Origin of the sequence: Micromonospora sp. WMMD1120 (genome assembly GCF_029626235.1) — a bacterium.
GTDB lineage: Bacteria > Actinomycetota > Actinomycetes > Mycobacteriales > Micromonosporaceae > Micromonospora.
Map to the genome: position 1 here is coordinate 5,928,971 of NZ_JARUBO010000005.1, position 115,343 is coordinate 6,044,313.

Annotated in this window: 86 protein-coding genes and 1 pseudogene (2 of these 87 running past the window's edge); 34 read left to right on the forward strand and 53 right to left on the reverse strand. The window is 72.4% G+C overall.

Annotation, left to right across the window (positions count from 1 at the left end; all coding sequences use genetic code 11):
• Positions 1–791: the start of an adenylyl cyclase gene (locus tag O7634_RS27435; RefSeq protein ID WP_278153009.1), read on the reverse strand. Its footprint begins 1,084 nt before the window's first position; only the first 791 of its 1,875 coding nucleotides appear in the window; its start codon is at positions 789–791; its stop codon lies off the left edge, out of view.
• A gap of 600 nt (positions 792–1,391) precedes the next feature.
• Here O7634_RS27435 and O7634_RS27440 point away from each other — a divergent pair.
• Genes O7634_RS27440 through O7634_RS27455 form a run of 4 tightly spaced genes read left to right on the forward strand, consistent with a single transcriptional unit; the run spans position 1,392 to position 8,257 of the window.
• On the forward strand, positions 1,392–2,843 hold the full coding sequence (locus O7634_RS27440; RefSeq protein WP_278154099.1) for an APC family permease: 1,452 nt from the start codon (positions 1,392–1,394) through the stop codon (positions 2,841–2,843).
• A 53-nt stretch (positions 2,844–2,896) separates the two neighbouring features.
• Positions 2,897–3,940, forward strand: a complete 1,044-nt coding sequence (locus O7634_RS27445; protein WP_278153010.1) for a hypothetical protein — start codon at positions 2,897–2,899, stop codon at positions 3,938–3,940.
• A 59-nt stretch (positions 3,941–3,999) separates the two neighbouring features.
• Entirely contained in the window at positions 4,000–5,178 is a 1,179-nt protein-coding gene (locus O7634_RS27450; protein WP_278154100.1) for a histidine decarboxylase, read from the forward strand.
• Between the two features lie 37 nt (positions 5,179–5,215).
• Positions 5,216–8,257, forward strand: coding sequence for a BTAD domain-containing putative transcriptional regulator (locus O7634_RS27455; protein WP_278153011.1), 3,042 nt, complete (start codon positions 5,216–5,218; stop codon positions 8,255–8,257).
• Positions 8,258–8,262: 5 nt separating this feature from the next.
• Here O7634_RS27455 and O7634_RS27460 read toward each other — a convergent pair whose 3' ends face one another.
• The 7 genes from O7634_RS27460 to O7634_RS27490 form a co-directional block, all read right to left on the reverse strand.
• Complete coding sequence (locus O7634_RS27460; protein WP_278153012.1) at positions 8,263–8,817, reverse strand: dihydrofolate reductase family protein; 555 nt, start codon at positions 8,815–8,817, stop codon at positions 8,263–8,265.
• Between the two features lie 73 nt (positions 8,818–8,890).
• Entirely contained in the window at positions 8,891–9,454 is a 564-nt protein-coding gene (locus O7634_RS27465) for a hypothetical protein (protein WP_278153013.1), read from the reverse strand.
• Between the two features lie 16 nt (positions 9,455–9,470).
• Positions 9,471–11,309 (reverse strand): prolyl oligopeptidase family serine peptidase, encoded by a 1,839-nt coding sequence (locus tag O7634_RS27470; protein ID WP_278153014.1) that lies wholly within the window; start codon positions 11,307–11,309, stop codon positions 9,471–9,473.
• Positions 11,310–13,088: an N-acetylglutaminylglutamine amidotransferase gene (locus O7634_RS27475; RefSeq protein ID WP_278153015.1), complete on the reverse strand. Its 1,779-nt coding sequence runs from the start codon at positions 13,086–13,088 to the stop codon at positions 11,310–11,312. It abuts the gene before it with no gap.
• 1 nt (position 13,089) lies between these two features.
• A complete protein-coding gene (locus O7634_RS27480; RefSeq protein WP_278153016.1) occupies positions 13,090–15,744 on the reverse strand; it encodes a carboxylate--amine ligase/circularly permuted type 2 ATP-grasp protein in 2,655 nt (884 codons plus the stop codon).
• A gap of 225 nt (positions 15,745–15,969) precedes the next feature.
• Positions 15,970–17,310, reverse strand: a complete 1,341-nt coding sequence (locus O7634_RS27485; RefSeq protein ID WP_278153017.1) for a cellulase family glycosylhydrolase — start codon at positions 17,308–17,310, stop codon at positions 15,970–15,972.
• A 138-nt stretch (positions 17,311–17,448) separates the two neighbouring features.
• Positions 17,449–17,865, reverse strand: a complete 417-nt coding sequence (locus tag O7634_RS27490; protein WP_278153018.1) for a GNAT family N-acetyltransferase — start codon at positions 17,863–17,865, stop codon at positions 17,449–17,451.
• Positions 17,866–17,961: 96 nt separating this feature from the next.
• Here O7634_RS27490 and O7634_RS27495 point away from each other — a divergent pair, with 96 nt between their 5' ends.
• The 4 genes from O7634_RS27495 to O7634_RS27510 all read left to right on the forward strand — a co-directional run bounded on the left by O7634_RS27495 (position 17,962) and on the right by O7634_RS27510 (position 21,695).
• On the forward strand, positions 17,962–18,939 hold the full coding sequence (locus O7634_RS27495; RefSeq protein WP_278153019.1) for an aldo/keto reductase: 978 nt from the start codon (positions 17,962–17,964) through the stop codon (positions 18,937–18,939).
• 258 nt (positions 18,940–19,197) lie between these two features.
• Positions 19,198–20,121, forward strand: coding sequence for a sigma-70 family RNA polymerase sigma factor (locus O7634_RS27500; protein WP_278153020.1), 924 nt, complete (start codon positions 19,198–19,200; stop codon positions 20,119–20,121).
• Positions 20,122–20,235: 114 nt separating this feature from the next.
• A complete protein-coding gene (locus tag O7634_RS27505; protein ID WP_278153021.1) occupies positions 20,236–21,120 on the forward strand; it encodes an alpha/beta hydrolase in 885 nt (294 codons plus the stop codon).
• 113 nt (positions 21,121–21,233) lie between these two features.
• The gene (locus O7634_RS27510) at positions 21,234–21,695 is read left to right on the forward strand and encodes a DUF5709 domain-containing protein (RefSeq protein ID WP_278153022.1); all 462 of its coding nucleotides are present in this window, start codon (positions 21,234–21,236) and stop codon (positions 21,693–21,695) included.
• Between the two features lie 64 nt (positions 21,696–21,759).
• Here the strand turns inward: O7634_RS27510 and O7634_RS27515 are convergent, their stop codons facing one another.
• Positions 21,760–23,340 carry a DHA2 family efflux MFS transporter permease subunit gene (locus tag O7634_RS27515; protein WP_278153023.1) on the reverse strand — a complete coding sequence of 527 codons (1,581 nt, stop codon included), beginning with the start codon at positions 23,338–23,340 and terminating at the stop codon, positions 21,760–21,762.
• A gap of 270 nt (positions 23,341–23,610) precedes the next feature.
• Between O7634_RS27515 and O7634_RS27520 the strand changes: the two genes are divergently transcribed.
• From O7634_RS27520 to O7634_RS27535, 4 genes are all read left to right on the forward strand, one after another.
• Positions 23,611–25,035, forward strand: a complete 1,425-nt coding sequence (locus O7634_RS27520) for an aldehyde dehydrogenase family protein (protein WP_278153024.1) — start codon at positions 23,611–23,613, stop codon at positions 25,033–25,035.
• Positions 25,036–25,178: 143 nt separating this feature from the next.
• Positions 25,179–26,012 carry a helix-turn-helix transcriptional regulator gene (locus tag O7634_RS27525; protein ID WP_278153025.1) on the forward strand — a complete coding sequence of 278 codons (834 nt, stop codon included), beginning with the start codon at positions 25,179–25,181 and terminating at the stop codon, positions 26,010–26,012.
• A 242-nt stretch (positions 26,013–26,254) separates the two neighbouring features.
• Positions 26,255–28,513: an esterase-like activity of phytase family protein gene (locus tag O7634_RS27530; protein WP_278153026.1), complete on the forward strand. Its 2,259-nt coding sequence runs from the start codon at positions 26,255–26,257 to the stop codon at positions 28,511–28,513.
• A 153-nt stretch (positions 28,514–28,666) separates the two neighbouring features.
• Entirely contained in the window at positions 28,667–30,271 is a 1,605-nt protein-coding gene (locus O7634_RS27535; protein WP_278153027.1) for a ricin-type beta-trefoil lectin domain protein, read from the forward strand.
• Positions 30,272–30,322: 51 nt separating this feature from the next.
• On the opposite strand, the gene O7634_RS27540 is transcribed toward O7634_RS27535, so the two are convergent.
• On the reverse strand, positions 30,323–32,845 hold the full coding sequence (locus tag O7634_RS27540) for an ABC transporter permease (RefSeq protein WP_278153028.1): 2,523 nt from the start codon (positions 32,843–32,845) through the stop codon (positions 30,323–30,325).
• An 8-nt stretch (positions 32,846–32,853) separates the two neighbouring features.
• Positions 32,854–33,612 carry an ABC transporter ATP-binding protein gene (locus O7634_RS27545; RefSeq protein WP_278153029.1) on the reverse strand — a complete coding sequence of 253 codons (759 nt, stop codon included), beginning with the start codon at positions 33,610–33,612 and terminating at the stop codon, positions 32,854–32,856.
• Positions 33,613–33,756: 144 nt separating this feature from the next.
• Here O7634_RS27545 and O7634_RS27550 point away from each other — a divergent pair, with 144 nt between their 5' ends.
• The 3 genes from O7634_RS27550 (at position 33,757) to sthA (ending at position 37,115) form a co-directional block, all read left to right on the forward strand.
• Entirely contained in the window at positions 33,757–34,950 is a 1,194-nt protein-coding gene (locus tag O7634_RS27550; RefSeq protein ID WP_278153030.1) for a histidine kinase, read from the forward strand.
• Entirely contained in the window at positions 34,947–35,585 is a 639-nt protein-coding gene (locus tag O7634_RS27555) for a response regulator transcription factor (RefSeq protein ID WP_278153031.1), read from the forward strand. The genes O7634_RS27550 and O7634_RS27555 overlap by 4 nt, the downstream gene beginning before the upstream one ends.
• A 126-nt stretch (positions 35,586–35,711) precedes the next feature.
• Positions 35,712–37,115 carry a Si-specific NAD(P)(+) transhydrogenase gene (sthA, locus tag O7634_RS27560; RefSeq protein WP_278153032.1) on the forward strand — a complete coding sequence of 468 codons (1,404 nt, stop codon included), beginning with the start codon at positions 35,712–35,714 and terminating at the stop codon, positions 37,113–37,115.
• Positions 37,116–37,172: 57 nt separating this feature from the next.
• Here sthA and O7634_RS27565 read toward each other — a convergent pair whose 3' ends face one another.
• From O7634_RS27565 to O7634_RS27600, 8 genes are all read right to left on the reverse strand, one after another.
• Complete coding sequence (locus tag O7634_RS27565) at positions 37,173–38,477, reverse strand: endo-1,4-beta-xylanase (protein WP_278154101.1); 1,305 nt, start codon at positions 38,475–38,477, stop codon at positions 37,173–37,175.
• Positions 38,478–38,590: 113 nt separating this feature from the next.
• Positions 38,591–39,901 carry a PHB depolymerase family esterase gene (locus O7634_RS27570; protein WP_278153033.1) on the reverse strand — a complete coding sequence of 437 codons (1,311 nt, stop codon included), beginning with the start codon at positions 39,899–39,901 and terminating at the stop codon, positions 38,591–38,593.
• A 247-nt stretch (positions 39,902–40,148) separates the two neighbouring features.
• Positions 40,149–42,260 (reverse strand): alpha-glucuronidase, encoded by a 2,112-nt coding sequence (locus tag O7634_RS27575; protein ID WP_278153034.1) that lies wholly within the window; start codon positions 42,258–42,260, stop codon positions 40,149–40,151.
• Positions 42,257–43,024: a DUF624 domain-containing protein gene (locus O7634_RS27580; RefSeq protein WP_278153035.1), complete on the reverse strand. Its 768-nt coding sequence runs from the start codon at positions 43,022–43,024 to the stop codon at positions 42,257–42,259. Before O7634_RS27580 ends, O7634_RS27575 begins: the two co-directional genes overlap by 4 nt.
• Positions 43,025–44,662, reverse strand: coding sequence for an extracellular solute-binding protein (locus tag O7634_RS27585; RefSeq protein ID WP_278153036.1), 1,638 nt, complete (start codon positions 44,660–44,662; stop codon positions 43,025–43,027).
• A 54-nt stretch (positions 44,663–44,716) separates the two neighbouring features.
• Positions 44,717–45,628, reverse strand: coding sequence for a carbohydrate ABC transporter permease (locus tag O7634_RS27590; RefSeq protein ID WP_278153037.1), 912 nt, complete (start codon positions 45,626–45,628; stop codon positions 44,717–44,719).
• On the reverse strand, positions 45,625–46,611 hold the full coding sequence (locus O7634_RS27595) for an ABC transporter permease subunit (RefSeq protein ID WP_278153038.1): 987 nt from the start codon (positions 46,609–46,611) through the stop codon (positions 45,625–45,627). Before O7634_RS27595 ends, O7634_RS27590 begins: the two co-directional genes overlap by 4 nt.
• 10 nt (positions 46,612–46,621) lie before the next feature.
• Entirely contained in the window at positions 46,622–48,985 is a 2,364-nt protein-coding gene (locus O7634_RS27600) for a glycoside hydrolase family 3 N-terminal domain-containing protein (RefSeq protein WP_278153039.1), read from the reverse strand.
• Between the two features lie 246 nt (positions 48,986–49,231).
• Between O7634_RS27600 and O7634_RS27605 the strand changes: the two genes are divergently transcribed.
• Both O7634_RS27605 and O7634_RS27610 read left to right on the forward strand, forming a co-directional pair.
• Positions 49,232–50,284: a LacI family DNA-binding transcriptional regulator gene (locus tag O7634_RS27605; RefSeq protein WP_278153040.1), complete on the forward strand. Its 1,053-nt coding sequence runs from the start codon at positions 49,232–49,234 to the stop codon at positions 50,282–50,284.
• A 6-nt stretch (positions 50,285–50,290) separates the two neighbouring features.
• Complete coding sequence (locus O7634_RS27610) at positions 50,291–51,292, forward strand: acetylxylan esterase (RefSeq protein ID WP_278153041.1); 1,002 nt, start codon at positions 50,291–50,293, stop codon at positions 51,290–51,292.
• A gap of 39 nt (positions 51,293–51,331) precedes the next feature.
• On the opposite strand, the gene O7634_RS27615 is transcribed toward O7634_RS27610, so the two are convergent.
• Positions 51,332–54,979 (reverse strand): hypothetical protein, encoded by a 3,648-nt coding sequence (locus tag O7634_RS27615; RefSeq protein WP_278153042.1) that lies wholly within the window; start codon positions 54,977–54,979, stop codon positions 51,332–51,334.
• A 373-nt stretch (positions 54,980–55,352) separates the two neighbouring features.
• On the opposite strand from O7634_RS27615, the gene O7634_RS27620 reads away from it, so the two are divergent.
• The gene (locus tag O7634_RS27620) at positions 55,353–55,790 is read left to right on the forward strand and encodes a hypothetical protein (protein ID WP_278153043.1); all 438 of its coding nucleotides are present in this window, start codon (positions 55,353–55,355) and stop codon (positions 55,788–55,790) included.
• A 397-nt stretch (positions 55,791–56,187) separates the two neighbouring features.
• Here O7634_RS27620 and O7634_RS27625 read toward each other — a convergent pair whose 3' ends face one another.
• The 10 genes from O7634_RS27625 to O7634_RS27670 form a co-directional block, all read right to left on the reverse strand.
• On the reverse strand, positions 56,188–56,652 hold the full coding sequence (locus tag O7634_RS27625) for a MaoC family dehydratase (protein ID WP_278153044.1): 465 nt from the start codon (positions 56,650–56,652) through the stop codon (positions 56,188–56,190).
• Between the two features lie 17 nt (positions 56,653–56,669).
• Positions 56,670–57,818 (reverse strand): acyl-CoA dehydrogenase family protein, encoded by a 1,149-nt coding sequence (locus tag O7634_RS27630; RefSeq protein ID WP_278153045.1) that lies wholly within the window; start codon positions 57,816–57,818, stop codon positions 56,670–56,672.
• Between the two features lie 46 nt (positions 57,819–57,864).
• A complete protein-coding gene (locus O7634_RS27635; protein WP_278153046.1) occupies positions 57,865–60,675 on the reverse strand; it encodes a LuxR family transcriptional regulator in 2,811 nt (936 codons plus the stop codon).
• Positions 60,676–60,737: 62 nt separating this feature from the next.
• Entirely contained in the window at positions 60,738–61,391 is a 654-nt protein-coding gene (locus O7634_RS27640; RefSeq protein WP_278153047.1) for a TetR/AcrR family transcriptional regulator, read from the reverse strand.
• A gap of 267 nt (positions 61,392–61,658) precedes the next feature.
• Positions 61,659–62,945 carry an ABC transporter substrate-binding protein gene (locus tag O7634_RS27645; RefSeq protein ID WP_278153048.1) on the reverse strand — a complete coding sequence of 429 codons (1,287 nt, stop codon included), beginning with the start codon at positions 62,943–62,945 and terminating at the stop codon, positions 61,659–61,661.
• A gap of 84 nt (positions 62,946–63,029) precedes the next feature.
• Positions 63,030–64,130: a branched-chain amino acid ABC transporter permease gene (locus tag O7634_RS27650; RefSeq protein ID WP_278153049.1), complete on the reverse strand. Its 1,101-nt coding sequence runs from the start codon at positions 64,128–64,130 to the stop codon at positions 63,030–63,032.
• Positions 64,127–65,005: a branched-chain amino acid ABC transporter permease gene (locus tag O7634_RS27655; RefSeq protein WP_278153050.1), complete on the reverse strand. Its 879-nt coding sequence runs from the start codon at positions 65,003–65,005 to the stop codon at positions 64,127–64,129. The genes O7634_RS27650 and O7634_RS27655 overlap by 4 nt, the downstream gene beginning before the upstream one ends.
• Positions 65,006–65,036: 31 nt before the next feature.
• Positions 65,037–65,759, reverse strand: a complete 723-nt coding sequence (locus O7634_RS27660; RefSeq protein WP_278153051.1) for an ABC transporter ATP-binding protein — start codon at positions 65,757–65,759, stop codon at positions 65,037–65,039.
• On the reverse strand, positions 65,756–66,547 hold the full coding sequence (locus tag O7634_RS27665) for an ATP-binding cassette domain-containing protein (RefSeq protein ID WP_278153052.1): 792 nt from the start codon (positions 66,545–66,547) through the stop codon (positions 65,756–65,758). The genes O7634_RS27660 and O7634_RS27665 overlap by 4 nt, the downstream gene beginning before the upstream one ends.
• 135 nt (positions 66,548–66,682) lie before the next feature.
• Entirely contained in the window at positions 66,683–67,573 is an 891-nt protein-coding gene (locus tag O7634_RS27670; protein WP_278153053.1) for an alpha/beta hydrolase, read from the reverse strand.
• A 184-nt stretch (positions 67,574–67,757) separates the two neighbouring features.
• Here O7634_RS27670 and O7634_RS27675 point away from each other — a divergent pair, with 184 nt between their 5' ends.
• Positions 67,758–70,019: a catalase gene (locus O7634_RS27675; RefSeq protein ID WP_278153054.1), complete on the forward strand. Its 2,262-nt coding sequence runs from the start codon at positions 67,758–67,760 to the stop codon at positions 70,017–70,019.
• Positions 70,020–70,076: 57 nt separating this feature from the next.
• Here the strand turns inward: O7634_RS27675 and O7634_RS27680 are convergent, their stop codons facing one another.
• The gene (locus tag O7634_RS27680) at positions 70,077–70,439 is read right to left on the reverse strand and encodes a hypothetical protein (protein WP_278153055.1); all 363 of its coding nucleotides are present in this window, start codon (positions 70,437–70,439) and stop codon (positions 70,077–70,079) included.
• 183 nt (positions 70,440–70,622) lie between these two features.
• Here O7634_RS27680 and O7634_RS27685 point away from each other — a divergent pair, with 183 nt between their 5' ends.
• Genes O7634_RS27685 through O7634_RS27695 form a run of 3 tightly spaced genes read left to right on the forward strand, consistent with a single transcriptional unit; the run spans position 70,623 to position 73,923 of the window.
• A complete protein-coding gene (locus O7634_RS27685) occupies positions 70,623–71,765 on the forward strand; it encodes an acyltransferase (protein WP_278153056.1) in 1,143 nt (380 codons plus the stop codon).
• A complete protein-coding gene (alr, locus tag O7634_RS27690) occupies positions 71,762–72,904 on the forward strand; it encodes an alanine racemase (protein ID WP_278153057.1) in 1,143 nt (380 codons plus the stop codon). Before O7634_RS27685 ends, alr begins: the two co-directional genes overlap by 4 nt.
• Positions 72,901–73,923, forward strand: coding sequence for a D-alanine--D-alanine ligase family protein (locus tag O7634_RS27695; RefSeq protein ID WP_278153058.1), 1,023 nt, complete (start codon positions 72,901–72,903; stop codon positions 73,921–73,923). Before alr ends, O7634_RS27695 begins: the two co-directional genes overlap by 4 nt.
• 18 nt (positions 73,924–73,941) lie before the next feature.
• Here O7634_RS27695 and O7634_RS27700 read toward each other — a convergent pair whose 3' ends face one another.
• The 4 genes from O7634_RS27700 to O7634_RS27715 are packed head-to-tail and all read right to left on the reverse strand — an operon-like array spanning position 73,942 to position 77,591.
• Positions 73,942–74,451, reverse strand: coding sequence for a hypothetical protein (locus O7634_RS27700; protein ID WP_278153059.1), 510 nt, complete (start codon positions 74,449–74,451; stop codon positions 73,942–73,944).
• Entirely contained in the window at positions 74,448–75,905 is a 1,458-nt protein-coding gene (locus O7634_RS27705) for a HAMP domain-containing sensor histidine kinase (protein ID WP_278153060.1), read from the reverse strand. The genes O7634_RS27700 and O7634_RS27705 overlap by 4 nt, the downstream gene beginning before the upstream one ends.
• Positions 75,902–76,597, reverse strand: a complete 696-nt coding sequence (locus O7634_RS27710) for a response regulator transcription factor (RefSeq protein WP_278153061.1) — start codon at positions 76,595–76,597, stop codon at positions 75,902–75,904. Before O7634_RS27710 ends, O7634_RS27705 begins: the two co-directional genes overlap by 4 nt.
• A 28-nt stretch (positions 76,598–76,625) precedes the next feature.
• The gene (locus O7634_RS27715; protein WP_278153062.1) at positions 76,626–77,591 is read right to left on the reverse strand and encodes a phosphatase PAP2 family protein; all 966 of its coding nucleotides are present in this window, start codon (positions 77,589–77,591) and stop codon (positions 76,626–76,628) included.
• Positions 77,592–77,849: 258 nt separating this feature from the next.
• On the opposite strand from O7634_RS27715, the gene O7634_RS27720 reads away from it, so the two are divergent.
• Positions 77,850–78,353 (forward strand): winged helix-turn-helix domain-containing protein, encoded by a 504-nt coding sequence (locus tag O7634_RS27720; RefSeq protein WP_278153063.1) that lies wholly within the window; start codon positions 77,850–77,852, stop codon positions 78,351–78,353.
• A gap of 71 nt (positions 78,354–78,424) precedes the next feature.
• Here the strand turns inward: O7634_RS27720 and O7634_RS27725 are convergent, their stop codons facing one another.
• Positions 78,425–82,849, reverse strand: a complete 4,425-nt coding sequence (locus O7634_RS27725; RefSeq protein WP_278153064.1) for a S8 family serine peptidase — start codon at positions 82,847–82,849, stop codon at positions 78,425–78,427.
• 260 nt (positions 82,850–83,109) lie between these two features.
• On the opposite strand from O7634_RS27725, the gene O7634_RS27730 reads away from it, so the two are divergent.
• On the forward strand, positions 83,110–83,640 hold the full coding sequence (locus O7634_RS27730) for a winged helix-turn-helix domain-containing protein (protein ID WP_278153065.1): 531 nt from the start codon (positions 83,110–83,112) through the stop codon (positions 83,638–83,640).
• A gap of 29 nt (positions 83,641–83,669) precedes the next feature.
• On the opposite strand, the gene O7634_RS27735 is transcribed toward O7634_RS27730, so the two are convergent.
• The 10 genes and pseudogenes from O7634_RS27735 to map all read right to left on the reverse strand — a co-directional run bounded on the left by O7634_RS27735 (position 83,670) and on the right by map (position 96,326).
• Positions 83,670–84,854, reverse strand: a complete 1,185-nt coding sequence (locus O7634_RS27735; protein WP_278153066.1) for an OFA family MFS transporter — start codon at positions 84,852–84,854, stop codon at positions 83,670–83,672.
• Between the two features lie 122 nt (positions 84,855–84,976).
• On the reverse strand, positions 84,977–85,954 hold the full coding sequence (nrfD, locus tag O7634_RS27740; RefSeq protein WP_278153067.1) for an NrfD/PsrC family molybdoenzyme membrane anchor subunit: 978 nt from the start codon (positions 85,952–85,954) through the stop codon (positions 84,977–84,979).
• Positions 85,951–86,994, reverse strand: coding sequence for a 4Fe-4S dicluster domain-containing protein (locus tag O7634_RS27745; protein WP_278153068.1), 1,044 nt, complete (start codon positions 86,992–86,994; stop codon positions 85,951–85,953). Before O7634_RS27745 ends, nrfD begins: the two co-directional genes overlap by 4 nt.
• 3 nt (positions 86,995–86,997) lie before the next feature.
• On the reverse strand, positions 86,998–90,273 hold the full coding sequence (fdh, locus tag O7634_RS27750; RefSeq protein WP_278153069.1) for a formate dehydrogenase: 3,276 nt from the start codon (positions 90,271–90,273) through the stop codon (positions 86,998–87,000).
• A gap of 113 nt (positions 90,274–90,386) precedes the next feature.
• Entirely contained in the window at positions 90,387–91,172 is a 786-nt protein-coding gene (locus O7634_RS27755; RefSeq protein ID WP_278153070.1) for a PrsW family glutamic-type intramembrane protease, read from the reverse strand.
• Between the two features lie 200 nt (positions 91,173–91,372).
• Positions 91,373–91,792: an ASCH domain-containing protein gene (locus O7634_RS27760; protein WP_278153071.1), complete on the reverse strand. Its 420-nt coding sequence runs from the start codon at positions 91,790–91,792 to the stop codon at positions 91,373–91,375.
• 140 nt (positions 91,793–91,932) lie between these two features.
• Positions 91,933–92,742: an FkbM family methyltransferase gene (locus tag O7634_RS27765; protein WP_278153072.1), complete on the reverse strand. Its 810-nt coding sequence runs from the start codon at positions 92,740–92,742 to the stop codon at positions 91,933–91,935.
• Between the two features lie 32 nt (positions 92,743–92,774).
• Positions 92,775–94,433, reverse strand: a complete 1,659-nt coding sequence (locus tag O7634_RS27770; protein WP_278153073.1) for a sulfatase-like hydrolase/transferase — start codon at positions 94,431–94,433, stop codon at positions 92,775–92,777.
• 287 nt (positions 94,434–94,720) lie between these two features.
• Positions 94,721–95,395: pseudogene (locus tag O7634_RS27775) on the reverse strand (CDP-alcohol phosphatidyltransferase family protein); the annotation flags it as partial.
• Positions 95,396–95,552: 157 nt separating this feature from the next.
• Complete coding sequence (map, locus tag O7634_RS27780; protein ID WP_278153074.1) at positions 95,553–96,326, reverse strand: type I methionyl aminopeptidase; 774 nt, start codon at positions 96,324–96,326, stop codon at positions 95,553–95,555.
• Positions 96,327–96,388: 62 nt separating this feature from the next.
• Between map and O7634_RS27785 the strand changes: the two genes are divergently transcribed.
• Positions 96,389–96,691, forward strand: a complete 303-nt coding sequence (locus O7634_RS27785; protein ID WP_278153075.1) for a helix-turn-helix transcriptional regulator — start codon at positions 96,389–96,391, stop codon at positions 96,689–96,691.
• Positions 96,692–96,867: 176 nt separating this feature from the next.
• Here O7634_RS27785 and O7634_RS27790 read toward each other — a convergent pair whose 3' ends face one another.
• Positions 96,868–97,617 carry a glyoxalase gene (locus O7634_RS27790; protein ID WP_278153076.1) on the reverse strand — a complete coding sequence of 250 codons (750 nt, stop codon included), beginning with the start codon at positions 97,615–97,617 and terminating at the stop codon, positions 96,868–96,870.
• A gap of 159 nt (positions 97,618–97,776) precedes the next feature.
• Here O7634_RS27790 and O7634_RS27795 point away from each other — a divergent pair, with 159 nt between their 5' ends.
• The 5 genes from O7634_RS27795 to O7634_RS27815 all read left to right on the forward strand — a co-directional run bounded on the left by O7634_RS27795 (position 97,777) and on the right by O7634_RS27815 (position 101,761).
• On the forward strand, positions 97,777–98,703 hold the full coding sequence (locus O7634_RS27795) for a hypothetical protein (protein ID WP_278153077.1): 927 nt from the start codon (positions 97,777–97,779) through the stop codon (positions 98,701–98,703).
• Complete coding sequence (locus O7634_RS27800) at positions 98,700–99,143, forward strand: ABA4-like family protein (RefSeq protein ID WP_278153078.1); 444 nt, start codon at positions 98,700–98,702, stop codon at positions 99,141–99,143. The genes O7634_RS27795 and O7634_RS27800 overlap by 4 nt, the downstream gene beginning before the upstream one ends.
• A 4-nt stretch (positions 99,144–99,147) precedes the next feature.
• Positions 99,148–100,380: a histidine kinase gene (locus O7634_RS27805; protein WP_278153079.1), complete on the forward strand. Its 1,233-nt coding sequence runs from the start codon at positions 99,148–99,150 to the stop codon at positions 100,378–100,380.
• Complete coding sequence (locus O7634_RS27810; RefSeq protein WP_278153080.1) at positions 100,377–101,003, forward strand: response regulator transcription factor; 627 nt, start codon at positions 100,377–100,379, stop codon at positions 101,001–101,003. Before O7634_RS27805 ends, O7634_RS27810 begins: the two co-directional genes overlap by 4 nt.
• A gap of 77 nt (positions 101,004–101,080) precedes the next feature.
• A complete protein-coding gene (locus O7634_RS27815) occupies positions 101,081–101,761 on the forward strand; it encodes a GntR family transcriptional regulator (RefSeq protein ID WP_278153081.1) in 681 nt (226 codons plus the stop codon).
• Here the strand turns inward: O7634_RS27815 and O7634_RS27820 are convergent.
• From O7634_RS27820 to O7634_RS27830, 3 genes are all read right to left on the reverse strand, one after another.
• A complete protein-coding gene (locus O7634_RS27820; RefSeq protein ID WP_278153082.1) occupies positions 101,758–103,548 on the reverse strand; it encodes a gamma-glutamyltransferase family protein in 1,791 nt (596 codons plus the stop codon). The genes O7634_RS27815 and O7634_RS27820 overlap by 4 nt on opposite strands.
• Positions 103,549–103,663: 115 nt before the next feature.
• Complete coding sequence (locus O7634_RS27825) at positions 103,664–107,707, reverse strand: discoidin domain-containing protein (RefSeq protein ID WP_278153083.1); 4,044 nt, start codon at positions 107,705–107,707, stop codon at positions 103,664–103,666.
• A gap of 140 nt (positions 107,708–107,847) precedes the next feature.
• Entirely contained in the window at positions 107,848–109,782 is a 1,935-nt protein-coding gene (locus O7634_RS27830; RefSeq protein ID WP_278153084.1) for a Na+/H+ antiporter NhaA, read from the reverse strand.
• 156 nt (positions 109,783–109,938) lie between these two features.
• Between O7634_RS27830 and O7634_RS27835 the strand changes: the two genes are divergently transcribed.
• From O7634_RS27835 to O7634_RS27850, 4 genes are read left to right on the forward strand one after another with little or no spacing between them, the layout of a single operon-like run.
• Positions 109,939–110,340 carry a YbaB/EbfC family nucleoid-associated protein gene (locus tag O7634_RS27835; RefSeq protein ID WP_278153085.1) on the forward strand — a complete coding sequence of 134 codons (402 nt, stop codon included), beginning with the start codon at positions 109,939–109,941 and terminating at the stop codon, positions 110,338–110,340.
• Positions 110,327–110,647, forward strand: a complete 321-nt coding sequence (locus tag O7634_RS27840; protein WP_278153086.1) for a type VII secretion target — start codon at positions 110,327–110,329, stop codon at positions 110,645–110,647. The genes O7634_RS27835 and O7634_RS27840 overlap by 14 nt, the downstream gene beginning before the upstream one ends.
• A complete protein-coding gene (locus O7634_RS27845) occupies positions 110,644–111,804 on the forward strand; it encodes a WXG100 family type VII secretion target (protein ID WP_278153087.1) in 1,161 nt (386 codons plus the stop codon). The genes O7634_RS27840 and O7634_RS27845 overlap by 4 nt, the downstream gene beginning before the upstream one ends.
• A 4-nt stretch (positions 111,805–111,808) precedes the next feature.
• Positions 111,809–112,003, forward strand: a complete 195-nt coding sequence (locus O7634_RS27850; RefSeq protein WP_278153088.1) for a DUF4926 domain-containing protein — start codon at positions 111,809–111,811, stop codon at positions 112,001–112,003.
• An 89-nt stretch (positions 112,004–112,092) separates the two neighbouring features.
• On the opposite strand, the gene O7634_RS27855 is transcribed toward O7634_RS27850, so the two are convergent.
• The 3 genes in view from O7634_RS27855 to O7634_RS27865 are tightly spaced (at most 23 nt apart) and all read right to left on the reverse strand, a layout consistent with a single transcriptional unit that may run on beyond the window.
• Positions 112,093–112,782, reverse strand: coding sequence for a hypothetical protein (locus O7634_RS27855; protein ID WP_278153089.1), 690 nt, complete (start codon positions 112,780–112,782; stop codon positions 112,093–112,095).
• Between the two features lie 23 nt (positions 112,783–112,805).
• Positions 112,806–115,292, reverse strand: coding sequence for a hypothetical protein (locus tag O7634_RS27860; protein WP_278153090.1), 2,487 nt, complete (start codon positions 115,290–115,292; stop codon positions 112,806–112,808).
• Positions 115,289–115,343, reverse strand: partial view of a hypothetical protein gene (locus O7634_RS27865; protein WP_278153091.1) — the 3' portion only. 1,454 nt of this gene lie beyond the right edge of the window; only the last 55 of its 1,509 coding nucleotides appear in the window; its start codon lies off the right edge, out of view — the gene reads right to left on this strand; it ends in the stop codon at positions 115,289–115,291. The genes O7634_RS27860 and O7634_RS27865 overlap by 4 nt, the downstream gene beginning before the upstream one ends.

Consider the following 115,343-nt stretch of genomic DNA (forward strand, 5'->3'; position numbering starts at 1 on the left):
GTCTCCAGGGTGGTGTACGGCGGGTCCGGGAACGTGGCGTCGTCCGGTGCGCCCTCGACACCGGCGAAGACCTGGTTCCACACCGCGTTCGACCAGCCGGCGACCTCGCTGTTGCGGGTCAGCCACTGCTGCTGTGAGCCGTTGGTCGTGGCCGGCAGCCGCGAGTCGGCGATGAATCCGCCACTGGCGTACTGCGGGCCGGCGGTGCAGTAGTCCATCAGGGACAGCCCGCCACCGTCGATGTTGAGCCGACGCATCGACACCGCCTGGGACACCGCCCAGAAGTTCGCCGTCGACCGACAGCCGTCCTGACCGGTCGCGTTGACGGTCAGGGAGAGGTTGGACAGGGTGCGCCAGAAGTTGACCAGCGCGAGGCAGTTGCCGGTGCCGCCGTCGGCCAGGCAGCGGTTGTAGACCTCGAGTTTGCCGTTGACGGTGACGTCGGTGGGCGCGGCGCCGAGGCCGGAGACCTCGGTGTAGTAGCCGACCCGGGCCTGCAACGGCTGCTCGGCGGTGCCGTAGGCGCCCGGCCGGAACAGGTAGGCGTGCCGCTCGGCGCCCATCTCGTTGTCGACCTGCCGGGCGTGTGCCGCGTCGAGGGTCCGCTGGATCTCGTCGACCGGCATCGACGGGTCGAAGACCGTCACGTTCGGACCGAAGTCGGGCGTGCCGTGCGTCGGTCGGCCGGCGACGGCCGGCGCGCCGGACATCGTGACGGCGGTGGTCAGCGCCACCGCGAGCAGGAGGGTACGCGCGGATCTCCGGCGCGTACCCCGGGACGGGATTGTCATGTGGTTCGTCCTCTCCGCTGGCCGGACCGCAGTTCCGGAGCAGCTGGGGGCGGTGAGAGCGCTCTCTTTCCTCCGCGATCGGAACCGGTCCGGGAACGAGGAGGTTGATACGTTTCTACCCGTCGAATCGATCGCACGCCATGAGCGGCACGTTCGAATATCAACAGACCAGATACGCGGCACTACGGATAGCCGACGATAACGATCTCCAGTAATGTGTCCCCGGCACCCCCGGTGATCATTCAGTCACCCGCTTGACGCACGTTGTCTGCCCCTTCCGGAGGACCCCATCATGCTGAGCCTGACCGGCCCGGCCGCTTCGTCCGTCCACTCCAGATCAAAGATTTTGCGCACGTGGTGGAGAAGCGCCCGTTCTTGGGGATCATCGGGACCCACCGAACCGCTCGCCGGGCGCGAGACGTGGTCGGGGCACGCGATCCGCCGGGAGTGGCCACACGGACAGCGGGGATCGACGGCGTCGGCCCGGTGGCTGATCAATCCACAGGAGAGGGCCGGCGTGCGGCGTCCGGACCGGTCGGGACTCCGATCCGGTCCGTGGCCGATCGTCACGGCTCGTAGTGCGGGAGGCTCGCGGTGAGCATGCATGTGCAGGTGGCGCTGGCGCGGAAGACGCTCAGCGCGTGGGGTATGGGCGTCTTCGGCGCCGCGGCGTCGGCGCCCATGGTGGTGCTCGTCGGCGGCATCGTCGCCACCTACGCCAGCACCCAGGTGACCACCGTCCCGCTGGTGTTCCTGCTGGTGGGCAGCGTCGTCGCGCTGCTGCTGGTCGGCTACACGGCGATGTCGCGGCAGGTGCCGCACGCCGCCGCCTACTACGCCATCCTCACCCGGGGGTTGAGCCGGCGGTGGGGCGTGGCCGGTGGCGCGGTCGCCCTGGTCGCGTACAACGCCATCCAGATCAGCCTCTACGGGCTGCTCGGCGCCACCCTGGCCAGCCTCATCGGCGGAAGCTGGTGGGTCTGGGCCGGCGTCGGGCTGGTCCTGGTCGCCGTGCTGGGGGTACGCGCCGTCGCGCTCTCCACAGTGCTGCTGGCGGCCGTCCTGGCGGGCTCGCTGGTGATCATCGTGCTCTTCGTGGCGTCGGCGCTGGCCGATCCGGCCGGCGGCACGCTCTCCTGGCAGGGTTTCGCGGTCTCCGGGCTCGGCGTCAGCGGCATCGGTGGCGCCGTCGCGCTGTGCCTGGCCGCGCTGATGGGCGTGGACGCCCCCGCGAGCTTCGCCGAGGAGAGCCGGGACAACTCGGGTGTGACCCGGGCGGTCTTCGCCGGCGTGCTGTTCCTGACCGTCGTGTACGCCGGGACGGCGTGGGCGATGGGCGTCGCGGTCGGCACGGACCGGGTGGCGGCCGTCGCGGCCGACCCGGAGGGTGGCCTGCCGTTCTCGGTGCTGGAACGAGGGCTCGGCGGCTTCCTGACGCCGCTGGCGCAGATGATGCTGATCCTCGCCATCGTCACGTCCCTGCTGGCCTTCCACAACGTGGTGGCCCGTTACGTGTTCGCGATGGCCCGCGAGGGGGTGCTGCCGGCGGCCCTGGCCCGCTCGGGCAGCGGCACCCGGGTCAGCGCCCCGGTCGGCGGGTCGCTGCTCCAGACCGGGATCGCCGCGGTGGTGGTGGTCGTCTTCGCGGCGCTGCACGCCGATCCGGTGGCGACCCTGTTCACCTGGCTGTCCACGCTCGGCGCGCTCGGACTGCTCTGCCTGCTGCTGGCCGCCTCGGTCGCGGCGGTCGGCGCGCGCAACGGGGTGCTGTCCAGGGTCGGGGCCGGCACGTCCGTCATCGCGCCGCTGTGCGGCGTCGTCCTCGGCGCTGTCGTCCTCGGCGCGATGGTGGTCAACGTGGGGTCGCTGCTCGGCGCCGCCGAGGGGTCCTGGTCCCCCTTCCTGCTGCCCCTGATCATCGCGGGCGCCGCGCTCGGGGGAAGCCTCTGGGCGGGTGTGCTGCGGCGCTCCCGTCCGGACGTGTACCAGGGCATCAGCCAGGGCCGCCCAGACACCCACGCCGTGCCGGATGACGTCGGCGTCACCTTCTAGGACCGAGGTAGCCAATGACCTACCCGACGACACCACCCTCAGGGCGACACCACATGAACGTGGACGAGCGCGGCAGACCGACGGTCAACCAGCCGCCGGCCGAGTACGCCGGCGACGGCCCGACGGCGCGGCGCACCCCACCGGCGGGCAGCGCCGGGGGAAGCTGGACCGGGCAGCCCGGCTACGACCCCGATCCCCCGTTCGACGCGACCAGGCGCTGGGCCCGGCCGCCGGCCTACGAGCCGGAACCGCAGGCGGGCGCGCCACAGCGGTGGTCGCCGCCACCATCGCCGGAGCCGCCGCACCTCCCGCCGCCGATCGCCCCGCCGGCGCCGCCCGTGCCGAGCGAACCCGACGAGTACGGCCCGCAGGAACGCGTCTGGGTGGACCTGCGCCTGCAGGTGGCGTCCCGCCTGCGGGGCGTCAACGCCCGGCACTGCCACGAGGCCTTCGACCGTATCGGCAAGCGCAACGCTCTCGGCCCGCACGGGGTGGTGCTGTTCTACACCACCCCCGACCAGCACATGCCGCACGGATACCGGCTGTTGATCGCCACCCGGCTCTTTCTCGCCGGCCCGGAGTCCGACGACCTGCCCCGGGTGCTGCACGACCTGTCCCGCACGGCCGCCGGCAACGTCGCCCGGGCCACCGCCCAGGGCCGGCGGTGGGACCCGCGCGGTCCGGAGGGCTCGATGGTCAACGGCGGTGACCTGGACATGCCCCGCGACGCCTCCTATGTCGGCGTGGGCGTGACCACCCTGGACAGCGACGAGGGACCATGGCACACGGTGGCCAACTCGGTGCGGTCGCAACCGCTGAACACGCCGCGCCCCCGATCGGTCTTCGACCTGTCCGGGCAGGGACTGGCCTGGTTGATCGACGGCACCGCGCTGCGCATGGTGCGCGACCCGCACCGGCGCCTCGGCGACGACGGCATCACCAGCAACCGTCGCCTGGACGCCTCCCGCCGCTGGCCCTACGACCCGTACGCCGACCTCACCGAGCAGGGTGACCAGTGGCTGCGCGCCGCCTGGGCGCAGCTCAACGGGCTGCACCGGATCCTCACCGAGCACCTGGTCCCCGGACGGCCTGCGTGAGCGCACCGGAGCCGCCGGCCGAACTGGACGCCGCCGCCGTCGACCTGCGGTCCGACAGCATCAACGTGGCAGCGGTGGTCCGGGCGCTGCTCGACAACGCCGCCGACGGGCAGCGCACCGCCATCGGGTTTCCCGGGGCGGTGGACATGGACTACAGCGCGGTTCTGCCACTGTTCGGGCGGCTGTTCAACAACGTCGGCGACCCGCTGTCGGATCCGGGCGGCACCGCGCACACCAAGGTGCTGGAGCGCGCGGTGGTCGACTGGTGCGCGGACCTGCTCGCCCTGCCGGCCGACGACCGGTGGGGCTACGTCACCGCCGGGGGCACCGAGGGCAACCTCGCCGCGCTGCACGCCGCGCACCGCCGGCACCCGGACGCTGTCGTCTACTACTCCCGGGCGGCGCACTACTCGGTCGGAAAGATCCTCGACATCATCGGCGCCCCGGGTGAGCTGGTCGACGTCGACGAGGGTGGCGAGATGGACTACCGGCACCTCGCCACCCTCGTCGGGTGGCGCCGCCACCGCCCGGCGATCGTCGTGGCCACGGCCGGCACGACGATGACCGAGGCCGTCGACGACCCCGCCCGTGTGGACGCCGTGCTGCGGGAGGCCGGTGTGGACCGGCGGCACGTGCACGTCGACGCCGCCCTCGCCGGCATCCCGCTCGCCCTCGACGGTGTCCTGACCCTCGCGCCGGGCAGCGGCGTGGACAGCATCGCCGTGTCAGGTCACAAGTTCTTCGGCACCCCGATCCCGTGCGGTCTGGTGCTGATGCGCGACAGCATCCGCAGGCCGGGCCGGCACGTCGCCTACACCGCCACCCTCGACACCACGGTCAGCGGCTCCCGGTGCGGGCAGGCCGCCGCGCTGCTGTGGTGCGCCATCGCCGCGCACGGCCGGGACGGGCACCGGGCCCGCACCGCCCGTGCCCGGGACCTCGCCGCGTACGCCGTGGAGCAGCTCACCGCGATCGGTTGGCCCGCCTGGCGCCACCCGCACGCCTTCACCGTCGTGCTGGCCACCCCGCCGGCAGCGGTCACCGGCAAGTGGCTGTTGGCCACCGACGGTTCGTGGTCGCACACCATCTGCATGCCCGGCGTCACCCGGGGCCAGATCGACGCCCTCGTCGCCGACCTGCAGACCGCGAGCCGCGACGGCGTGCCGGTGCCGCAGCAACGGCGGTCGTCGCAGACCGCGGCCCCGCAGACCGTGGCCCCGCAGCCCGCCGGCGCCTAGCTCACGGTCGGCAGCGGGACGCCGCCGCGCGGCTAGGATGACCGCCGTGCAGTTCGGGGTGCTCGGGCCGCTCGCCGTGACCACCGACGCCGGCGAGCCGGTGGTGGTGCCCGGCGCCAAGGTCCGTGCGTTGCTCGCCGACCTGCTGGTCAACCGCAACCAGGTCGTCTCGGCGGACCGCCTGGTCGACGACCTGTGGGCAGACGATGCCCCCGCCAACCCGACCGGCGCCCTCCAGGTGCGCGTGTCGCAGCTGCGCAAGGCGCTCAACGACGCCGAGCCGGGCGCCCGCGAGCTGGTCGAGTCCCGCCCGCCCGGCTATCTGCTGCGGGTCGACGCGCTCGACGTGGTCCGGTTCGACGAGTTGGCCCGCAGCACCGACGTCGACCGGCTCACCGAGGCGCTGTCGCTGTGGCGCGGCGACGCGTACGCCGACGTCGCCGACGCGGAGTTCGTCCGGGCCGAGGTGGCCCGCCTGACCGAGCAGCGCCTCGTCGTGCAGGAACGGCTCGCCGCGGCCCGGCTGGCCCGGGGCGAGCACGACCTGGTCGTCGCCGACCTGGCCGAACTCGTCGCCCGGCATCCGCTCCGCGAGGGCCTGCGCGAGGTGCAGCTGCGCGCGCTGTACGCCGCCGGTCGCCAGTCCGAGGCGTTGGACAGCTACGCCGAGCTGCGTGAGCTTCTCGCCGAGGAGCTGGGCCTCGATCCCGGCCCGGAGCTGGTCGCCCTGCACCGCAGGATCCTCGAACAGGACGCCGGCCTGAGCCCGCCGCCGAAGGCCACGACCCTGCGCGACAACCTGCCGCCCCCACTCGACGAGCTGGTCGGACGGGCCGAGGCGCTGGCCGAGCTGCGGGCCCTGCCACCCCGGCAGCGGTTGGTCACGCTCGTCGGGCCGGGTGGTGTCGGCAAGACCCGCCTGGCCACCGAGACGGCCCGCGCGCAGAGCTTCCCCGACGGCGTCCACCTCGTCGAGCTGGCGCCGCTGCCGGCGGGCGACGCCCGCGTGGCCGAGCACGTGCTCGGCGCGCTCGGCGTGCACGAGGGCGGCGGTAGGGACCTGTCCCCCACCGACCGGGTGGTCGCGGCCCTGCGGCACCGGCACCTGCTGCTGGTGCTGGACAACTGCGAACACGTCGTCGAGCCGGTGGCCGCGCTCGTCGCCCGGCTGCTGCGCGACGCGCCCGACGTGCGCGTGCTGGCGACCAGCCGGGAACCGCTGGGGCTGACCGGGGAACTGCTCTGGGAGGTACCCCCGCTCTCCGTGCCGGACGACGCGGACCTGGACGCGGTCCGTCGCTCGGCGGCGGCGCGGTTGTTCGTCGCCCGCGCCGCCGCGCGGCAGCGCGGCTTCCGACTCGACGCGCGGACCGCGCCGGCGGTGGCCCAGCTCTGCCGCCGCCTCGACGGGCTTCCCCTGGCGTTGGAGCTGGCCGCCACCCGGGTCCGCGCGCTCGGTGTCCGCGGGGTGGTGGACCGCCTCGACGACCGGTTCCAGCTGCTCAGCACCGCGCAGCGGGACCTGCCGGCCCGGCAGCGGACGCTGACCGCGGTGATCGGCTGGAGCTGGGACCTGCTGGACGAGCCCGAGCGACAGGTGCTCGCCCGACTGGCGGTGTTCCCGGACGGCTGCGCCCCGGAGGCCGCCGAGGAGGTCTGCCGCACCGATCTGGACGTCCTCGCCCGGCTGGTGGACAGGTCGTTGGTGGTGCTCGACGACTCCGGCGCGGCCCCCCGCTACCGACTGCTCGAATCGGTGGCCGCGTTCTGCCTGGAGCGACTGCGCGACGCCGACGAGGTACGCGCCCGCCACGCCGCCCACTACACCCGGCTGGCCGAGACCGCCGACGCCGGGCTGCGCGGCGCCGACCAGCGGCGGTGGCTGGCCCGCCTGGACACCGAGACCGGCAATCTGCGGTCGGCGCTGGCGCACGGCGGCGGCCTGCGGCTGGCGGTCGCGTTGAGCTGGTACTGGTTCCTGCGCGGTCGGCTCACCGAGGCGCGACGCGCGTTGGCGGTGCCCGGCGCTCCGGAGCAGGAGGCCCGCGCCGCGGCCTGGCGGGTCGGCTTCGCCCTGGCACAGGGCGAGACGATCGCACCGGACGAGGTCCGCGCCGCGGTTGCCGCCACCCCGGACAGCCACGCCGCGTGGTTCGCCGCCAACGCGGTGATCGAGAACGGCGACCTGGCCCTGGCGGCGGAGCTGCTGCCCACCGCCACCACCGACCGGTGGACCGAGGCCGCGGTGCTCACCTCGCTGGCGCACATCGCACACGCCAACGGTGACCAGACCGCCCTGGAGCGCACCGCGACCCGTAGCGCCGCGCTCTTCGCCGATCTCGGCGACCGGTGGGGTCAACTCCGGGCAACCGAATGGGTGGCAGGGCTGGCCGACATGCGGGGCGAGCACGAGCGTGCCGTCGCGCTGCACCGGGAAGGGCTGCGCTGGGCCGAGGAGTTGGCGTTGTGGCCCCAGGTCTGCGCCGAGCTGTCCTGGCTGGCCTGGCTCGCCGTGCAGACCCGCGACTACGCCCAGGGTCGCGAACTCGCCGAACGCGCCTACGGCCTGGCGGTGGAGCAGGGTTCGCCCGGCGCGCTGATCTTCGCGGAGATGAGCCTCGGGCTGGCCGCCCGCCGCGACGGCAAGCTCGACCTGGCCGTCACCCACCTCACCCACCTCGCCGACCTGGGCCGAGGAGAAAGCAGACCCGCGCTCTACCTGCCGATGATCCTCGTGGAGCTGGGCTACGCCGTCGAGCTGGGCGGTGACCCGGACGCCGCACTGGCCCTGCACATCGAGGCGTTCGACACCGCCGAGGCGATCGCCACGACGCGCGACGCTGTCGGCCCCCTGGAGGGCATGGCGGCGGCGGTGCGCTCCCCCGAGGTCGCCGCCCGCCTCCTGGGCGCCGCGGCCGCCGCCCGGCTCGCCGCGCGGTCCCCCGCCGCCCCGGCCGAACGCGACGACATCGACCGGGTGACCGCACGACTGCGGGCCGAGCTCGGGCAGGAACGCCTCGACGCGCTGGTCGCCGAGGGCGCGACGCTGAGCCCGGGCGAGGCCCGGGCCCAGCTCTGACCGGCTCAGGCGACGGGCTTCGGCCGGTACGAGGCGACGATCACGCCGCTCTTGTGCACCCGGGTGTCGACCAGGTCGAACGCGGCCGTGAAGTCGGTCAGCGGCGCGGTCACGCTGGCGGCGCCCTCCAGGACGGGGTGGATCCAGAAGCGAACCTCGTCCACCAGTCCGGCCCGGATGAGCTGGGCGGTGACCGAGCCGAAGCCGTACTGGATGATGTTTTTGCCCTCCTGGGCCTTGAGCGCGGTGACCGCCTCGACCAGGTCGCCCTGGAGCACCTCGGTGTTCTTCCAGGTGGGGTTGGTCAGGGTGGTCGAGGCGACGTACTTCTTGACGTTGTTGAAGTAGGCCGCGCCGGTGTTGGGGTCGCTCTCGTCCTGCTGCGGCCAGGCGAGGGACATGCCGTCGTAGGTGGCCCGGCCCATCAGCATCGCGTCCGCCGCGTCGGTCTGCTCGCCGGCCAGGGCCATGGCCTCCGCGTCGAAGTACGGCGCCGTCCACATGGGGTTCTCGATGACGCCGTCGAGGGTGATGTAGGTCGAGTTGACGAGCTTGCGCATCGGAATCTCCTGGGTGTTTGTCCTGCTCTCCGTTGACACCCAGAACTCTGCCAACCCCCGCTTACGATTCGCTTCAGGTGCCCTTACCGGCGTCCTCGACCGCTTCCGACGGCTCGGTCATCGGGATCGGCAGCGCCTGCGCGGCGAGCGTGCCGCCGCCGGCGGAGTGGGCCGGCGCGGGGCGCTCGCCGACCCGGCTGTGCAGGCGTCCGCGCCCCGCCGGCCCGGCCCGCCGGGTCACCTCGACGGTCACCATCCGCACCGGCGGTCCGGGCTCGGTGAACCGGCCGACGCCCCAGCGCACCCAGAGCGGAATCCGGCCGGCGTCGGCCTCGGCGAGCAGCTTGCGCACCGTGCGCGCCCGGTCGGTGTGGTCCACCTCTACCACCACCGGCGGGCCGTCCGGCCGGGCGCACGCCACGTCGAGGACGGACTGCCGCTGCTCGAGTGGCGGTGGCAGCGGCAGCACGCTGGGCGCGCGCCGGTAGACCCGCCAGCCCCGCGCCTCGGCCCACCGCGCCACCGAGTCGATCACCAGTGCGGTGACCTGGTCGGTGTCCAGGTCGACGAAGGTCACCTCGGCCAGCCAGCGGCCCAGGTCGGCGGCCAACCGCTCACCGTCCGCCGTGACCTCCACCGGCGCAGGATACGCCTCAGACGACGGCGGTCGCGCTCCCGGTGAGGTGCCGGGTCAACCAGGCGGTGGTGGCCGTCCGCGCCGCCTCGACGTTGGCGCGCGCCAGGAAGTCGTGCCCCTCACCGGCGAGCACCAGGTGCCCGTGCGGGACGCCCCGCGCCGCCAACGCGGCGGCGACCTGGGCCGACTCGCCGGCCGGCACGTTCGTGTCGTTGGCGCCGTGGATCAGCAGCAGCGGCACGTCGAGCCGGTCGATGTGGGTCAGTGGCGACAGGTCGCGCAGCAGCTCGGCGTCGCGCACCGGGTCGCCGTACTTGCTGACCGCCGCGGCGGCGATCCACGGCTCGGTGCCGGCGAAGAAGGTGCGGAAGTCGGAGATGCCGCACTCGGCCACCCCGGCGGCGAACAGCCCGGGGAACCGGGCCAACACCGCGAGAACCAGGTATCCGCCGTAGGAACGGCCCAGACAGCCGAGCTGGCCGGGCCGGGCGACGCCGGTGTCGACGAGGAAGTCGGCGCAGGCCGCCACGTCGGCGATGGCCGCGTACCGGCCGGCGAGGTTGTCGGCGGTGACGAAGGAGCGACCGAATCCGGATGATCCCCGGACGTTGGGCGCGAAGACCGCGACGCCCTGCGCCACCAGCGCCTGGAACAGCGGTTGGTAACCCGGGCGCTCCTGCGCCTCCGGGCCGCCGTGCAGGCTGATCGCCGTCGGCCAGGGACCCCGACCCGCCGGCCGGTACAGCCACCCGGAGAGCGGCAGCCCGTCGCGGGCACGCAGATCGACGAGCTGTGGGGCGACGCCCCGGTCGGTCGTACCGGCAGCACTGGCGGGCGGGCGCAGCGGGCGCGGCGTCGGGGTCGACGGGTCGACCAGCCAGACCCGCCTGGGCCGCACCGGCCCCTGCGCGGTGAGGCAGAGCAGGCCGCCGTGGGCGGCGAAGACGACGTCGTCGAGCACCTCACCGGGGGCGGCGACCGCCCGCTGCACGCCGGCGGCGACGTCGAGCAGGCTCAGCTCGCCGCGCCCGCCGTAGGTGTTCCACAGCAACGCCGCCCGCCGCCGGTCGGCGGACGGGACGGCCTGCTCCAGCTCGGCGTCCGGTCGCGAGGCGAGCCGGGTCGGCGGCGCGTCCGGGCGGTTCGGGTCGACGAGGACCAGCGCGGCCAGCTCGCTGAACACGTCGGTGCGGGCCAGCACGCCGGTGCCGTCCGGGCCGAACCACCCCTGGTCGGTGGTGCCCTGCCCGGTGTCCGGGAGCAGTCGCCGCCGGTGCCCGCTGGCCACGTCGAGCAGTTCCAGCCAGCGGGCGTTGCGGGGGCCACGACGCAGCAGCGCGGTCCGGGCGTCCGGGGTGACGTCCAGCAGGGTGAGCAGGTCGCCCTCGGCGAGCACGCGGCGGTGCCCGGTGTCCGCGTCGACCAGGACCGCCGCACCCCGCTCGGCGCTCTCGGTGACCAGCATCGTCGCGCTCGCGGGCAGCCAACCGGCGAGCGTCGCGCTGCGCCGACCGAGCCCGGCCACCTGGCGGCGGCCGGTGCCGTCCGGACGCAGCACCCACAGCTCGGTCCGGGGCGCCCCGCCGGGGGCGACGACGCACCCCAACCACCGTCCGTCCGGGGACCAGCTCACCGCCAGCACCGGTTCGTCGCCGACGGGCAGCGCGACGGCCGCGCCGGTCGCGACGTCGGCGACCCAGACGCCCGGCGCGCCGGCCCGGTCGGAGATGAACGCCACCCGGTCGCCGTCCGGGGAGGGCGCTGGCGCGAAGTCTTGGACGACGGGCCGCGGTGGGCGCGATCCGGCCGTCCTGGTCCGGTGGGCGCGGGTGGGCACCCCGGTCTGCACGGTCATCTAGACCCCGATCCGCTGCAACCAGAGCTCCAGCAGCCCGAGCTGCCAGAGCGCGTTGGAACCCAGTGTGGTCCGCCGGGCGTTCGGCGCGTCCAGCAATTCCTCCAGGTAGTCCTTGCCGAACAGGCCCCGCTCGCGGGCCGGACGGGCGGTCAGCGCGTCCCGGACGTCGTCGAGCAGCGGGCCGGACAGGTGCCGGATGGCGGGCACCGGGAAATAGCCCTTCGGACGGTCGATCACCTCGTCCGGGACGATGCCCCGGCTGCCCGCCTTGAGCACGCCCTTGCCGCCCTGGGCCAGCTTGAGCGCGGGTGGGCAGGCGGCGGCCAGCTCGACGACCTCGTGGTCGAGGAACGGCACCCGGGCCTCCAGCCCCCAGGCCATCGTCATGTTGTCGACCCGCTTGACCGGGTCGTCGACGAGCATCACCAGGCTGTCCAGGCGCAGCGCCGCGTCCAGCGCGGTGTCCGCCCCGGGCGCGCCGAAGTGCGCGGCGACGAACTCCAGGCTGGCGTCGTGGTCGAGCATCCACTCCGGCGCCAGGTGTCCGGCGAGCGCGTCGTGGCGACGGTCGAAGAACACCCGGGCGTACGCCTCCAGGGCGTCCGGGCGGGCCACGTTGGCCAGCGGGGGGTACCAGTCGTAGCCGGCGAATATCTCGTCGGCGCCCTGGCCGGACTGCACCACGCTGATCCGCTGCGACACCTCCTCGGAGAGCAGGTGGAACGCGACGCAGTCGTGGCTGACCATCGGCTCGCTCATCGCCGCGATGGCCCGGTGGACAGCGGGGACGAACCGGTCCGCGCCGATGCGGATCTGCTGGTGGTCGGTGTCGAAGTGGCGGGCCACCAGGTCGGAGTAGTGGAACTCGTCGCCGCTCTCCCCCGCCGCCGCCTCGAACCCGATGCTGAAGGTCGCCAGCCCGGTCTGGCCCTGCTCGGCGAGCAGGGCGACGATCAGGCTGGAGTCCAGACCGCCGGAGAGCAGCACGCCCACCGGCACGTCGGCGACCATCCGGCGGCGTACGGCGGTCCGCAGCGCCGCCATGATCTCCTCCTGCCACTCGGCGGCGGACCTCGCCTCGGCGGCGTCCCGGGTGAACCGCGGCCGCCAGTACGTGGTGTCGGTGCTGCGGCCGTCCGCGGTGATCACCCGCACGGTGGCCGGCGGCAGCTTGCGGACCCCGGCGAGGATGGTCCGCGGCGGCGGCACCACCGAGTGAAAGCTCATGTAGTGGTGCAGCGCCACCGGGTCGAGGTCGGTGTTCACCTCGCCGGCGGCGAGCAGCGCCGGCAGGGTCGAGGCGAAGCGCACCCGGCCCGGCCGCTCGGCCAGGTAGAGCGGCTTGATGCCGAGCCGGTCGCGGGCCAGCACCAGAGTGTGTGTCGCCAGCTCCACCAGGGCGAACGCGAACATCCCGAAGAACCGCTCGACGCAGGCGGTCCCCCACCTGTGGTACGCCTTGAGGATCACCTCGGTGTCGGAGGTGGATCGGAAGGAGTAGCCGAGCCCGGTCAGCTCGTCGCGCAGCTCACGGTAGTTGTAGACGCACCCGTTGAAGACCAGGGCCAGACCCAGTTCGGTGTCGACCATCGGCTGGGCGCCGGAGTCGGACAGGTCGATGATGCGCAGCCTGCGGTGCGCCAGCGCCGCCGGCCCCTGCTGCCACCGACCCTCGCCGTCCGGGCCCCGCGCGGCCAGGACCGGCAGCATCCGCTCCACGGCGGCCAGGTCCGCCGGCATCCCGTCGAACCGGAACTCGCCTCCGAAACCGCACACGTCAGGAACCTCCCCCGAGTAGCCAGGTGTCCTTCGACCCGCCGCCCCGCGACGAGTTGACGATCATGCTGCCGGCCGGGGCCACCCGGGTCAGCGCCGCCGGGGCGACCTCGGCGGTGTCGCCGAGGAAGACGAAGGCGCGCAGGTCGACGTGGCGGGGGGCGAGGGCCGTGCCGTCGAAGACCGGATGGGTGGTGAGCGCGACCATCTCCTGCGCGATCCACCGGTGCGGGGCGGCCAGGATCTGCTCACGGACGGCGTCCAGCTCCTCCGCCTCGGCCCGGGGGCCGATCACCACCCGGTCGCCGCCGTACCCGTCGACCGGTTTCAGCACCAGCTCGTCCAGCCGCCCCAACACCTCGGCCCGCTGCTCGGGCAGCCCGCACAGGTACGTCGGCACGTCGCCCAGCAGCGGCTTCTCCCCCAGGTAGTACTCGATCAGCCGGGGCACGAACGCGTACAGCGCCTTGTCGTCGCCGACCCCGTTGCCCAGCGCGTTGGCGAGTGTCAGCCGCCCGGCGTGCACCGCCGCGAGCAGCGGCCAGCCCAGCGGCACCCCGTCCGCGCCCGGCGCGTGCAGCAGCGCGTCCTCGTCCATCCGCAGGTAGATCACGTCGATCTGGCTGCGCCGCCCCTCCCGGACCAGGTGGACGCGACCCTCCTCGACAAGCAGGTCGCCGCTCTCGGTCAGCGGCACACCCATCTCGTCGGCGAGCAGCCGGTGCTCGAACCAGGCGGGATCGCCGGGGCCGGCGCTGAGCACCACCACGGCGGGCTCCTCGACGGCGGCGGGCGCGGCGGCCAGCAACGCCCGGCGCAGCATCGCCGGTGTCTCCTCGGCGGGCAGCAGGTCCTGCGGCACCGGCAGCTCCGGCACCACCGCCTGGGTCAGCCGGCGGTTCTGCACCGCGTAGCCGATGCCGGACGGCACCCGCAGGTTGTCCTCCAACACGTACCAGGTGCCGTCCGGGTCCCGGACGAGGTCGGTGCCGGAGACCTGGGCCCGGGTGCCCCGCCGCCCCATCAGCGCCCCGGTCGGGCGCAGCCCGGGAGAGGACTCCACCACCCACGACGGCACCACGCCGTCGGCCACCACGGCCCGGTCGGCGTAGACGTCGCGCAGAAAGGCGTCGAGCGCGCGGGCACGTTGCACCAGACCGGCGCCCAGGTCCCGCCAGTCGGCGGCGGCCACCACCCGGGGCACCAGGTCGACCGGGAACAGCCGGGTGCTCGCCTCGCCGGCCACGCTGAACGTCACTCCCCGGGCGCGTTGCTCCTCGTCCCGGTCGTGCTCCCGTTGCCGGAGGGTGACCGCGCCGAGGTTCCGTAGCGCCGCGAGCATCGGGCCCACCGCCGGCTGCGGGCCGGCCGGTCCGAAGACCTCGTCGCCGGCGCTGGCGTACGTGGGCAGCGCGGGCGGCGGCGGCGCGCCGAGCAACGGCGCCGCCGCCCTGCCCCGGGTCTCGTCGAGCAGCAGGTCGACCACGTCGGCCAGTCGACCGCGCCGCTCGTACGCCCGCCGCTGCCGTGCCGCCGAGCTGCCGCGGTCCAGCGCGTACCGGGCCAACTCGCTGACCTGCTCCCAGTCGCCGGTCGCGGTGAGCTGCGGGCGCAGGTCGGTCACCAGGCGGCGGACCGCCTCGGCGGCCGGCACCGGTCGCGCCGACCGGGGCAGGTCGAGCAGGTCACCCTCCAGCCCCGAGCGGGCGGCCCGCCACACGGCGGCGCGCAGCACCGGTGGTCGTACCGCGGTCCGCTCCACCCCGGCGCGCAGGGCGGCGACCTCCCGCCGCACGAGCGCCCGGAACAGGCCGGTGAGCAGGACGACCGTCTCCACGTCCGGGTTGGCGTCGGTGATCCGCAGCTCCACGGTGGGCACGTGCGCGGACGGCCGGACGTCGAAATAGATCATCGCCGGATCGGTGATGGTGCCGGAGGAGATCAGCTCGGACACCAGCGCCTCGTGGTCCGCCGCGCTGGTCACCTCGCCCGGGTCACCCGCCGTGGGCCAGCGCTGCCAGACCAGCGACCGGACGCTCGCATAGCCGCTGTCCTGGCCCATCCAGTACGGCGAGCTGGTGGAGAGGGCGAGCAGCACCGGCAGCCACGGCTGGACCCGGCGGGTGACCGCCACCGCGAGATCCCGGTCGGCCACACCGACGTGCACCTGCGCGCCGCAGATCAGTTGCTCCCGGGCGAGGAGTTGATATTCGTCGACCATCCGCCGGTAGCGCGAGGTGGGGGTGACGCTCGGGTCGCCGTCGGCGCGCAGCGGCACCGTGCCGGCCCCCACGATGCCCAGGTCGATCCGGTCGGCGACCTGGACCGCCATCTGACGCAGCCCGGTCAGCTCGGCGCGGATCTCGTCCAGGGTGCGGCAGACGGCGGTGTTGGTCTCCACCACGCTGCGGTGCAACTCGGCGGTGAACGAGGCCGCCGGCAACCGGTCGAGCAGCTCCCCGGCGCGGGGCGCCAGCTCCCGGGTGTGCCTGTCGACGACGTGGAACTCCTCCTCCACGCCGATGGTGGCCAGATCCGCGGGGTCGTCGTCGAGTGCCACTGCCGCGCTGGTGCGGGGCGCGGGCGGTGTCCGACCGTTACCCGAGGGCCGCGGCGGCCCGTCGACGGTGGACGCGTTGGTGGTGTTGTCGGCCATCCTCACCCCAGTTCGCGTGTCGGTGGTGTCGGCTGTCCGACGAGCGTTCCCAGGTTTGGTACCGAGACTGTTTCCGCCGCGTTAAGGTGACGCGCCGTTCTGGCCGGGCTGCGGTCCGCAGCGGAGGGACGACGGCAGGAAGGGGCGGTGGACCGGTCAGCCAGTTGCCTGGCGCACCGGTCCGCCGCCCCTACGACCTGCCCGCTCCGCGCGGGATCGTCGAGGTCACCTCATGTTGGACACCACGAACGGCGCGTGTCCGTGCAGGTAGTTGGTCCACCCGCCGGTCACCGGCGCGCCGGGGCTGAGCAGGTTGGTGGTGTCGGTGCCGACGTCGAGCTTCCACGCCGTCCAGGAGATGCCGTTCGCCCTCATCCAGTCGATCCAGGACTGCGCCTCGGGCAGGCAGGCCCGGCCGTCGAGGCCGCCGTCGGCGTTGCTGGCGCCCCACTCGGTGACGAAGAGGGCCAGGCCCGCGCGGATCGCGGCGTCCCCCTTGGCGCGCAGCGCCGCGCCGTGCGTGCACGAGTAGAAGTGCAGTGTGTACATCAGGTTGGTGCCGCTGACCGGGCTGGCCGCCGCCACGTCCACGTCCTGTGACCAGGTCGGGGTGCCGAGCACCACGATGTTGTCCGGGTCGGCGGCGCGGATCGCGGAAACCACCGCCTGGTGGTACGGCTTGATCACGCTGGTCCAGCTGACCTGCAACGGCTCGTTGTACGGCTCCCAGATGACGTTGGGCAGGTGACCGTAGCGGCGGGCCAGGTCACCGAAGAACGCCACCGCCTGGGACTGGTTGTGCTGCGCCTCGTGGGCGTGCCAGTCGACGATCACGTAGACCCCCGCGGTGACCGCGTTGTTGATGATGGTCTCCACCTGCGTACGCGCCCTGTTCGGGTCGCTGAGGTAGGCGCCCGCCGGCTCCACGCCCATGGCCGCGCGGATCACCTGCAGGTTCCAGTTGTCGCGCATCCAGCGCAGCGCGGAGAGGTTCTCGGCGTACGGGGCGGTCTCCCAGTTCAGCCACATGCTGCTGATGCCGCGCAACTGCACCCGCGCACCGGTCTTGTCGCACATCGTCGTACCGCAGACCCGAAGCTGGCCGTGCCGCTCGACCGGCGTGCCGGTGGCCGGTGGTGGGGTGGTCGTCGGCGGCGGGGTGGTCGGTGGGGTGCCGCCGGCGCAGGAGGCGCCGTTGACAGTGCAGTTCAGTGGCGTGCCGGTGCCGTTGACGAGGAAGCCGAACGAGGTCGACGCCCCGGCGGCGAGGGTGCCGTTCCAGGACACGTTGGCGAACGTGTAGTGGCTGCCGGAGGCCGTCTGCTGGGCGTTCCACGACTGCGTGACGCTCGACGAGGACGGCAGGTCGAACTCGACGCGCCAGCCGGTGATCTGGGCCGAGGTGTTGTTGGTGACGGTGACCTGGCCCTGGTAGCCGTTGCCCCAGTTGTTCGTCACCGAGAACACGGCGGTCGCCGCGCTCGCCGGTGCGGCGGTGACCACTGCCACCCCGCCGGCGAGCAGGCCGGCGACGGCCAGCGTGGTGACAAGTCTCAGTGTGCGCATGCTGAACCCGCTTCGGATCGACGGTGGTGGTCTGCGGCGGGGCGGCGCCTTGGCGCACCATATCGATCAATGACGATGACGACAAGGCGGGGTGGCTGTTCGGCGGCCGGGCCGCGGCGCGCGCCCGCCGCAGCGGAGCTAGCCGCGCGCGGCGCCCAGCGGCTTGGTGCAGAGCACGTCCGGCTGGGGCAGGTAGCCCAGCGCCCGCCAGAACCCCAACGCCACCGTGTCCTGCGGCAGGACCAGCAGGTTGACCCGGGGGCAACCCAACGCGGTGAACCGCTTCTCCAGCTCGGTGACCAGCAGCGTGGCCAGGCCCCGCCTGCGGTACGTCGGGTCCACGGCCAGCCGCAGGATCATCCCGCGCCGGCCGTCGTAGGTGCCCAGCACGACTCCGGCGAGCACCTGGTCGACCTCGGCGACCAGGAACAGCTGCGGGTCCCGGGTCAGCTTGGCCGCCAACTCCGGGCGGGGCAGCACGTCACGACCCGTCGCGGTCCACAACCGCGCGACACCGTCGTAGTCCTGCCAGCCGAACTCGCGAATGTGCGCCATGCCGCCTCCCCGCCAGGTGCCGACGGTCGTCGCACCGCCGACCATGACGCTACGTGACCGCTGGCCGGGCCGGTGCTCCGGCGTAGCGTGGGGCGCATGCGAACCACCACGTTGGGCAGTGCAGGTCCGGAGGTCGGCGTCATCGGTCTCGGGTGCATGGGCATGAGCCACGGGTACGACACCAGCGGTCCCCGCGACGACGACACCTCGATCTCGGTCGTCCGACAGGCCCTCGACCTGGGCGCGACGCTGATCGACACGTCCGACGTGTACGGGCCGTACACCAACGAGGAGCTGGTCGGGCGGGCGTTGACCGGTGGGCACCGGGAGCGGGCCGTGCTCGCGACGAAGGTCGGGCTGGTGGCGACCTCCCGCACGGGCGGTCCCGGCAACTCGCCGACGACCGGCAACAACGGCCGCCCGGAGCACATCCGCGCGGCGATCGACGCGAGCCTGCGCCGGCTCGGCACCGACCACGTCGACCTCTACCAGCTGCACCGGGTCGACCCGGAGGTGCCCATCGAGGAGTCCTGGGGCGCGCTGGCGGAGGTGGTGGCCGCGGGCAAGGCGCGGCACATCGGGCTCTCCGAGGTGACGGTGGCCCAGATCGCGCGCGCCCAGGCGGTGCACCCGGTGGCGTCGGTGCAGTCCGAGCTGTCGCTGTGGACCCGCGACCCGCTGGCCGAGGTGCTGCCGTACTGCGCCGAGCAGGGCATCGCCTTCCTGCCGTTCTCCCCGCTCGGGCGCGGCTTCCTCGCCGGTCGTTTCGCCTCGTTCGACGACCTGCCCGCCGACGACTTCCGACGCGGCCTACCGCGCTTCCAACAGGACGCGCTGCGGGCCAACCTCGCCATCGTCGCGAGGGTGCGGGAAATCGCCGGCCGGGCCGGGGTGAGCCCCGCGCAGGTCGCGCTCGCCTGGGTGATCGCCCAGGGCGACCGGGTCATCCCGATCCCCGGCACGAAGACGCCGAAATACCTGGTGGACAACTGCGCCGCCGGCGATGTGCGGCTCAGCGCCGAGGACCTGACCGACCTGGACGCGCTGCCGGCGCCGCAGGGCGGCCGCTACTGAGCGCCAGCACGTAGCCGCCCCGCCCCCGGTCGCGGATGTCGGGGCACGCACCGCGGCCGGGGGGCGCTCGTCACCCCGCGTAAGGCATCCTAGGAACCTAGTGAACGACGCTGACGGCACTGCGGCCCCGCCGATCTCCTGACGCCTCTGACGATCGATCTCCTCACCCGCCGTAGGCTTGGCAGCGATGACGCCAGCAGCCACCGCGTCGAAATCGGTACCGGTGGGGACAGATCGGCACGTGCGGGAGGTCCACGCGTGACGCACGGTGACGCGGAACTGGTGGCGCTCGCCCAAGCGGGTGACCCGGCGGCGCTCGGCGCGCTGCTGAGCCGGCACGAAGCCGGGATGCGGGCCGTCGCGCTGAGCGTCCTCGGCTACGGCCCGGACGCCGAGGACGCCGTGCAGGACGCCGTGGTGGTGGCGGTGCGTCGCATCGGCGAGGTCCGCGACCCGGCGGCCGTCGGCCCGTGGCTGCGTACCGTCGTGCGCAACACCAGCAGGATGGCGCTACGCCGACCCCGGGCGGTCCCGGTCGCCGAGCCGGAGTGGTTCGCCCGCCCCGCCGACGACCCCACCCCGGAGGAGGCGCTGGACCGGACCGCGCTACGCGACTGGGTCTGGCACGCCCTCGGGCAACTGTCCGAGACCGACCGGCTCGTCACCATGCTCCGCCATTTCAGCGACGCGTCCTCGTACCACGAGATCGCGGCCCTGTGTGGCGTCCCGGTCGGCACCGTCCGCAGCCGCCTCAGCCACGCCCGTCGGGCTCTCGCCGACGGGCTGCGCGCGGCCACCAGCGCCGCGCACACCGACGTCGCCGCGTCGCGCGCGTCGCGGTGGCGGGAGGGCAGCGACGTGATCGCCGCCGCGATGCACGGCGACTTCGCCCGGGTAATCCGGGACAGGTGGTGGCCGGAGGCCGAGATGATCGTTCCGGGCGGCCGCCGGGGCGGCCGCGACCTGGCGATCGCCGGCATGGACTCCGACCTGGCCGCCGGGGTTCGTCAGCGGCTGCGCAACGTGGTGGCCAGCGGCGACGTGCTGATCTGGGAGACCGACCTGATCAGCCCGCCGGACGACCCGGAGCACTGCCCGCCCGCGGCGCTGTGGTTGCAGATCCTGCGCGAGGGCCGGGTGCGCCGGATGACGCTCTTCCACCCGGCGCCGGCGCTGGTCTAGAAAAAGATTCGCCCGGCGAGCGAACTTCTCCCCCGGCCCGCGCATCTGGTCCGCGTCAGGCACCAGTCGCCGTGTCGGCGGACGCCGCGCGGATCTCGGATCGGGAGAGCAACAATGAGTTCCACCAGCCACGACGTCAGCGCCCTCGCGCCGGGCGCGCACACCATCACCGTCGACGGCGTGTCGCAGGTCTACCACGTCGCCGGCACCGGCCCAGTCTGCGTGGCGCACTCCGGCGGGCCGGGCATCGAGTGGGCCTACCTGCGCGCGCCCCGCCTGGAGGAGCACTTCACGATGGTGTACCTGGAGCCGGTGGGCACGGGCGCCTCGGGGCGGCTCGACAATCCCACCGATTACCGTATGGACACGTATGTCCGGTTCCTCGACGCTGTCGTCGCGCACCTCGGCGAGCCCCATGTGTATCTCCTCGGGCACTCGTACGGCGGGTTCGTCGTCCAGCGGTACGCCCTCGACCACCCCGACCGGGTCGCCGGTCTCGCCCTGTACGACACCTCACCCGTCACCGGGGCCGAGTTCTGGGCCGAGGCGGTGGCCGGTGTCGCCGCGTACCCGCAGCGGCACCCGGACCGACCGGAGGCGGCGGCGATCCCGGCAGCCTTCGATCAGCTCCACGCGGCGACCGACGACGAGTCGTTGGGCGCCGCGCTGCGCGCCGTCCTGCCGGTGTACCTCGCGGACTTCTGGGGCCGACAGCACGAATTCGCCCCGCTCCAGGCCGGCGTCCGGATCTGGGCGACGCCGGCCACCGCCCAGGACCCGACCCCCTTCGACGTTCGGGACAGGCTCGGTGAGATCACCGCGCCCGCCGTGGTGATCGTCGGGGCGTACGACTTCATCTGCGGCCCGCGCTGGGCGGAGCAGTTGCACGCGGGGCTCACTGACTCGCGGCTGGTCGTGCTGGAGCGCAGCGGGCACTTCGCCCACATCGAGCAGCCGGCGGAGTTCACCGAGGCGGTCGTCGGGCTGCTCCGGCGCTGACCCTCGTCGCCCGGAAGGTCGGTCCGTCACAGCGGGCACACCCGGGTCCGCTGCCGCGTTGCACGGTCATAGGCTGGGGCACTTTGGTGCACCGTGACGAGGAGGAGACCGCCGTGAGCCAGACCGAGCGGATGGATTCCGTCGACGAATGGAACGTCGCCGAGGACGACGGCGTCCTGGACGCCTCGGACACGCTCGACGACGACCGGGTGGGTGACCCGCTCGACACCGGCATCGTCGCCGCAGACCACTGGACCGCCGCCAACCGGTTCGGCACCACGCCGGCCGAGGAGCGGGCCGGTGAGTCCCTGGAGCAGCACCTCGCGCAGGAGGTGCCGGATGTCGACCCGTACGCCGAGGCGGACGACGACGAGGACGAGCTGACCCGCCGGGGATACGAGGCGGAGGCCCGCGCCGGCCGTCTCGTGGAGTACGACGAGGGTGTCCGCGAGGACGACGAGGACGAGTCGGTGGCGTGGGACGCCGGGATCGACGCGGGTGCCGCGAGCGCGGAGGAGGCGGCGATCCACGTGGTGGAGGACCCGGACGGGCCGGGCGACGGCCCGCTGCGCTGACCCCGACCGTACCGCTGTCGGGCCCGGCGCCTCGTGCGGCGCCGGGCCCGCGACACCGGTCGTCTCAGTGCATGACGACAGGCGTCTTGACCTGCTCACCCTGCGGATCGTCGAGCCGTGCCGGCTGACGCCGACGCGGCAGCAGGGCGGCCGGGATGAACGTGAGCACGACCAGCGCGAACGCGACCCAGAACGTGTTCGCGAACGACGAGGCGGCGAAGTCGAGCCCGCGCTCGATGAGCGACGGGTCGACAGGCATCTGCTGGAGCAGCTCGGGCCGCTGCTGGGAGGCGATGGCCAGGCCGGCCTCGGTGACCGGCTTGCCGCTCTCGTCCACCAGGCCCGGGATCTGCCGGGAACCGTTCAGCTCGTTGGTGAGGATCACCGACATCACCGCGGCGCCGACCGACCCGCCGATCTGCTGGAGGATGTTGACCAGCGTCGAGCCCCGGGCCACCTCCTGCGCCTGCAACGTCCGCAGCGCCGACGTCATGATCGGCATCATGGTGCCGCCCATGCCGAGGCCCATCACGAACAGCGACGCGCCGAGCAGCCAGTACGAGGTCTGCGGGTCGACCTGGGTGAAGCTGAAGAACCCGACGACGATGAGCGCCAGCGCGAACGGGACGGTGCGCCCGATCGGCACCCGGTCGGCGAGCGTGCCGGCGATCGGCATGGTGATCATCGCGCCGAGGCCCTGCGGGGCCATCAGCAGACCGGCCGCCAGCGTCGACTCCCCGCGCACCTGCAGGAAGTAGCTCGGGAAGAGCAGGCCCGCGCCCATGAACGCGATGATGAACACGAACAGCGTCAACGAGGCGACGGTCAGGCTCCGGTTACGGAACAGCCGCAGGTCGAGCAGCGGGTGCCGGGGCTTGAACGAGTAGAGCACGAACGCCACGACCAGGGCGGCGCCGACGAGCATCGGGGCCCAGACCTCGGAGTCGGTGAAGGTGCCCGCCTCCGGCAGGGACGAGACGCCGTACAGGAAGAGCGCCAGACCCGGCGAGAGCATGAGCATGCCGACGAAGTCGAACGACTCGGACGGCTCGGGGGCGTCCTTCGGCAGCGCGACCTGCGCGTAGATCAGCGCGATCACACCGATCGGCAGGTTGATCAGGAAGATCCAGTGCCAGCTCGCGGTGTCGATCAGCCAGCCGCCGAGGATCGGGCCGCCGATCGGGCCGAGCAGCATCGGGATGCCGAGGACGGCCATCAGCCGGCCGATCCGGTGCGGGCCGGCCGCCCGGGTCATGATGGTCATGCCCAGCGGCATGAGCATGCCGCCGCCGAGCCCCTGCAGGACGCGGTAGCCGATCAGCTCGCCGATCGTGTCGGCCGTGGCGCAGAGCCCCGAGCCGATGGTGAACAGGGCCAGCGCCACCATGTAGAGCCGTTTGGTGCCGAACCGGTCGGCCGCCCACCCGCTGAGCGGGATCACCGTGGCGAGGGCGAGGGTGTAACCGGTCATGGTCCACGCGACCCGGGCGTAGGACGCGTCGAACTCGCTCTGGAATGTGGGCAGCGCCACGCTGACCACCGTCACGTCGAGGATCGACATGATCGCGCCAAGAACGACGACGCCCGCCACCTTGAGCACCGCGGCGTCGAGTTTGTCCGATGTCGCGACGGATTGCTGTGTCACTAACTCTCCTGAAGTCGATTGAGCCGGCCAAGGGTGCGGTGGCGGCGATGCCGTGCCTGCCTGGCGCGGGGCGCGCCGTGCCAGGACGACGACGCGCGCAGGAAGAGTATCGGGCGGGTGTGACGGTTCGCCGCCGGTTTACGTGTCGACGCGGCGTCGCAGCCGAACGGCCGTCCGATCGGGGCCGGACGGTCGGGCCCAGCCAGGGATCGCTGATCCCTGGACAGAGCGCGCCTGGTTGGGGTTCCGGGGCGGTGCGACGGTCGGTCCATGACACCTTTCACCCACACCGTCACCGGCCACTGGATCGGCGGCGAGACCGTCGCCGGCACGGCCGGCACCGTTCCCGTCGTGAACCCGGCGACCGGCGAGGTCGTCGCGGAGACTCCGGCCGGCACCGCCGCCGACGTCGACCGGGCCGTCGCCGCGGCCCGGGCGGCGTTCCCCGGCTGGGCGGCGACCACGCCGCAGCACCGCGCGGGCGTGCTGCGACGCCTCGGCGCCGGCCTCGCCGCCCGACAGGAGGAGATCGCCCAGGCGATCACCGCCGAGATGGGCTCGCCGATCGGCATGTCCCGCACCGCCCAGGTCGCCTTCCCGGCCGCCGTGGTCGAGTCCGTCGCCACCCTGGCCGACGACTTCGCCTGGACCGAGGAGGTGGGCAACTCGCTGATCGTCCGTGAGCCGATCGGCGTCGTCGGCGCGATCACCCCCTGGAACTTTCCGTTGCAGCAGATCGTCTCCAAGCTGGCGCCGGCGCTGCTCGCGGGCGACACGATGGTCTTCAAGCCCTCCGAGAACGCCCCGCTGACCGCGCGGATCCTCGCCGAGGTCGCCGCCGACGCGGGCGTGCCGGCGGGCGTGCTCAACGTGGTGTACGGCACCGGGGCGGTCGTCGGCGAGGCCATCTCCGCGCACCCGGACATCGACATGATCTCCTTCACCGGCTCCACCCGGGCCGGCCGGCGCATCGGCGCGGTGGCCGCGGAGACCGTCAAGCGGGTCGCGCTCGAACTGGGCGGCAAGGGCGCGACCATCATCCTGGACGACGCCGACCTGCCCGAGGCTGTCAACCGGTCACTGCTGATGGCGTTCAGCAACGGTGGCCAGGTGTGCGGCGCGTGGCCGCGGATGCTGGTGCCCGCCTCCCGCCAGGAGGAGGTCGTCGCACTCGCCGTCGAGGCGGCGAAGCAGTACACCGTCGGCGACCCGACCGACGTGGCCACCCGGATCGGCCCGATGGCGTCCGAGGCCCACCGGGAGAAGGTCGTCGGGTACATCCGGAGGGGCATCGCCGACGGCGCCCGGCTCGTGTTCGGCGGCCCGGACCGACCCGAGGGCCTGCCCACCGGGGCCTACGTCCAGCCGACGATCTTCGCCGACGTCGACCCGACCACGCCCATCGCCCAGGAGGAGATCTTCGGCCCGGTGCTGACGATCATCCCGTACGCCGACGAGGAGGAGGCCGTGGCGATCGCCAACGGCACCCCGTACGGCCTGACCAGCGGTGTCTTCGGCGAGCCGGAGCACGCTCTGGCCATCGCCCGGCGGTTGCGGGTGGGGCAGGTCGACGTGAACGCCGGCCACTGGAACCCAATGGCTCCCTTCGGCGGTTACAAGCAGTCCGGTAACGGTCGCGAGTTCGGCCGCTTCGGCCTGGAGGAGTTCCTGGAGACCAAGTCGATCCAGCGCTGAGGTTCGTCGCCCCGACGAGTCGACGGGACGAGGCGGGGTCGGCCCCGGTGGCGGGGGCGGGCGGGACCCGGAACAGGGTGGCCGGGTCCCACTGTTGCACTCCAGGTGCCGGCCACCGCCGGCGCCCACCGATCGGAGACACCGTGAACCGCGCACAGCTCGCCAGCTTCCTGCGTACGCGGCGGGAGGCGCTGCAACCCGAGGACGTGGGGCTGCCCCGGGGGCGGCGCCGACGCACCGGTGGGCTGCGGCGCGAGGAGGTGGCCACGTTGAGTGGTATGTCCACCGACTACTACAGCCGGCTGGAGCAGCAGCGCGGGCCGCGCCCGTCGGAGCAGATGCTCGCCGCGTTGGCCCGTGGCCTGCGGCTCTCGCTGGCCGAACGGGACCACCTGTTCCTGCTCGCCGGGCACGCCGCACCGCACCGCACCGTACGGGCCGACCACGTCAACCCGGGAATGATGCGCATCCTCGACCGGATGCACGACACGCCGGCCCAGGTGGTGAACCACCTCGGCGAGACCCTGGCGCAGACCGCGCCGGCCGTCGCCCTGCTGGGTGACGAGACCCGCTACACCGGGCTGGCGCGCAGCGCCCACCACCGCTGGTTCACCGACCCGTCGGTTCGGCGGCGGCACCCGGAGGAGGACCACCACACGCAGAGCCGCCTGCTCGTGGGGCACCTGCACGCGTCGTACACCCGCGACGGGCGCGGTTCGCGGGCCGCGACCCTCGTCGACGACCTGCTGGCCAGGAGCCCGGAGTTCGCCGAGCTGTGGCGCGGGCATCCGGTGCCGGCCGGCTACTGCCCGGCGAAACGCTTCCTCCATCCGGAGGTCGGGGCGTTGGAGTTGCACTGCCAGACGCTCGTCGACCCGGACCAGTCCCAGACGCTGCTGGTTTTCACCGCCGCTCCCGGCTCGCCGAGCGACGAGAAGCTGCGGTTGCTCTCCGTCATCGGCGGACAGCTCATCTGACCTCCCGAGCGGAGGGCGGCGGCCGGGACGAACCCGACCTGGTGGGCCTGGCGCTGCACGCGCCACGCGCCGTGGTGGACAAGGCGCTCAAGGGGGCCACCACGCACCGGTGACGCCGACGCCCGGACGGGATCGTGCACGGGGTGTTCAGGCGACGTTCCGGTGGGAGTTCCACTGTGGTGGGCGACGGGCGCTTGCATCGGCGCGGCGGTACCGACCGCCGACTCGAAGCTGGAGGCAATGTGCGTACGACTTCCACAGGAGCCCGCGCCGTCGCGGCGGCCGTGGTGGCGATCTCGCTGCTCGCGGCCGCGCCGGCACTCGGCGCGCCGGCACCGGAGAGCCCGCAACGACCAGGCCCCGGGGCGAGCTGCGCGCCGGACGCGGCGCTGCTCGGCTTCACCGACGCCCTCGACAAGACCAGCTTCCGGGGCCAGCCGGTCGCCGGACTCTCCGCGCTGGCCCCCACCCGGCCCGGACGCGCGCTCGCGCTGGTGGACAACATCGGCGCCACGCCCGCCCGGGTGTTCGGCCTGGGCCTGGAGAACGGCCGGCACGGGGTGCGGGCGGCGGTCCGCGACGTCACTGTCCTCACCCGTCCGGACGGCACGCCGTACACCGGGGTGGACTTCGACGGTGAGGGGCTGGTCGCGGAGCGCGGCGGGGCGACGATCCTGGCGAGCTCGGAGCGGGAGCCGTCGATCCGGCGGTTCCGGCTCTCCGACGGCCGGGAGGTCGCGTCGCTGCCGGTGCCGGAGCGGTTCCGGGTCACCCCGGCCGGCGGGGCCGCCGTCAACCAGACGTTCGAGGCGCTGGCCGGCACCCCGGACCACCGGACGCTCTACGCCGGGATGGAGGGCCCGCTCGCCGAGGACGGCCGCGACGCCGCCGGTCGCGGCCTCAACCGGATCATCCGGTACGACGGCCGCGAGGGCGGGGCGTACGCCCCCGGCGTCCAGTACGCCTACCGGACCGACAGCGAGCTGGGCCTGGTCGAGCTGATCGCGCTCGGTGGCGACCAGTTGCTCGCCGTGGAGCGCGGCTTCACCACCGGAGTGGGCAACACCGTCCGGGTCTACCGGGTGTCCGCCACCGGCGCGCCGGACGTCTCCGGCGTGCCGTCGCTGTCGACGGTGACCGACCCGCGCGCGTGGCTCGGCAAGGAGCTGCTCGTCGACCTGGTCACCTGCCCGCCGTCGGGCGCGACCACGAAGCAACCCCAGCCGAACCCGCTGCTGGACAACATCGAGGGCGCGGCGCTCGGCGGCACCCTGCCGGGCGGTCGTCGGGAGTTGTTCCTGGTCTCCGACGACAACGGCAGCGCCACCCAGACCACCAGGGTGTACGCGCTGTCGGTGCGGCTGCGACCGGAGGTGACGCTGCGGGAGCGGGCGCTGCTGTCGGCGACCGCGTACCAGCCGGGCCCGGTCTCCGGCACCCAGCTCGCCACCGCCCCGGTCAACGGGATCAGCGCGCCCTTCCCCGGGCAGCCCATCCCCGGGTTCTCCGCAGTGATCCCGGCCCGGCCGGGTGACCGCTCCGGCCGGCGGCTGCTCGCCATGCCGGACAACGGTTTCGGCGCGAAGACCAACTCCGCCGACTTCCTGCTGCGGGCGTACGAGATCGAGCCCGACTACCCCCGCCGTGGCGTGAACGTGCGCGGGCACATCAGCTTCCGCGACCCGGACCACCGGGTGCCGTTCCCGATCGTCAACGAGAACACCGCGGACCGCCTGCTCACCGGCGCGGACTTCGACATCGAGTCGCTGGCCCGCGGCGCGCGCGGCGACCTGTGGATCGGCGACGAGTTCGGCCCGTACCTGGTCCACGTGGACCGGACCGGGAAGGTGCTCCAGGCGCCGATCCCGCTGCCAGACGGGACGAAGTCCCCGCAGTCGCCGGACCTGGCTCCGGGCGAGACGCCGACGGTGCGCGCCAGCAACGGGTTCGAGGCGATGGCGGCCAGCGAGGACGGCTGGACGCTCTATCCGATCCTGGAGGGCGCCCGCGTCGACGACCCGGACCAGCGTCGCCGGGTGGTCTACGAGTTCGACGTGCGGCGCAACCGGTACACCGGTCGCACCTGGTCGTTCCGGGTGGACGACCCGTCCCTGCTGGTCGGCGACGCGGCGGTGCTCGACGGCCGGCGGCTGCTGCTGATCGAGCGGGACAACGGCATGGGTCCGCAGTCGCTGGTGAAGCGCCTGGTCGTGACCGACCTGGACGAGGTCGGCGCGGACGGCTACCTGAAGCGGCGGACCGCTGTCGACCTGATGCGCGTCGCCGACCCGACGGGCGTCTCCACCCCGGCCCGGCCGGGCGAGTACGGCGTCGGTCCGCTCTTCTCGTTCCCGTTGCAGTCGGTCGAGTCGGTGCTGCCGCTCGGCGGTGACCGGGTGCTCGTCGCCAACGACAACAACTTCCCGGGCAACGACGGGCGCATCCCGGGGCGCGCGGACGACACCGAGCTGATCGTGATCGGCGTACCCGGTCTGCGGTAGTCCCGCCGACCGACGGCCCTCGGCGCCCACCCGTGCCGGGGGCCGTCGCGTTGCGGGGGCCGATGTCCGGACACGTAGGACATTGATATCGATGGGCGTCGCTGTAATGATTAACAGACTTTACAGTTAACTCGTCCCCGGGAAGGACCAGAGATGACGCGACGACGGGCCGGAGCCCTCCCCCGCATCCGCTGGACCGCCGTGCTCGCGGCGGTCGTCCTCACCCTGCCGGCCGGGCTGGTGCTCGGCGCCCCGGCCGCGACGGCGGCCGCGACCGGCGCCATCACCGGGTACGGCGGCAAGTGCGTCGACGTGGCCGCCGCGAACCCGGCCAACGGCACAGCGGTGCAGCTCTTCACCTGCAACGGCTCCGCCGCGCAGCAGTGGACCGTGGCCGACGACGGCACCATCCGGGCGCTCGGCAAGTGCCTCGACATCGCCGCCGGCAGCACCGCCAACGGCGCCCGCGCCCAGATCTACGACTGCAACGGCACCGGGGCACAGCAGTGGTCGGCCGGTGCCGGGCAGCTGGTCAACCCGGTCTCCGGGAAGTGCCTCGACGCGACCGGCCCCAGCTCGGCCGACGGCACCCCGCTCCAGCTCTGGAGCTGCACCGGCGCCGCCAACCAGACCTGGACGCTGCCCACCGGCGGCGGCACCCCGCCACCGTCGTCGGGCGGCTTCACCCACCCTGGCGTGCTGGTCAGCCGGGGCCAGCTCGACTTCGTCAAGGGCCGGGTGCAGGCCGGCGCGCAGCCGTGGGCGGCGGCCCACAACCAGATGATGACCAGCCGGTACGCCTCCCTGTCGCGCACCCCGGCCCCCCGGTCGGTGGTGGAGTGCGGTTCCTACTCGAACCCCAACAACGGCTGCACCGACGAGCGTGAGGACGCCATCGCCGCGTACACCCACGCGCTCGCCTGGTATCTCACCGGGGACGCCCGGTACGCGCAGAAGTCGATCCAGATCATGGACGCCTGGTCGGCCACCATCACCGCGCACACCGGCAGCAACGCCCCGTTGCAGACCGGCTGGGCCGCCTCGGTCTGGCCCCGGGCCGCCGAGATCATCAAGTACACGTACGCGAGTTGGCCCAACGCCAACCGCTTCGCCACCATGCTGCGCAACGTCTACCTGCCGGTGGTGCGCAACGGCTCGAACAGCAACGGCAACGGGGAGCTGACCATGATGGAGGCCACCGTCGGCATCGCGGTGTTCCTGGAGGACCGGTCCGCCTACGACGCGGCGGTCACCCGCTTCCTCAACCGCGCCCGCGCGTTCGTCTACCTGCCCAGCGACGGCGCGCTGCCGTACACGGTGCCCGGCAGCGGCCTGGACACCAACGCGGAGATCATCGGCTACTGGCAGGGCCAGTCCACCTTCGTCGCCGGCCTCGCCCAGGAGACCTGCCGCGACTTCACGCACACCGGGTACGGCATCTCCGCCATCTCGCACGTCGCCGAGACCTCCCGCATCCAGGGACGTGACCTGTACCCGCAGGTCGGCGAGCGGCTGCGGCAGGCGCTCGGGTTCCACTCGCGCTACCAGCTCGGCGAGACGCCGCCCTCCTGGCTCTGCGGCGGCAGCCTCACCCGGGGCCTCGGCCCGATCACCGAGGTCGGCTTCAACGCGATGAGCACCCGGCTGGGCAACGTCATGACCAACACCCAGACCCTCACGCTGCAACAGCGTCCCGCCGGCACGAACAACCTCTTCGTCGCCTGGGAGACGCTGACCCACGCCAACAACCCCAACTGACCAGGCCGGGCGGGTCGACGCCGGGCGTTTGGCGTCGACCCGCCGAGCCGCTCAGCCGTCGGCCCCCAGCGCGGCCACCGGGCTGACCCGCGACGCGCGCCGCGCCGGCAGCACCCCGGCCAGCGCGGTCAGCGCCACGAGCGTCACGAAGAGCCCGGCCAGCGGCAGCGTCGGCGCGGTCAGCGGGGCCTCGATCCCGAGCGTCCGCACCGCCAACCAGGCGTACGGCACGCCGAGCAGCAGGCCGATGGTCGCGCCGATGACCCCGTACAGGCCGGACTCGACGGTCAGCATGGTCCGCAGGCCGGTCCGGGACAGCCCGATCGCCCGCAGCAGCCCGGACTCGCGGACCCGCTCCACGACCGAGAGCGCGGTCGTGGAGCCCACGCCGACGACAGCGATCAGCACGGTCAGGCCGACCAGGCCGACGGCTACCCAGACCAGGGTACGTACCAGCGACTCGCTGCGGTCCCGTTCGTCGGCGAGCACCGCGAGACCCACGCCCTCGCTGCCGGCGATCGCCTGGCGCAGCGCCCGCACACCGGCGGTCCGACCGTTCTCGCCGGCGCCGGCCGCGTCGGCCAACAGACCGGTGTACGCGGCTGGCACTCCGAGCCGGTCCAGGTCGGCCGGATCGGCGAGGATGCCCGCGTGCAGCGGACCACCACCGGGCAGGACCGCGGCGACCCGTACCTCCACCCGGCGCCCGTCGACGGCGAGCGCGACGCTGTCGCCGGCCCGCAGCCCGGCGTCCCAGGCGACCCACGCGCTGAGCACGATGCGGCCGGGACCCCGGTCGGTGAGCGTTCCCTGGGCCACGTCCAGGTCACCGGTGGTGGGTAGCGCCGCCAGGTCCAGGTCGTTGGTCGGGTAACCGGAATCCCCGTCGCCCAACTCCTCGGTGCCGCGCAGCAGCCGGACGCCGTCGACCCGCCGGTACGGCACCACCTGCGCCAGCGCGCCGTGCGCCGCCTCGACCCGGGACACGACATCCGCCGGAAGCGCCTCTCCGCTGCCGCTGGTGACCTCGAAGTCGGTCGGCGCCGAGAGCGCCATCTCGCGGTCGGTGAGGATCCGCAACGATGCCCCACCGATGACCACCCCGGTGATCAGGGTGACGCCCAGCGCGACCACCACCGAGACCGCCGCCGCCCGGCGCGGCGCGCCGCCGACGCCGCCGAGGGACATCCGCCCGATCGGCCCGAGTTGGCGCAGCGGCCAACCCACCACGGCCAGCACCGGTCGGACCAGCAGCGGCCCGAGGGTCACCAGCGCGAAGAACGCCAGGGCGCCGGACGCCACCAGCAGCAGCAGTGGCGCCATCGGATCGTAGTTCTCCTGCTCCGGCGTCGGCAGTTGGCTGATTGTCGCGACGGCGGCCAGCACCGCGCCGCCGGCGAGGAGCAACCCGCACACCAGGCGCGGCGTCCCGACGCCGCGCCGGCCGGCGGTGGTGCCCGCCGCGCGCAGCGCCTCCAGCGGGGAGACCCGGGCGGCCGAGAACGCGGGCGCCAGGACGGCCAGCGTGGTGAGCACGACGGCGCCGACCACCACCTGGACGGCCGCCGCCACCGGTAGGCCCGGTGACGACACCGCGTGGCCGGCGGCGCGCAGGACCGCCGGCAGCGCGTACCCGAGGGCGAGGGCGCCGGCCACCCCGACGACGCCGGAGACGAGCCCGGTCAGGGCCCCCTCGGCGGTCAACGCCCGGACCAGCGTGCCCCGACCCGCGCCGACGGCCCGCAGCAGCGCGAGTTGCCGCATCCGCTGGGCGAAGACGATCCGGAACGTCGAGGTGACCACCAGCGCCGCCGCCGCGACGGCGATGGCGACGAAGACGCCGACCAGGACGAACAGCCGGCTGACCTGGTCGGCGGCCGCTTCGGCCTCCGCCTGGCGCACCTCGGCGCCGGTGCGGATCGGTTGACCGGTGACCGCCGCGAGGAGCCGCTGACGGACCTCCCCGGTCGACGCGTCGGACGCCACGCGTACGTCGACGCGCTCCACAGTGGTCAGGCGCGCCCAGGTGGTCACCGCGGTGTCCGGGGCGTACGCGTCGGAGCCGGCGTCGGCGCCGCTTCCGACCATGCCGGTCACGGTGAGCCGCGCGGGCGCGGTGAGCTCACCGCCCGTGCCGCTGGTGGTGCTGCCGACGGCCAGCCCCAGCCGCTCGGCGGTACGCGGCGTGATCGCGATCTCGCCGGGGCGTTCGGGGTAGCGCCCCGCGGTGACCCGGACCGTGGCCAGCGGGCCGGCGCCCGGGTCGGATCGCAGGTTGAGGTAGCCCTCGCCGACGGACACCCCGGTCGCGACCCGGCCGACGACCTCGGCCACCCCGGGCACGGCGCGTACGCGCTGCCAGTCGGTGACCGTCGGTGGTGGGTGCTCGGTGTCGCCGAGCACCAGGTCGGTGGCGGCCGGGGTGCCGCTCAGGTTGTCCCGCACGGTCCGTTCGGTGATCTGCTGCACCAGCACGGTGCCGAACACCACGAAGGACGCGACGAGGATCGCCAGGCCGGTCAGGACCAACCGGCCGGGGCGCCGGGCGGCGGCGGCCGTCTGGGTACGCAGCACCGGCGCCCTCATCGACCGGCCGCCAGATCGCGCAGCGCGTCGGTGACCGACACCTGGTCCGGCTTGTCGATCTCGCCGGCGACCCGACCGTCGGCGAGCAGCACCACCCGGTCGGCGTACGCGGCGGCGACCGGGTCGTGGGTGACCATGACGACGGTCTGGCCGAGGTCGCGGACGGAGTCGCGCAGGATGGTGAGCACCTCCGCGCCGGAGCGGGAGTCGAGGTTGCCGGTCGGCTCGTCGGCGAAGACCACGGCGGGTCGCGCCACCAGGGCGCGGGCCAGCGCCACCCGCTGCTGCTGGCCGCCGGACAGCTCGCTGGGCCGGTGGGCGAGCCGGTCGCCGAGGCCCAGCACCCGCACCAGGTGCTCCAGCAGGTCCGGGTCGGGCTGCCGGCCGGCGAGGTCCAGCGGGAGGGTGATGTTCTGCGCGGCGGTGAGCTGTGGCAGCAGGTTGAAGGACTGGAACACGAACCCGATGCGCTCCCGGCGCAGCCGGGTCAGCGTCCGGTCCGACTGACCGGTCAGGTCGGTGCCGTCGAGCAGGACCCGGCCGGAGGTGGCGGTGTCGAGGCCGGCGAGGCAGTGCATGAGGGTCGACTTGCCGGACCCGGACGAGCCCATGATGGCGGTGAACGCGGCCCGGTCGAAGCCGACCGAGACCCGGTCCAGGGCACGGACGGCGGTGTCGCCGCTGCCGTACACCTTCGTCAGGTCGACGGCGGCGACGGCGGCGTGGCCGAGGTCCGGCGGGGCCTGGGTTGTCATTGTTCCTCCAGTGGCTGCGTGTGACGGTGGAAGCGTCGCCGCCGCCGGCGGGTGCGCACATCGGCCCGGGGCGGGGTAGCGCCGCCGCCGGGTCTGCCTTTCGGCCGATCTACGGTCCCGCCGCACTGGCTACGCTGGGTCATCATGAGCACGCCGGATCTTCGACGTTGGTGGGTGCGCCTGGCGCAGGCCGCCGGGCTGGTGGCCATCGGGCTGCTCGCCCTCTTCGACCTGCGGTTCAGTTCGCCGCAGAGCCCGGCCGCCCTCCTGCTTCTGGTGGTGCGGGTGGGGCTGGCGGCGGCGACGGTGCCGCTCTGGCTGCCGGCGCACCGGCTGGGCTCCCGACGGCTGCCGCTGGCCGCGCTGGCGCTCGCCGTCGCCTCACTGACCGTGACCACCGGGATCATGGTCCTCGCCAGCGGCGGCTACCTGCTCGGCGGCACCTGGGGGCTGGCCGAGTCGGCCGGGCTGATCGGGGTGGTGTTCGTGGTCACCCGCTGGGGCGCGGCGCGGCTCGTCCCGTGGGCGGCGGGCGCCGCCGGGCTCGCCGTCGCGGCGCTGCCGCTGCGCGCCGGCACCGAGAACCTGCTGGTGATCTTCGGTCTGCTCCAGGTGATCGGCGCGGCCGGCGCCGCCGGGGTGGGGCTCTACCTGCGGGTCATGGCCGCCGGGCGGGACCGGGCGATCGCCCTGGTCCGGGCCGAGCAGCGCGCCGAGTTCGCCCGTGACCTGCACGATTTCATCGCCCACCATGTCACCGGCATCGTGGTGCAGGCGCAGGGCGCGCGGTTCGTCGCCGAGCGGGACCCGCGCCGGGTGATCGTCGCCCTGGAGCAGATCGAGCGGGCCGGCGCGGAGACGATGGCCTCGATGCGGCGGATGGTCGGCGTCCTGCGCAACCCGGACGCGCCGCCGGACGCGCCGCTGGCTCCGCTGGCCGGGGTCACCGACCTGGAGCCGCTGGTGGCCGGATTCAACGGCGCGGCGAGCGTCCCGGTGCGGCTGCACCTCGACGGTGACCTGGACGGGCTGCCGGTGGAGGTGTCCACCTCCGCGTACCGGGTGGTGATGGAGGGGTTGACCAACACCCGTCAGCACGCGCCGGACGCCCGGTCGGTGCGGGTGGCGGTGCGTCGTACCCCGGACTGGTTGCTCGTCCGGGTGGCCGACGACGGCGCGTCGCCGCGCACCGCGCCGGCCCGGGGGCACGGCTTCGGCCTGATCGGCCTCAGCGAGCGGGTCCGCGCCCTCGGCGGCACGATCACCGCGGGTCCGGGCGTCACCGGTGGCTGGGTGCTCGACGTGGCGTTCCCGCTGCACCCGGCGGTGACCGCGTGATCCGGGTGTTGATCGCCGACGACCAGGCCATGGTCCGGACCGGCTTCGGCATGATCATCGGCGCCCAGCCGGACATGGTAGTGGTCGGCGAGGCCGCCGACGGGGTCCTCGCCGTCGAACTGGCCCGGCGACTGCGCCCGGACGTGGTGCTGCTGGACATCCGGATGCCCCGCCTCGACGGTCTCGAAGCCCTGCGGCTGCTCGCCGGCCCGGGCGTCGCCGACCCGGTCCGGGTGGTCGTGGTGACGACCTTCGACCTCGACGAGTACGTGCACACCGCGCTCGGCAACGGCGCGTGCGGCTTCCTGCTGAAGGACTCCGGGCCCGCGCTGCTGGTGGAGGCCGTCCGCGCGGCCGTGTCCGGCGACGCGTTGATCAGCCCCTCCATCACGGTACGACTGCTGGAGCACCTCAGCTCACCCGCCCCGGCCCTGGACCACTGTGGGTTGTCACCGCGGGAACTCGACGTCGTGAAGCTCGTCGCCCGGGGACTGACGAATGCCGAGATCGCCGGGCAGCTCTTCATCGCGGTCGGCACCGTCAAGACCCACCTGGCGAGCGTGCAGTCGAAGCTCGGGGCCCGCAACCGGGTCGAGATCGCCGCCTGGGCCTGGGCGCGCCGCCTCGTCGACTGACGGGACAACGACCGGGTGAGACGCCGCAGGAGGTCACTGTGAACGGAGGTAACCGCGTGATGACGGACGGGTAACGCCCACCGGCGGGGTCTGGCGCGCGCCACGACCTCTTGCGACGCTAACCGTGTGTATGACTACGACGTGGTGGTGCTGGGGTCCGGGCCGAGCGGCCAGAAGGCCGCGATCGCCGCCGCCAAGCTCGGCAGGCGGGTCGGCATCGTGGACCGCCGCGACATGATCGGTGGGGTGTGCATCAACACCGGCACCGTCCCCTCCAAGACGTTGCGCGAGGCCGTGCTCTACCTGACCGGCCTGAGCCAGCGGGACCTGTACGGCAGCAGCTACCGGGTCAAGGAGGACATCACCGTCAGCGACCTGGCCGCCCGGACCCAGCACGTCATCACCCGGCAGACCGACGTCATCCGCAACCAGCTCGCCCGCAACCGGGTCACGATGATCACCGGCACCGGCCGCTTCGCCGACGCGCACTCGATCTGGGTCGACGGCGGCGCCGGCCGCGAGTCGAAGGTGACCTTCGACAAGGCCATCATCGCCGCCGGCACCCGCCCGGCCCGCCCGGACAGCGTCGACTTCGACGACCGGACCATCGTGGACTCCGACGGCGTGATCAACCTGCAGGCCGTGCCGCGCAGCATGGTCGTGGTCGGGGCCGGTGTGATCGGCATGGAGTACGCGTCGATGTTCGCCGCGCTCGGCACCAAGGTGACGGTGGTGGAGCGCCGCGAACGGATGCTCGACTTCTGCGACGACGAGGTCGTCGAGTCGCTGAAATACCACCTGCGCGACCTGTCGGTGGCGTTCCGCTTCGGCGAGGAGGTCGCCGCGGTGGAGAAGCACCAGACGGCGGCGCTGTGCGTCCTCAAGAGCGGCAAGAAGATCGTCGCGGATACGGTGATGTACTCGGCCGGGCGGCAGGGCCAGACCGACGACCTGGCCCTGGAGGCGGCCGGGCTGGCGGCGGACCGGCGTGGCCGGATCGCCGTCGACGCCACCTACCGCACCCCGGTGGAGAACATCTACGCCGTCGGCGACGTGATCGGCTTTCCGGCGCTCGCGTCCACCTCGATGGAGCAGGGCCGGCTCGCCGCCCAACACGCCTGCGGCGAGCCGATCCGGGAGATGCACGACCTGCAACCGATCGGCATCTACACCATCCCGGAGATCAGCTTCGTCGGGCAGACCGAGGCGCAGCTCACCGAGTCCTCGACCCCGTTCGAGGTGGGCGTCGCCCGCTACCGGGAGCTGGCCCGCGGCCAGATCGTCGGCGACTCGTACGGCATGCTCAAGCTGCTCGTCTCCCCCGACGACGGTCGGCTGCTCGGGGTGCACGTGTTCGGCACCGCGGCCACCGAGATCGTCCACATCGGGCAGGCCGTGATCGGCTGCGGCGGCACCATCGACTACCTCATCGACGCGGTGTTCAACTACCCGACGCTGGCCGAGGCGTACAAGGTCGCCGCTCTGGACGCCTCCAACAAGATCCGCAACATCACCCGCATCGACGGTTGAGCGCACAAGAGGCTCGGCCGGCGCGGGAGAGGCTCCTCCGCGCCGGCCGAGCGTTGGTCAGCTCGCCGAACAGCTGGGGCTGAGGCTGCCGGCGGTGCCGTTGGCCTGGAAGCCGAACTCGGTGGACTGCCCGGCGGCCACCTGGCCGTTGTAGGCCACGTTCGTCCAGGTCGTCGCGCCGGAGCTACCGCTGCGGTTGGCACTCCAGGCGTTGGTCACCGTCGCGCCCGACGGGAGGGTGATCGCGACCCGCCAGCCGTTGAGAGCCGACGAGCCGGCGGTCACCCGCACGTTCGCCACGAAGCCACCGGTCCACTGGTTCACCGACACCGTCGCGGTGCAGCCACCCTGCGTCGGCGGATCGGTCGGCGGGTCCGTCGGCGGATCGGTCGGCGGGTCGGTGGGCGGGTCCGTCGGCGTGGTGCCGCTGTTCAACGCCGCGAGGACCGCGTCGTACGCCGGCTTCTTCTGGCCGCTGCCGTTGAACAGCAGCGGGGTCTGGTTGGACCGCCAGGAGTCGCTGTCCCGGATGCCCCACACCGTGATGCCGGTGCACCGGGCCACCGCCAGGCAGTCCTCCACGACACTGCGGTACGTGTTGGCCGGGGCGCCCTGGATGTCCAACTCGGTGATCTGCACGTCCACGCCGAGGGCCGCGAAGCTGGACAGCGTGGTGCGGTAGTTGCTGACGTACGGCGAGTCGTTGTTGAAGTGCGACTGGAAGCCCACGCAGTCGATCGGCACGCCCCGGGACTTGAAGTCCCGCACCATGTTGTACACCGCCTGCGTCTTGGCGTGCGTCCAGTTGTCGGTGTTGTAGTCGTTGTAGCACAGCTTGGCGTTCGGGTCCGCCGCGTCGGCCGCCCGGAACGCCGCCTCGATCCAGTCGTTGCCGGTGCGCTGGAGGTTCGAGTCCCGACGCGCTCCCGAACTGCCGTCGGCGAACGCCTCGTTCACCACGTCCCAGGCCACGACCTGACCCCGGAAGTGGGTGGCGACCTGCGTGACGTGGTTGAGCATCGCCGACCGCAGGGCGCTGCCGCTCATGCTCTCCATCCACCCCGGCTGCTGCGAGTGCCAGGCGAGGGTGTGGCCGCGCACGCTCATGCCCCGGCTGCGGGCGTGGCTGACGATCCGGTCCGCGTCGGTGTAGCTGAACCGACCCTGTTGTGGCTCGGTCGCGTTCATCTTCATCTCGTTCTCGGGCGTCACCGAGTTGAACTCACGGTTCAGGATCGTCGTGTACGCGGAGTCGTTCAGCTTGAACGCCGCCACCGCCGCGCCGAAGTACCGACCCTTCTCGGCGGCGGACGTGCCCAGCGTCGTTCCGGCGGCGGCCGGCGCCGTCATGAACAGCGCCATGCCGGCGGCGAGGGCGCCCACACCGGTCAGCGCGACGGCGGCTCTCGACGCCGCCTTCCATCTGGTTCTTCTCATCTCGGGCGACTCCTTCTGTGGTGGGGTGGAAGGGAAAATCAGGACACCGCACAGGCGGTGCCGTTGAGGGCGAACGACGACGGCTTGCCGGTGCCGCCCTCGTGCGTGGCCTGGAAGCCGATCTCGACGGCGGCGTTCGGGGCGATGGTGGCGTTGTAGGAGACGTTGCGGGCGGTCACCGCGCCGCTCGCCGGGGCGTACTGGGCGTTCCAGCCGCTGGTGATGCGCTGGCCGGTGGGCAGCGTGAAGGTCAGCTCCCATCCGCTCACGACGCTGGAGCCGGTGTTGGTGATCGCGACGCTCGCGGTGAGACCGGTGTTCCAGGCGTTGACCGTGTACGCGACACGGCAACCGCCACCGCTCGGCGGCGGGGTCGTCGGCGGTGGCGTCGTCGGTGGTGGGGTCGTCGGCGGCGGGGTGGTCGGCGGCGCGGCGCCGTCGAGGCCGAAGAACCGGATCACCTGGGCGGCGTCGACCGGGATGTTGTGCGTGACACCCTGCATGCTGATCGCCTCCACCGGCGCCAGCGGACCGTTGCCGCCGTAGCGGGTGCGGGTGTACCCGGACTGCGGGGTGTCGGTGTACGTCGGCGTCTGGCTCAGCCCGTGCACGTTGGTCCACTGCTTGACCTGCTCGCCGAAGTTCGGATAGCGCAGCGTGTCGTCGTTGGTTCCGTGCCAGACCTGCATCCGTGGCCGCTGCCCGGTGTACCCGGGGTACGCCTCCCGGACCAGGTCACCCCACTGCTGGGCGGTCCGGATGAGTTGCCCGTTCGCGCACTGGCTGTTCCACTCCGAGGTGCCGCCAGTGGCGAAGCAGGCGAACGGCACCCCGGCGAAGGAGGCGCCCGCCGCGAACACGTCCGGGTAGACGCCCAGCATGACGTTCGTCATCATCGCGCCGGACGAGGTGCCGGTGGCGAAGATCCGGGTCGGGTCGGCGGAGTAGCGCTGCTTCACGTGGTCGACCATCGACATCAGGCCGACCGGGTCGCTGCCGCCGCCCCGGCGCAGCGCCTGGGGTGAGTAGACGTCCCAGCACCTGCTGCTGCGGGTGGCCGACGGGTAGATCACGATGAACCCGTAGCGGTCCGCCAGCGACGCGTACTGCGTGCCGGAGTAGAACGCCGGGCCCGTTCCGGTGCAGTAGTGCATGGCCAGCAGGACCGCCGGACGGGCCGCCACCCGGTCCGGCACGTACAGGTGCATCTGGAGGTTGGTGGGGTTGCTGCCGAAGCTGGTCACCTGGGTGAGCGTCGCCGCCGACGCCGGCGTGGCGACTGTCAACGCCGCGGCGGCCACCGCCACCACTGCCATGAGGACGCCGAGCATCCGTGTCTTGAGTGTCATCGTCGCGATCCCTTGAGAAAGGCGCGTGGAAGGGACGTGAGTCGAGGAGTGCCCTTCGCCCGACCGGTGACCGCGGCTCGCGTGACCAGGTCAGCTTCAATCGAGCACGCTCGATTGTCAAGGATTCCGGAAACCTTTCGGCGTCACGGTCCCGGCGACGACCTGCGCGTCGGCGGCCGACGACGGCGGTCGCCGGCGGCGCCGGGCGGGGCCCGATTATCGGCGGGTTTTCCGGAACGCCGAGCCGTCAGTGGATCTCGCGCCCCCGCTTGTCCGGCACCCCGGACTTGCGGAAGAAGTACGTGTTGATCTGGTCGCGCCACTCGGTGGCGGAGCGCACCTGCTCGTCGAGGCGTTCGGCGACCCGCTCGTACACGCTCGGGTCGATCGTCCCGCGCAACGTCTGCCACCGCCGTCGCATCGCCGTCACCTCCTCGACACCGGCGAAGTGGGTGTCGTAGATGTGCTGGATGACCGTCGACCCACTGTGCAGCACATGCCCGTACGGCACGTGGTGGAAGAAGAGCAGCAGCTCGTCCGGGCAGCTCTCGGGGGACTCGTAAGTCGTCGCCCAGTGCGGCGGGTACTGCCCGGCGAAGCCGGTGCCGGTCGCCCGGCTGCGGTCCACGCCCACGCCGTCGCGGTCGGCGAAGTGGTAGGTGCCCCACCGGGTGTACTCGTACCCGTCCACCCCGGGCCCGTAGTGGTCACCGGGGTTGACCATGAAGCCGACGCCCAGCGGGGCGGTGTATCGCTCGTACGTGCGCCACGAGTCGTCCATGATCTCGTGCAGGACCCGCCGGACCAGTTCCGGATCGGCGGTCGCCGACGGCGGGAAGGTCAGTGTGATCCACTCGTCGAGGATCGCCGCCGGGTCCCGTCCGGGGTCCCAGGCCAGCCGGCCGAACGTGTACAGGTTGGCCTGCGCCAGCGGATGCCCGGTCCAGAAGGGATCGTCGCCGACGTTGGCGACCGCCACCAGCCCGCCGCCCACCGCCCCCGCGACCACGTCGGCTATCGTCCGCCCGTCCGGACCCCAGGGCGCGAAGCGCAGCACCTCGCTCCACCAGGGCCCGAGGTGGCAGACGTGCCGCTGTTGACCCGTGTACTCCTGGGTGACCTGCAACTCCACCGCCAGTCGGGTGGCCGGCATCGCGGCGAGCACCGGCGACACCGGCTCCCGGGTCTGGAAGTCCACCGGGCCGTGCTTCACCTGCACGATGACGTTCGTCCGGAAGCGCCCGTCGAGCGGCGCGAAGTGGTCGTACGCGGCGCGGGCCCGGTCCGTGGAGCGGTCCCGCCAGTCCTGGTGGTGGTTGTAGACGAACGCCCGCCAGTGCACCACTCCCCCGTACGGGGCGAGCGCCTCGGCGAGGAGGTTCGCACCGTCGGCGTGGTCCCGACCGTAGCTGAACGGGCCGGGTTGACCCTCCGAGTCGGCCTTCACCAGGTAGCCGCCGAAGTCCGGGATGCGCTCGTACACCCGGCGGGTGGTGACGGACCACCAGGTCCGCACCGCCGCGTCCAGCGGGTCGGCGGTCGGCAGGCCGCCCAGCACGATCGGCGCGGCGAAGCTGACCGACAGGTGCACCCGGATGCCGTACGGGCGCAGCACGTCGGCGATCTCGGCGACGTCCCCGAGCCGGTCGGTGAGCAGCCGCGCCTCGGTGTGGCCCACATTGACGTTGTTCACCGAGATCGCGTTGACGCCGCTGGCGGCCAGCAGCCTGCCGTACTCCCGCAACCGGGCCCGGTCGTCGCGCGGACGGCCCTCCCGCCACAAGATCGAGCCACCCGCGTACCCCCGTTCCACCTGGCCCATCACCGGGTGCACGGCGACGTTGTCCCAGTGGTTGAGCATCCGCCGACGCAGCGCCGGCCGGTGCCGCTCCGCCGGGCGGGCCGGATCGAAGGCCGCCGCGCAGAGCCGCACCACGTGGAAGAGCCCGTACAGCAGGCCGGCGGGCGCGTCGGCCAGCACCACGGTCACGTCGCCGTCGCGCGTCAGCAGGAACCCCTCGTCGCCGAGGGGCTCGCCGTCGCCCCCGTCGGCCAGCGCCGCCCGTACCGCCGCGCCGGGTAACTCGTCGGTCCCGCGCAGCGCGAACACCAGGTCGACGTCGACGTCCCAGGTCGGGGAGTGCCAGACCCGCCCGCCGTAGCGCGCGCAGGCCCGCGACACCTCGTCCAGCACCGTGTCGACGAGCAGTCCGTCGCCGTGGATGAGGACGCGGCGCGAGCCGAGCGCCCGGAACGCCTCCGGCGGCAACCAGGCCGGGTGTACGCGCACCTCGTCCGCCTCGATCGGTTCCTCGACGAAGAGCAGCCGATCCAACTCCATCGACTCCTCGGCGTTCATCGGGTGAACTCCTTCCGGATCAGGTGGATCATCGGGTCGCTGACGCGCAGGAGGGCCCAGACCGCGATCGAGGCGAACAGGGCCAGCACCGCCTCGGAGAAGACCGCGGTGATCCCGGCCGCCGCGGCCAGCAGCAGGACGTTGCCGACTGTCACCCCGGGGGTACGCGCGAGGAAGTGCACGGCCAGCCGGAGCACGTCGCGGGTGCGGAAGTCGAACAGCGAGGCGATCACCAGGGCGTTGGCCCCGCCGAGCGTCACCCCCACGGCGACCAGCACCAGCGGCGCCACCCACCAGCCGGCGAGGCCGATCGCGTCGCGGTGGGCCAGGTTGATGGCGAGCACCGTCAGCCACAGCAGCGTCGGCACCCAGACCCGCAGGACACCCCGCGCGTTCGCCCGGTAGCCGCGCCAGAAGCGGGCGGCGGGCCGCAGGTCGGTCAGGTCGGGGCGCTGGTGGCGCAGGGCGTACACGGCGGCGGAGAGCGCCGGCCCGACCGGCACCAGGAAGAGCGCGACCAGTGGCAGGTTGCTGGGGTCGCGGCCGAGCAGCAGCACCGGGAGCAGGGCGGGCACCGTGGTGAGCAGCAGCAACAGCTCGACCACGAGCAGGATGTGGACGCGGGCGGTGATCCGGGACAGCGGCCCGTCGCCGAACTGTCGCCAGGCCTGGGCGGCCCCGCTCATCCGCGCTCCCTCCGGTCCGTCCCGGTCCGGCAGGTCCGGTCGGGCGCGTACCAGCCGCCCGACCGGACCCCCGTCCACTCAGCCGTTCTTCTTCTGGAACCGCTCGTACGCCTTGTTGACCAGGTCGATGTACTGCTCGGAGTTCTTGGCCTTCAACTCCGAGACGTACGCGTCCCACTCGCTCAGCGGCCGTTGGCCGAGGGCGAACTTCAACGTGTTCTGGGTGACGAAGTCCTTCAGTGGAGTCTCCCAGAGCGACACCTGCTCGCGCTCCTCGTCGGTGAACGGGCGCGGCGGGGGGACCGCCCTCGGCGTGCGGGCGTCCATCACCTTCTGGAACTCGAGCTCCTCCGGCGAGAAGAACCCACGGACCAGGTCGGGCGTGCCGCCGTAGGCGAAGACGCCGTTGTGGAAGCCGAAGTCCTTCTGCAGGTGCTTGGGCGCCTTGGGGTTGAGGCCGAGGAAGTCGACGCCCGGGTTGAGCGTACGCTTGCCGGTGGCGTCCTTGGTGAAGGTGGTGCCCTCGACGCCCCAGCGGGCGAACTCCATACCGGCGTCCGAATACCAGAGCCAGTCGATGAACTGCATCATGGCGACGAAGTTCTTGCTCTCCCGGGCCTTCGAGGAGATCATGATGCCGTTCTCCAGCCGGGGGAACGGGTTGACCTCACCGGCCGGGCCGATCGGCAGCGGGATCTTGGCCATCTTCGCGTTCGGCAGGGTCTTCGCCAGGTCGGGACGGTGGTTGTTGACAAGGGTCTGCGCGTTGCCGGTGACCACGAAGGACTTGCCGTTGGCGAGCTTCTGGCGCGCCTGGTCGTCGGTCTGGGTGAAGCTCTCCGGGTCGAGCAGACCCTCGGAGACGAGCTTGTGCAGGTACGTGACCACCTGCTTGTACTGCTCGGACGCGCCGGTGTAGGTGAACTTCTTCGCCGCCGGGTCCCAGGTGGCGTGCTGGAAGTCCCAGCCCGCGTAGGTGCCGTGCGACGAGCCGAGGATGCCGAGCAGGGCGCCCGCCGGGTTGGGCTTGCTGAAGAGGTCCGAGTACGGGTAGACGTTCGGGTACTTCGCCTTCATCGCCTTGAGCACCGCGTACAGGTCGTCCCAGGTCTTCGGCGTGGCGAGGTTCAGCTCCTGCATGATGTCGGTGCGCACCAGCACCGTGTAGTCCTGGGTCGGCTTCTCGTGCAGACCGGGCAGCAGGTAGAACTTACCGTCGGCCTGCCGCAGGTTGTCGATCTCCGGCTGGAGGTTCCACTTGGTGATCTTTTCCTTCAGGTTGGGCATCAGGTCCAGGTAGTCGCTGACCGGGAGGATGGCCCCGGAGGACACGAACGCGTCCTCCTGCGGGTGGTACGTCTTCGGAATGATCAGCGGGGCGTCCCCCGCGCCGATCAGCAGGCTGCGCTTCTGCTCGTAGTCGCTCAGCGGCACCGCGACGGGCTCGATCTTCACGTTCGTCCGCTTGGTGAGTTCCGACCAGAACAGCCAGTCCTCCTTCAGCGGATAGAAGGTGTGGTTGTTGTACAGCGTGGAGAAGGAGAGCGGCTCGGTGGCCTTGAACTGGTCGCCGACGCCGTAGGTGGCCATCGCGCCGACCCGGTTCTCGGCGAGGTCGGTCGACTCGCCGGGATCGTCGGAACAGGCGGTGGTGAGGGTGAGCGCGAGCAGACCCGCGGTGGCTAACGCCACAGGGCGCCACGTCTTGTGGAGCATGGCTGGTCCTTTCGGTCGGGTTCGGGGTGGAGGTTGGTGCGGGTCGGCCGGCGACTACCCCTTGACCGCTCCGAGCAGCACGCCGCGGACGAAGTACCGCTGCACGAAGGGGTAGACCGCCAGGATGGGCAGGGTGGTGAGCACTATCGTCACGGCCTGGAGGGTGGCCGCCGCCTGGACCTTGTCGGCGTCGGCGGCGCCGGACGACTCGGCGCTGGTGGCGCCCGCGATCAGGTTGCGCAGGTACACGGTCACCGGCAGCAGGTCCTGCTTGTCGATGTAGAGGAACGCGGTGAACCACGAGTTCCAGAAGGCGACGGCGTAGAAGAGCACCATCGTGGCGATGATCGCCTTCGACAGCGGCAGCACGATCCGCAGCAGGATGCCGTACGTGTTCAGCCCGTCGACGGCGGCGGCCTCCTCCAACTCGCTCGGCAGGCTCTCGAAGAACGCCTTCATCACCAGCAGGTTGAACACGCTGATCGCGTTGGGGATCACCACGGCCCAGATGGTGTTCTTCATCCCCAGGCTGGTGACCAGCACGTAGTTGGGGATCAGACCACCGGAGAAGAACATGGTGAACAGCGCGACGCCGACCAGGAAGCCGCGTCCCTTGAGCTGGGGCTTCGACAGCACGTACGCGTAACACGTGGTGAGCACTATCGAGATGAGCGTGGCGACCACCGTGTACACCACGGTGTTGCGGTAGTTCGTCCAGAACATCGCGTCGGACGTCACCAGGTCGTACGCCGTGAGGTCGAAGCCGCGCGGGATGATGGTGACCTTGCCCGCGATGATGGACGCCTCGTCGCTGAGCGACCGGGCCACGATGTTCAGGAACGGGAACAGCGTCACGGCCACGACACCGAGCAGGACGATCGTGTTGACCACGCGGAAGATCCGGTATCCGCGGCTGTCCACCGCTCCCCGGGTCTTCGGGGCCTCGCGCTTCGTACCGAGGATCACCACAGGCTCGTCCCCACCGTGCGCCGGGAGATGAGGTTCGCCGTCAGGACCAGGATCAGCCCGATCACCGCCTCGAAGAGGCCGATCGCGGCGGCGTAGCTGAAGTTGCTGGACTGGAAGCCCATCCGGAACAGGTACGTGGAGATCACGTCCGCGGTCGGGTAGGTGAGCGGGTTGTAGAGCAGCAGGATCTTCTCGAAACCGACCGCCAGGAAGTTGCCGATGTTGAGGATCAGCAACGTCATCATCGTGGGCCGGATCCCGGGCAACGTGATGTGCCAGGTCTGCCGCAGGCGGCTCGCGCCGTCGATCCGCGCGGCCTCGTACAGGTCCTCATCGATGGTGGTGAGAGCGGCGAGGTAGAGGATGGTGCCCCAGCCGACGGTCTGCCACACCTCGGAGGAGACGTAGATGGTGCGGAACCACTCCGGCTGTTGCAGGAACGCGACCGGGTCGCCGCCCACCAGCCGGACGATCTGGTTGGCGGTGCCGTCGATCAGGGTGAACTGCGCGACCATCGCCGCCACGATCACGATCGACAGGAAGTGCGGCAGGTACGAGACGGACTGGACGAACCGCTTGAAGCGGCGCGCCCGCACCTCGTTGAGCATCAGCGCCAGCACGATGGGCAGCGGGAAGCAGAACAGCAGGGTCAACGTCCCGAGCACCAGCGTGTTGGTGAACGCCTCCCAGAACGTCGGGTCGGCGAGGAACATCCGGAAGTACCGCAGACCGACCCAGTACTCGCCGAAGATGCTGCCGCCCGGCTTGAACCGACGGAAGGCGATGACGTTGCCGATCATCGGCAAATATCGGAAGACCAGGAAGAACAGCAACGGCAGGATGGCGAGCGAGTAGAGCTGCCAGTCCCGACGTAACGCCTGCCGCCAACTGCGGCGCCGGCGCGGCGACCGCGGCGCGGGGCTTCCGGTCTCCTCCGGCGGACGGGGCGGCGCCGGCGGCGGCCGCAACGTGGATGTCATCCTCGGCCTCCTATGCCGACTGGGGAACGGCCACGAGAGGTTCGACCCGCACCGACGTGAGCAGCTTCCGCTGGTGACCGACCTGCCGCTCGGCACCGACCAGCCGCAGCGGCAGGACCCCCGCCCACTGCCCGCTGGACCGACCGAAGCGCAGCTCCACCGCGCCCGGCTCGACGATCCGCCGGCCGGACCGGCCGGTGAAGGAGGCCACGTCGGCGGGTACGTCGAAGGTCACCCGCGCCGCCTCGCCGGGCTCCAGCGACACCCGGGCGTAACCGACCAGCCGGACCACCGGGCGGGTGGTCTGCGCGACCGGGTCGTGCAGGTAGAGCTGCACGACCTCGACGCCGGCCCGGTCCCCGGTGTTGGCGACGGTGATCCGGGCCCGCACCTCGCCGTCGACCGACCAGGACGCCGGCTCGTCCGTCGCCTCCACCACCTCGGCGTCGGACCACTCGAACGTGGTGTAGCTCAGTCCGTGGCCGAACGGGAACGTCGGCGTCGGGTCGACCGAGGAGACCTTGTTGCGCAGCCCGAGCGGCGGCGCCAGGTAGGTGCTCGGCAGGCCGCCGGCGTCGCGGGGCACACTGACCGGCAGCCGGCCGGACGGGTTGACCGCGCCGGTGAGCACCTCGGCGAGCGCCTGCCCACCGCGCTGCCCGAGGAAGAACGCCTGCACCACGGCCGCCGCGCCGTCGAACTCAGCGCCGATCGCGTACGGGCGACCGGTCATCAGCACCAGCACGACCGGGGTGCCGGTGGCGAGCACGGCCCGGACGAGGTCGGCCTGCACGCCGGGCAGTCGCAGGTCGGCGGCGTCGCAGCCCTCGCCGGAGGTGCCCCGGCCGAACATTCCCGCCCGGTCGCCGACGGCGAGCACGCACACGTCGGCGTCGGCGGCAGCGGCCACCGCGGCCGCGATACCCGAGGTGTCCGTGCCGGTGATGGCGCAGCCCGGCTCGTACCTGAGGGTCGGGACGTGGCGGGCCAACTCGTCGCGCAGCGAGGGAATGTCCACCCCGACCTCGACCTCGCTGTGGTGCACGCCGACGTGGTTGGGGAACGAGTAGCAGCCCAGCATCGCCATCGGGTCGTCGGCCGCCGGGCCGACCAGCGCCACCCGGCCGCTCGTCGCCAGCGGCAGGACGCCGGTGTTGCGCAGCAGGACGACGGACTCCCGGGCCAGCCGTAGCGCGACGTCCCGGCTGGCCTCGTCGTCGAAGCTCAACGAGGCCACGTCGTCGGGCGTCTCCCGCCAGTCCTCGTCCAGCAGACCCAGCTCGGTCTTCTGCACCAGCACCCGGCGCACCGCGCGGTCGACGAGCGCCTCGTCCACCTCACCGGCGCGCACCGCCGCCACCAGCGCGGCCCCGAACGTGTCCACTGTGGGCAACTCGACGTCGATCCCGGCGTGCAGGGCGAGCCGGGCCGCGTCGACGGCGTTCTCGGCGACACCGTGCAGCGTCTGCAGGAACCGTACGGAGAAGTAGTCGGCCACCACCGTGCCGGTGAAGCCCCACTCGTCGCGCAACAACCCGGTCAGCAGCGCGCGGTCGGCGGCGACGGGCACCCCGTCGATCTCGGCGTAGGAGTTCATCACCGAGCGGGCGCCGCCGTGCCGCAGCGCCATCTCGAACGGCGGCAGGATGACGTCGGCCAGCTCCCGGGCGCCCATCGGCACCGGCGCGAGGTTGCGCCCGCCCCGGGAGGCGGAGTAACCGGCGAAGTGCTTCAACGTGGCCACCACGCCGGCGCGTTCCAGGCCCCGCACGTACGCGGCGCCGGTCGTCCCCACCAGGTACGGGTCCTCGCCGATCGTCTCCTCGGTGCGACCCCACCGGTAGTCGCGGGTGACGTCGAGGACCGGTGCGAGGCCCTGGTGCACGCCGGCGGCACGCATGGCACGCCCGATCCGGTCGGCCATCTCCTCGACCAGGTCGGGGTCGAAGGCGGCCCCCCAGCTGAGCGGGGTCGGGTAGACGGTGGCCCGCCACGCCGCGAACCCGGTCAGGCACTCCTCGTGCACCTGGGCGGGAATGCCGAACCGGCTGGCGGCCACGATCTGCGCCTGTGACGCCGCCAGCGACCGGGCGCCCAGCACCGGGTCGACCGGCGCGGTGCCGAACGGACGGGTGAGCTGGCCGAGCCCGTGCTCGATGGCGTTGCTCCACTGTGGCGGCTCTTTGATCATGTCGGTCTGGTGCGGCGCCACGCCCTCGCCGGTCGCCTCGGCGCCGACCCAGACTCCGACGAGCTGGGCGACCTTCTCCTCGATCGACAGCATCGGCAGGAGCGCCTCGGCCCGCTCGGTCGGCGACAGCCGCTGGTCGCGCCACGGCGCGGCGCCGCCGTCCTCGGGCAACTGACTTCCCATGCCATGACCCCTTAGCTCCGGCCACATCCCCGCGCCCTCGTGGAGCCAGCTCCGTGGCGGACGTTTGTCCCGATCCGAAACTTTCCGGAAACCTGCGCAACCTTTTCGGCAACCTAAGTGGCCCATCGATGCGTGTCAAGGCCTCGTTCGGGCCGTCCATGGTCGTGCTACACATCGGACGGACTGGCGCTGATGGTCGATCGTGTTAAGGTCTGCCGAAACTTTCGGATGTCGTATGAGGCCGCGATGACAGAGCACGACCGGCTCGACCCACCCGCCTCGACCACCATCGCGACCATAGCCAGCGAGGTTGGCGTCTCGGTCGCGACGGTCTCCAAAGTCCTCAACGGCCGGGGTGATGTCGCTCCCGGCACCAGGGCGCGGGTGGAGGCGAGCCTCGACCGCCACCAGTACCAGCGCCGCACCCGTCGACCGTCGACCAGCGGCGGCCGGATCGACCTGGTGTTCCACGAGTTCGACACCGGGTGGGCGATGGAGATCCTGCGCGGCGTCGAGGCGGTGACCAGCGCGGCCGGCATCGGCCTGTCGGTCGCCCAGCTCGACGGCGCGCACCGCCCGCCGACCCGCTGGCTGGAGGCGCTGGTCGCCGACCGGCCGTTGGGGGTCGTCTTCGTGCTCTCCCACCTGGCCGAGGCCCAACAGCAGCACCTGCGCCGCCAGGGCATCCCGTTCGTCGTCGTCGACACCGACAGCGCGACCTCGGCGTCCGTACCCACCGTCGGGTCGAACAACTGGAACGGCGGCCTGCTGGCCGCGCGGCACCTGTTGGAGTTGGGGCACCGGCGGATCGCCATCATTTCCGGTCCGCCGGACGTGCTCTGCAGCCGCGCCCGCGCCGCCGGCTTCCAGTCGGCCCACGAGGAGGCCGGGCTCCCCGTCGACCGTGAGCTGATCCGCTACGGCAGCTTCTCCGCGGGCGCCGGGCACACCCACGGTCTGCCGCTGCTGAGCCGGCCGGACCGACCCACCGCGATCTTCGCCGGGTCGGACATCCAGGCGATGGGGGTGCTCCGGGCCGCCCGGCAGTGCGGCCTGCGCGTGCCCGAGGACCTCTCGGTGATCGGGTACGACAACCTGCCGGTCTCGGCGTGGACGGACCCGGCCCTCACCACCATCAACCAGCCGCTGCGCGACATGGCCGGCATCGCCACCCAGATGCTGCTCGACCTGGCCCGGGGCAACGAGCCGGCGACCAGCCGGATCGACCTGGTCACCGAGCTGGTCGTGCGGGAGAGCACCGCACCCCCGCCGGCGCGCACCGACCCCCGGCCCCGGTGAGGGCCCGTGCCCGACACGACAGGCATCGCCGACGACCTGCGCCGGTACGCTCCGCGGGTCGCCGAGCCCGACGACTTCGACGAGTTCTGGCGGGGCACGCTCGCCCGGGCGAGCGCTGTGCCGGTGCTCGTCGACGTCCACCCGGAGCCCACCGACCTGCGGCTGCTCGACTGCTGGGACGTCACGTTCGCCGGCTTCGACGGTGAACCGGTGCGCGCCTGGTACACCCGCCCGGCCGGGGTGGCGACGGCGCTGCCGGCGGTGGTCGAGTACGCCGGCTACGGTCGCGGCCGAGGACTGCCGCACGAGCGGCTGACCTGGCCGGTAGCCGGGTACGCGCACCTGCTGATGGACAACCGGGGCCAGGCGGGGCAGTACGCCCCCGGCGACACCCCGGACCCGCACGGCGCGCCCGGCGGGCCCTGGCCGGCCACCTGGGGGATCCTCGACCCACGCGACTACCACTACCGGCGTCTGATCACCGACGCGGTCCGGGCGGTCGAGGCGGTCCGGGCCCTGCCCGGCGTCGACGACCGGGTGGCGGTGGTGGGCAACAGCCAGGGCGGCGGTCTCGCCCTGGCCGTCGCCGGTCTGGTCGACGACCTCAGCGCGGTGTTGACCACCGCGCCGTTCCTCTGCGACATCCGGCGGGCGGTCCAGTCCACCGATCCCGCGCCGTACGGTGAGATCGCCCGGTACCTGGCGGTGCACCGGGAGGCCGAGGAGGCGGTGTGGCACACGTTGTCCTATGTGGACGCGGTGAGCTTCGCCCGCCGGGCCACCGCGCCGGCCCAGTTCGGGGTCGGCGGGCGCGACACCGTCTGCCCGCCGCGAGGCGCCTTCGCGGCCTACAACCACTACGGCGCGTCGAACGGGCGGCCGGTGCCACCCGAGCGGGAGATGCACGTCTACCCGTTCAACGGCCACGAGGGCGGCGAAGCGGCGCACGTCCGGCGTCAGATGCGCTGGCTGGACACCGTGCTGCACCCTGACGACACCTCCGGGTGACGGGCGCCCCCGGACGACGAGGTCAGGGAGGTGCGCCGGTCAGGGCTCCAGCAGACTGCGGACGGGGGCGCACGCCCGGCAGGGCCAGACGCGTACCGTCCCGTCGTCGTGGGTGGAGACGAGCTGCTCGCCGTCGGGGCTGAAGTCGACGGTCTCCACCGAGGCGCCGAATCCCTCGAAGGTCACCGACCGCGCGGCCTCCGAAGCCCGCCACAGACGAGCGGTGCCGTCCTTACCGGAGCTGACCACCCACCGCCCGTCCGGGCTGAACGACACGTGCCAGACCGGACCTTCGTGTCCCCGCAGCGTCAGCGGAGCGACGCCCCCGGAGATGGGGTGGATCTGCACAGTGCCGTCGAAGCCGGCACTGGCGACAAGTTGTCCGTCCGGGCTGAAGGCCACCGCCCACACCAGTCCCTCGTGACCGGGGAGAAGCAGAGGTTCGCCCGCGCCGAGGGCGTCCCAGATCCGTAGCGTGCCGTCCGCGCCGGCGGTGGCGACCTTCCTGCCGTCCGGACCGAAGGCGACGTACCGGATCTCTTCGGCGACCCGGTGGACGACCGGGCCGTCGCGGCCGGTGAGGTCCCAGATGCGCAGGCTCCCGTCGTTGCTGACGCTGGCCAGACGCCGGCCGTCCGGGCTGAAGTCGGCGATCCACGCCTGCTTCTCGTGCCCGCGCAGCACCAGGGGACCACGTCTACCGGCGAGGTCCCAGACCCGCACGCTGCCGTCGCGGCCACCGGTGGCCACACTCGTCCCGTCCGGACTCACAGTGAGGCCGTAGACGTCGCCGTCGTGGCGGCCCAGCACCTGGGGCTCGGCCGGTGTGGCCAGGTTCCAGACTCGTACCGTGCCGTCCTCGCCGCCACTGACCACCCGCCGCCCGTCCGGCGTGAAGGCGGCGGACCAGGTGGCCTTCCGGTGCCCCCGCAGGATCAGACGGTCGCTGCCCGGGTCCCAGATCCGTAGCGTGCCGTCGTCGGCGGCGCTGACCAGCCGCGATCCGTCCGGACTGAAGGCCAGCGCCCAGACCCGGTTGGTGTGGCCGCGCAACACCAGCGGGTCACCGGCGCCGTCGGCGTTCCAGATCCGTACGGTCAGATCGTCGCTGGTGGTCGCGATCCACCGCTCGTCCGGACTCAGCGCGAGGCCCTCCACGGTGCCCTCGTGCCCCCGCAGCACCACCGGAGCCGCCGATCCGGTCAGCGGCCACACCCACGCCGTGCCGTCGCTGCTGGAGCAGGCCAGGCGGGTGCCGTCCCGGCTGAACACCAGTGTCCTGGTGCCCTCGCGCGGCCCGGTGAGAACCGATCGGGTCGATCGCTCGGCCACATCCCACAGCCGTACCGTCGCGTCGTGGCTGCTGCTGGCCAGTCGACGGCCGTCCGGGCTGAAGGCCACACCGACCGCGACCCGCTTGTGCCCACGCAGCACCACCGGTCGATCGACGTTCCGAACGTCCCAGATCCGGACCGTGGTGTCCTCGCCAGCGCTGGCGACCAGCCGCCCATCAGGACTGAATGCCACACCCCACACCGGCCCCTGGTGTCCCCGGAGGACGACAGGCTGATCGGCGGTTCCATCCAAGGGCCAGATGTGGACGGTGCCATCGGAGCCGGCGGCGGCCAACCGCCTCCCGTCCGGACTGAAGACCGGCGTCCACACCTGGCCCTCCGGCCCACCGGTCAGCGCCACCCCTGTGCCGGAGACGCCGTGCCCGGACCAGGACCAGACCCGGACCTCACCGTCCGTTCCGGTGGCGGCCAGCCGTGCGCCGTCCGGACTGAACGCCACGCCCAGCGCCTTCTTGCTGGTCATCGGCACCACTGCGCGCAGCCGGTCGTCAACGGTGGCCTGGCGGAGCACCATCTCCGCGTCGACGGTCGGATGCGTGGTCAGGGCACGTCTGGCCAGACGTTGCGCCTGTCGCGGATCGATGAGCAGTTGGTTGCCGGCCTCCACCGTCAACTGGCGGGCGACAGCGAGGTCCCGTTCGGCGGCTGCCCGGTCGGCCTGCACCAGTGCGACTCCCGCAAGGACGCTCACCACGCCAGCGGTTGCCGTGAGACCGGTCAGGGCAACGCTGGTCCGTCGCCGCCTGGCCCGCCGTCGCCGGGCGTCCCGTGCCCGACTGACCTCCAAGAACTCACGTTCGAGGTCGCTGAGCTCCAGCGCCGGGTCGACCTTCCACGGCGCGAGGTGGACGTCGCGATACAGGAAGCCGTCCACGCGGTCGTGGCGGTCCCACTCGGCGGCGGCCTCGGTCAGCCTCCGGTGCGCACGCAGCAACTCCCGATCCTCGGCCAGCCAACCCCGCAGCCGAGCCCACTCCTGGATCAGCGCCTCATGGGCCACCATGACGCCCTTCTCGTCGGCCGTGACCAGCCGCGCAGCCGTCAACCGACCCAGGACCGTCGCCGCCGCCGACGGGTCGGCCCCACTCACCAATTCGGCCAGTGACGCCCGGCGCCGGGTGTCCTCCGTCCCGTCGCCGAGGGCGGTCAGGCGCAGGAAGATGTCCCGTGCGATCTGTCGCTGGCCCTCGTCGAGCTGGGTGTACACCCCTTCGGCGGTGCGCGTGATGGCGCCGTGCACGCCGCCGGACTCCCGGTAGTGGACCAGTGTCAACCGATTGCCCTGCCGCAGGCGGGCGGTCTCCAGGAGCGCGTGGGACAGCAGCGGTAGCGTGCCCGTCTGACCGCCGGCCTCCGCCACGGCCACCTCCACCAACGCCGGGTCCACCTGTAACCCGGCTCGCTTGGCGGGGCCGCTGATCGCCCGGCGCAGGTCGTCGTCGTCCATCGGACCGATCAGCAACTGGCGCCCGTGCAGAGCGGTCACCAGCGCCGGGTAGGCCGCACAGCGACCATAGAAGTCGGCCCGTACTCCCAGCACCACGCGCACCTCACGAACCTCCGCGGCGGCGAGCAGCACGGCGATGAACGCCGATCGCTCCTCTTCGTCCCGGCAGAGCGTGAACAGCTCTTCGAACTGGTCCACCACGATGAGCATGGTGGCGACCGAGGGACGGAGATCGAGAATCCTTTCGATTGTCCGACGGATGTTCATCGGGTCATCGGCCAGTTGGCGGCACACCGCGTCAGAGGGCTCGTCCTGACAGTTCCCCAGGTGCAGTGCGAGCTCTTCGATCGGGTGTTCACCGGGGGTCATCAGCACAGTGGCCCAGGCCGGCCCCCCTTTGGCGGGATGCTCGGCCACGGCTGCCAACAGACCCGCCCGAAGCAGCGATGACTTGCCCGCGCCGGACGGAGCGAAAACCGCGACGAACCGTAGGCGGGTGAGCATCTCACGCAGTTGGTCCACCATGCGCTCGCGTCCGAAGAACCATTCGGAGTCCTCCGGCTGATAGGCCGCCATCCCCCAGTACGGTCCGGGGGCGGTCGCCGTCGTGCCGACGGACGTCACGTCCGCTATCAACCGGTGCCACCGCTCGGTCCATTCGGCTGGATCACCGCCACAGGCGGCCACGTACGCCAGTGTCACCTGAAGGCTTGGCACGGTCTCGCCGCTGGCCGCCTTCGCCAGCGTGGTCACCGAGAAGTGCGCACGTTTGGCCAGCTGGCGGTAGGTAGGCCCGCCCGCCTTCGTCCGCAGTTGGCGCAGGTCGAGTGCGAACCGCTCCAGTTCGCCTGCCTCGGGGTCGAGCGGCCGCTCAGGTCTCCCCACGTTGTCCCCCGTCACAGAGTTGTTTGTCAGCCTGACGACATGATTGGCAAACAATCCAAACACGACTATATCTAGTTTCGTGGACGCCGATCGATGAGTGTCGGATAGCAGCCACAGCGCAGCCAGGCGCCCCACGTCCGTAAACCAACGCTATCGACACACGGAGAAGAGCTGAAAGGGATGTGTGATACGCGCCAGAAACGGCCTCGACATCGCCTTCAACGGCGCTGCGGTCGTCACGGGTTCGGGGGGTATCACCGGTCCCAAAAGGGAGGAGTGGTATTTACCGAGTTATGAGTTCGCCGTCTACCAAAATACATGCTTCAAGCACTGGTAGACCTGCTTCATAGTCACACCGACAAGAGGAGAAGTAATGAAGGCTAGGTCTTTAGCGACCTTGGCGACGGTCGCCGCGCTACTCATGGGGGCTGTGGTCACCACATCTCCAGCCAACGCGTCGGCTGCCGCGGACAACTGCAACTACAACGCCGCCGGCATGAAGTACTTTTACTACTCGACATCTGGCCCTGTCGTACAATGGCCCACCAAGTACTGTTACGGCGAATACAATGTCAACTCCGACGGGCACCGGATCGAACCGGGCGATTGGTCCGGATGGGTCGACTTTCGCGATGGAAGCTGGACCTACTTCTGCGATCGGAAAACCACGTGGCTCGGCGGAAAGCGCGTAATCAAGATTGAGATGAGCCCGACAAAGATTCCGTTGTGCGGTGGCAGCTTGGCCCCCGATGAGGCTTCTTTGGGGCAGTCAAATTCGGGCCGTTCACTGTCAGACCTGGTTCGAGAGTGAACGCACTGGCTGGCGCATCCCGGACACGAAGGTTCCCGCTTGGGCAGTCCCGGCCATAATTGCCGTCCCAGGCTCAGTCGTTAGCGACAGGACGACGGTCATGCGTTCGACCCGCGCCGCCGTGTGCTCCTGGGCAGATGATCGTCCCGCAAAGTATGTGGATCCACTCTCACCGCTGGCAGACCAGCGGTTGTTGCTGAGCTTATTGGCACTAGCGAGGCGACCGACGCGATTCGTTTTCGACAGCTGATGGGCGGCGGCGGATTCCGTCGCCGCCCATCGGAGTGCTGAGGTGCTCTGGCGGCGGGGCAGCAGGGGCATCGCGATTTCGGGAACCTCTTTGATAACGCCTACCCGGAGCCGACGGCACCTTGCCAGCTCCCGCCGAACTGGTCGGTCATTGCTCCACGGCGCGATAGAGCCGACTCACCGTCTCCGCCACGCAGACCGGCTTGCCGCCACTGTCGCTCTCCACGGTGACCGCCGCGACGAGCTGGACACCGCCGTCCACCGGTGACACCTCGGCGATGGTGACGGTGGCGCGGACGGCGGCGCCGACCCGGACCGGCGCGGGGAAGCGCACCCGGTTCAGTCCGTAGTTGACCCCCATCGCCACCCCCTCGACCCGGTAGAGCCGACCGGCCAACGCCGGCAGCAGCGACAGGGTCAGGTACCCGTGCGCGATCGTCCCGCCGAACGGCCCCGCCGCGGCCCGGGCCGGGTCGAGGTGGATCCACTGGTGGTCGTCGGTGGCGTCGGCGAAGAGGTCGACGCGGCTCTGCTCGATGCGCTGCCACGGGCCGGGGCCGATGCTCTCGCCGGTGGCGGCGGCCAACTCCGCGAACGAGGTGAAGACTCGCATGCCTGATCTCCTTTGCACTAGAAGGCGTTGACGCCGGTGAGCGCCCGCCCGATCAGGAGTTGCTGGATCTGGCTGGTGCCCTCGTAGAGCGTGGCGACCCGCGCGTCCCGCAGGTACTTGCCGACCGGGTACTCGTCGATGTACCCGTACCCCCCGAAGACCTGGACCGCGTTGTTGGCCGCGCGGACCGCGGCCTCGCTGGCGAAGAGCTTGGCCATCGAGGCCTCGGCGGCGAACGGCTGGTCGCGGTCGATCAGGTCGGCCACCTGCCAGACCAGCAGCCGGGCTGCGGCGGCGTCCACCGCGATGGCGGCGAGTAGCTGCTGGACGAGCTGGTGCCCGGCGATGGGCTTGCCGAACTGGGTCCGCTGCCCGGCGTAGCCGACCGCCGCGTCGAGGCAGCCCTGGGCGATGCCGACGCACCCGGCGGCCACCGACATCCGGCCCTTGGCGAGGGTGGCGAGGGCGAGGCGGAAGCCGGCGCCCTCGTCGCCGAGGCGGGCGGTGTCGGGCACCCGCACCTCGTCGAAGCGCAGCTCGCCGGTGGCCTGACCGCGCAGGCCCAGCTTGCCGTGGATCTCCCGACGGGTCAGCCCCGGACTGTCCGTGGGCGCCAGGAACGCGGTGATCCCGCGGTGCCCCGGGCCGCCGGTGCGGGCGAAGACCAGCGCGACGTCGGCGGTGGTGCCGTTGGTGATGAACGTCTTCGTGCCGGTGAGCAACCAGTCGGCGCCGTCGCGGACCGCGCGGGTCCGCAGCGCGGCGGCGTCGGAGCCACTGTCGGGCTCGGTCAGCGCGAAGCAACCCAGCGCGTCGCCGGCGCAGAGCCGGGGCAGCCACTCGGCCCGCTGCGCCTCGGTGCCGTGCGCGGCGATCGACTTGGCGACCAGCCCGAGGGAGACCGACACGATGCCGCGCACCGCGGAGTCGCCGCGGCCGAGCTCTTCCAGGACCAGGCAGTACGCGAGGTGGTCGCCGCCGGAACCGCCGTCCGCCTCGGCGATCGTCAGCCCCAGGAAACCCAGGTCACCGAGCTGGCTGACGATGGCGGGGTCGACCGACTCGCGTCGGTCCCAGGCAGCCGCGTGCGGCAGCAGCTCCCGGTCGGCGAACTCGGCGGCCAACTGGCGGACCGCCGCCTGCTCGGCGGAGAGGGTGAGGTCCATGCCCGATAAACTAGCGGTGATAGTTTTCGGCGTCCAGACCGGAGTGTCACCGCTCGGAGGCCAGCCCGGCAGGCCGTCCGGCGGTGAAGGCGCGGGCCAGTTCGGTGCGCGAGCGGATGCCCAACCGGTGGAAGACGTTGCGCAGGTGGTGGTCGACGGTGCGGGTGGAGAGGAACATCCGGGCGGCGATCTCCCGGTTGGTGGCGCCCTCCGCGACCAGTTCGGCGATCCGCAGCTGCTGCCCGGTCAGCAGCCGCGCCGCCGGCAGGTCCGGCGACCCGACCGACTCACCGGCGGCCCGCAGCTCCGTGGTGGCCTGCTCGGCCCAGCGCTCCACCCCGAGCAGGCCGAACATCTCACGGGCCTGGTGCAGGTGGGTACGCGCGTCGCGGGGGCGTCGGCTGCGCCGCAGCTCCTGGCCGAAGAGCAGCTCGGTGCGGGCCCGCTCGAACATGCCGGCCTCGGCCGGGTGCAGCCGCAGGGCCGCCTGGAAATCCCGCTCCGCCTCGGCGCCGCCCCGGGCCGCCAGCAGTGCGTGGCACCGTGCGGACAGGGCCCGGCGCAGCGGGCTCGCGGTGCTGCTGGCCCACCTGTCGAACACCGCGAGCGCGGCCGTCGCCGCCGGGCGGTGCGCCACGTGCGCCGCCGCCTCCACCAGGTACGGGGTGGCCATCACCTGCACCAGAACCTGACCGCGACCGGTGCCGAGCCGGGCCAGCGACACCAGCCGCTCCGCGGCCTCGGCGTGCCGGCCGTCGACCAGGTCGAGCACCGCCAGCGCCCAGCCGGCGAGCGCGTGCGGGCGGCTACCCGGCGGGGGCGACTCACCGATCTCGTGGATCCATCGCAGGCTGCTGTCCCGGTCGGCCCGGATCGCGGCGAGCACCGCGAGCATGCCCAGGTGGACGTTGGCGCAGTTGACCTGTCCCGTGGCGCGGGCCACGCGCAGCCCCGCCCGGGAGGTCTCCGCCGCCGCCTCGTGCCGACCCAGCCAGTACTCGGCGATCGCCCGCAGCTCCAACGCGCGGGACAGCATGGACAACTCGCCCCGCTCCCGCGCCAGCCCGACCGCCTGGTCGGCGAGGCGGTGCGCCGCGCCGTCCACGGCCACCAGCAGGCCGGCCGCCGCGGCACAGGTGAGCGCCGTGGACGTCAGCGCCCACCCGTTCAGCCGACCGCCCAGCACGACCGCGCGGCGCAGCGCCGGCCCGGCCCGCTCGTGGTCGCCGCGCAGGGTCGCCGCCACTCCGGCGATCAGGCAGCTCATGAGTTCGATGGCGGGCGGGTCGTTCGCGCGTCGCAACGACAGCGCCCGGCGGCCCACCTCGGCGTACCGGTACTGGTCACCGGCGAAGCAGACGGCCTCGCCGGCGCGCACCAGGCCGACCAACGCCAGGGCGCGGTCGCTGCCCTGCACCGCCGTGGCGGCGGTCAGCAGCGTGACCCGCGCACTCGACGCCCCGCCGCAGCGCAGCTCCAGCTCGCCGCGCAACAGGTCGGCCCGCCCGCGCACGGCCGGGTCGGCGCACACCACGCGGAGCCGGTCGAGCAGCAGCCGTGCCACGTGGGGCTCGCCCCCGGCCCAGGCGTAGCGGGCGGCGGTCAGCAGTCGGGCGGAGGTCTGGGCCGGGCGGTCGCTGAGCTCGGCGGCCCACCGCAGGGCCGCCGAGGCGGCGAGCCACCCGCCGGCCCCGCCGGTCGCCGCCCGCTCCAGCTCGGCGGCGAGCGCCGGGTCGGCGCCCGCCGAGGCGGCGGCGAGGTGCATGGCCCGGCGCAGCCGGTGCGCGTCCCCGACGAGCACCTCCGCGAGCAGCCGGTGTGCCGCGCGGCGCTCACCCAGCGGCGCGCTCGCCGCGACCATCGTACGGACCAACGGCTGCGGGAAGGTGACGCCGCGGGGTTCCACGCGGACCAGGCCGGCGACCTCCGCCGGGGCCAGGGCGTCGACCGTGGTGCCGGCGACCCGCGCGGCGCGGATCAGCGTGCCCGGCTCGCCGTCCTCGTCGAGCGCGGCGAGCAGCAGCACCCGCCGGGTGTCCGCCGGCAGCCGGTCCAGGCGGTCCCGGTACGCGCGCCCCAGCGCGCCGTCGGCGGGTGGCGCGGTGGGCAGCGGCTCCTCCCCCCGCCACTGCCCCGGGGTGAGCATCTCGGCGAGGTCCACGAGCGCCTGGGGGTTGCCACCGCCGATCGCGGCCAACGCTGTCAGCACCGAGGCGGCGGGTCGCTCGACGCGCTCGCCGTCGGTGCGGAGGTGGAGCCGGTCGGCGAGCAGTGCCGCGCTCTCGCGCTCGGTCAGGTCGCGCAGCCGGTGCGCCGGTATCCCGTCGACGGTGGCGGTGACGTCGGCGGTGAGCAGGACGACGACGGGCAGGTCCCGCACCCGGCGGGCCACGAGGGCGAGGACCTGCGCGGTCTGCGGGTCGCCCCGGTCGACGTCGTCCATCGTGGCGAGCAGCGGACGGTCCCGGGCGGCGGCCGCGAGCAGCCCGAGCACCGCCACCGACAGCGTCAACTGCCGCCCCGCCGGGCAGCCCTCTCCCGCCAGCGCGCGGCGCAGCAGGTCACGCTGCTCGGTGGGCAGCGCGGCGAGCCGGTCGAGAATCGGTGCGACGAGGCGTTGCAGGCCGGCGTACGGCAGCGCGGCCTCCTCCGCGAGCCCGCTGCCCGCGAGCACCGCGCAGCCCTCGGCCTGCCGGTGGGCGTAGCGGACCAGCGCGGTGCGGCCCGATCCGGGCTCGCCACGGATCAGCAGGGCGCCGTCGCCGGTGGTCATGTCGTCGAGCAGACTCCGGACAGCCCGGCACTCGTCGTCCCGGCCGCGCAGCACGGTTAGTTGCACTCTTGATGCAGCAACCATGCCTGTCAGTGTTACCCATCGGAAACCAGATGGAAAGAGGGTGATATCGGGCCGCGCCGCGATCAGTCGGACGCGACCTCGGCCAGCAGCGCGCCCACCGTACGGGTCATCACCGCGCGGGCCTGGTCCACGCCCAGACCGAGCCCGTGGCGCAGCATCGACCAGGCCGGCCACATGCTCGCCGCCACCAGGGCGTTGACCAACTGCGCCCGCTCCCGACCCGCGCGGGCCAGCTCCGCGGCGAAGAGCTCCTCGACCTCGTCGCGAACCCGGTCGATGTGCTTGAGGCGGTTGCGGTGCAGCTGCTCGGAGACCGGCTCGCGCATCTGCGCGGCCCGTGCCGACGGCGTGATGAGCTGGAGCAGCCGGGCCCGCTGCCGGCAGTACGCGTCGACCCGCTTCGCCAGCGGCAACGCCGTGGAGATCGGCCGGTAGGCGGCGTCCTGCTGACGCAGCACCTCCGCGCCGCTGGCCTCGAAGAGCGTCTCCATGTCCTTGAAGTTGGTCCAGAGGGTGCGCAGCGAGATGCCGGCCCGTTCGGCGATGCGCTCGCCGGTCGGACGCAGGTCGCCCTCGGAGATGAGCGCGAGGTGCGCCTCGACGATGGCCGCGCGGGTGCGCTCGGCCCGGGCGGTCCGCCCGTCGACCCGGCCGGCCTCGACGCCGTCCGCCCGCGCCCGACCCCGCCCCCGCACCCCCACCACGCTCCCTGCCATGTCGCCGAGTCTAGACAGGTGATGATCAGGGGCGCCCGGCCCAGCGCCGGACCGCTCGTCCGGGCCGAGCGGGGAGTGCGACGACGGCGAACCGGCACGCCCACCTGAATCTGCATTCACGGTGCAGATAGTAGGAGCGCCGATCGGCGTCGGTCAACGCCTCGCGCACCGGCGTCGACGGTCGCCGCGCCAGTGTTCGGCGCAGCCGTCCGACCGGGCGCGGTCCGGGGGAAACCACGCCCGGTCGGGCGACGCCGGGACGGGACCTCAGGAGACGGTCGGGACCCCGTTCGCCGGTGGCACGGCCGGCGCCACCGTGTACTCGTTGACCGGCCCGTCCGCCTCGTCGGTCTCGTACGCCGGCCCGAAGTAGCTCTGCACTCCCCCGCTCACCCGGCTCAGCCGCTGCCCGCCGTACCCGGAGTGGTCCTTCTCGGAGAAGCGCAGCGGCGCCAGGCCCGGACCCTGGAACCCGCCCTTCCGCACGGCGTCGATGATCTTCTCCCGGGTGAGGTCCTTGCCGGCCGCGAGCAACGCCTGCACGAAGAGGTAGCCGACGGACATGCCGTAGACGGTGTTGCCGTCGAACGCGGCGTCCCCGTTGTGCTCCTTGTTGATTTTCATGAAGAGCTGGATCCACGGGTTCGCCGTGTCGTTCTGCATCGGCAGGTAGTTGGTGCCGACCATGCCCTCGAGCAGTCCAGCGGCGGCGCCGAGCTGCTTGGCCAGCGTGGGGTGGTCGGCGCCGACGTTGGCGACCAGCCACTGCGGCTTGAAGCCCAGCCGCGCGGCGGTGCCGACGGACAGCGCGGTGAAGCCGGGCACCGTGGCGAGCACGACGACCTGGCAACCGGCCGCCTTGAACGCGCCGATCTGCGGGGCGACGTTGGTGTTGCTGGTGACGTACGTCTGCTTGACCGCCACCGCCGAGGCGCCGAGCACCTTCTCCACGCCGGCCAGGCTGTCCCGGCCGAAGTCGTCGTCCTGCCCGAGGAAGCAGACCTTCTGCCCGGCCAGTTCCCGCTTCGCGTAGTTTGCGAGAATCTTGCCCTCCACCGTGTAGTCCGGGTTGAACCCGAACGTGCCCGGATACTTGTCCGGCTGGTCCCAGCTACGGCTACCGGAGGCGACGAACAGGTCCGGCACCCGGTTGCTCTTGAGGAAGTCGAGCACGCCGGTGTGCGTCGGCGTGCCCAGTCCGTTGAGGATCGCGAAGACCTTGTCCTGCAGGACGAGCTGGCGGACCACCTGCTGGGTGTTCGCCGGGTTGTAGCCGTCATCCATGATCTTGTAGGTGATCTTCCGCCCGTGCACCCCGCCGTTGGCGTTGACGTAGTCGAAGTACGCCTTGGTCGCCGGGGCGATCTTCGAGTAACCGGCCGACGCCGGCCCGGTCAGCGGCATGTGGGTGCCGACGGTGATTTCGGTGTCGGTGACGCCCGGCACCGGGGCGCCGCCGGGACCGGAGCCGTCGTCACCGCTGCAACCCGCAGCGGTGGCCAGCAGGGCGATGGTGCTGATGAGCGCGAGACCACGTTGTGCCGTACGGCGCATGGAGAACACCGACCTTTCTCGGTCCGGTCGTCGGGGGAACGGTGTGGTGGTGGAGCGCCCGGCCGGGGCCGGGCCGGGCACAGCTCAGGAACGTCGGGCCCGCAGGCGCCGACCAAGACTCGACAGCAGGCCCTGGATGCCGCCGGGCGCGGCGATCATGACGACGATCAGGGTGAGCCCGAAGATCGCCAGCGGCAGGTTTCCCTCCAGCCGTTGGGCCACCGCGGGCGAGAGCGTCAGCAGCTCGGTCACCGAGTGGGTGAGGTCGGGCAGGGCGACCAGCAGGACCGCCCCCCACACCGCGCCGGCGAGGCGACCCAGACCCCCGATCACCACGGCCATCAGCAGGAACAGCGACAGGGTCAGCGAGAACGCCCCCGGGGACACGCTCTGCGCGAGGACCGCCAGCAACGCCCCGCCGAGCCCGGCGGTGGCGGCGCTGACCACGAAGGCGAGGACCTGCGTGCGGGCCACGTGGATGCCGGCGAGGCGGGCGGCCACCTCGTCGTCGCGGACCGCCCGGAAGGTGCGCCCGTACCGGCTGCGGATCAGGTTCGCCAGCAGCAACAGGACGAGCAGGGTGGCCGCGCCGGTGAGCCAGAGCTGCCACCGCTCGTAGGGGAAGTACGGGCCGAGCGCCAACGGCGGCGGCTCGACCGGCACCGACAGGCCCTGCTCGCCGTTGAACACGCCGTCGAAGGTGACGGCCAGCGCCGGCACCACCACGGCCACCGCCAGGGTGACGCCGGCCAGGTAGGGCCCGCGCAGCCGGGCAGCGGCCACCCCGACCACAGCGCCGACCGCGACAGTGCTGACGATCGCCGCGGCCAGCGAGAGCGGCAGCAGCCAGCCACCGGTCATCCCCCGGTCGGCGAACGCGTTCTGGCACAGCGCCACGGTGTACGCCCCGGTCGCCATCAACGCGCCGTGCCCCAGCGACAGTTGCCCGTTGAGCCCGGTGAGGACGGTCAGGCCGGCGGTCGCGCAGAGGTACGCGGCCACCGTGGCGAGCTGGAAGTTGCGGAACGGCTCGACGGCGTAGCTGACCGCCACCAGCAGCGCCCCGGCGGCGAGCACCACCGCGAGGTGGCGCAGCAGCGTGGAGCCACGTCGGCCGGGCGCGGGCCGGTCGCCGGCGTCGGCCGGACGGGCCTCCGGCGGCGCTGCCGCCCGGGTCGCGCTCACACCCGCCTCGCCGCGACCGGGGCGAACAGCCCGCCGGGCCGGACCAGCAGCACCGCCAGCAGCAGCACCAGCACCGCGAGCGGGGTCAGGTCACTGCCGGCGTAACCGCTCACGTAGGACAGCAGCAGGCCCACCACGAGGCCGCCGACCACCGCGCCGGGCGGGCTGTCCAGCCCGCCCACCACCGCACCGGTGAACGCCGAGACGAACACCAGGTCCATGGCGTGCGGATGCAGACCCAGCTCGGTCGGCAGCACCAGCATGGCGGCCAGCGCGCCCACCCCCGAGGCCAGCGCCCACCCGAGGGTCAGCATGCCGCCGACGTTGACCCCGAGCAGGCGGGACACCTCCGGCGCGAAGGCCGCCGCCCGCATCCGCAACCCCACCGGGGTACGCGCGAACAGCCAGGCCAGGCCGCTGACCACCACCCCGATGGTGGCGAAGACGAACAGGTCGTACGGCGACAGCACGGCGACCCCGCCCACGGTGAGGGCGGTCCTGCTGAACGGGGCCTCGGCGGGGCGGAACTCGTTGCCGTACACCATGCCCAGCACGGCCTGGATCAGCAGCACCAGCCCGAGCGCGACGATCACCGGGTTGAGCGGCGACGCGTGGTCGACGTGCCGCATCACCACCCGGTCCACCAGCGCGCCGAGCAGCAGGCCGGCGACGATCGCGACCAGGAAACCGAGCCAGTACGAGCCGGTGGCCGAGGTGACGCTGTAGACGACGTACGCGGCGGCGACGGCCATCGCGCCCTGGGCGAAGTTGACGACCCGCGCCGCCCGCCAGATGAGCACCAGGGCCAGCGCGAACGCGGCGTACACCGCGCCCCGGGACAGGCCGTCGACGGTGAGGAAGACGAAGCGGTCCAAGAGTCCTCCCTCCGAGGGGACGAGGTGGTGGTCAGAAACCGAGGTACGCGTGGCGCAGGTCGACGTCGTCGCGCAGCGTCGCCGCCGGAGCGGCGATCACCACCTGCCCGAGGGACATCACGACGCCCTGGTCGGCGACGGCGAGCGCGCTGCGCACGTTCTGCTCGACGAGCAGGACGGTCAGGCCGGTCCGGTCGCGCAGCTGGCGGAGCAGGGCCATGATCCGGGCGACCACCCGGGGGGCCAGGCCGAGCGAGGGTTCGTCCAGCAGCAGCAGGCGGGGCCGGCCGACCAGGGCCCGGCCGAGCGCCAGCATCTGCCGCTCGCCGCCGGAGAGCTGGTGGCCGAGGTGCCGACGACGCCGGGCCAGGGGCTCGAACAGCTCGTAGACCTCGTCGAGGGCCCGCCCGGCGTCCGCCCGGTCGCGCCGCCACAGCCCGCCGAGCCGCAGGTTCTCGTCGACGGTCAGCTCGCTGATCACGCCCCGACCCTCCGGGACGTGCGCCATGCCGCGCCGGACGAGCTGCTCCACCGGCGTACCGCTGAGGTTCTCGCCGGCGAGCAGCACCTGGCCGGCGGCCGGGCGGATCATGCCGGAGAGCGCGCGCAGCAGGGTGGTCTTGCCGGCGCCGTTGGCGCCGACGACGGCGGTGATCGTGCCGGCGGCGACGCTGAGGTTGATCTCCCGCAGCACCGGCGCGGCCCCGTAGCCGGCCACCAGCCCGCGCACCTCGAGCAGGTCGGACGCGCTCATGGGGAGGACACCTCCTCCTCGACCGTCGCACCGAGGTAGGCGTCGGTCACCGCCGGGTCGTCGCGGACCTCGTCCGGGGTGCCCGCCGCGATCACCCGGCCGAAGTCGAGCACCACCAACTCGTCGCAGACGGCCATCACCAGGTCCATGTGGTGCTCGACCAGGAGCACGGCGCAGGGATCGACGTCGCGCCGGGGCAGCCGCCGGACCAGCTCCGCCAGCTCGGCGATGTCGTCCGCGCCGAGACCGCCGGCGGGCTCGTCGAGCAGGAGCAGCCGGGGTCGGGCGGCGAGCGCGCGCGCCAGGGCGACCCGTTGGCGTACCGCGAAGGGCAGTGTGGTCGGCGCGGCGTCGGCGTGCGCCGCGATGCCCAGGTCGTCGAGGACGGTCAGGGCGTGCGCGCGCAGCCGGCGCTCGTCGCGGTCGCTGGCCGGCAGGCCGAACAGCGCCGACGCGAAACCCGCACGGGCGGTGTGGGTCGCGCCGGTCATCACGTTCTCCACCACGCTGAGCCCCGCGAAGAGCCCGGTGCCCTGCAAGGTGCGGGCGATGCCGAGCCGGGTCAGCCGGTGCGGCCGGGGCCGCAACGGGCGACCGTCCAGGGTGAGCGATCCCGACTCCGGGGCGACGAAGCCGCAGATCACGTTGAAGAGCGTGGTCTTGCCCGCGCCGTTGGGCCCGATCACGCCCACCACCCGGTTGGGTGGCACCCGCAGGGAGACGTCGTCGAGGGCGGTGAGGCCGCCGAAACGGACGCCGATGTGGTGCAGTTCCAGGCCGCGCTCCATCACCCATCCCTCGGTCGTGGCGGGTGTTATTTACACTCGCAGTGTACGTTTCCGGGGTATCGCGTCAAGACCTCCGACGCCCCCGCACGCGCGGACGGGGCGGCCGCCACCGGCGACCGCCCCGCAGCTCGCCGGTCAGGCGCTCGGGCAGGTGTTGCGGTACTCCTCGATCTGCGACCCGCTCGGGCCGGGGCAGAGGAACTGCTCGTAGCGGGTGTCGTCGTCGACGAACCGCTTCAGCCACGCCACCATCTGCCGCGCGGTCGGCGTGTTCGTGGTCTGCGGGAAGAAGTGGCTCGCCCCGTTCAGCTCCAGGTACGCCTTCTCCGCCGAGGACGGAATGCTGTTGTAGAACGGCACGGAGTGCGTCGCGACCGGCGCGACGCTGTCGCTCTCACCACCGATGATCAGCGTGGGCACCCGCAGCTCGGACCAGCTCTTGTCCAGGTTCCAGGGCGCGAGCGGCACCGCCGCCTGCAACGACGGCCGGGACGAGGCCGCCTCCAGGCTGCCCCCGCCGCCCATGGAGTGGCCGGCCACCGCGAGCCGGCTGCTGTCGATCCGGCTCCGCACCGAGCTGCGCTGGGTGAGGTAGTCCAGCGCGGCGAGCAACTGCCGACCCCGGCTGTCCGGCTGGTCCAGCCGGGTGTTGGTCTCGATGCCGATGACCACGAAGCCGTGCGAGGCGATCCGCGGTCCGAGCCAGCTGATGCTGGACCAGGCGGCGGTGTAGCCGGGCGAGATGGCGATGGCGCCGAAGGTGCCCTCGCTGGTGCTGGTCGGGTAGTAGATGACGCCGCCGCCGAAGCCGGTCACGCTCAGCGAGGACACGCTCTGCGAGGCCGTGGTGAACGGGCCACGACTGGCTTCCAGGATCGCGGTCGTCGGGTCGGGGCCCCGCTCGTACGGGCCGGCGGCCTGCGCGGCACCGGACGGACCGGCCAGGACGACGCCGGCGACCAGGGCGGCGGCCAGACCGAGCCGGGCTGCCACGGAACGGGGACGGGTGGTGGTTGGTGAGGACACGTCGGGCACTCCCTAGGGTCGAAGGATATCGACCCTTGTCAGTTTTCGCCGCTCCGCCCTGCCAGGCATCGGCGAAATCACCAGTCCCGGCGGCATTTGCCGTGATCAGTCGCGTTTCGACCCCCTGACCAGGGGTAGCAGGGCAGGCGCCCGCCCACACCAGCGCCATGGAGAGGTTCGTCCAGTGGATTCCAGCAAGCCCGCCGAGGCGGTCAAGAACGCCGTGAAGGCCGCCTCCGGAAAGATCGCCGACGCCCTGAGCCCGGACGTCCCCGGCGCGCCGGGGAGCGCGCCGCCGACCCTCGAGGAGCCCACCACCCCGCACGACCCGCTGCCGCCGAAGCCGGAGCAGGGAGCGCCGCAGACGCGCACGCCGACCGGCGCCGAGACCGGCGCGCCGACCACAGCGAACGGTCAGCAGGGCGCGTACCTGACCACCGCGCAGGGGGCACGGCTGCGCGACACCGACCACTCGCTCAAGGCCGGCCCGCGCGGCCCGGTGCTGCTCCAGGACCACCACCTCCGGGAGAAGATCACCCACTTCGACCACGAGCGCATCCCGGAGCGGGTGGTGCACGCCCGGGGCGCCGGGGCGCACGGCGTCTTCACCGCCTACGGCAACGCCGAGGCGGTCACCCGGGCCGGCTTCCTGAAGAAGGGCCGGGAGACCGACGTCTTCGTCCGGTTCTCCACAGTGCTCGGCTCGCGTGGCTCGGCCGACACCGTCCGCGACACCCGCGGCTTCGCGACGAAGTTCTACACCGACGAGGGCACCTTCGACCTGGTCGGCAACAACATGCCGGTCTTCTTCATCCAGGACGCCATCAAGTTCCCCGACATCATCCACGCCGGCAAGCCGCACCCGGACCGGGAGATCCCGCAGGCGCAGAGCGCCCACGACACCTTCTGGGACTTCGTGTCGCTGCACACCGAGGCCCAGCACCACACCATCTGGAACATGTCCGACCGGGGCATCCCGCGGTCGTACCGGACGATGGAGGGCTTCGGCGTCCACACCTTCCGCCTGGTCAACGAGGCCGGGGAGACGGCGCTGGCCAAGTTCCACTGGAAGCCGAAGCTGGGCGTGCACTCGCTGACCTGGGAGGAGGCCCAGCTACTCGGCGGCATGGACCCGGACTTCCACCGGCGCGACCTGTACGACGCCATCGAGGCCGGCGCGTACCCGGAGTGGGAGCTGGGCATCCAGGTCTTCCCGGACACCCCCGAGGAGACCTTCGCCGGCATCGACCTGCTGGACCCGACGAAGATCGTGCCGGAGGAACTGGCGGAGGTGCAGCCGGTCGGCAGGCTGGTGCTCAACCGGACGCCGACGAACTTCTTCGCCGAGACCGAGCAGGTCGCCTTCCACCTCGGTCACCTGCCACCGGGCATCGACGTCACGAACGACCCGCTGTTGCAGGGCCGGTTGTTCTCGTACGTCGACACGCAGCTCACCCGCCTGGGCGGGCCGAACTTCTCGCAGATTCCGATCAACCGCCCGCACGCGGCGGTGAACGACATGCTGCGCGACGGCTTCCACCAGCAGGCGGTGCACGCGGGCGTCGCGCCGTACCGGCCGAACTCGCTCGACGGGGGCAACCCGTTCCCGGCCGGCGACGCCGAGCACGCCTTCGTCGACGTGCCGGTCACCGTCGCCGAGGCCCCGAAGGTACGGGCGAACCCGGCCTCGTTCGACGACCACTACAGCCAGGTCCGCCTGTTCTGGCTGAGCATGTCGCCGGTCGAGAAGGAACACATCATCCGGGCGTACACCTTCGAGCTGGGCAAGTGCTACCACCAGGCGATCAAGGAACGGCAGCTGCGGAGCCTCGCCAACATCGACCCGGTGCTGTGCCAGGAGGTCGCGACCGGCCTGGGCCTGCCCGCGCCGCAACCGACGGTGCCGCTCGCCGACGTCGCGCCCAGCCCCGCGCTGTCGCAGGTCGGTCGGGAGTGGCCGGCTGACGGCCGGACCGTCGGGATCGTCGTCGACCCCACCGGCGACCTGGACGGGGTCGACGAGGTCCGCCGGGCCGTGTTCGACGCCGGCATGGTGCCGCTGCTGATCGCGCCGCACGGCGGCATGGTGGGCGACCTGCCGGTGCAGCGCACCTTCGCCACCGGCCGGTCGGTCGAGTTCGACGCGATCCTGTTGGCCGCCGCACCGGCACCCGCCCCGGACGCGCTGCCCGCCCGGGACGCCAAGGCGGGACGGCCGGACGCGGCGACCGTCGACCCCCGCGTGCTGCTGCTGGTCGAGGAGGGCTGGCGGCACGCGAAGGCGATCGGCGCCTGGGGCGCCGGCGTCACGGTCCTGGAGCAGGCCGGCGTGGCCGGCACCCCGGGCGTCGTGGCGGCGGGCTCGGGCGCCGAGGCCCTGACCGCCGTGCGGCAGCTCATGGCCGCGCACCGGGTGTGGGAACGGTTCCCGGCCTCGGTCGCCTGACCCCACGACGACGAGGGCTGTCCTCCCGGTTCGGGAGGGCAGCCCTCGTCGGACGTCTCAGAAGGTGCGGTCGGTGCCGAACCAGAACCACAGGAACGGCAGGGCCAGCGGTACGAGGGTCGCCAGCAGCAGAGCCGGAAACCCGACCGATCGAAGAGCCCGGAACCGACGCCACTGCCGACGATTGACCAGCACCGTCGCTACCAGCAGCACCGTGCTCAGAACGACAACCTCGACGACGGCGAAGCGCGCCCCCGCGGAGCCGTACGGTGCGACGACGTCTTCGCCGTTGAGGGCCCGGAGGTAGTAGGTGAGGGTGTCCAGGGCAGCGATCGGCACGATCGCGCACAGGCCGATGACCAGGTTGCCGGCCAGCCAGGCCAGGGTGATCCGGAGCAGGCGCGTGCGGTCGGCGGTCACCGGCACCTCCACTGCTCGCCTCGCCTTCTCTAGATCCTGGGAGCGGCCGAGCCTATCCCTGCGCTCTGCCGCCCGGCGTCCCGACAGGCTCGCGACCGCCCGCGGACGGACCTGATCTGTCCATTACCGGTTCATGACAATTCGGGGATCGGGCGCGGATATCCGGCTGGCAGCTTTCGACGGGTGATCCAACAGCTCTCTCCCATCGGGTCCGGACCCGCCGCGACGGAGCCCGACGCGACGCGCGTCGGGTTCCGTCGCAGGTACCGGACCGCACCCACCGCGCACCGATCCCAACGGGCGCGATGGGCCGACGCCGCGAAGGGCGCCTGCATCATCCTCGTCGTCCTGTGGCACGTGGTGGTGAAGGACTACCTCCAGGTCGACTGGCATCTCGGCGCGCCGGCGCCGGGCCTGTGGGGAGCGCTGGGTGAGCAACTCCTGCCGCTGCGGATGCCGTTGTTCTTCACCATCTCGGGCGTCTTCGCGGCGAACGCCGTACGCCGGCCGTGGCGGGTCGTCGCGCGCGGCCGGATCGCCGCCTTCCTCTACCTGTACGCCGTCTGGCTGCTGATCCACACCGTGGTCCTCACCGCGCTGCCGGACCTGCCGACCGACCGCGCCGGCACACCCCTCGGCCTGCTGGAGCAGCTCACCGTCACGCCGTCCAACCTGTGGTACCTGTACGCGCTGGCGCTGTACTTCACCATCGCCAAGGCCACCCGTGGCCTGCCCCGGGCGCTGGTCCTGGCACCCGCCGCGGCGCTGTCCGCCGTCACCGCCGCCGGCCTGCTCGACACCCCGGGCAACCGGGGCGGCCTCTACCAGAACCTGGTCTTCTTCCTCGCCGGCCTGTTCCTGCGACAGCGGATCCTCGGCTGGGCCGCGACCGCCGATCGTCGCCGGCTGCTGGCGGCCACCGTCGCGTACGCCCTCGCGCTGGCGGCCATGGCGGCGGCCGGCGCGCAGCGGTGGTTCGGCGTGTGGCCGGCGGTCTCCGTGCTGGCAGTGATCTTCGGCATAACCGCCGCTGCCCAGCTCGTACGGTGGTCGGCGCTCGGCGAACCGCTGGCTAGGCTCGGCCGCGTCACGTTGCCGATCTACGTCGTCCACATGCCGGTCCTGGCGCTGCTGCACCGGCTGCTCCTCGTACCGGTTTCCGAACTGGGTCGGTCCGCTCAGGGCCTGATCGTGCTCGGATATCCGGTTCTGCTGACCGGCGCGGTGATCGGGCTGAGCCTGGCGGTGCACCGTGGCCTGCTGGTGCTGCGGGCGGGCTGGCTGTTCGCGCTGCCCGGCACGCGGCGCGCGGAGACGGCCCGATGAGCACCCTGGCCGAGGCGGTCGTCGACCTCACCGCGATCGCCAGCAACGTCCGGACGATCGCGTCGGTCACCGGGACCGACCTGATGGCCGTGGTGAAGGCCGACGGCTTCGGCCACGGCGCGGTACAGGTGGCCCGTGCCGCGCTGCGTGCCGGCGCGGCCTGGTTGGGGGTGACCTCGGCGGCCGAGGCGTTGACGCTGCGCGCGGCCGGTGTGACGGCGCCCACGTTGAGCTGGCTGCACGGCCCGACCGAGGACTTCGGTAAGTTGATCAACGCCGGCGTCGACGTCGGCGTGTCGACGACGACGCATCTGCACGCCGTCGCCGACGCGGCCCGTCCGCTCGGCGTGCCGGCGATGGTGCAGCTCAAGGCGGACACCGGGTTGTCGCGCAACGGCGCCACCGGGACCGACTGGCCCGAGTTGGTCGCGTGGGCCCGCAAGTACGAACGGGAGGGCGGGATCCGGGTGCGCGGCGTGTGGTCCCACCTCGTCGACGCCGACCTGCCCGGCGCGCCGCAACTGCACCGGCAGGTGGCCGCCTTCGAGGAGGCGCTGCGGGCCGGGCGGTCCGCCGGTCTCGACCCGGAGCTGACCCACCTGGCCAACTCCGCCGCCGCGCTGTCCGCGCCCGCGACCCGCTTCGACCTCTGCCGGGTCGGCATCGCGCTGTACGGCGTGGACCCGTTCGGCGCGGGCGACCCGGGCAGGTACGGGCTACGGGCCGCGATGACGGTGCGGACGAGCGTCGTCAACGTCAAGCGGGTACCGGCCGGCACCGGCGTCTCCTACGGACCCGACCACGTGACGGGCGCACCGACCACGCTGGCGCTGCTGCCGCTCGGCTACGCCGACGGGCTGCCCCGGGCCGCGAGCGGCAGCGCCTCGGTGTGGCTCGCCGGCCGGCGGTGCCCGATCGTCGGGCGCATCGCGATGGACCAGTGCGTGGTCGACGCCGGAGACCTGCCGGTGGCGATCGGCGCCCCGGTCGTGGTGTTCGGCCCCGCCGAGGATGACCAGAGCCCCCCGACGGTCGCCGAGTGGGCGCGCTGGGCCGGGACCAACCCGCACGAGATCTTGACCGGCATCGGGCCCCGGGTGGCCCGCCACCACCTCCACGAAAGGGCACGCGTCTCATGACAACCCGACTGGCAGTCCTGTACGGCGGGCAGAGCGGTGAGCACGACGTGTCGTGCCGCTCGGCGGCGAGCATCCTCGCCCACCTGGACCCGGCGCGCCACCAGGTCACCGAGGTGCTCATCGACCGCGACGGCGGGTGGCACGTCGGGGGCCGTCCGACACCGCTGCCGCAGGCGTTGCGCGTCCTGCGCGACCAGGACGTGGTGTTTCCGGCCCTGCACGGACCGTACGGCGAGGACGGCATCGTGTCGTCGCTGCTGGAATGGCTCGGCGTGCCGTACGTCGGCAACGGCGTCTTCGCCAGCGCCGCCGGCATGGACAAGGCTGTCACCAAGCGCCTGCTCGCCGCGGCGGGCCTGCGGGTCAGCCCGGGGGTGACGCTGCGCCCGGACGAGGACCTGTCGGCCGCCGAACGGGACCGACTGGACCTGCCGGTTTTTGTCAAGCCGGCGCGTGCCGGTTCCAGCCTGGGCGTGGTCAGGGTGGACGACTGGGCCGGGGTTCCGGCCGCGGTCGGGCAGGCCCGGCGGTTCGACCCGAAGGTCCTCGTCGAGCAGGGCGCGCGGGGCCGGGAGATCGACGTGGCGGTCCTGCAACACCCGGACGGTCGGGTCGAGGCCGGCCCGCCGTTGGAGATCCGGGTGACCGGCGCCGGCTTCTTCGACTACGACGCGAAGTACGACGGCGGGGCCGTCTTCCAGATTCCCGCCCCGCTCGACGCGGCGACCACCGGGGTGCTCCAGGACCGCGCGATCCAGGCGTTCCGCGCGCTGGACTGTCGAGGGCTGCTGCGGGTCGACTTCTTCCTGCCCACGGAGGGGTCGACCGAGCCCATCGTGAACGAGGTCAACACCTTCCCCGGCTTCACCGCCGCGTCGCAGTTTCCGCAGATCTGGGAGCGGGCCGGCATCGGGTTCGCCACGCTGATCGACATCCTGATCTCGGGCGCGCTGGCCGACGAGGGCCGGGGCCGCCACGGTGGCCCGTCCCGGCAGGCGCGAGCGGTCGACCTGGTCTGAGCGCCGGTCGGCGCCCGGTCACCGGACGGAACACCGCCGGGGCGGTTGGGCGCCGTCGGGCCCGACGATGGTGACCGCCGTCCAGACCTCCGCCAGGCCGGACTGGGCGGCGGCGTCGACGGTGGTGCAGATGATCTGGTCGGTCGCGTGCGCCGACAACGTCAGCGCCGCCCCGGTCGTCCGCACGGTGAGGCCACCGGACTGCCCGGCTCCCGACGTCACGGTGACGGCCGCACCGATCCCGGCCGGTACCTCGCTGGTCAGGCCCTGGTCGCGCTCGTCCCGCTCGGGGCCGGCGGCGAGCAGGGCGAGCGCCTGCCCCGGGGAGGTGGCGCCGCTCGCCGTCGGACGCAGGACCAGCACCAGGTCGTCCCCCGCGAGCAGGTAGATCGTGCTGCCCTGGGACGGGCCGCTGACCGCGGAGCGACCGGTGATGACCTCGCTGGGCCGTACCCCGCAACCCGCCGCGCCCAGGGTCAGCAGCAGGGCGCCGGCGAGCAGGGCGCGTCCGGCCCGGTGGCCGGTCACCGGGCGCCTCCGGCGTCGGCCGTGTCGCGGGGCAGGCGGAGCGTGAACACCGCGCCACCGGCCGGACCGTTGCCGGCGACGAGGGAGCCCTGTCGCTCGCCACGACGGTGCAGGCGCGCGTTCTCCCAGGCGATGGCGAGGCCGAGGCCGCTGCCCTCGGAGCGGGTCCGCGCGGTGTCGGCCTTGTAGAAGCGGTCGAAGACGTGCGGCAGCACCTCCGGGTCCAGTCCCGGTCCCTGGTCGGCCACCTCGACGGTGACCCAGTCCGCGTCGGCGTCCAGGCGTACGGACACCGGCTCGGCGCCGTGCCGCAGGGCGTTGCCGACCAGGTTGGCGACGATGACGTCCAGTCGGCGGGGGTCGAGCCGGGCCACCACACCGGGTGGCAGCTCCGCGCGTACCCGCTCGTGCCAGCCGCGGACGCGCAACGTCGCGGCCACCGCGGCGGCGACGTCCACGTCGTCCGGGGCGAGGCGCGCCGTGCCGGAGTCGAACCGGCTCACCTCGATCAGGTCGTTGACGAGCCGGGTGAGGTTCTGCGTCTCCTGGCTGACCAGCCGGGCGGCCCGGCCCGCGTCTCCGGGCAGGTGCTCCGCCTCCTCGTCCAGCACGTCGGTGACCGCCGTCATCGCGGTCAGCGGGGTACGGAGTTCGTGCGAGACGTCGGCGACGAAGCGGCGGGCGTCCGCCTCCATCCGGCGCAGTTCACCGACCTGCCGCTCCAGGGTGCCCGCGGTGTCGTTGAAGGTCCGGGCCACATCGGCCAGCTCGTCCACGCCCCGCACCGTCAACCGGGTGCTCAGGTCGCCCTCGCCGAGCCGGAGCGCCGCCCGGCCCAACTCGCGGACGGGCCGCAGCACTCCCCGGGCAGCCAGCAGGGCCAGCAGGACGGCCAGGACCAGGGACAGGCCCCCGGTCAGCCACGCCAGGGTGGCGAGCCGGTCGATGCTCTGCTGCTCGGCCACGAGACTGCGCGCCGAGTAGACCTCCAGGCCGGACGATCGGGACACCCCGGCGGATCGGTCGAGGCGCAGTTGGGTGCCGATGAACAGCATGGGTTGCCCGTCCACCGTGACCCGCTGCCAGGCGAGGCGGCCGTCGCCGACCTCGCGGCGCAGGGCGGGGGTGACCGGGTCGGGCGCGGACGTGCCCGACGACCGCATGTCCCGGTAGACGACCACCGCGAACCCCTCCCGGTCGGAGAGCCGCTGGGCCAGCAGGTCGAGTTCCTTCTGGGTCGGCGGGAGCTGCACGATCGGGTAGACCCTGCCGAGCTGGTCGGTCAGCGACGCCACCGCGGCGTCCTGCGCCTGTTGCAGGATGACGGTGCGGGCCTGGACGTAGCTGCCGCTGGCCACCACCGCCGTGGTGGTCACCCCCAACAACGCGAACGCCAGCAGCAGCCGGACCCGCAGGCCGGAAATTTGGGCGCCGGCCCGTCGCCAGGACGTCACAGCGGCCCGAACCGGTATCCGAAACCGCGTACGGTCTGGATGTAGACCGGCGCCGAGGAGTCAGTCTCGATCTTGGCGCGCACCCGCTGGACGCACGCGTCCACCAGACGCGAGTCGCCGAGGTACCCGTGCTCCCAGACGGCGGTCAGCAGTTGCTGACGGCTGAGCACCTGGCCGGGCGTGTGCGAGAGTTCGAGCAGCAGTCGCAACTCCGTCGGGGCGAGGCTGACCGGCTTGCCGTCCCTGCTGACCACCAACGCCGCCCGGTCGATCGTCAACGCGCCGTGCTGCTCGGGGCCGGCCCGCTCGCCGCCGGCACGCCGCGACCCGGCGCCGGTGCGCCGGAGCACCGCGCGGATGCGGGCCTCGAGCACCCGGGCCTGGACGGGTTTGACCACGTAGTCGTCGGCGCCGGCCTCCAGGCCCGCCACCACGTCCATGTCGTCGTTGCGGGCGGTGAGCATGATGATCGGCAGGTCGCCGAGCTGCCGGATCCGCCGGCAGACCTCGAACCCGTCCATCCCGGGCAGCATGAGGTCGAGGACCACGACGTCCGACGGGCTCCTGCGCAGCCGCTCCAGCCCCTGCTCGCCGGTCTCCACCGCGTGCACCGTGTGGCCCTGCCGGGTGAGCGCCAACTGCAGCCCGTCGCGCACCGTCTGGTGGTCTTCGATCAGCAGCACCTGGGACATGTCGCCAAGTATCCCCTCATGACGTTGTTTAACGTTTGATCGATGGCGGTGCGTGCTCGCGCGGCGGCCGCGGCACCGCGAAGTCCGCCGACCGCACCAGGAACACCACCGAACCGATCAGGAGCACCGTCGACCCGCCGGCCGCCACGATGGCGACGAGCAGCCCGGACCGCACCGACGCGACCAGACCGGGCACGACCACCAACACCACCCAGACGAGCACGACCAGCCCGACCGCCGCCTCGGCCAGTCGTCGCCCCGGTCCGCCGGCGTCCGCACCGGTGGCCGCGACGCGGTCCCCGGGCAGGGCCGCCAACGCGGCGGCGGCCAGGCAGAACACCGTCACGCCCAGCAGCACGCCACCGAGCGCGTCACTGAACCGGTGCCAACCCGCGATCATGGTGGCGGCGGCGATCACCGACACCCCGGCCGCCCCCGGCACCGCCAGCCACCGCCGGGCCCACCCGGGCAGCACCAGCAGGAACGCCAGCAGCAGGGCGGTCGCCGCCGCGACGTGGCCGCTCGGGAAGCTGTTGTGGGTCGTCGAACTCTCGATCTGGAGATCCGGGCGGGGCAGCGCCGACTTCAGCGCGCCGGCCACCAGCACCGTGCCCAGGACCAGGCCCACGCCGACGACCGCCGCCACGAGTCGCCGGCGGAGCGCACCCACCAGCACCACCAGAGCGAGTACCGCGGCGATCAGCGTCGGGCGGCCGAAGGCGGCCAACACGGTCTTGGCCGGACCCACCAGGGTCGTCCGCTGCTCGTACCCCCCACCCCGTTCGGCGGGCGGCAGGAGCACGCCGTCCAGCCACTGCCCGGCCGCCGTCCGCACGAAGACGGTGGCGGTGAGGGTCAGCGCGAGCAGACCACACAGCGCGGCCGCGAGCAGCCGGCGTCCCAGCGGCGTCGCGGCGCGGGCGTGCGGCGCCGGTCGCGCCGGCGACGGGCCGGGCGTCGGCCGACCGACGGAGTACGACGATCCGATGGACATGGCGACCATGCTCGTCCCGCCGGGTCCGCACGGCGTCCCCGGATTGTCTTGGTTCTGTCACAACCACCCCCCACCGCCGCCGGAGAGCGGATCGTCGGCGGTGGACCGGCCGGGCCGGGAAATTTGCCTCTCCGTCGGCAACCAGGTTTTACCCGGCCGAGATGAGCCGCCACTAGGGTCAAGACGTTGATCGATGTTTCGGTCGCGGTGCGAAAAATCCATCCGGAGTACGGTGGGGGAACCGGAAGGTGTGGGGGAATGCAGGCAACTCCAGTCGCCAGCCTGGTCATCGGCATCGCATCCTCGCCAGCCGAACGCCGACATCTGGCTCGGCTGCTCGGCGGCAGTGACGCCTTCCTGATCGTCTCGAACGTCGACCAGGCCCGGGAGTTCCTCGGGGTGGTCCGGGCGTCCCCCGCCAGCACCGCCGCGCCGCCGGCCACGCGCGCGGAGGTGACGCCGAGCCCGCAACCACCGCCGGACCTGGCCGTCGACTCCGACCGCCGGGTGCTGCGCTGGCGTGACCGGGAGATCGACCTGACCCGACTGGAACACGACGTCCTGCTCTGCCTGGTGCACGAACCCGGGCAGGTCTGGACGTACGAGCGGCTGCACCTGGAGGTCTGGGGCAACCGGCACCTCGGCCGCAACTCCGACATGCACTCGGTCGTCCGCCGGGTGCGTGGCAAGCTCGCCCGGCTGAACGCCGCCGCGACGATCCACGCGGTACGCGGCGTCGGCTTCCGGCTCGCCCCGGTCTGATCCCCCGCGCGTGGTCCGGCCCGCCCGGTCGGGGACCAGGCGGGCCGGATTCGCTCGCTACCGCTGCGGCGTCAGCACTTGATGGGCGTCAACCCGAAGTCCTCGACCGTCGGCGTGGTGGTGTTGATCTTCGCTTGACGGGTCTGCGGCTTCCAGCCGTCCTTGGCGACGATCATCGTGAGCGGGTTGTTGCGGCGGTCCATCCAGTAGGCGTACTTACCCCCGGCGTCGGTGGCGAAGGTGTAGGACGCCGCCCACGAGTCGACCTGGACGACCGCGCCGGTGAGCGGCGAGGTGGCGCCCTGGCAACTGGTGCCGGTGACCGTACCCATGAGCTTGCCCCAAGTCTTCGGGGGGTTCACGGTCATGGTCACCGCGACCGGCGGCACCGAGTACGGGGTGTTCTCGGCGATCCCGACCGCGCCGGAGTACGTCCCCGGCTGGTCCACGTTCGCGGTCAGCCCGACGGTGACAGTGACCTTGTCGCCCGGCGCGAGGGTGACCGCCGACTTGTCGATGGTCATCCAGCTGACGTCGGCCGCCGCCTCCGCGCAGCCCTCGAAGCCCGGCAGCGCCTCGCTGTTCGGGGCGGCGTTGAAACTGCCGGACGAGCCACCGATCTTGTAGAGGCCGCACGCCGCGCCGCCCCGGTACCGGGCGGTGTTGGCGTTCGGCAGGTTGGACCAGGAACCGGCCGCCGGGTCGAACGCGAAACCGGCGTTGCTGATGGCCCCGCCCTGCGAGCCACCGACGACGAGGAGCTTGCCGTTGGCGACGGCGTAGGAGCTGGCCCAGTTGTCGGTCGGCGCGTCGGCGACGGCGGTCCAGGTGTTGGCCCCCGGGTCGTACGCGTAGCTGGCCCTCTGCGCGGCGGAACCGTCGTTGCCACCGGTGCAGTAGAGCGCGCCGTCGATCCCGCCGCAGGAGGCGAAGGCCACCGACTTCGGGTAGTTGGGGAGCGTCTCCCAGGTGTTGGTCACCGGGTCGAACCGGACGACGCTGTTCGACATCGGCGTGCAGTTGGCGGTGGTGCAGCCGCCGACCGCGTACAGCTTGCCGTCGACCACGCCCTGACCGGCCGCGGCCCGCGGCGCCGGGTTGGCGGCCAGCGCGGTCCAGGTGTTGGCCCCCGGGTCGTACGACCAGGTCGCCGAGTCGGGGCCCGCGTCGCCCCAGCCACCGGTAACAATGATCTTCCCACCGATGACGCCGGCCGTCACCGCGTTCCGGGCGCCGGGCAGGTCGGCGATGGCCGACCAGGTCTGCGCCGCCGGGTCGTAGACGTAGTTCTTGGCGGTGGAGGCGCTGCCGTCGCCACCGCCGAGGGAATACACCTTGCCGTCCAGGTTGACCACCCGGTTGTCCATGATGTTCGCCGGGTAGTTGGCGATGTCCGTCCACGGCGCGGCCTGCGGGCCGGTCGCGGCGGTGGCCGCCGTCGCCGCCTTGCCGGACGCCCTGGCGGCGAACGACGTCGGCGCGGTGAGCCGCTGCTCCGGCGCTCCGCTGGCCCCGAGCGTCTGCTGCCGGGTGACGGTCGAGCCGTCCGCCCGCAGCAGCTCGAACCCGTTGTCCCGCTCGGTGAACCTGACCTCCACCGGGGCGCCGCCGGTGTTGGTGACGGTGAACGTCTTGCTGGTCTTACCGCTGGGCATCTGCAGCGTCGCGCTGAGCTGCGTCGGGGTCACCGCCAGCCGGCCGGCCGCCAGCTGGAAGTTCGCCGCGGTCGCCCAGTCGGCCTCGACGTCGACCTGCTTGGTCTGGCTGACGTAGTTGCCGGCCGTCGCGGTGAACGGGTGCGCCCCGGTCAGCGACGAGTAGATCCAGTAGAAGCCGTCCTCCAGCCCCGGGTCGTCCGGGGTGGCCACGGTGACGGCCTTCTCGGCGGGTCGGTCCTTGCTGGTGACCGTCGCGCCGTTGACGTAGCCGCCGTCGTTCTTGTCGCGGACGTGGCCGACGACCAGGCCACCGTCGACCGGCACGCAGGTGACCTGGCTACCGATCAGGACGTTGTCGACCTCCCACCACCACTCGTACGAGGCGTCGTAGTAGTGGAAGCGGACCTGCACCTGCGCCTTGCCGGCCGCCTGCGGGATCGCGATCTCGGTGACCTTCGGCCCCCGCACGTCCGTCTCCTGACGCAGCACGTTGGTCCAGGTCGCGCCACCGTCGACGCTCAGGTCGACGTCGGCGACGTCCTCGTCGAGCTGGTTGAAGTCCTGGTTGAACCGGATGACCGGGGTCGCGACGTCGGTCAGGTTGACCACCGGGCTGACCAGCGAGGTGTCCTGGCTGGTGCCCGCTCCGTAGTCGTCGCTGTCGATCATCGCGAAGCCGCCGCTGCCGCCGGTCAGGTTGCCCCGCTCGCCGTCGTCGGTGAACTTCCAGACCTGACCGCTGCCCGCGTTGTCCACCACCGTCCAGCCGGCCGGGGTGGTGGTGCCGTCGAAGGTCTCGTACTCGCCGTCCGAGCCGAACGTGTAGCCCGGCGCGGTGGTGCAGGTGGTGGTGTTCACCGGCACCGCGACGTTCGCGGTGACGTTGCCCGAGCCGACGACGACCTCCTTGGTGACGGTCTGGTAGCCCGGGTACTGCGACTCGTACTTCAGCGTGTAGGTCTGACCGGCCGGCAGCTTGATGCTGTACCGGCCGTTCGTCGGGGTGGTGTAGTCGTAGACGCCGGCCACACCCGTCACCGTCACCTTGGCGTACAGCGGCCAGCCGTGGCCGGAGCCGTCGGTGACCGAGCCGGAGACGGTGACGCTCGGCACCGCGGTGAGCGCGACGTCGAGCGTGGTGGTCGCACCCTTGGTGACGGTGACCGCCTTCGTGACGCTGCCGTACCCGAAGGCCGCGACGGTGAGTTGGTAGTCACCGGTGGGGAGCTGGGTCGAGTACTTCCCGTCGGCGCCGGTGGTCAGCTCGCGGGCGGCCGGGCCGGTGAGCGTCAGCGTCGCGCCGGCGATCGGGGCGCCGCTGGTCGCGTCGGTGACGGTGCCGGCGAGCGTGCCGATGTCGCCGGTGGGGGCGGCGTTGAGCAGGGCGAGGGCGTCCAGCCGACCCTCGCCGTAGACGTTGTTGTCGGCGGCGGTGCCACCGCACTGGTCGTCGGCCTTGTCGATCGCCGTGCCGTTGAGCAGCGCGCGGGTCGCGTCCACGTCACCGACCAGCGACGGGGCCGCCGAGTACAGCAGCGCGACAGCGCCGGCCAGGTGCGGCGCGGCCATCGAGGTGCCGCTGATGCTGCCGTACGCGCTGCCCGGGATGCTCGACCGGACGTTCACCCCCGGCGCGGAGATGTTGGGCTTGATCTCGCCGTTCTGACCGGCGCCGCGGGAGGAGAAGCCGGCGACGTTGTTGTTGACGTCGTACGCGCCGGTCGAGTAGTTGCTGGCGATGCTGCCCGGCGAGCCGCTGGTCTCACAGTCCGGCCCGCTGTTGCCGTTGGACCAGGTGCCGAAGATCCCGGACGCGGCCCAGGCGTCGGTCACGTCCTCCATGAACGGCTCGTTCGACGGGTCGCGGGTGCCCCACGAGTTGTTGATGATGTTCGGCCGCTTGCTCGCGTCCGGGTTCTGACCGTTGAGGTCCAGCGGCTCCAGCATCCACTGACCGGATTCGATCAGCGCGGCGTCGGTGGGGCAGCAGCCGTTCGCGGCGATCCACCTGACCCCGGGGGCGACACCGATCTGGTTGGCGCCGTCGGAGCCGGCCATGGTGCCCATGGTGTGCGTGCCGTGGCCGTCGTCGTCGCAGGGGGCCGTCGCGCAGGCGCCGGTGGAGCCGGCGGCGTTGAACCAGTTGTAGTTGTGGTCGAAGGTTCCGTCGCCGTTGTTGCCCCGGTACGCGTCGACGAGCGCCGGGTGGTCGAACTGGACGCCGGTGTCGATGTTGGCGACGGTGATGCCCTCGCCCTTGACCCCGTACTGGGACCACACGTCGTCGGCGTTGATGTTGGCGATGCCCCACTCCAGGGCGTTCACCGTCTTCTCGTCGGTGCCCTTGGTGGTCTCGGGCACCTTGTAGGCGACCGGGGCGTAGAGGCCCTCGACCTCCGCGTGCCCGGCGAACTTCCGCGCCATCTCCAGCGAGCCGCTGCTCACCTTGATCGCGTTGGTGGCCCAGAAGGTCTGGTACTTCGCGCCCGCGCCGCTGAGTTCGGCCCGGATCTTGCCCTGGCTGGCCGCCGCGGTCTGGCGCAGGGCCTCCGCGACCGCCGTGCCGCGCTTCGACCAGTCCTTGATGGCCCTCGCCTTGCTGAGGTCCGCCCGGTCCTTGAACCGGATCCAGAAGTCCGCTTCACTCTTGGCCTGGAGCTGCTTGGCGAGCTCCGGTCGGATCTTGTCTCCGGTCGCGGCGCCCGCCCCCGTCGCGCCGATCGGCGCCGCCTGCGCGCCGGAGCCGATGGTGGCCAGACATGTCGCGGCGAGGACCGTCGCCGCGGCGGCGCTCACCAGCGATCTGGCCGCGCGTCGCCATTGTGGACGTCTGAACATTGGTGCTGCCTCCCTCAGAACGACCCAGGGTGTAGTGGGCCACGAGGAAAGGTGTGAAAGATTCGCCATGCCTCCCCCATGCACCGCGCGGGTCACGCCGGTTGCCCGACTGGACACTATGATCGAGAAGAACGGCTGATCAAGAACTTGCCGTGAGCAACTTGTCGCTAAGAGTCGCAGTGCTGGCGGCGCGCTTGCCAATCATTGTCAATAGCATGACGAGAGTTGGGCAGGGATGTCCATCGATCCCGGGCGGTGCTGTGGCCGAGGATGACGAGGCGGCGGTGGACAGGGGTGATCCGGCCGACGAGCCGTTCCCCCTGCTGATCGCGGTGACGCCGTCGCCGGCCGAACGCATTCGTCTGGCGGAGCGCCTGGACGGCATCGCGCCGCTGCTGCTGGTGGCCGACCTCGACGAGCTACGCCGGCTGATCGGTGTGCCGCGTCAGGCCGCCGCGCCCGCGTCGGAGACCGCGCCGGCCGCCGCCCTGGTGATCGACTCGGCGCGGTCCGCCGCCCGCTGCGGCGACCGGGAGGTGGACCTCACCCGCCTGGAGCACGACCTGCTGACCTGCCTGATCACCGAGCCGGCACGGGTGTGGAGCTACGCCGAGTTGCACCGGACGGTGTGGGGGGACGAGGGACGCGGACGCAAGGCGGACGTCCAGTCACTGGTGAAGCGGCTGCGCCGCAAGCTGCACGACCTGGGCACCGACGCCGCCATCGACGTGGTACGCGGCGTCGGGCTGCGCCTGACCGATCACCAGCAGGCGCGGGTCGAACGCGCCTGACCGGTCGACGTCACCCGCGCGGCGCGGGCTCACCCGGTCGGCTCGGACGGCATCCGGGTGATCGGGGGCAGCACCAGGGCGACCAGGGCGACGATCGCGATGACCGTGAACGGCAGCGTGTAGCTCTTGCCGCTCGCCTCGTACAGCAGCGAGGTGACCAGCGGGCCGACCACTCCCCCGATGCTCCACGCCACGATCATGGCGCCGTAGATCGCCCCGCCGTTGGGCGTGCCGAAGTAGTCGGCAGCGGTGGCGGGCATGGTGCCGAAGCCGCCCCCGTAGGCGAGGTAGACCAGCGCGGCGAGGATCGCGAAGAGGGCGAGCGCCGCGGCGTGCGGCAGGATGAAGAAGCAGACCGCCTGCAACAGCAGCATCCCGAAGAACGCGGGCATCCGCCCGGTGCGGTCGGACAACCACGCCCACGCCACCCGGCCGGCGCCGTTGAACAGGCCGAGGACGCCGACCAGGGTGGCCGCGCTCGCCGCGCTGGCCCCGGTGATGGCCTGCGTTGCGTCCGATGCCTGGGAGATGAGCGCGATGCCGCAGGCGACGTTGAGCGCGAGGATGCCGGTGAGCAGGTACCACTGCCGGGTCCGCAACGCCTCCCGCAGCGTGTAGACCCGGGTGCCGGCGAGCGCCCGACCGGTGGTCTTCGGGGTGAACCCGGGCACCTGGTAGCCGTCCGGCGGGTTGCGGAACAGCGACGCCCCGAGCAGGATCGCGATCAGGTACGCCACGCCCAGCGGGAAGAACACGTGCGTCGGGTGGTCGGTGCCGCTGAGCAGCCGCTTCGCCACCGGCGCCACGATCACGGCGCCGAAGCCGAACCCGGCCACCGCGATGCCGGTGATCAGTCCACGCCGGTCCGGGAACCACTTGGCGAGCATCGCGATCGGGGTGATGTAGGCGGCCCCCAGGCCGATGCCGCCGAGCACGCCGTAGGTGAGCACGAGCAGCCAGAGGTCGTCCTCCGACGAGGTGAGCGCGGCCAGCATGTTGCCGACCGCGTAGAGCACACCGCCGCCCAACGCGACCGGGCGGGGCCCGCGCCGGTCCTGGATGCGACCACCGACCAGGCTGCCGATGAAGATCGTCCCGATCGCCACCTCGAACGGCAGGACCGCCTGCCACTTGGCCCAACCGAACTCCTGCTGCAACGGCGTGTTGAACACGCTCCACGCGTACACCGCGCCGAGCGCGAGTTGCACGAGCACGGCGGCGATGACGAGGTTCCATCGCCCTCGCGTCGGTGTCTGTCGTCCTGATCCGGTTGCGGTGTGTGCCATGAGCTGAGTCCCCCGTCTGCCGGCTCACTGGCTGGCGCCTGCTGGTCGGGTCACGTCCCCTTCTCGGCCGGCGGCCGGCCCTGGGTGCCGTCGCGTCGCGCCCGTTGCGGCACGACCGTGTACTTGGGGTCGCGTGCCGAGACCCTGCCGGCCTCGAAGACGCCGAACCGGGTGGCGACGGACGACGCGACGAGAGCGGCCCCGGCGACCGCCGACAGGACCCGGCTGCGCCGGCTGAACAGCGCGGCGACGGTCCCCACGCCGAGCAGCACGTCCCCGGCCCGGACCAACCGACCGCTGCGCCCCTGCCGGTAGGGCTCGCCGGGCAGGCCCAACCGCTCCATCCGGCGTCCGCCGAGATACTTGACGGTCGCCGCGACGGCGGCGAGTCGCCGCAGCGGAGCGGTCTGGGTGGCGGGCGCCGCGATGAGGCCGACCCCGGTGGCGGCGGCGAGCGCGCTGCCCCCGAAGACGAACGGCAGGAAGGGGTACGCCTCGTGCCAGGCGGGCACGGCGGTGTCGGCGAGCAGCACCCCGGTGTACGTGGCGAGCGCCGGAGCGGTGACCGCGGAGGCCAGCCCGGCGACGTCGCCGACGGTCGGCGCCAGCCGGCGGGCGAGACCGAGGACGCCGTGCTCGGGTAGCCGTGGCGCCAGCTCGGCGACCGCGGCCACGCCGGCGGCCGGGCCGAACGCGGTGAGGATCCAGGTGCCGACCGACATCGGCGAGGTCAGCTTGACCACCCGGAGCATGTGGTGGAACCGCCCCGGTCGGCCGAGGTCGTGCACCAGCAGGTAGGCGCTGGCGCTGATCCCGCCCAACGCGGTCCACCGGCCCACCTGCCGCAGCGCGGGCCGGCCGGTGAGCTGGGCGCCCGCGCCGATGAGCGCTCCCCCGGCGGCGAGGCCCCCGGTGAACAGGTAGCCGGCGATGTCGTGTTTCCACACCGGCGCCTTGAGGATCGGCCGGCCGTAGTAGGAGGTGAAGTCGGCCGCGGGCACGGTGAGCTGCTCGCCGGCGCGGGTCATGGCCGCCTCCCGAGGAACGCGACCACCGTGGCAGCGGTCATCGCCAGGGCGGCGAGGCCGGCACTCTTCCACATCTTCGGCAGGTCCCGGGTGGTGACGACCGGGTCGGGGGGCAGCCCGTACACCTCGGGCTCGTCGAGGAGCAGGAAGAACGCCCCGTCACCGCCGACGCCGTCGTCCGGGTCCTCCCCGTACAACCGCGCCTCGGGCACCCCCCGCTCGTGCAACGTCGCCACCCGCGCCGCGGCCCGCTCCCGCAGCTCGTCGAGGGGACCGTACTGGATCGACTCGGTCGGGCACGCCTGCGCGCACGCGGGCGTCATCCCCGCACCGAGACGGTCGTAGCACAGCGTGCACTTCCACGCCCGACCATCACCCTTACGCTGGTCGATCACCCCGTACGGACACGCCGAGATGCAGTACCCACACCCGTTACAGATGTCCTCCTGCACCACCACGGTGCCGAACTCGGTCCGGAACAACGACCCCGTCGGACACACGTCCAGACACGCCGCATGGGTGCAGTGCTTACAGACGTCCGACATCATCAACCACCGGAAGTCGGTCCGGCCTCCAGCACCCGTGCCGCGCCCCGGCGGCTGCGCCCCCGGCATTCCGAGGAACTCCGGGCCGGCCGACATCCGCGCCGCCGCGCCCGGCGAGCCGGTCGGCAGGCCCGGGTCGGTGCCGGTGTCGGTGCTGGTCAGCGCGCCGACCGCCGCCGTGACCGGGCTGATCGCCGGCCCGTCCGGGTCGCCCCGGAACGCCGGGGACGCCAGGCCGGCCGGGCGGGGCTGTTCGACGAAGGCGACGTGCCGCCAGGAGTTCGCCGTCAACGCCCCGGTGTTGTCGTACGACATGCCCAGCAGGTCCAGGCCGCTCTGCGGCACACCGTTCCACTCCTTGCAGGCCACCTCGCACGCCTTGCAGCCGATGCAGACGCTGGTGTCGGTGAAGAACCCCATCCGCGGCGGCGCCGACGACCACCCGGCGTCCGGCGCCGGGTCCAGCGGGCCGTACAGGGCGTTCGGGTGCGGCATCGGTCAGACCTCCCGGTCCGGGCCGCCGTCGGCGGCGTCGGTCGTGACCTGCGGTGGGTAGTGCGGGCTGAGATCCCCGGACCGCCGCCGGTAGTCCGTGACGAGTTGTTCCAACTCCAGTCCCCGGGGACGTCGTCCGGGCCGGATGTCGCAGGTGCCGACCTTGCTCTCCTGGATCAGCACGTTCGGGTCGAGGCTGATGCCGAACAGGTCGTTCGCCGAGTCGCCGGTGACCAGGCCCTCGAACCCGAAGTGGTACGGCAACCACACCTGGTGGATGATCCGGCCGTCCACGCGCAGCGGGGTCATCCGGTCGGTGACCAGCACCCGCGCCTCGATGGCCGCCCGGGCGGTCACCAGGTGGGCCCAGCCGAGGTGGGTGAGCCCGCGTCCGACCGCCAACTCCGGCGACACCTCGACGAACATCTCCGGTTGCAGCTCCGCCAGCGGCGGCACGGTGCGGCTCATCCCGCCGGCGGTGTGGTGCTCGGTGAGCCGGCTGACCGTGAACACGAACGGGAAGACCTCGCTGTACGGCTCGGGTGGGCTCGGGTTGAGCGTGTTGATCGGGTGGGTGTAGACCTTGCGGGTCGGGTTGGCCTGTTGCCGGTACAGCGGGTTGCGCACCGGCGACTCGACCGGCTCGTAGTGCGTCGGCAGCGGCCCGTCCAGCACGCCTGTCGGCGCGTACAGCCAGCCCTTGCCGTCGCCCTGGAGGATGAACGGGTCGTCGCCGGCGATGCCCGCCACGCCGGAGGCGTCGTGCGCCGGCCGGTACGACGGTGGTTTGGTCTTCTCGAAGTCCGGCACGTCGTAACCGGTCCACTCGCCCTTGTCGGCGTCCCACCACACGTAGCGCTTGCGCTCACTCCACGGGTTGCCGTCCGGGTCGGCCGACGCCCGGTTGTAGAGGATGCGCCGGTTCGCCGGCCACGCCCACCCCCACTCGGGAGCCACCAGGGTCTGCTCCGCGCCGGGTTTGCGACGGGCGGCCTGGTTGACGCCCTCGGCGTACACGCCGGTGTAGATCCAGCAGCCACCGCAGGTGGAGCCGTCGTCCTTCATCTCGGTGAACGAGGCCAGCGGCCGGCCGGTCGCCATGTCGTACCCGTTGATCTCGCGCAGCACCGCCTCGGCGCTCGGCTCCGCGTGCGGGCCGTGCGTGGGGTAGTCCCAGGTCAGGTCGAGCAACGCCCGGTCGCGCGGCCTGGTGGAGGCCGCCAGCCGCTCCCTGATGATCCGGCCGAGGTGGTAGAAGAACCACAGCTCGGAGCGGGCGTCGCCGGGCGGCTCGACGGCCTTCTCCCGCCACTGCAACAACCGCTGCGTCTGGGTGAACGTGCCCTCCTTCTCCACGTGCGACGCCGCCGGCAGGAAGAACACCTCGGTCCGGCACTCCTCCGGCAGGATCTCCCCGGTGGCCACCTCCGGGCCGTTCTGCCAGAACGTGGCACTTTCGATCATGAAGAGGTCCCGGACGACGAGCCAGTCGAGGTTGGCCATCCCGAGGCGCTGCGCCCGACCGTGCGCCGAACCGACCGCCGGGTTCTGACCGAGCAGGAAGTAGCCCTTGACCTTCCCGTCGATCATGTTCAGGACCTGCTGGTACGTGCCGTGGTCGCCGGTCATCCGGGGCAGGTGGCCGTAGCAGTAGTCGTTGTCGGCGGTGGCCGCCTTCCCCCAGTACGCCTTGAGCAGGTTGACACCGTAGGTGCGGGCGTTGCCCCAGAAGCCCTTCTGGCCGGGGTGCGCGATGCTGTCCACCCATGTGTCGAGGGTCGGGTGGTCGGCGTGGTGCGGCATCGGCAGGTAGCCCGGCAGCAGGTTGAACAACGTCGGGATGTCCGTCGAGCCCTGAATGCTCGCGTGCCCGCGCAGCGCCATCACCCCGCCACCGGGACGGCCGACGTTGCCCAGCAGCAGTTGGATGATCGCGCCGGTGCGGATGTACTGCACCCCGACGCTGTGCTGCGTCCATCCGACCGAGTACACGAGCATGCCGGTGCGGTCCCGACCGGAGTTCTCCGTCCACGCCCGCGCCAACTCCAGGAACTTCTCCTGCGGAATGCCGCACACCCGCTCCACCATCTCCGGGGTGTAGCGGGCGTAGTGCCGCCTGAGGATCTGGTAGACGCAGAGCGGGTGCCGCAACGTCTCGTCCCGCTCAGTCTGCCCGCCGACCGGCGCGCCGTGCGACTCGTGCTCCAGCCCGGCGCCGGTCTCGCGCTGGACCTCGGTGTCCCGCGGCGTCTGGGTCTGCGCGTGGCCCTCGTACCGCCAACTGCTCGGGTCGTAGGAGGCGTTCTTCTCCTGGAAGCCGGAGAAGAGGCCGTGCAGGTCCTCGGTGTCGGTGTACTCCTCGGTCACGATCGTCGCGGCGTTGGTGTAGGCCACGACGTACTCCCGGAAGTCCAGCTCGTTCTCGAGGATGTAGCGGATCACCCCGCCGAGCAGGGCGATGTCGGTGCCCGCCCGGATCGGCAGGTACGAGTCGGCCAGTGCGCTGGTGCGGGTGAACCTCGGGTCGACGTGGAAGACCTTCGCGCCGCGACGCTTGGCCTCCATCACCCACTGGAAGCCCACCGGGTGCGCCTCGGCCATGTTCGAACCCTGGATGACGATGACGTCGGAGTTCGACAGGTCCTGCTGGTACTGGGTGGCGCCGCCACGGCCGAAGCTGGTCCCCAGACCGGGGACGGTGGCGGAGTGTCAAATACGGGCCTGGTTCTCGATCTGGAGCGCCCCCATCGCGGTGAACAACTTCTTGATGAGGTAGTTCTCCTCGTTGTCCAGCGTCGCCCCGCCCAGGCTGGAGATGCCGAGGGTGCGGTTGAGCGGGCGGCCCTCGGCGTCCACGTCCTCCCAGGTCTCGTCCCGGGCGGCCAGGACCCGATCGGCGATCATGTGCATCGCCGTCTCGAGGTCGAGGTCCTCCCACTCGGTCGAGTACGGGCGGCGGTAGCGCACCGTGGTCTGCCGCAGCGGGCTGGTCACCAGGCTCCTGCTCGCCGCGCCCTTCGGGCAGAGCCGACCCCGCGAGATCGGGCTGTCCGGGTCACCCTCGATCTGGCTGACCTGCCCGTCCTTGACGAACACCCGCTGCCCGCAGCCGACCGCGCAGTACGGGCAGACGGACTTGGCCACCGAGTCGGCGGTCTCGGTGCGGGCGGTCAGCGCGCGGGAGCCGGCGGACTCGGCCGCGACGCCCCGGCCCAGCGGGTCGGTGCCGGTGAGCTGCCGGTAGACCGGCCAGCCCTCGATCCAGCTCCGCACCCCCATCGGCGCACCTTCCCGACTAATCAGGCCAAATGTGAACAGCCTGACGGTAGCCGAGGGGCGGGTCCGGTCGCAGCGAGATCAGCGCAGACCAGCCTCCCCGGGTGGCCGGGCCGCTACCCGGTGACGGGGTGCTCGTTGAAGGTGCGGTAGCGGCGCAGCTCCCAGAACAGCCAGCCGATGCTGACGAGCGCCACCACGACGAAGACCAGCGAACCGGTGAACGTGTCCCAGAGGGTGTGCAGGGCGACGACACCCACGAACGTGCCGATGAAACCCACCAGCCGGCGGGCGCTCGGGCTGGCCAGCAGCGCCCAGAGCGCGCCGGCGGTCAACCCGGTCCAGGCGGTGTGACCGGCCGGAGCGGTCACCCCACGGATGAACAGGGTCTGCTCCACCGCGCCGATGTTGCCCTGCGAACTGAGCAGCGCGCTGAACGCGTACCCCATCGTCTCCAGGGCGGCGAAGCCCATCCCGGCGGCCACGCCGATGACCAGCCCGTCCGAGGGCACCCGCCGGGCGTGTCGGGCCACCACAGTGAACAGCAGCACCACCGGCACGATCAGCTTCGCCGACTCCTCGATCAGCGCCACGAAGACCATGGGCAGGGTGCCGAGGCCGCGCAGGGTGTCGTACTCCAGCGTGCCGGCGACCACAGTGCCGATCACCCCGCCGAAGAAGGCCGACGTCACCAGCGCCGACGCCGGCACCTGCCACCGCCCGGTCCGCGCCTGCGCGAACGTCAGGAACGTCAACGGCACCAGCGTCGCCCCGAGCAGGATCAGCGCCGGCACGAAGTTCGGATTCTTGGTGCTGACGAGGGTGCGCAGCACCGCCAGGTAGAGGACCAACCCGACGACGAAGACCGCAACCCACGCCCACCGGCGCGACCGTTCACCCATAGCGCGCAGTGTGGCGGATCAACGTGACGAACGCCAGACAGGGCGCCGCCGTCCGCCGACCCCGACCCATCGGCGTTCACCCTTGATCAACTCGATTTTCAGGCAAGTCGGCGTGTCATCCGCCGCGGGAAGCCCCGATGTCCGGAAAGTCGAGTTGATCAGTGGACGGAGAGATCTGCGGCGCCGCCCCACACGTCGGGTCAGACGACGTGCACCAGCCGAAAGCGCTCGGTGACGACCAGCGTGTCGTCGTCCACGGTGAAGTCGGGATCGGCCAGCTCGGCGCGCACCTCCGGACTGTGCCAGAACGCCTCGTGACCCGCGCGCCACTGCGCCACCGACTCGTCGCCCTCGCCCTCGTCCTGCGCGTGCCGTAGGTCGACGTCGGCGAGCCGGACCACCCGTACGTCGGTCAGCTCGATGACCGCGACCCGCTTGCCCGCCGAGTCCACCACGGCGGACCGCTCCCCCACCTCGGGCAGCGGCTCGTTCGCACGTTCGTACCCGATCAGCAGGCCGGTCGTCGAGGTCTTCGCGCCGGACAGGATCGCGGCGACGAGCGCGTCCCGCAGCGGCCCCGGGAACGCGAACTCGGCCAGCGGAAGATCGTCCAGGTCCATCAGCGGAGGGTACGCGAGCCGGCGCCTGGATGGGTCGGGGCGTCAACGGGTGGTCATACGCCTGGCACCGCGCCGGCCACCCCACCATGTCGAGCGGTATACCTCAGAGGCATATTCATGCCTCTGAGGTATACCGCGCACTACCGCATCCGCCCCTCCGGAAGTGACGCGCGGTCACCTCCGGACACGCAGTACACGTCGCCGGAGTTCGCCTCGTGCGGCAACCCGGCGAGGTACGCGGCCATGTCGCTCGCGGACACCCAGCGCTGGAACGTCATCGACTTGTCGTCACCCAGCGCAACGTCGAAGCCGTCGACGCCGAGCGCGCCGAGGCGGTCGAGGCACCGGTCGGCGACCGGACGCGCGATGGTGGTGAACTCGAACGAGAGCGCGGGCAGCGGCCGGCTCAGGCCGGCCAGCACCTCGTCCTCGAAACCCTCCACGTCGATCTTGGCGAAGGTCGGCACGCCGTACTCCTGGATGAGGGTGTCGACGGTGACCACCGGGACCTCGATGGCCGTGTCCCACACCTCGCTCTCCCACCCGCCCGCGCCGTCCGCCGCCCGGACGAAGTCGGCCGAGGCGGTCGACACCGTCGGGTTGGCCGAGTTGACGTGGAAGCGGGTGCGACCGGCGACCGCGCCGCAGGCCGCCTCGACGATCGTCACCTGGTCGTCGTCGGCGTAGATCGCCCGGAGGGCACGCAGACACAACGGCTGCGGCTCCACGGCCACCACCACGGCCCCGAGCCGGCGGAAGCTGCCGATGTGGTCGCCCACGTGAGACCCGATGTCGAAGACCAGGTCCCCGGCGGTGACGAACCGGGAGTAGAAGGCGTCCATCCGCGCGTCGCGCTCGACGTCGCCGTAGTACACGTCGAGCGACCGGCGCAGCGGGGACAGGGCCGGATCAACCCGGAGCGCGGCGATGGTGTCGGTGCTGCCTGTCATGGTCGGGGTCCAGTCTCTCGCGGGTGGCCGGGTCACGACGGGCCGAAGGTGGTCAGGAAGCGGTCCCGGAAGGCGTCCATCCGCCAGACCGGGGCCTGCGGTCCCGGTTTGAGCCCGTCCTGCCAGCCCCATCCGGAGATCCGGTCCAGCACGGCCCGGTCCCGGGTGACGATGCTGATCGGGACGTCGTGGCTGGCGTTCTCGCCGGTGACGACGGCGGCCGGTTGGTGGTCACCGAGGACGATGAACACCAAGTCGTCGTCGCCGTAGGTCTGCACGTAGGAGATGAGGCTGTTCAGCGTGTACTCGATGGAGGTGCGGTAGTCGGCCTTGATCTGGCGGGCGGTGCGCCGCTTGTCGTCCGACGCGCCGCCGGGCCTGCGGAAGGACGAGCCGTCGCCGATGTTCGCCCAGTCGACCACCTGCGGTACGGGCGTCCAGGGGGCGTGGCTGGACACCAGCGCCAGCTCCGTCATCGTCGGCCTGTCGTCCTCGCGGGCCTGCTCGAGGCGCCGCCAACTGGCCAGGGTGTACTGGTCCGGCATGGTGCCGAAGCTGAACTTCGAGCCCCGGTACGCGAGCGACCTGGCGTCGTAGAAGCGGTCGTAGCCGTAGAAGGACCCCTCCGGCCACGCCTTGGTGACGGCGGGCATCACTCCCACGGTCTCCCAGTTCGCCCGGCGGAAGGCGCCGTTGAGGGTCATCCGGTCGCTCGCCAACAGGGTGCGGTGCCGCTGGTCGTTGTCGATCCAGAGACCGGACAGGAGGGTGGCGTGCGCGAGCCAGCTGCCGCCGCCGAAGGTCGGCGAGGTGAGGAAGCCGCTGCGCGCGCCGAACCCCGCGGCGCCCAGCCGGCTGGCGCCGTCGTCGAGGACCGCGCCGATCTGCGGGGCGAACTCCGGGTCCTCGACCGCGTCGCGGCCGTAACTCTCCACGAAGGAAATGACCACGTTCTTGCCCCGCAGCGCGGTGAGGAGCTGGTCACCCGGGGTGTCGCCGAACGGGTCCTGCTCGATCAGCGCGCCGAACGTCTCCCGGTCGTCGAGACGCAGGCGCACCTGGAACCCGTGCCCGTTGGCCAGGGTGGTGGCGGAGGTGTCGGCGATCGGCGAACCCTCGACCACCCGCACGTTGAACGCGGCGCAGACCACCCAGACGACCACCAGCGCCGTCACGACCCGGGTGGTCCCGGTGCGGTGCCCGACCAACGGGTTACGCAGCCGTCGCACCGACAGGGTGACCAGCACGGGCAGGCCGACGACCAGGACCGCCAGCGCGGCAGCGACCGCGATGGCGGTGGGCCGACCGTACGACTCGCTGAGGAAGGCGAACCCCTCGTCGAGCAGGGCCCAGTCGAGGACCGGGTCGAACGCCCGGCTGAGCGCGGCGGAGAACCCCAGGTCGAGCAGCTTCAGCAGGCCGAGCAGGCCGAGCGCCGCGCCGACGACGGTGGCGACCAGCCGACTCCACCGAGTCGGCAGGGCGAGCAGGAGGGCGACGGCCAGCAGCGCCTCCAGCGGGACCCGCACGAACGCCGCCGGGGTGAGGCGGCCGAAGTCGTACGGCAGGGTGAGCACGGTCAGCACGAGCAGCGCGGCCAGGACGGTCACCAGCCGGGCGAGGACGGTACGCCGGCGCGGCGGCGGGTCGACGCCGCCGTCGGTGGCACCCTCCGGGTGTGCGTCAGGCATCGCCCTCCGTTCCTGGTGCGGCAGCCGACGTACGCGCGTCACGAGCGACAACCCGGGCATCCTTCCATGATCACTGATGGGCGGGGCGTGTGGGTGGCTCAGACGCGGGCCGTCCCGCCCCGGGAAAGAACCGCCGACCGGTGCTCCGGCCAAGGCAGCAACAGCTCGGCCTTGCCCACCCCCAGCCCGGCGCCGACGTGCCCGGCGTGCAGGCTGGCCGCGCTGGCGGCGTGGGCCAGCCCGGCCGCGATCTCGTGCCGCGTGCTCCGCCGCAGGTGACGGGTCGTCCACAGCCAGCGCACGTCGCGTCCGAACGACTCGAGGAGCAGCGCCAGCGACGCCAGCACCAGCACCGTGGTCGGCATCGCGGGCAACGCGCCGCCCATCGCCACCGTCAGCACCACGCCCTGGATCGCCGCCACGACCTTGCGCCAGTAGCGCGGCGGCAGCGACCCGCGCATCCACCCCAGCACCCAACTGGCGGCGACGAACACGTACCGCATCGCGCCGATCAGGAGCACCCACGCCCCCACCGTGGGTGCCACGTACACGCAGAGCACCAGGACCAGGAAGGAATCGATCTCCATGTCGAAGCGCGCGCCCAGCGCGGTGCTGGTCCCGGTGCGGCGGGCCGTGTACCCGTCCACCGCGTCGAGGACCAGCGCCACGCTGGTGAGGACGACGATGACCGCGACCGGCGCCGGCCGGTTGAACGACTCCACCACCAGGGCGGTCACACCGCCGGTCAGGATCGCCCGGGTCAACGTCACCCGGTCCGCCGGGCTCAGGCCGCGTGCGGCCGACCGGGTCAGACCCCGGCTGAGCAGGAGGCACAGCGCCATCCCGTACGCCAGCCCGGCCGCCCACCCCGCCGCGCCCAGGCCGACCGTCTCCGCGAGCGCCGCCAGCACGACGATCTGCACGATCAGCCCGAGGACCGGACCCGTTCGAAGCGTTGCCATCGTGCCTCCGTGACTCTGGTGGGTGACCCTGACCGTCATCACGGGAACCATGACCGATCGGTTCATTTTGAGCGCGACTCACCAGGGTTGTGCCGGAGGACGTGCCCCGGGAACGGCCGACTAATCGTCAGCGGCCGTCGGGATCGGGACTGTCGGGTCAGGACCGGGGCAGGGTGAGCACCTCGGCTCCGTCGTCGGTGATGGCGATCGTGTGCTCGCTGTGCGCCGTCCGGCAGCCGGTCACACTGCGCAGTGTCCAACCGTCGCGGTCGGTGACCAGGGTGGCGGTGTCCGCCATCACCCACGGCTCCAGCGCCAGCAGCAGCCCGGGGCGCAGCCGGTAGCCGCGACCGGGCCGCCCGGTGTTGGAGACGTGCGGGTCCTGGTGCATCGTCGAGCCGACGCCGTGGCCGCCGAACTCGGTGTTGATCGAGTAGCCCGCCGCGCCGAGGACGGTGCCGATGGCGTGGGAGATGTCCCCGATGTGGGCTCCCGGGCGGGCGGCGGCGATGCCGGCGGCCAACGCCCGCTGGGTCGCGTCGATGAGCGCGACGCTCTCCGCCGGCCGCGCGTCTCCCACGATGAAGCTGATCGCCGAGTCGGCGACGACCCCACCCAGCGAGACCGCGAGGTCGAGGCTCAGCAGGTCCCCGTCGGCGAGCCGGTAGTCGTGCGGCAGCCCGTGCAGCACGGCGTCGTTGACCGACGTGCAGATGTAGTGGCCGAACGGCCCGCGCCCGAAGGACGGCTCGTAGTCGACGTAGCAGGACTGCGCCCCGGCCTCGACGATCATCTCGTGCGCCCACCGGTCGATGTCGAGCAGGTTGGTGCCGACGCGGGCGCGACTCTTCAGCGCCTGGAGAATGCTGGCGACCAGGGCGCCGGTGGCCCGCGCCCGCGGCAGGTCGGTCGGGTCCAGAATCTCGATCATGCGGCGCCCTCCTCGGACCAATAAGTATCCCGGCCATATTATCCCGGTACTAGAATCGCGTCATGGTCAGGTTGCCGCTCACTCCCGCCGAGGTCGAACGCGGTCAGCGCCTCGGCGCCCTGCTGCGCCGAGCCCGGGGAGAGCGGTCGATGCTCCTCACCGCCCTCGACGCGGGCGTGTCGCCGGAGACCCTCCGGAAGATCGAGTCCGGCCGCATCGCCACCCCCGCCTTCCCCACGATCGCGGCGATCGCCGACGTCCTCGGCCTCTCCCTCGACGCCGTCTGGGCCGAGATCAACACGTCGGACGACGGGGTGGCGCTCGCCCCTGCCGAGCGACAGTCGCGCGAGCGGCTGGCCTCGTAACCCGGGGAACAGGCCCGTCCCGGCCGACGAGCGACCGGGACCAGCGGGTACGGAGTCTCAGGAGGCGGTGGTGAGACGGCCGTCCTCCCCGACGGTCGTCGTGGTACCCGGGTCGCCACCGCCGACGGAGGCGGCGGTTCTGGCCTACCGCGCAGCGGACGGGCGGAAACCGCCGGTCAGGTCGCGTCCGGCAGCCACGGGGCGAGCACCGAGGGGTCGGCCACGTACGCCTGGGCCTGCTCGCGCTCCGCGGCGGTGAGGGTCAACGCGCGCAGGCGGGCGCCCCACTCGGATATCTGCTCCGCCTTCTCCAGAGCGATGGCCAACTCGATCAGCCCGGCCAGCGCCATCGCCTGCTCGACCACCGGAGCGTCCTCGGCGCGGCGGCGCATCCCCGAGTCCAACGCCCGGTAGGCCGCCCGGTCGTCGGTCTTGAACTCCCGCAGTATCCGCGCGTTGTCCAGCACCCGGGCCAGACCCTCCAGCTTCTTCGACCCGCCGTACTCCACCTCCTCCGGCTCGTCCCGGCGGATGAAGGTGATGGTGTTGCCGGACGGGTCGACGACGCTGAACCGGGACGCCCCGGCCCGGTAGCGGGTCATCCGGGGCAGCCCCTTGATGAGCACCTTGCCGTAGGCGCGACGCATCGCCTCGGCGAACGCCGCGTGGTACGGCGCGACAGCGTCGACCATCACCAGGCAAGCGCCGGAGAACTCCTTCGCCGGGTCCAGGTCCTTCGGGGCCGGCCCGTAGTGCAGCTGGAACCCGCTCCACGCGAAGGCCAGGTACACGTACGGCTTGAGTTGCTGGTAGGTCACCTCGAACCCGAGCGCCCGCCAGAACGCCAGGGTCTCCTCCGGCGCCGGGCAGGGCAGCAGCGGCACCGTGGTCTCGTTCGGCTGGACTCTGTCCGCACTGGTCGTCATTCGGCGCTCCCGGTCCGGTCGGCAGGCCGGCCATTGTGCCAGGACGAGGCACCGTGTCGCCGTCTCCTACCCGGGGAGGAGGCCCGCTCCGCCCACCGGCCGCGACCGGGGCTTTCGGTCGGACGCCGACGACGGGCACCGCCAGGAGCATCTACAGACATGACAGTCACCCTGCGCCGGGCGGCACACTGGCACCGCCCACTGATGGTCTTCGTGTCCACGATGGCGGCGCTCGCCGTCGTCACCACCGTCGGCATCGTCGCCGACCCCCGCGTCCTCACCGGCGCGCCGATCTGGCTCAAGCCGTTCAAGTTCGCGGTGTCCTTCGTGCTCTACGGCGGCACGCTGGCCTGGATGCTCAGCCTGCTGCCGAGGCGCAGCCGCGTGGCGGAGCGGGCGGTCACCGTCATCGTCGCGGTCGCGGTGATCGAGATGGTGGTGATCGTCGCCCAGGTGGTACGCGGACAGACCAGCCACTTCAACGACAGCAGCCCGCTGAACACCGCGCTGTTCGCCATCATGGGAGCGGCGATCATGGTGCTCTTCGTCGCACACCTCGTCCTCGGGATCGTGCTGCTGATCCGGCGGATCCCCGACCGGGTGGCCAACCGCGCGGTCGGCTGGGGCCTCGGACTGTCCGCGCTCGGCATGCTCGCGGCGGTGCCGATGACGCTGCCGATCCAGGACCCGGGCATCGAGGGGATCTCCGGGGCGCACAGCGTGGGCGTCGTCGACGGCGGGCCGGGGTTGCCCGTGCTCGGCTGGAGCACCACGGGCGGTGACCTGCGGATCGGGCACTTCGTGGGGTTGCACGCCCTCCAGGCGCTGCCGATACTGGCGATCGTGCTGAGCCGGTTCGCCACCCGACTGGACGAGCGCACCCGGGCCCGGCTCGTCGTCGTGGCGGGCACCGCGTACGGCGTACTCACCGTGTTGTTGACCTGGCAGGCCCTGCGCGGGCAGCCGCTGCTGCGCCCGGACGCGCTCACGCTGGCCGCGGTGGCGGCGCTGGCGGTCGCGACAGCGACCGCCGCCGGCTTGGTGCTGGCCCGCCGCCGCCGTCCGGAACTGGCGCTGGCCGCGTGACCGCAACGCTGTTCACGGTGACGTTCGCGGTGGCCGCGCCGTTCTGGGCGCTGATGATCCTGCTGCCGCGCTGGTCGTGGACCGCCCGGATCATCGCCTCGCCGCTGATCGTGCTGCCGGTCGTGGTGATCTACGCCGTGCTGGTGCTCCCGGCGTTCGGCGAGGTCCTGCCGGCGGTGGCGTCGCCGACCCTCGACGGGGTGCGTGACCTGCTCGGCACCGCCGACGGTGCGGCGGCGGGCTGGGCGCACATGGTCGCGTTCGATCTGTTCGTCGGTCGCTGGGCGTGGCTGGACAGCCGGGAACGGGGGGTGCCGGCGCTGGTCATGGGGCCGGTGCTGGTGCTGACCATCCTGCTCGGACCGCTCGGCCTGGCCGCGTACCTCGCGGTGCGGCCCCGCTGGCGGCGGCCGGTGACCGACCCGCCGCGCCTAGGCTGACGTCGTGGGCTGGCTGGGTCGACTGTTCGACATTCGCAACAGTCTCGTGCGGATGGCGCTGCTCATCCTCAGCGGACTGTGCTACCTGGTCGTCGTCCCGCACTCGGCCCGCCCACCGACGGTGACACAGTGGATTCTCGCGCTGCTCGCGTTCGCCGTGGGGCTGGCGGCGCACCACCGCACGGTGGTCAACCTGGTGGCGCAGGCGGGCCTGCTGGCGGTCGCGATCTGGCAGGTCGACGACGCCACGATCAACCAGGTGGGGGCCAGTTGGGCGCTCCTGGAAGTCACCATGCGGGCGCGGCGGGCGGCGACGGTCTGGCCGGCCACCGCCCTGCTGGTGGTGGTCAACCTGTCCGGCTCGATCGGCGACCCCGCCCGCCAGGTCGTCTCCGGTGTCGTCGGGTTGGCCCTGGAGGTCGGCGTGCCGGTGCTGCTCGGCCTGGTCATCCGCGCCAACCGGGAGTTGGGTCGGCAGGCGGTCGAGCGGGCCGCCGCCGAGCAGCGCCGGCAGGAGTCGGAGAGCCGGGCCGCACGCGCCGACGAGCGCAGCGCCATCGCCCGCGAGCTGCACGACGTCGTCGCGCACCACGTGGCGTCGATGGTCCTGCGGGTCGGTGTCGCCCGGCACGTGCTCACCGACCTGGACCCCCGGGTGGGCGCGGTCTTCGACGACGTGCACGGCACCGGCACCGCGGCCCTCGCGGAGCTGCGCCGGCTGGTCGCGGTGCTGCGCGACCCCGACGGGGTACGCGGCGACGCGGCGCTGACCGCGATCGAGCCCTCGGCGCTGCCGGCGGCGATCGGCGCGGCCGTCGACCGGGCCCGGCAGGCCGGCGTCACCGTGGAGGCCGACCTGGACCCGGCGATCGGTACGCTCGACGCGGCGCGCGGCATGGCGGTGCTGCGACTGACCCAGGAGGCGCTGACCAACGTGGCCAAACACGCGGGGACGGCAGCGCTCGCGCACGTCGAGATAGCCGTGCGCGACGGGTCCGTGCACTGGTCGGTCACCGACGACCGGCGCGGTGGAGCACCGGCGGGGCTGCCGAGCGGGGGCGGGCACGGCATCACCGGAATGCGGGAACGCGTCGAGGTCCTGGGCGGTCGGCTGGAGGTGGGCCCGACCGACACCGGGTGGCGGGTGCGGACGGTCCTGCCGGCGGTGGCCGCCGGGTCGCCGCTGCCACGGGAGCGGGAGGCGCCGGCCGCCTCGCCCGCGCCGGAGCCGGCGTGATCCGGGTGCTGCTGGTCGACGACCAGCACCTCATCCGCGCCGGGCTGCGCATGCTCTGCGACGCGCAGCCCGACATCGAGGTCGTCGGAGAGGCCGACAACGGCCGCGAGGCGATCAGCCTCGCCGCGCGGCTGCTGCCGGACGTCGTCGTCATGGACCTGCGCATGCCCGGTGTCGACGGGATCACCGCGACCAGCCGGATCCTGGCCGAGCGTCCCGCCACCCGGGTCCTGGTGCTGACCACGTTCGGCGACGACGACCACCTCTATCCCGCGCTGACCGCCGGCGCCTGCGGGTTCCTGCTCAAGGACGCGCCGCCGACCGAGCTGCTGGACGGCATCCGCAGGGCGGCCGTCGGCGACAGCCCGTTCAGCCCGGAGGTGCTACGGCGTCTCGTGCAGCGCGCGGTGCACGCCCGACCGGACACCCCTCCGGCGCTGTCCGGGCTGACCGCCCGGGAACGGGACGTGCTGCACCTGGTCGCCGAGGGCCTGTCCAACAGTGAGATCGCCGACCGGCTCCACATCGGCGTCACCACCGTCAAGACCCACATCACCAGCCTGATGACAAAGACCGACAGCCCCAACCGGGTACGCCTGGCGCTGTGCGCCCGGGGCGTCTGACGCTCGGCCGCGGCGACACCGGCGAGAATTGTTCCTCGTATACGCTTCGTCCCGACCGTTCACGGAGGGGCGACCAGGTGGCTGACGACCTGCGGGACACACTCGGCGCGCAACACCTGCCGCTACGCGACCAGGTCCTCGCCGCCCTGCGGACCGCCATCATCGACGGCGACTACCTGCCCGGCGAACGCCTCACCGAGGACCGCCTGGCCGAGGACTTCGGTGTCTCGCGCAACCCCGTGCGGGAGGCGTTGCGGGTCGCCGAGGCGGAGGGTTTCGTGGTGATCCTTCCCCGCCGGGGCGCTGTCGTCGCGTCGCCGAGCAGCGGCACCATCGCCGACATGTTCGCCGTCCGCGAGCGCCTGGAGACGCTGGCCGCCCGCCTGGCCGCCGAACGGGCAACGCCGGCGGACGTGGCGGTCCTGCGCGAGCTGCTCGACCAGGGCCGGGCGGCGACCCAACGGCAGGACCTGGCCCGGGTGGCCGAACTGAACAGCATGCTGCACCTGCGCATACTCCAGATCAGCGGCAACCCGTGGCTGTCGTCGATAGCCAAGTCGCTCTACCTCCACGTCCAGTGGGTCTTCCGGCTCGGGGCAGCCGAACGCGCGCCGCACTCGTGGGCCGAGCACATCCAACTCGTCGACGCCATCGAGTCAGGCGACGGTGACCGCGCCGAGCGGGCCGCGCTGGACCATCTCGACGCCGCCTCCGCCGCCGCCCACGAGAACGCCGAGGGTGGCTACGCCATCCGCTAACGACCGCACGCGTAGCCCTGCATCCCTCGGGGGTTCGAGCCGGCGGCCAGCACCCCCGTCGCCGGGTCGCGGGTCACCGCGCAGAGCCGACCGAGGCTCCACCCGTCGCCGACCCGCACCTCGTGCCCGTACGCCCGCAGGTCCGCCAGCACGCCCGGGTCGTACCGCTCCTCCACCACCAGGACGCCGGGCTCCATGTCGCGCGGGTAGAACGACCCCGGCAGGCTGAGCGTGTGCCAGGCGGGGGCGTCGATGGCCTCCTGGAGCGGCTGTCCGCCGACGAGGTGCCGCAGCAGGAACGGCAGCTGCCACTGGTCCTGCTGGTCGCCGCCCGGGGTGCCGCAGGCCAGCACCGGCACACCGTCGCGGTGCACCATCGTGGGGCTCAACGTGGTGCGCGGTCGACGGCCCGGGGCCAGCGACGAGGCGAGCCCCTCCTCCAGCCAGAACATCTGCAACCTGCTGCCCAGCGGGAAGCCCAACTCGGGGATGGTCGGCGAGCTCTGCAACCAGCCGCCGCTGGGGGTAGCGGAGATCATGTTGCCCCAGCGGTCGACCACGTCCACGTGGCAGGTGTCGCCCCTGGTCACCCCGTCCGACCGCACCGTCGGCTCGCCGGTGGTCGGGTCCGCCGGATCGGCCCGCCGCGACGCCCCCGGCAGGACGTGCGCCGGCAGGCGTGGCCGCGCCCCGTCCGGACACCCCGGTCGCAGCTCGGCCGACGCGCGCGCACCGATCAGGCCGGCCCGCTCCCGCGCGTAGCGCGGGGAGAGCAGCGCCTTGCCGGGTACGTCGACGCCGTCGCCGTACCACGCTTCCCGGTCGGCGAAGGCGAGCTTGAGCGCCTCGGCCTGGGCGTGCACACCGGCCGCCGTGCCCGTCTCGTACGCGCCGGGGTCGTCCAGCGCGTCCAGTGTGGACAGCGCCTGCAACAGCACCGGCCCCTGGCCCCAGAAGCCGGTCTTCGCCACCGAGTAGCCCCGCCAGTCCACTGTGGCGGGCTCCTCCCAGGTCGCCGAGAACGCGGCCAGGTCGTCGCCGGTGACCAGCCCGGCGTGCGGTTCCCCGCTGGAGTCCTGGAACGGCCGTCGGCTGAACGCGTCGATCGCCTCGGCGACGAAACCCGTACGCCAGGCCCGGCGGGCCGCCTCGATCTGCGCCTCCCGGTCGGCGCCGGCCGCCTGCCCGGCGTCGACGAGCCGGCGCAGCGTGTCCGCGTACGCCGGATTGGTGACCATCTCCCCGGCGGACGGTGGCCGGCCGCCGCGCAGCCAGAGCGCGGCGGAGGTGGGCCAGTGCTCCTCGAACAGCGACCGCACCGCCGCCACGGTGGCCCCGACGCGGCCGACCAGCGGGTGGCCGGCGGCGGCGTAGCCGATCGCCGGCTCCAGCACCTCGGCGAGGGTGCGCGTGCCGTGCTCGCGCAGCAGCAGGAGCCAGGCGTCCACCGCGCCGGGCACGGCCGCCGCGAGCGGCCCGGCGCCCGGGATGAGGTCCATCCCGAGGGACCGGAAGTGCGCGATGGTCGCCCCGGCGGGCGCCGGACCCTGCCCGCACAGCACCCTCGGCCGGGGGTCCCGGGCGGTGGCGACGATCGCGGGCACCTCGCCGCCCGGCCCGTTCAGGTGCGGTTCGACCACGTGCAGGACGAACCCGGCGGTCACCGCGGCGTCGAAGGCGTTGCCCCCGCGTTCGAGGACGCCCATCGCCGCCTGGCTGGCCAGCCAGTGCGTGGAGGACACCATGCCGAAGGTGCCCTGCAACGTCGGTCGGGTGGTGAACGTCATGACAACACCTCACTGGGCTGCGCACGTCGACGATGTGGGAAGCGTATGTCGCGCCGCGGAAAGGGTCCGGTGGCGGTGGAAGCGGCGACCGGGGCGCCGCTTCCACCGCGGGCGGTCAGCTCCCGGCCGAGTTGTACGCCCGCGCCGTCACGGTGGCCTGACGGGCCAGACCGGCCCGGGCGGGCCAGGAGATCCGCACCGCACGGGTCTCCCCCGGCAGCAGCCAGAAGTAGTTGTCGCTGTAGCGCGCCGGCAGCACCCGGTCGCCGCGCTGGTCGCGGACGGCGAGGCGGACCAACGCCGCGACGGTACGACCCTGGTTGCGGACCGTCGTGGTGACGGTGTTGCGCCCGTCCACCACCCGTACCGTGCTGGACGAGGTCGACAGCCGGGTGCTCGGCAGGTCGTTGAGCGCCCGCATCTGCTCGGGGGTGTCGTAACGCCAGTAGGTGTTCTCGGCCAGCAGCCGGTCGTGGCCGTCGCGCAGCTCCAGCCGCACCAGGTGCAGCCCACCGTCGTCCGGGGCGGCGACCGGGAAGACCGGCGTCGTGGCCGAGCGGGCCACGTCCACCCGCTGGCGCTGCGCCGCGCCCAGCGGCCGGCCGTTCAGGTCGTGGCGTCGGGCGCTCACCGTGACCCCGTCCAGCGGCGCGGCGGTGTGGTTGACCACCCGGACCTGCCAGGTGCCCGGGTCGGCCTGCACGTGCACCGGCTCACACCCCTTGCGGGCACCGTAGTACGCGCCGTTGACGTCCAGGTCGTAGTCGTAGGTCTGCCACACCGTGCTGTGCCACGCCGGGTGCGACATCCACAGCAGCAGGCCGGTGGCGTCCCGCCACAGGTTGGCGTTCCACGCCTCGAACATGGCGCGGTGGCTCTCGTAGTTGACGAACTGCGCCCGGGTGGCGAAGTCGTCGAGCGAGTCGGACGCACCGAGCCGCGCGTCGATCGCCGCCTGGTACGTGCCGACGCGCTGGTTACCGACCGTCGACCAGTCGTGGTGGTTCCACACCTCGCCGATCGGCCACTGCGGCGCGTCGCCGACGAGGTTGCGCATGCTCTCGACCACCGACACGACGGGCATGCCGATCTCGGTGTGGAAGCCGAACGAGTCCGCCTCGTAGATCGTCGCGTCGGTGTAGGTGCTCGGGTCGACCCAGTGGTACGGGCCGCGCCCGCTCACGATGCCGCTGGCCGAGTTGGGGATGTAGAGGATCTCCGGGTGTTCGGTGCTGACGGCCTGCTTGAGGCCGGCGTCGACGATCGGCGGCGGGTCGCCCTCGTTGGCGCCGCACCAGACCACGATGCTCGGGTGGTGCCGGAACCGCCGGATGGTGTCGGCGGCGATGTCGACGTAGCCGGGCGGGTTGGGCAGGAAGGCGCCGGCCTGCCAGAAGTCGTTCCAGACCAGGATGCCGTGCTCGTCGCAGGCCCGGTACAGCTCCTCGCGGTTGCTGCTGCCGAGCCAGTTGCGGATCATCGTGAAGTTCATGTCGCGGTGCATCTCGACCGTGTCGGCCAACCGGTCGGGCAGCACCCGGCGCAGCAGCTCGTCCCAGCCCCAGTTGCCGCCCCGGGCGAACACCGGCACCCCGTTGACGCTGATCTTCAGCTCGGTGATCTTGTTGCTGACCGACTTCACGTCCGTCCAGGAGCGCCCGTCGGCGGAGACCTGGATGACGAAGTCGCGGGCGTACGCCTGCTCCCACACGATGGCGACCTGGTCGAAGCTGGCCGGAGCGCCGAGGTCGACCTGGATCCACTGGTTGTCCTCGAACCTGGAGGACCACCGGGTCCGGGGGTTGCCGTCGACAGCGCGGTCCGGGCCGGTGGAGTCGCCGTCCGACGACGACGCGGTGGCCGTCCGGCCCAGGGCGAGGTCGACGCCCGGCTCGGACTGCCGCCGCACCGAGAGCGTCCACATGGACACCCCCCACGAGGTCGCCCGCGCCCCGGTCTGGATGCGCAGGTACCGTGCGGTCTGGCTGGCGAAGCTCTCGACCTGCTCGGCGCGGCTGCCCAGCGGGGTGTCGTTGCGGACCGACGTCACGTCCGTCCAGGCGTCCCCGTCCGCGGAGACCCGGACCCGGAAGTCCAGCGCGTACGCCTGCTCCCACACGATGGTGACCCGGTCGAAGTCGACGGCCGCGCCGAGGTCGACCTGGATCCACTGGTTGTCCTCGGCCCGCGAGGCCCAGCGGGTCGACGCGTCGCCGTCGACGGCGCGGGCGGGCACGTTGCTGTCGTTCTCCGACGACGACGCGGTGGCGTCGCGGCGCAGGGCGAGGTCCGGGCCGGCGCCGTCGGCCACCGACAGCGCGTACATCGAGATCCCCCAGCCGGTGGCGCGCTGGCCGGCCTGGATGCGGACGTGCCGGGCGTGCTGCCTGTCGAACGTGACGGTCTGGGTCGCGGCGCCGTCGACGAACTCCAGCGGCGGCCTGCCGGGCGGGGAGATCACGATCGGCTGGTGCCAGTCGTAGGCGAACTCGCGGACACCGAAGCGCAGCTCATGCCGGTCGCTGACCGCGCGCCCGACGGTGGCGGTGAGCGTCAGGTCGTACAGGTGGGGCTCGCCGTAGCCGTTGGGCCACCACAGCCGGGGATTGCGCAGGCGCAGCGCGGGGAAGCGGTCCGGCGCGAAGGTGACAGTGGTGCTCGCGCCAGCCGGAACGGTGACGGTGGACTCGACGCGTACCCTGTCGAACTCCGCGCGGACGGTGACGGTCGCGGCGGCGGCCGTCGCGTTGCGGACCGGCACCCGGATGGTGACCTCGGCGGTGTCGGTCTTCGGCAGGTCCGGCAGCGTGGTCTGCACGTGCGGGTCGCCGACCACGACCGGGCCGGTGCTGCGCAGGCGGACGTGGTCCCACAGGCCGGTGACCCGGTCGCGCACGGCGGGCATCCAGTCCCACCCGGACACCGCCAGGTAGGTCGGCGCGTCCAGGTAGTGGTGGGCAGACTGGAGGAAGGTCCGACCGTCGGGGCCCTTGTCGCCGGGGGTGCCCTGGTGCGGCATCGGGGTGACCCGGACGGCGAGGACGTGCTCACCCCGCTGACCGGCCAGGGCGTCGGTGATGTCGAAGGCCGCCCGCGCGAACGGGTGCGTGACGCTGCCGACCTGTACGCCGTTGACCCAGGCGGTCGCCTCGTGGTTGATGCCGTCGAACTCCAGCCAGATCCGTCGACCGGGCGAGGTGTCCAGCCCGCGCGGCAACCGCAGCGCCCGCCGGTACCACCAGGTGTGCCGGGACAGCGCCTCCGGGATGCGCATGTTGTTGAACCCGCTCACCGGGTCGGGGAGGTGGCCCTGCTCGACCAGGGTGCCCAGCACCGTGCCGGGCACCGTCGCCGGGAGCCAGGAGCTGACGTCGACGCCGGCGCGGGACAGCTCCGCGCCGTCGGTGGTGCCCGCGAAGTCGTCCATCGTCAACGACCAGCCGGACTCCAGCGGCACCGTGCCGTCGGCGGCCACCGCGAGGTCGGGGGCCGGGCGCCTGTTGCCGCCCTCCCAGCTCGTCCAGCCCTCGGCCTTCGGCCGCCCGGCCAGGGGCACGCCGTACACCTGGAAGCCGTTGAGGCCCACCGGGTTGCTGTTCGAACGCCTGGTGGCGGTCATCCGGATCCACCGGGCCTCGACCGGCGTGGGCAGCGTGATCTCCTGCACCCCGCCCTGCCCGTCGGCCGTCTCGTACACCGACCGCCAGGCGCGGTTGTCGGTGGAGACCTCGATCCGGTACGCGGTGGCGGCGCTGGACAGGATCTCGTCGCCGTCGGTCTCGGTGTAGTTGCCGTCGAAGGGTCCGTCGGCGAGCGTGGCCTCGAAGACCAGCGTCACGGCCTCGACCCGGCACAGCGCCTGGAGGTCCACGGCGATCCACTGGGGATCGCCGGTGGCGGCCCGCCACCCGCTGCCCCGCACGCCGACCTGCGGCAATCCGTCCACCGCGAAGCTGGCAGGCGTGGGCGCGTAGTCGGTCGAGGAGGCCGTCACCGGGCGGTACCGGGCCAGGTCGGTGGCGGTCCGACCGCCCGCCGGCGTCGCCGGGGCGGCGGCCGCCACGGCGTCGGGCAGGAGCGCGGTCACCCCGACCGACGCCAGCAGCGTCGCTCCGGCGGAGAGGAAGGTACGCCGCGAGACGGGCGTGGGCTCGGACATCGTGCCTCCAGACGTGACAACGTTGTCAGATGGTGGGGATCGGTGACAACGTTGTCGAATGGTGTCCCGATGTGTCGTCGGAGTCAAGAGCTGGGGTTCATCGTGATCCGTCCGCACGGAACACGAGCCCGAGCCGACCGTTAGGCGCCTCGGTCACCTGGGCGAGGGCCGGGCTCCCGGGGGTGGTACTCCGGGCGCAGCTTGGCGCTCGCGAACGCCGACTTCACCGCCGACTTCAGGGCGGCGATGTCGTACGCCCCGTGGTGACGTCTGCCGTTGATGAAGAACGTCGGGGTGCCGGTGACGCCGCTGAGGTCGGCGGAGTCGACGTCCTCGGCGATCCGGTCGACGCCCATCCGTTTGGCCATGTGCTCCCGGAACGCGTCCAGGTCCAGGCCGAGCTGATCGGCGTAGCCGAGCACGTCGGCGGGGTTGAGGGCGTCCTGGTGGGCGAGGAGCAGGTCGTGCATCTCCCAGAACGCGTTCTGCTCCCCCGCCGCCTCGGCGGCCTCGGCGGCGAGTTGGGCGTGCGGGTGGACGTCGGTGAGCGGTAGGTGCCGCCAGACGTACCGGACGTTGGCGAAGTCGGCGAGCAACTCCCGGACCACCGGCTCGGCCTGCCCACAGTAGGGGCACTCGAAGTCGCCGTACTCCACCACCGTCACCGGCGCGTCCAGGTCCCCGCGCATGTGGTCACGCTCCGCGTCGACGGGCAGCACGAGATCGACGATGCCCTCGGTGACACCGAGCAACGCCCGCGCCCGGCGGGCCGGCGAGAGTCGACCGACCGAGCGGAACACCAGCCAGGTGACCACCGACGCGCCGACCGTCGCCACGAGGATGCCGAACTTCGCCTCGTCCAGCGCGGGGCCGTGCAGCGCGTGGGTGGCGATCAGCAGCGCCACGGTGAACCCGATCCCGGAGACCGTGCCGACCCCCGCGACGGCCAGCCAGCCCACCGGCGGCCGGAACCGGTTGCCGCTGAGCCGGGCCACCAACCACGAGGTCACCACGATGCCGGCCGGCTTGCCGACGACGTACGCGACGACCACGCCGAGGGTGACCGGCGAGGTCACCGCGCGGGCCAGCAGGTCGCCGTCGATCACGATCCCGACGTTCGCCAGGGCGAAGAGCGGCACGACCAGGTAGCTCGCCCACGGGTGGAAGAGCGTCTGCAACCGCTCGTTCGGCGACAGCGCGGCGAACAGCCCGGCCTGGGCCATCCGGGCCAGCTGCGGGGTGGGCTGCTCCCGGAACAGCCGGAACTGGTCGCTGGCCCGTTGCAGGTCGCCGCGGCCGGGCGCGTAGGCGTAGGTCAACAGCCCCATGATCAGACCCACCACGACCGGGTCGACACCGGACTCCGACACGGCGAGCCAGGCCGCCACCCCCAGCAGCCCGTACACCGGCCCGAACCGCACTCCGGCGCTCCGCACCACCAGAACGACGACGAAGATCGCCGCCGCGACGAGCAGCGCGGTCACCGACGGATGCTCCGGGTACGCGATCGCCAGCACCGCGATGGCCACCAGGTCGTCGACGACGGAGACGGTCAGCAGGAAGCCGCGGAGCCGGTCGGAGAAGCGCGGTCCGAAGACGGCCAACGCGCCGAGCGCCAGCGCCGTGTCGGTGGCCATCACCGCACCCCAGCCCGCGGCGGTGGTCTGCCCGGCGTTGAACGCGAGGTAGATGCCGATCGGCAGCAGCATGCCGCCCACCCCGGCCAGCATCGGCAACGCCAGCCGACGACGCTCCCGCAGCTCGCCGATGTCGAACTCGCGGCGCAGCTCCAGCCCGGCGACCAGGAAGAAGAACGTCATCAGACCGCTGTTCACCCAGGTACGCAGCTCGTGCGACACCGGCCACTCGCCGAGTTGGACCGAGAAGGTGGTGGTCCACACCGACTCGTACGACGAGGGGTGCAGGTTGGCCCAGGCGAGCGCCGCCACCGCGGCGACCAGCACCACCCGCGCCCCGCCGGTCTCGGTACGCAGGAACGCGCGCAGCGGGGCGTTGAACCGCCCCTGCCAGGCCGTGCGGCTGGACCATCCCCGATGCGGGTTGTTGCTCGTCACGGGGGCAATCTTTCCCGACCCGCTCCCGGCGTGACTCCGAATCCCGGCCGAGGGTCGCGTCGGACACACGGGGGACCACACGCAGCGCCACCGGTTGGTAGCGTACCGGTGATCTCGTCGGGGCGGCTCGGCGGTGGTCCCCTGGGGAGGGTCGACATGTGGGCGGACGACGCCGCGCTGGACGCGGCGAGTCGCCGGCTCGACGAGTGGGAGTCGTCGCTCGTCGAACGGGCGGACCGGGCCAGGGCGCTGGCGGCCCGGGTGCGGGCCCTGACCGGCACCGCCCACAACCCCGATCGGACGGTCACGGTCACCGTCGATTCCGCCGGCCAGCTCGTCGACCTGCGACTCGACGAGCGCATCCGGCAGCAGCCCGGGAGCCGGACCGCCGAGCAGATCCTGACCGTCAGTCGAGCCGCGCGCGCCGACCTGCTGCGGCAGATCACCGCGATCACCACCGAAACCCTCGGCGACGACGACCCGAGCACTCGGGCGATCATCGACTCGTACCGTGATCGGCTCGGCCGCGACCAGGGGCCGAGCGATGCCGGCCGCTGACGGCATACAGGTCGACCCGGACGACCTGAGCGCACACGCCGCCCGGCTCGACCGCTGCGCCGACAGCCTCGACACCGCCCGGCAGGCGGGCCAGCACGTCCATCTGGGTGCCGACGCCTACGGGCAGCTCTGCGCCGTCCTGCCGGCGCTGCTCGGCAGCCTGCACCAGACGCTTGTCGACGGCACCGGCGCCGCCGGCGGGTCGGTGCGGGACACCGCCGACCGGCTCCGGCAGAGCGCCGACCGCTACCGGCACTCGGACACCCGGGCCCAGCGCCTGCTCGACGGGGTGCGACGGCCCCGGTGACCACCAACCCCCTCGTCGCCGCCGCGACGGACACCCCGCCCAGCGTCTGGGCGGGCGCGTGGATCTGCGAGGACATCGAACTCATCGCCCAGGGCCTGCGCGGCGGGAGTTGGATCGACGGCAGCCTCGGCGTGGTGAGCGCGGGCCTGGACGCTCTCGCCCTCGTCTCCGACCCGGTCGGCGCCCTCGTCCAATACGGGATAGCCTGGCTCATCGAGCACGTCAAGCCGCTCAGCGAAGCCCTGGACTGGCTCGCCGGCGATCCCGCCGCGATCACCGCGCACGCCCAGACCTGGCGCAACGTTGCCGGGTCCCTCCGCGAGGAGGTCGCCACGCTGGCCCACGCCGTCCGCGCCGACGTCGCCACGTGGGGCGGCAGCGCCGGCCCCGCCTACCGCGCCTGGGCCTCGGAACAACAGCAGGCCATCAGCGGCCTGGCCCGGGGCGCGGACGCGCTCGCCGCCATCACCGAGGGCGCCGCCGGCCTGGTCGCCGCCGTCCGGCTCCTGGTCCGCGACGCCGTCGCCGCGTGCGTCTCCCGCCTGATCGTGTACGCGGGCGAACTACTGGTGACCGGCGGACTGGCCGCCCCGCTGGTCGCGGAGCAGGTCAGCACGCTGGTGGCGTCCTGGGGTGCGCGGATCGCGCGGCTGCTTCGGGCACTGCTGAACAGTCTGCGCCGGCTGATGCCCGAGATCCGCCGCCTCGGCGACCTCATCGACAGGCTCAAGCAGGCGCTGGGACGACTCCAGCATCGGTCTCCCGACCCGCACGGCCCCGACAGCCCTGGGCCGACGAAGACGCCGGGTGATCTGGACCGACCGGACTTCACCGACGCGGAGATCGATCCTCGGAAGATCACCACTTACGCCATGAACCCGGACCACCCCGTCGGCAAGAACAAGTATCGCGTCATCAATTCTGCTACCGGCCTCGGCCCAGAGGACGCCGATATGATCATGCAACAGATCCGTGAGGGCGTACTCGCCGGTAGTCCGGTTCTCGGTAAGGCAGACCAGTTCGGCGAGCGGTGGTCCGTCGATCTACCTCTGACCGGGCCTAGTGGCGTGATCACTGTTCGCACAGCCTGGATACTGGAGGACGGGGCACCCGCACCTCGGATGGTGACCATCTCGTTTCCGCCCAAGGAAGGATGACGTAGTGGAGCTGTACGACGTGGTTGAGCTCCGAGAGGCCATCCCGAACGAACACCTTCCTGCCGGGGCGGTGGGTACGGTCGTTCACATCTTCGGTGGCCCACCGACCGCATACGAGGTCGAGTTCACCGATGCCGATGGCCGTACGGTCGCCATGGTCACGCTTCGGGCCGACCAGGTAATTCACCGAGACGGCTAGTTGGTCGACCTCGAAGCACCCCCGGAGCCGCTGCCGTTCGCAATCCCCATTGGGGGAATCATTAAGGCGCGAAGTTCGATGCACAGAGCTCAACGGTACTGACGCCGCTGGGCGGCGAGGATCTCCGACCTCACCTCCAACGGCAGCTCAACGACCTCGACTTCCAGCCCGAACCCACGCAGCGCCGCGGCAGCCCAGGAGCGCGCGGTCGTGAAGTGGTGGGCCGCCTCCGGGTCGGAGAGGCAGAGCACCAGGCGCGGCGGGTTCGGTAGCGACGAGGCCACGAACATCAGGCGAAAGGCGTCGGCGAGCACCTTGTGCTTCTGGGCGGACTTCGGCGGCCCCTGGTGTGCCCACGCCTCGACGAGGACGGTCAGGTCGTCGTCCGCCCCGTCGACCTCGACCCGGGACCCGTCCTCCAGCACGAATCGCCGAGGGCTGAGCGCGCAGCCCAGCCGGACGCCGAGCAGCCCGAGCATCACACTCTCGGCGTGCCGTTGCACCGCGCTGTCGCCGGCGGCCGGTACCGGCCGAGTCTCCTGCCGCACGATCGGCGCCGACGTTCCGCCCTCCCCCGGGGGTTCGTTCACGATCTTGCCGGCAGGGCCGACGTACCTGCGGAGGCGACGACTCTGCTCCAACCGGCGGCACGCCTGGTTGATCGTCTGCCGCGGCTGCACGTCGAGCCGCCGGGCGAGTTCGTCGTCGTCGAGCGGCGTCCCGGCACGCAGCAACTCCTGCATGACCCGCTCCGTGATCGTGAGGCCCCTCACCGACATCTGGCCTCCTTCGACTGGCTCGCTCACGGGCTGGTCGTCTGACTTGCGAAGGCGTCGTCCGGCCCGGACGCCGTCGAGCGCCGGTCAGGCGCGCGCAACGGCGTGCCGCGCGAGTATGCGGCGATACCGGTCATCAGGTTCGACCAGGTCTCGGCCCGCCACGTGGCACCCGTCCGGGTGACCAGCAGCAGACGTCGCCCGTTCCACCAGCCGTGCACCGCCGGCTCGCCCTCCGACGCCACCTGCACGTCGGGGAAGTCGCGCAGGGCGTCGAGGGCGGAGATAACGGCTTGACGGGTGGTCCGGCCGCCGGTGACGCGGACGACGGAACCACTGTCGAGCCGGGCACCGGTGAGCCGGTCCACCGCGTCGTGCAACGCTGAACGTCCCAGGATCCAGCCGAGCTCGGCCACGAAGTCGGTCTGCCCGAACAGCACACCGAAGGTGTGTCCGCCCAGGCCGGCCGCGTACCGCCGGACCGTCTCCACCGGCACCGCCGCAAGCCAGTCGGTCCATTCCGCGTACGCCTGCCGTAGCTCCTCGAACTGCTCGACGAGTTCGCTGTCCGGCTCAGTTTGGCAGTGAAGACCGCTACGCAGTGCCACGAGCCCGATGGTGGCGAGGGCCGCGTGCTCGTCGTCCAGGCACTCCTCCTGGTCGGTCATCCACAGTTGCAGCACGACCCAGTAGAGAAGGTCGGACCAGTCGCTCGGGTCCGGCAAGAGTCCGCCGGCGACCAAGGTCAGCACCAGTCGGCTGACGGCCAGCTTCGCGGGAAGCGGCCATCCCTCCGACGCGTCGACCAGACCGTCGACCTCACGTCGTAGTCGGGTGCGCTGGCCCGGCGTGAACGCGTCCAGCACCGTCGCGACAGTCTCCGCCCGGGCCGGCGGCCTCTCCGCCGTCGTCCTCCGCTCCTCCTGTCCGACCCGAGGCGAAGCGCCGTTGTCCTCGTCCGGGTCGTCAAAGATCTCTTCGTCGGCTGGCGTCGACCGGCTCCGGCCGTCCACGCCGAGGGTAAAACGCAGCAGCGCCGGCCCGACGGCCGCGGTGATCCGACCTTCCACCTGGCGCCGGCGGTCGATGCCGGGCGGGGTGGCGATGCCGTCCGGGCGGACGGAGGCCAGATAGGCGAGCGCCTCGACGAGCGCGGCCAGGTGCGCCTGGTCGGCGATGACGAGCGGCAGTGACGTGTGTTCCAGCGGGGACGGGCGGTCGATGCGCGACAGCGCCGCAGTCACGTCGGTCACCACCACGTCGCGGACTTCGACGCCCGAGTCCGTCTCCACGGTCACGGTCGCTCGCCCACTGGATACGAGGGACCAGTCGGCAGTCGGGACACCGACGTAGCGGTGGAGTTTGCCGTCGCTGTGGTGGTGGTCGAGCCGCAGCCCGTCGACCATGAGCCATGCCGGGGCCGACTCCACCTCGACCAGAACCGTGGCCTCCACCCGCTCGGCGTCGACCCGGACGCCGAACACGCGCAGGGCTGCCTCCGACGGGACACGTTCGCCGGGTTCCCGTACGTGCAGAGTCGCCGGCTGCGCCAGGTCCACCTCGTGGGCGGCTCCGCTGTCGATCAACGGGGCTGTCTCGGTGAGCAGGCCGAGCTCGCAGTTGCCGCCCGTGGCCATGGTCTCGACCAGGGCGGCCATGCTGCAGTTTGCGCTGCCGGTGAGGGCCCACGACTGGTCGACCGTTCTCCACTCCACGATCTTCGCGTGGTGGTAGCGGCTGCTCTTCGGAGTGGCGACCATCCCTGTCGGCGCGCGTTTGACCACTCGGGCGAGGGCGTCTGGGTCGCACTGGACGTCCCGGGTGAGCAGAAGGTGCAGTTCATCGGGTCCGAAGCGGTCGAGCAGCCGGCGTAGCGCCTCCGCCTGCGGGTCGAAGAACGGGGCGGCGACCGCGAGGGACGTGACGTGCGTCTTCGGCACCGGAAGCTGCTCGACGATCGGCCGTACCGCCGTCGTCACCAACACCGGTTGGCCGGGCGCCTGCCCCGCCGGACGGGCGGTGAGCAGCGCCGCGACCCGGTCGAGGCGTTCCCGACCGAGGTTCTCCACCCAAACCGCGGCGGGCAGACGACGCAGCCAGGCAGCGAGGTCATGGAACAGCTGCGGCACCGTCTGGCCTGCGCCGCGCAGCAGCGTCCAGACCTCGGCGTTGTGGTGCCAGCCAGACGGGGTGGCGTTGCCGGATCCGATGGCCACCACGGCGTCCGTCTCGGAGGCGATGACTACGAGCTTCGGGTGGAATGCTCCGCCTCCCTTGCAGACGACCGGCAGGGCCAGATAATCGGTCCGGCGGGGCCCCTGGGTGAGCTGTCCGGCGTCGTACAGGATGGTGGTGCGGGCTCGAACGGCCTGCGCTTCGCGCAGGCAGACGTCCTCGAAGAAGGACAGGTCACAGGTGTACGTGAGGACGAGGACCTCTTCGGCGTCAGCGAGCGGCCGGCCGCGCAGCAGCGCCGGCGGAGCGGCTCCCCGCAGGTCCTCCCACGGCGTCACGACGTCACCTCCGGGGCGTGCCGGCCGGGACGCCAGCTGCCGCCGTCGTGG

What these genes read in the sequence shown, in the direction of transcription:
- O7634_RS27440 (WP_278154099.1), top strand. Translation starts at nt 1,392, where the DNA reads ATGCATGTGCAGGTGGCGCTGGCGCGGAAGACGCTCAGCGCGTGGGGT.
- O7634_RS27445 (WP_278153010.1), top strand. Translation starts at nt 2,897, where the DNA reads ATGAACGTGGACGAGCGCGGCAGACCGACGGTCAACCAGCCGCCGGCC.
- O7634_RS27455 (WP_278153011.1), top strand. Translation starts at nt 5,216, where the DNA reads ATGACCGCCGTGCAGTTCGGGGTGCTCGGGCCGCTCGCCGTGACCACC.
- O7634_RS27460 (WP_278153012.1), bottom strand. Translation starts at nt 8,817, where the DNA reads ATGCGCAAGCTCGTCAACTCGACCTACATCACCCTCGACGGCGTCATC.
- O7634_RS27470 (WP_278153014.1), bottom strand. Translation starts at nt 11,309, where the DNA reads ATGACCGTGCAGACCGGGGTGCCCACCCGCGCCCACCGGACCAGGACG.
- O7634_RS27480 (WP_278153016.1), bottom strand. Translation starts at nt 15,744, where the DNA reads ATGGCCGACAACACCACCAACGCGTCCACCGTCGACGGGCCGCCGCGG.
- O7634_RS27485 (WP_278153017.1), bottom strand. Translation starts at nt 17,310, where the DNA reads ATGCGCACACTGAGACTTGTCACCACGCTGGCCGTCGCCGGCCTGCTC.
- O7634_RS27490 (WP_278153018.1), bottom strand. Translation starts at nt 17,865, where the DNA reads ATGGCGCACATTCGCGAGTTCGGCTGGCAGGACTACGACGGTGTCGCG.
- O7634_RS27495 (WP_278153019.1), top strand. Translation starts at nt 17,962, where the DNA reads ATGCGAACCACCACGTTGGGCAGTGCAGGTCCGGAGGTCGGCGTCATC.
- O7634_RS27505 (WP_278153021.1), top strand. Translation starts at nt 20,236, where the DNA reads ATGAGTTCCACCAGCCACGACGTCAGCGCCCTCGCGCCGGGCGCGCAC.
- O7634_RS27520 (WP_278153024.1), top strand. Translation starts at nt 23,611, where the DNA reads ATGACACCTTTCACCCACACCGTCACCGGCCACTGGATCGGCGGCGAG.
- O7634_RS27535 (WP_278153027.1), top strand. Translation starts at nt 28,667, where the DNA reads ATGACGCGACGACGGGCCGGAGCCCTCCCCCGCATCCGCTGGACCGCC.
- O7634_RS27545 (WP_278153029.1), bottom strand. Translation starts at nt 33,612, where the DNA reads ATGACAACCCAGGCCCCGCCGGACCTCGGCCACGCCGCCGTCGCCGCC.
- O7634_RS27550 (WP_278153030.1), top strand. Translation starts at nt 33,757, where the DNA reads ATGAGCACGCCGGATCTTCGACGTTGGTGGGTGCGCCTGGCGCAGGCC.
- O7634_RS27565 (WP_278154101.1), bottom strand. Translation starts at nt 38,477, where the DNA reads ATGGCGCTGTTCATGACGGCGCCGGCCGCCGCCGGAACGACGCTGGGC.
- O7634_RS27570 (WP_278153033.1), bottom strand. Translation starts at nt 39,901, where the DNA reads ATGACACTCAAGACACGGATGCTCGGCGTCCTCATGGCAGTGGTGGCG.
- O7634_RS27575 (WP_278153034.1), bottom strand. Translation starts at nt 42,260, where the DNA reads ATGAACGCCGAGGAGTCGATGGAGTTGGATCGGCTGCTCTTCGTCGAG.
- O7634_RS27585 (WP_278153036.1), bottom strand. Translation starts at nt 44,662, where the DNA reads ATGCTCCACAAGACGTGGCGCCCTGTGGCGTTAGCCACCGCGGGTCTG.
- O7634_RS27595 (WP_278153038.1), bottom strand. Translation starts at nt 46,611, where the DNA reads ATGACATCCACGTTGCGGCCGCCGCCGGCGCCGCCCCGTCCGCCGGAG.
- O7634_RS27600 (WP_278153039.1), bottom strand. Translation starts at nt 48,985, where the DNA reads ATGGGAAGTCAGTTGCCCGAGGACGGCGGCGCCGCGCCGTGGCGCGAC.
- O7634_RS27605 (WP_278153040.1), top strand. Translation starts at nt 49,232, where the DNA reads ATGACAGAGCACGACCGGCTCGACCCACCCGCCTCGACCACCATCGCG.
- O7634_RS27620 (WP_278153043.1), top strand. Translation starts at nt 55,353, where the DNA reads ATGAAGGCTAGGTCTTTAGCGACCTTGGCGACGGTCGCCGCGCTACTC.
- O7634_RS27625 (WP_278153044.1), bottom strand. Translation starts at nt 56,652, where the DNA reads ATGCGAGTCTTCACCTCGTTCGCGGAGTTGGCCGCCGCCACCGGCGAG.
- O7634_RS27630 (WP_278153045.1), bottom strand. Translation starts at nt 57,818, where the DNA reads ATGGACCTCACCCTCTCCGCCGAGCAGGCGGCGGTCCGCCAGTTGGCC.
- O7634_RS27635 (WP_278153046.1), bottom strand. Translation starts at nt 60,675, where the DNA reads ATGGTTGCTGCATCAAGAGTGCAACTAACCGTGCTGCGCGGCCGGGAC.
- O7634_RS27640 (WP_278153047.1), bottom strand. Translation starts at nt 61,391, where the DNA reads ATGGCAGGGAGCGTGGTGGGGGTGCGGGGGCGGGGTCGGGCGCGGGCG.
- O7634_RS27645 (WP_278153048.1), bottom strand. Translation starts at nt 62,945, where the DNA reads ATGCGCCGTACGGCACAACGTGGTCTCGCGCTCATCAGCACCATCGCC.
- O7634_RS27660 (WP_278153051.1), bottom strand. Translation starts at nt 65,759, where the DNA reads ATGAGCGCGTCCGACCTGCTCGAGGTGCGCGGGCTGGTGGCCGGCTAC.
- O7634_RS27665 (WP_278153052.1), bottom strand. Translation starts at nt 66,547, where the DNA reads ATGGAGCGCGGCCTGGAACTGCACCACATCGGCGTCCGTTTCGGCGGC.
- alr (WP_278153057.1), top strand. Translation starts at nt 71,762, where the DNA reads ATGAGCACCCTGGCCGAGGCGGTCGTCGACCTCACCGCGATCGCCAGC.
- O7634_RS27695 (WP_278153058.1), top strand. Translation starts at nt 72,901, where the DNA reads ATGACAACCCGACTGGCAGTCCTGTACGGCGGGCAGAGCGGTGAGCAC.
- O7634_RS27710 (WP_278153061.1), bottom strand. Translation starts at nt 76,597, where the DNA reads ATGTCCCAGGTGCTGCTGATCGAAGACCACCAGACGGTGCGCGACGGG.
- O7634_RS27715 (WP_278153062.1), bottom strand. Translation starts at nt 77,591, where the DNA reads ATGTCCATCGGATCGTCGTACTCCGTCGGTCGGCCGACGCCCGGCCCG.
- O7634_RS27720 (WP_278153063.1), top strand. Translation starts at nt 77,850, where the DNA reads ATGCAGGCAACTCCAGTCGCCAGCCTGGTCATCGGCATCGCATCCTCG.
- O7634_RS27725 (WP_278153064.1), bottom strand. Translation starts at nt 82,849, where the DNA reads ATGTTCAGACGTCCACAATGGCGACGCGCGGCCAGATCGCTGGTGAGC.
- nrfD (WP_278153067.1), bottom strand. Translation starts at nt 85,954, where the DNA reads ATGACCCGCGCCGGCGAGCAGCTCACCGTGCCCGCGGCCGACTTCACC.
- O7634_RS27745 (WP_278153068.1), bottom strand. Translation starts at nt 86,994, where the DNA reads ATGCCGCACCCGAACGCCCTGTACGGCCCGCTGGACCCGGCGCCGGAC.
- O7634_RS27755 (WP_278153070.1), bottom strand. Translation starts at nt 91,172, where the DNA reads ATGGGTGAACGGTCGCGCCGGTGGGCGTGGGTTGCGGTCTTCGTCGTC.
- O7634_RS27760 (WP_278153071.1), bottom strand. Translation starts at nt 91,792, where the DNA reads ATGGACCTGGACGATCTTCCGCTGGCCGAGTTCGCGTTCCCGGGGCCG.
- O7634_RS27765 (WP_278153072.1), bottom strand. Translation starts at nt 92,742, where the DNA reads ATGACAGGCAGCACCGACACCATCGCCGCGCTCCGGGTTGATCCGGCC.
- O7634_RS27770 (WP_278153073.1), bottom strand. Translation starts at nt 94,433, where the DNA reads ATGCCTGACGCACACCCGGAGGGTGCCACCGACGGCGGCGTCGACCCG.
- map (WP_278153074.1), bottom strand. Translation starts at nt 96,326, where the DNA reads ATGATCGAGATTCTGGACCCGACCGACCTGCCGCGGGCGCGGGCCACC.
- O7634_RS27785 (WP_278153075.1), top strand. Translation starts at nt 96,389, where the DNA reads ATGGTCAGGTTGCCGCTCACTCCCGCCGAGGTCGAACGCGGTCAGCGC.
- O7634_RS27790 (WP_278153076.1), bottom strand. Translation starts at nt 97,617, where the DNA reads ATGACGACCAGTGCGGACAGAGTCCAGCCGAACGAGACCACGGTGCCG.
- O7634_RS27795 (WP_278153077.1), top strand. Translation starts at nt 97,777, where the DNA reads ATGACAGTCACCCTGCGCCGGGCGGCACACTGGCACCGCCCACTGATG.
- O7634_RS27820 (WP_278153082.1), bottom strand. Translation starts at nt 103,548, where the DNA reads ATGACGTTCACCACCCGACCGACGTTGCAGGGCACCTTCGGCATGGTG.
- O7634_RS27825 (WP_278153083.1), bottom strand. Translation starts at nt 107,707, where the DNA reads ATGTCCGAGCCCACGCCCGTCTCGCGGCGTACCTTCCTCTCCGCCGGA.
- O7634_RS27835 (WP_278153085.1), top strand. Translation starts at nt 109,939, where the DNA reads ATGTGGGCGGACGACGCCGCGCTGGACGCGGCGAGTCGCCGGCTCGAC.
- O7634_RS27840 (WP_278153086.1), top strand. Translation starts at nt 110,327, where the DNA reads ATGCCGGCCGCTGACGGCATACAGGTCGACCCGGACGACCTGAGCGCA.
- O7634_RS27855 (WP_278153089.1), bottom strand. Translation starts at nt 112,782, where the DNA reads ATGTCGGTGAGGGGCCTCACGATCACGGAGCGGGTCATGCAGGAGTTG.